Here is a 113,591-nt window from a genome sequence, read left to right on the forward strand (position 1 = left end):
GTCTTGCCGACCTGGGCGGACGCCATGAACACCACCTCATCAACCGACGGGTCATTGAGCGCGTCCATGATCCCGCGCTGGTACGGGGCGCGGTCGGTCGACCACCGGCCGGGCTCGGCCGATGCTTCACTCGATAGCATTCGGTGGGCGTCAGCCCACTGGGAAACGGTCAGATCAGGCGGCGGCCTTACTGTCTTCGTTGCTTTCGAGATCGTCTTCGATATCAGCCTTAATTGCTCGCGCAAATTCATCGCTGGACAGCTCGGTCAGGGCCTCGTAGATGTGGTCTTTCAGGATGACGCGGCTCTTCTTCGCGTCAGCGGTGGCGCACAGCGGGCCGGCCTTCGGGGGGATGGCCAGCATTCGGGCGCGGAAACGGGCGAGCAGGACGACGAACGCCTTGCGCACCAGGTCGGCATCGAGCAGCCGGGCGCGGGTCTCGGCCAGCTTCAGCTCTTGAAGATCGGCCTCGGCGCGGGTCTTCCGCGCGCGCTCGAAGTCCAGGTCGAGCTGCTGGTCGTCGTCATCGTTGATTTCACCCAGGCGGCGCCGGAGCGCCCAGTTGAAGACGGCGCGCGGGTCGTACTTGTTGGGAATCCCGCGCTTTGGCTCGTTGGCGACCGGCAGCGGGTCGCGCTTGTCGGCCTGGTAGGTGGTGACCGAGCGCACGTCGACGCCGAGCATGGCGGCGACCTGGGGCTTGGTCAGGTAAACGGGTCCGGACGGCATCGGGGCCTATACCGTCCGGGTTACGCGCAGGGATGCGGGCGCGTCAGCCGGCTCAGACTCAACGACCCGCTGCAGCTGGACAGGCACCAGGGAATGACGGTGCCGTCACCCAGTCGATTCAGGTCGAGATCCATCCGCCAGGAAAACGCCAGGCGGTCAGGCCCGGCGTATTCGAAGGTGGCGGATCCGACTGGCATCACGGCGACATCGAGGCCGTCATCGACATACCCGGCGATCACGTCATGCACGGTCGCTTTGCCGTCGGCGTTGTCGCCAAGAATGAGAAACCAGGTCTGGTCGGCGATCTCCCCGCGGGGCTCGTAGGTATAGAAGTAAGCCACGAAATTCTCGTCGAGAACTTCCAAATTAATTCCTTCGCCGGAGCGCTCCCGGTCATACCAGGATCCGTTCTCACACTCGGTCAGCTGCGGGCCGGGTCTCGGCTCGGCGGCGCCAGCCGGTGGCGACCCGAAACAGTTGATGCTGAAAGCGATAGCGATGAAAACGAGCAGAGCAGAAGTGGAGCGTAAAAGCGTGTTCATTGGCTGGGCCCTCGGGTGTGGTTGTGGTGGTCTGCCACACCATCCTGCCGCCCAGCTTGGGAAGGAAGTTATTGCGCTACGACGTGCCTAGCGATATTTCGCGCCTCTCCGCACCCGTCAGCCCCCTCGCCAGAAAGGACCCGCTCATCTCTGAGACCCGCGTGGTAGCTCGCTTACAGCCCGCCCCTCGATCTCGCGCACCTGGGCGCGGTCGAAGTTGGCAGACTCAATCAGGCTGTACGCATCGGCCAGGGCGGCCGTGCATTGACCGAAGGTGAGCGGGTCAGGGAGTGGGGCGACGTACAGCGGGCGGGTGAGCTCGCCGTCAATCGCCAGGTACTGGGGAACTGGGTAGGGCTCCCGCACTGTTCGCACGATCTCGCGCGGAGCGCAGGCGGTCAGCAGCAGCGTCAGGCACAGGCACAACAGCACAAGGCGTGTCGGCGAGATCCGCGGCGAGGGCCTCGCGCAGCTCGGCGGTGAACTCAATACGTTCGCGTTCATGGTCAGCTCTCTGTTGTTCGAGCAGTCGCCGCACCTCCTCGATGGCGGCACGGTCCTGCCTCAGTCGTTCCAGGTTGGCAGCCAGCCCGTCGTTCTGGCTTTCGAGCTCGGCGTACTGCTGCCGGAATCTCTCGATGGTTTCAGCTGCGGACGTGGCCTCGACCTTCAGCTTCCAGACGCTGAACGATTGCCAGGCCAGTGCCAGGCCCAGGGCGATGGCGATACCGATGACCACTCGAAGGATCACAGCGCGCCGCCCAGGAAATCGAACACGGTCTTGATGACGGTGGCCAGCGTGCCGGTGACCCGGTCGGGCCAGCGGAATGCAGCAGCCACGAACAGCGTGACGAAGATGCAGGCCCAGACCAGGACCGACATGCGGATCCGCTCACGCCAGCTCATGCCAGCCCCGCCAGGTAGAACGCACGCCCGAGCGTGACGCTGTCGTAGGGCTGGTATCCGTTCTCCATCTCGATCATGGCCTCGACCATGCGGCGTGCGGTGTCCAGGTCTCGGATGTTGATGGACTCGTCAGGGTCCACGCCCACCCGCTCGGCCACGAACTCGGCGTATCGGTCGGACTTGTTCTCGTGGTGGGGGGCGAAGCGGTGGATCATCTCACGGATGGTGTCCAGGCCGTGGCGCTCCTGGTACGTGATGAGCACCTTCACCCCGGCGCGGATGCCCCACTCGGGGGCGTGGAACACGGCGAACCGGTTCTCCAGGATCTGCTCGGGCGTTCGTTCCCAGTCAGCGGCCAGGCCGTGCCAGTCGGCCCCGGCCTCGATGTTCATCGGGTTGTTGTTGCGGATTCCCCGCGGGGCTGTCACTGGGTGGCCTCTTCCACGGCCGCCTCGGCGGCGCGGCGTGCAGCTTCCTCTGCTGCTTTGCGCTCGATTCTCAAGCGGCGCTCCTGCACCCAGATGTTGTAAGCGAAGCCGAGGATGGCTATCAGGGCGCCGGTGATCGCGGCGAACTCGTTGGCGTGAAGCCCGAAGAACACCGCCGAACCGGAGCCGGCGAGTGTCGTTCCCTTGGCGACAGCCGCCTGCGTTGCGCTCGGTTCGAGGAGCACCGTTTTTGTCGACATGCGTGTTGGCCCTTTCATCAGCTGGTTGATAGGTGATGTTGCCGATGAGGGTATTGCGCGGATGCGCGGGCGCGGTATTGCGGGACATGGTCATGCTGCCTTGCCGCACTTGTAGGGCGGCAGCAGCTCGGCGGCCTGAAGCCTGGCCACCAGGTTCTCGAAGTTGATATCAGCCAGTGCGCACCAGGTCCGCAGCGTTGGCTTGCCGTCGACGAGGCCAAACGTGTCCATGGCCAGCCTCCAGTCGGGGGCGCTGTCCTGGGCGACCTGGTCCATGACGAACCCGCGCACAGCTCGAAGGCGATGGCAGGCCGTCTCGATGTCGGCGGAATTGCGGCGCCCTGGCGGCACCGTCAGCGTGGCCCGCACCACATCCTCGGCGCGCCGTACCCGATCCCGCAGTCGCGCATGGTCCACGTCGGTCATCAGGTCGCTGACCGCCTTGGCCACCACGTAACCGGCGAGGATCTCGGCCGGCTCCTCCAGGCGGTCGGCCTGGTAGCGGATCGCCCTGGCAATCACCCGGCGCTCCTTGATTCTTCGGCGGATGGCCTGGGCAGTGCTGTTCACCAATGACTCCCGGTTCGACGAATAGCTTCGAGCTTCTGGAAAAGGTCGTGCAGACCAGGGTGTTCGATGCGAACTGACAAGGATTCCTTGACAGTTGGACGCCACCCCTCAACAGCCCTCAAAGCCTCACGCCGTATGGCTTTGCGCCCTACAGTTCGCTTCAAGCAGGTTGTGGCAAACTGGCCAATCCGCTGAAACCACGTATTCATGCGGGTTTCGAGGATTTCGCGTTTTGAGTTTGAAACGCCCGGAATGAAGCGAGTAATCAGCGTCAAATGCCCTGCCCTCGCGCTTTTCCGGGGTTTTTTGGTTTTCCTGAAATCAGTCATCGTCGCCACCCATGGCGTCGAAGCCTTTCAATGAGTCATCCATCACGTCCTGGGTGATGCCGATGTACTTGCGCGTCTCCTTCTCGCTGGCGTGGTTGAGCAGCTCCATCAGCAGCGTCAGATCGTTGTGCTGCTGGTAGTGCTGGTAACCGAACGTCTTGCGCATCGAGTGGGTGCCCACCTCGGGCACACGGCAGGCTTTGGCGGCGTTCTTCAGGACCTGGTCAGCTCGGCTGCGCGTGATCGGACGGTTGCGGCCCTGGCGACTCAGGAACAGGTAGCGCTCAGGCCGGCGACCGTCGCAGTAGCTGGCCACCAGCTCGCGCACCGAGGGCACCAGGTAGCGGCGGGTGAGCTTGCCGGTCTTCTTGTCGCGGAGCTTCAGGTGCTCGACTGCGGCGCCCCGAAACCAGACATCTCGGACCCGCAGCGCGAGCAGGTCGCTCACGCGCAGGCCGGTGTTGATGCCCAAGGCCCACATCAGGCTGTCGCGGGGGTTGCGCTCGTCCAGCCACTCGAACATCTGCCGGATCTTGCGCTTCGAGCGGACGGGCTGGACGACTTCCATGGTTCAGCAATTCCCGCCTTCTTCTTCGGCCAGGCTGGCGGCGAATGCCTCGTTGACCTTCCGGACGAACTCACAAAACTCATGGGCGGTTTCGTTGAAGTGCTCGGCGGCTGCGCGCTTGCTATGGTGCGGCACAGCCGAGCGCGCCATCACATGGCCGGCCGTCGAACGGAAGACCCAGAACCAGTTACCGCTATCGTCCTGGGTGAGCTCAAAGTGAGCCAGCATCGCCTGGTCTTTTTCGGCGCTCATGCGGACGGGGCCGTTACCGCCTTTACGGCCCACATCGCCGCCTCCTCGGCTTTGGTCATTGCCAAAGCCGCCAATCGCGGAACCTCAATATCCTTGCTGTCTCGTGTGACCCTTGCGACTTCGTCAATGAAGTTGGCGGCGAGGATCTTCAGGCGATCAATGTCGTTGTTCTCGGTCACGTTGAAGTTAATGCGGACGCGCTTTTCACCAAGCGTTAAGGGGCGTTCGTTGTCGCTCATGCTGGTTCTCCTAAGTAATTTCCGGGTCTCAGTCACAGCCCGCGCCGACGGACCCGGGATCCTCGGCCGCGGTGAATTCCTTCCAGTGCACCCAGCCCTTCTCGGGGCAGTGAAAGCCCCAATGGCGGTAGACCGGGCCGGTGATGAACAGTGTCCAGCAGGATCCGTCGTGCAGCTCGACGCGGTGGGCGAACTTGCCCGACCAGCGGAACCGGACGGCGCCGGGCTTTAGCACCTCGCGGCGGTGGATCCCGCCGGCGGCGATGGTGTGTTCGGTGTACGAGCCGCGCAGCAGCACCGAGCAGTTCGCCCAGGGGTGATCGTGCAGCGCGCGGTCGTCGTCATCGCGCAGGAACAGGTGCAGGTACACGTTGAAAAATCGGTTGCGCGGGATCACCCACCAGCGCAGCAGGTACGGATTCTCGTGGCCGCCCACGACGAAATCCGGGGCGCGTTTCGAGACCCGCTTGATGAGCCAGCTGTAGAAGCGCCTCATGCCGCCACCCCGGCCGTCTCCGGCGTGCATGGCGGGCGCTTGGCGATCTTGCCCGGGCCGCCGATCACCTGGGAGCCGCGGATGTACCTGGCGCCACCCAGGGGCGCGCGCAGGATCTGGCGCTCCCAGCCGCAATGCGGACAGCGGTGAACCAGGCGAACATGCGGAGAGACGCCCTTCTCGATGGCCTTGCGAACCCACAGATGGCGCCCGCTCATGCCAGCACCCATCCGGTGTGCGCCCGGTACTTGACCAGGTCGGCGCTGCGGCAGCGCTTCAGCGCACTTTCAATCGAGCCACGCGGGAATCCCGTCCGGGCCTTGATCTCGCTGGTCGTGATCGGCTCGTCACCCAGAGTGGCCATCACCTCGACCTCGACGTGTGCCGCCCACATGCTGTTGACGGTCTCCCAGGGCTCCAGCGGAACGGCTGCTTCTGCTGCGCCCCAGGTCATGCCGCGCTCCTTACGGGCGTGTCGTCGTCGTGCCTGGCGACTGCGGGGCGGATCAGTTCGAGATCCGCGCCGTAGATCTCGTCCAGGTTGTAGCGCGTGAGCCCCTGCGGGTACTGGTCGTACCAGTGCTCGCCGCGCTTCTTCTGGAAAACCTTGATCTGGCCGCGGGTGATGATGCGGGACTGGCTGCTGCCGGTGCTGCCGGCGAGCAACTTCCGGGCGCTGGACTCGATGGCAGCCTTGTCCTGGTCGGAGCAGTTCTGCGGGTGGTGGTAACCCTTGCCGGCGCGGCACAGCTGCTTGAACTCGGGCAGCGTCGGCGGAAACTCGCTGCTGCGCTGCTGCAGCGACTGGTAGCCGGCGGCGAGGTTGTAGTTCTTCAGCTCCCGCTCCCAGTACCGGAATGTCGGCCCATCGACCCCGCCGTATTCCTTGAATGCGTGGGGGTACATGGTTTTCATCACCGCCCACAGCTCTCGTAGCTCGATCATGCCCTTGCCTCCCTGGACGCCTCGAAGGCGCTCCAAAACTCATCGCTGGATTTCGTGCCAGTGGACCGCCCAGGGGCGCGCCGCCGCGGAGGCGGGCCGTCGAACTCGTTCTGGATCCACTTCAACCACTGGAACCGCGGGTTGGGTTGGCGGGAATTCTTGTGCGCTTTGAATTTCCCCCAGGCTCCACGGATCTGCTCGTCGCTCAGCTTCGGGTTGGCTTCACGGCCGGCCACAAGCCAACCGGGTTCGTCGGGGTCTGATTCGGCCTTTTCCGCGCTTCCTGCAGATGCTGTAGATCCTGCTCCTTCTCCTGCTCCTGTTTCCCCGAACGTTTGGGGGAACCCTTCGGCGAACCCTTTATAGAACCCTTCCCCTAACCCTTCGGCTAACTCTTTCAAGCGTTGATACAGCTTGTTTTTAAGGTCGCACTCGGGCAGATCATTCCAGCAACCGACCCATGACTTGAGCACGTTCGGGTTGTCCGGTGGGTTGTATCTGGTGAAGTTCGGGACCCCCAAAAACTTGGCGGTTTTGTCGTACTCCCAGAAACGTTTCTGCAAACCCTCCTTAAAGGCTTCCCGGAAGGGTTGCGGGAACCCTTTCTGCTCCCAATCAAGTTCGTCCTCGATACCACCTGGTGACGTTCGCATTGCGCCAACGGGCGTCATCTGCGGGTGGGTCAGAATGAATAGAAACAGGTGCTGGCAGGACAGTGACGCCGAGTAGAACTTCTCGTCGTTCCAGATTCTCGGGTCGATCTTCCGGTACTTCTTTGCCATCAGGCAGCCCTCGACTGCAGCTGCTTGGCAGCGTTGCGGATCGGGCACCATTCGGCCTGGGTCAGGACGCCCTTGTCACGCAGCTGGTCAATGACGTTGACGTGCACCAGGTCGCCAGCCAAGATCATCGACAGGGCTTTTGCGCTCACTCCGAGAAGCTCTCGCGCGGCCTGACAGCCTTCAGGATCTCCGGCTATCTCGTGTTCCTCGAACCAGTTTTCCAGGCGGTTCTTCAACAGCGTGGCGGGCGGCACCGCTCGGTTAACCTTTGGGCGGCGGCCGAGGCCCTTCTCGATCTTCTTCAGGGTCGGCTTACGTGGGCTGGTGGTGCCGGCCAGGAACCCGGCCAGCGTCGGGTGCGCGATATCGAAGTGATCGGCGGCACGGTGCTCGTTCAGGCTGTGCTGCGTCATGAACAGCGTCACACGGTCGCGGATCCGGGCGGCGCGGCCGCGAATGACCGCTGGGTCGCCGTCACCTTTACCGGCGCCACCAGCCGCCGGTTCAGGCTTCTTATTGCTCCCTGGCTTATCTGGCCCGTCCTGGGCCGTGGTGGCGGGAGGTTCGCGCTTGGCGACGGATTCGGTAGGTGCGGCGACGCCCGGCTCCTCGCTTTTCCCAGGGGAACCCGCGGCGGATGACGGGCTCTCACCCGCCGGGGCCTCCGCTGCGTCGCCGGTCCCTTTCTTGTTGGTCACTGCGTCAGTCAGGCCGGTTTCCTGCAGGATCTCGGCGGCCAGGCTGAACATTAGCCCGTCAACTTCGCGGGGCGAGAACACTGTCTGCCCTCGCCGGTACATATCCAAGATATTCAGGTTTGCGACCTGGGCGATGGTCTCTGCCATGCTCTCGTTGTTCATCATCCTCTCCAACGGGCTGGGGCCCGCTCGTTGTTGTGGTTGCTATACTTCGCTGCGGATCTACCGCTGCTCTCTCTTGCCGAAAAGGGGTTCGAGATGCTTCAACTGTTTGAAAAAATCATCAATGAGCACGGCTCGTCGGCGATCCTCAAGGAACGACTTTCGATCCTGAAAGACGCTTACGCGGATGTAGAAAAAAGGAACGCGGAGCTTCAAGGCGAGAATGGCGCGTTGAAAGCGGATCTTGAGAACGCGCGCGCTGATGCAGATCAACTCCGCATGGACCTGGATCGTCTCAAGGGCAATTTTGCGAAATTCGCGTGTGATCATTGTGGTAGCACGGAGTTGAAGAGAACTGGAAACCGAACCGATCCGGGGTTTGGCCGGTTGGGCGTGAAACTGCAGGTCTTTTCTTGCGAATCCTGCGGAAAAGAGAGCACCTTCATGGACCTCCCAAGCAAATGAAGGGGCCGAATGTTCACAACAGAGTCAGGATCGCTGAGGCTGGGGTGTTCTACGACGTGGTGGCCTATAGAAAGCTTTCCGATGATGAAATTCGCCAGGCGATTCACGGTTTCTTGGCCTCTGAAAAAAAGCCTCCGGAGTCCGGCTCAAAGATCACGATAATCACCAGCATCGGGGCCGTTAGTTAGAAGACAGGCGAGCCGCGCCGCCTCTTCGGCGCTAAGGGTTATGGAGCTGGATTTCCCGCCTGCAAATACATGCAGAATTCGGATCCCATTCGGTTCGAGCGTGACGGCGTACCCGAGCTTCTCAACGATATCCTGAGTCACGCCCCCTCCCCCGCCCGGATCTCCGCGATCACTTGGCTGAACCGACCCATCAACACCTCGGCCTCCTCGATGAGGCGGCTGTTCTTCAGATCGGCTTTTTCGTGCAGGTACTTGTCGACCAGGTAGTAGACAGGCTCCAGGTCGCCGAACTCGTCCAGGAACTTCTCCAGGTGATCGACGCCCAGCTTGCGGTCATCGCCAGTCAGCGCCCTAGTGAGGTTTGATGGCGCGATGTCGATGGCCGGCGCCACGTTGCCGTGCCCGGCGCGGTAGATCGCCGTGGCGCAGCAATCCAGCAGGTTGCGATACCTGCGGGCCACGCCTGGTTCAAACGAAAGAGTCAGCTGTTTGGGGCTCACCGATAACTCCTGATAACTCTTGTTGTCGCTACTTGTCGCAGCGTTGTTGTAAAAATTCGCGGTGGGCGGACCACCGGCACCAGGTCGTCTGGTGGTCGGGCCGCCCCCGGGCTGGGACAGGTAACGCCCGGGGCCGACCCTTTGGGTAACTGTTAGGCGGCCCGTTGTGAAGCTCTCGCCGGTTGCTTCCCAAGCGGTTTGAGCTCATAGGCATTTATCACTTCACCGCGAGCGTCCATCACGAAGCGAATGTCGCGGTTGGAAGAGACCATTTGCGCGATCGCGCTTTGGCCCACCCCGAGCGCGATTGCTGCCGCGTTCTGGGTGTTCTCTTCCAGGAATTCTTTCAGTGTGATCTCTTTCACGTAGGCATCTCCTTGCGCGGATATTAGTGCCACTAATTTTCGATGTCAACAGTAACGCTAATAGCGTATACGCAAGGAGTGCTGTCAAATGCGACTCATGACTGACAAGAGGCTATCCTCCGATCAACAGCGAGCAGCATCACGGTTACGCAAGATCTGGGATGAAAAGAAAACTGGCTTGGGGCTCACCCAGGAGCGCGTTGGGGCGCGGTTAGGGTGGGAGACACAGAGTGCGGTTAGCCAGTATCTAAATGGCAAGATCCCACTCAACCTGAATGCGGTTATCAAGTTCGCGCAGGTTCTGGAGGTAGAGCCTGAATCCATTTATCCAGAGTTGCTTCAGGATTTAAGCGTCCCTTATCGGGTGTCTCAGCAAAAGGTCGACCCGACTTTCCACGTCGCGGAGCAGCCGCCGACTTACGGAAGTGATGAAGGGGTTACCGGAATTGTCAGTTTGATTCGAAAGGGGCTCAACGATGGAACACTTGACGCTGAAGATTTGAAGTTCATCAAGGCGTTGGTTGAGCGGATAGTGAAAAAGTAACGTTTACCAGAGGGAGATAGCTATGGCTTTAATCGTATGCGCTGAATGTAGCTCACAGGTCTCTAATAAGGCTAATTCATGCCCCCGCTGCGGGGCGCCAGTTTCGCTCGAATCCAGGGCAACTGACACGAACCTGACTACAACTCAAACAACCAGCAAGAAGCTCAAGCGGCAATACCTATTTGCCGTGCTGTTGATTTTCATCGGCGCAATATGGATGGCAACATCTTTCCAAACCGACGAGCCAGCTATCTGGGCTCCTGTTGTCATCGTGCTCGGCCTGGTCTGGGCAATCATCGTGAAAATTCGCACTTGGTGGCACCACGGCTAACTGCACTGCCTTAATGGGCAGCTGAAAAAATAAGCAATTCTATTGGTTGCGCCCCTGAATATTAGTATTACTGTTGACATGAAGAATTAGTATCACTAATATCTCGTTCCATGGACCTCATGGGACGCAAATTCGTACTCGACCCGCAGCCGGAGTTTTTCGGCTGCATCACCACGTCTACACGTCCCCTGACGAACAACCAGCGCGCGGCCATCTGGCTGCTGCGCCGTCCTGACTCCAACCGCGACCTACCGAATCCGGAGAGCACACCCCGAGAGAGCGAGGTTGACTCCCCCCCTCGTGACCTTGGCCCCCGGGGTGTGTTCTCCCGATTCCTGCCCAGGTGGCGCCGATGAACGCCATCCCGGCCAGCCGCGACGAGTGGGGCCAGGGCGCACACGCCCGGACCTTCCTGAATCACGTACCTGACGCATGGACGCCCGCCAGCAAGATCCGGGCGCCCTTCGTCGTGCTCGAAACGCTGGTGCACACCGGCGACATCGAGATGAAGACCGTTCCGATCTACACCCATGCCGGCATCCCGGCGGGGTCACTTCACTTTTTCCGGAGGGCGAAATGACAATGAATTTCTGGAAGCTGCTCGGATGCTCACTGCTGCTGCTGGCCGGGTGGTTCGTGATTCAGCTGTTCATGCTGGTGAAGGACCTGATGGCATGAGCCCGCACACGAAAGAGTGGTTCATCCTGGTCCCCGAGGCGCGCGCCATGTCGCTGCGCCGTTACCTGGCAGAGATCCTGGGCGGGTGCGTCATGCTGCTGCTCCTGCCGTATGCGGTGCCCGCCGCCTTCCGCTGGATCTTCGCCCTGGTCGACCTGGTCATTGAGCAGGTGGCCTCATGAACCAGGTCCCTCTTCAGTTCGCCACCCCCACCGAGCCCGGACCCGCCGCCAGGGCTGCTATCGCCCTGCAGCGGGATCCGGCCGGTTTCTGCCGCATCACTGAACGCTGGCTACGTGAAAACGAACACGTCTGGCTGGCGTTCTACGACGCCGCCGAGCAGCTGCGCGCCGCCGGCCGCAGTCACTACGGCGCCAAGGGCATCATGGAGGTGCTGCGCTTCAACACCGCGCTCACCGACGCCGAAGTCACATTCAAGCTGAACAACAACTACACCAGCGGCCTGGCGCGGCTCTACAACACCATCACCCAGACCGATTTCTTCGAAACCAGGCAGGCCGCATGACCCGCCCTGCCCCACACGTTTCCCGGACCGTCGGGCGCCGTCCCTGGCCCCTCAATCCCCCCACTACAGGGCGGCGCCCGGCGTCTTTTATCGAAGGTCACGGAACAGGATAGGCCCCATGAAGAAACCCAAACACTACGCCGCCGAGCTGCTCGGCCTGGCCAAGCGCGCCGAGTGGCCCGACAACTGCCCGGACGCCCTGCGCGCGATCCAGGCGGCTGGATCCGGCGACAGCAAACGCGCCGAGGCGCTCTCGACGCTCATCCATGGTGGGTTCTACCCGGAAGCGTTCTTTTCCATGCGCTGCGCCGTGGCCATCGGCAACGGTGACCTGGTGAAAGCCCGGCTTCTGCTCAACGACCTGCAGCTGCGGCTCGGCACTGACAAGCGGGTGGCGGCGTGAGTCGGCACCGCTGGTCGGGCCGCTCGATCATCGGCAAGGGCGCCTCGTTGAAATCCATCCACAAGTGCACCCGCTGCGGGTGGGAGCGGTGGATCCACGCGCCCATGAAGGGCATCGAGTACACCCAGTACAGGCGGGGTGAAGCCACCCTGGGTGGCAGTGGTGTCGACCCACAAGAACCAGAGTGTGCCGGCAACTAGGCCCCGCACTCGCTAACCAAAGCAGGAGACAAAAAGATGCGAGCGATTATCGACGCACTGCGGGAGCACCGTAACGGGCGCCTCGTTGATGAGCTGGACACCAAGTTCGGCAAACTGGTGAAGGCCGTGGCCCGCACTGGGAAGGAAGGTGGCATCACCATCACGTTGAAGCTGAAGCCGCGGCCGCACACAGCCGGGCTGCAGGTTGAAATGCTGGACAACGTGAAGCTGTCCATCCCAGAGCCGGACAAGGCCACCACCCTCTTTTACACCCATGACGACGAACTGGTGCGCGAGGATCCTAACCAGCGCAGTTTCGACGGCATGGAAATCGTAGACACCGACACCGGTGAAATCGTCAGACGCGGAGGGGCTGGATCCGGTGAAACAGTGGTGGATCAACTACGGCCATTCTCTGAAAAATTGGCTGGTCCTAAAAATCGGCATTCGTGACCAGGGTGTGGTGGTCCGGTGAACAACTGCACCGTCACGTCTGGAGTTCCGACAACGATAACCCTTGAGGATGTGCAGGAAGCGATAGCCGCACTTAAAAAAAGCCTGCCAGATGTCAGGCCCAGCCACTGCGTTCCCCGCGGCATCGTGATACGAACCACCGATCCCCGTCACGGCGGTGAGGTGTTCTTTCTCTCACCTGCCGACTATGAGCTGTGGAGTCAAAACAATCCATGAGCGCGATTCATAGCGACGAAACCTATATCGATACCGACCCGTTTCAAGATGACACGGCAATTCAGTGCCGCACGGTTAGCATCAAAACGGCTCGTAAGGAGCACCAATGCTACGGACTCGGTGACTGCTGCGTTGGCCATCACATCAAGCCAGGCGACCGATATCGCCACGAGAAAGCCCTCTGTGAGGGCTCATGGGGTGAATGGCGAATGTGCTTTGCCTGCCTCGATGAATGGTTGAGTTGGTGACATGCTCATTACCCGCGAAGAACTCCAGGCGCTGACCGGCTACACCCGTCAGAAGGAGATCCGCGACTGGCTGGCCGAGAACGGAATCCCCTTCCGTACTCGGCCTGACGGCTGGCCATCGCTGACCTGGCGCGTCTATGAAGAAGCCCTGCTGGGCGGGCGGACATCGAGGCCCAACTTCTCACATCTCAGAAAAGCGGGGTAGACTCATGCCCGTGGGACGCAACCGGAAACACGACAAGGGTCTGCCAAAGCGGGTCTATCTCCGCTCGGGAACCTATTGGTACGTGGACTACAAGGGCAAGTGGCACAAGCTCGGCCGCAGCGAACCGGACATGCACCAGGCCCTGGGCAAGCTGCTGGGCGAGCAGCTCGGCACCATGAAAGAGTATTTCGACCGCTACGAGCGCGAAGTGCTGGCGAAGAAGGCGCCCAGGACACGCGACGACCAGACCAGCCAGCTGAAGTATCTCCGCCTGGCGTTCGAACACATGGCGCCGTCCGAAATCATGCGGCGTGACGTTGCCGGTTACCTGGACAGCTACCCGGCTCCCGTCCAGGCAAATCGCCACATCGCCCTGCTCTCGCACGTATTCACCAAGCTGATCCGCTGGCAGGTGGTCGAGGAAAACCCCTGCACCGGCGTCGAGAAGAACAAGGAACGCCCCCGTAGCCGCTACATCTCCGACGAGGAGTTTTGGGCCGTCCACCAGCGCGCCACCGAGCCAGTGCAGCTGCTCATGGAACTGGCGCTGTGCACCGGCCAACGTCGGGGCGACCTGATTCGGCTGCAGTGGTCCCAGCTAGACGATGAAGGGATCCACTTCACCCAGAGCAAAACCGGCAAGGTGCTGGTGGTGCTGTGGAGCCCCATGCTCCGCGACGTGATCCGCCGCTGCAGGAAAGGCACCGGCGGCCTGTACGTCATCCGCAAAGCGAACGGCCGGCCATACACATCGGACGGGATCAGCTCCGCCTGGCAGCGGCTCATGAATGCCTGGAAAGGCGAGCGGTTCACCTTCCACGATATCCGCGCGAAGTCCGGCTCAGACCACGAGACCGGCGAGCACCTGGGGCACGCCTCGAAGGCGACCCTGCAACGAATTTACCGGCGGCGGCCGAAGGTCGTGAAGGGTCTCTGAGCGGTTTTTTTTGGAAGTCTTCCAAAATACTTCCAAAATTGAACGCCTTCCGGTGCTCAATATCCGCGTAACTCTTTGATTTAAATGGTGGGCCGTGTTGGGCTCGAACCAACGACCATCGGATTAAAAGTCCGGTGCTCTACCAACTGAGCTAACGGCCCCCGGGGGGAATTCCGCGGCGCTTGTGGAGCGCGGGCGCGCCTTTCGTCGCGGAGCGCGGATTTTATGGGATTTATCCGTGCCTTACAAGGAAACAGGCGGAGAAATATCGCTTTTTTCGCCATCTGCCATGCGCTAGTCTTTTCCGGCACAGCCAGCGCGCCAGGTAATGCGGGGCTGGTACCTGTAAAAAAACAACATGGAGAGCGCCTGATGCGATCTGATCGTTCCTGTTTTGGCTTATTGGTTTCCGGCTTAATGGCCGCCTTCGCTGCGACTTTTTCGCTTCCCGTAATGGCGCAGGAAGTTACCCGGGAGCAGGTGGATATTCCCGGTCCGTCGCTTGTTGGCAACCTGGAAGGCAATGCCACGACGCGCGACATCATTGTTTTTCTTCCGCCCAGCTACAACCAGGAACCGGGGCGGCGTTACCCGGTTGTCTACGCGCTGCATGGTTACTCGTCCAACAACGACGCGTTTGAAAAAGACCTGGCCCGCACCAATGCCATCGAGTCCGCGTTCGGGTCAGGCACACCGGAGATGATCGTGGTCATGCCCGACGCGCAATCGGTGAACAACGGTTCAATGTATGGCGCATCGGTCACCACCGGTGACTGGGAGAGTTACATTGCTGATGATGTCGTGGGCTACGTGGATGCCCATTACCGGACCATTGCGGTTCGCCAGAGCCGCGGGCTGGTGGGGCACTCCATGGGCGGTTACGGCGCGTTGCGCATAGGCATGAAGCGGCCGGATGTCTTTACCAGCCTGTACGCGATGAGCCCGTGCTGCCTGACGCCGGCGCAAATGCCCGCCCCTGAACTGGTGGCGAAACTTGAAGCGCTTGAGAAGCCCGAGGACTCGTTGGACCTGGGGTTCATGGAACGCGCGACACTGGCTACCGGGGCGGCCTGGTCGCCAAACCCAAACAATCCGCCCTTCTACATGGACCTGCCATCAGGTGAGCAGGCCGCGGACGTCATGGCCCGCTGGCAGGCCAACGCGCCGGTCGCCATGGCGGACCAGTACATGTTTGAGCTTCGGGGTTACGAGGGCATCGCAATTGATGTCGGTGACAAGGACTGGCTGATGCCGAGCGCACAGGCCATGCATAAAGTGTTGACGGATAACGCGATTGAACATCAGTACCAGGTTTACGACGGTGACCATGTCAACCGCGTGGCGGAGCAGTTTCGCGATGCCGTTATGCCGTTCTTCGGCAAGCACCTGGATTTCGAGTAACGGCTAGCGATAGCGGGTCGGGTCGGGTACGGCGGCGGCTTCGAAGCCGGCGCGGCGGATCTGGCAGGAGTCGCAGCGGCCGCAGGCGCGGCCGTCGGTGTCGGCCTGGTAGCAAGACACGGTGAGCGCGTAGTCGACGCCCAGGCGCGTGCCTTCGCTGATGATTTCGGCCTTGGTCAGGTCGATCAGCGGGGTGTGGATTTTGAGCCGGCGGCCTTCGACGGCGGCCTTGGTGGCCAGGTTGGCCATGGTCTCGTAGGCCTCGATGTATTCGGGGCGGCAGTCGGGGTAGCCGGAGTAGTCGACGGCGTTGACGCCGATGAAGATGTCGCCGGCGCCCAGGACCTCGGCGTAGCCCAGTGCGAGCGAGAGCATCACGGTGTTGCGGGCCGGCACGTAGGTGACCGGGATGTCGCCGTGTTCTTCGAGCGACTCGCCTTCGGGTACGGCGATGTCGTCGGTCAGGGCGGAGCCGCCGATGGCGCGCAGGTCCATGGGCAGCACTTTCAGCGGCACACCGGCGGCTTTGGCCACGCGGGCGGCGGCGGCGAGCTCGCTGGAGTGGCGCTGGCCGTAGTCGACCGCCAGCGGCCGCGGGTCGAAGTCGGCGTCGCGGGCCATGGCCATGGCGGTGGCGGAATCCAGGCCGCCGGACAGCAGCACCACGGCAATCGGCTTTTTCGGGCTGGCGGCGTTCATTTTCCGGGCTCGTCTCCCCACAGCAGCTTGTGTAACTGTAACTGCATTCGAACCGGCAGGCCGTCGGCGAGTACCCATTCGGCCAGCTGGGTGGGGTCCTGCTGGCCCCAGGCGGGTGACACCAGCACTTCGCACAGGTCGGCCAGCGAGCGGCCGGTAATCTGCTCGCGGGCCCACTCGTAGTCGCCGCGAGAGCAGATGACGAACTTCAGCTGGTCATGCGGGCCCAGCGTGCCCAGGTTGCTCCACAGGTTGCGGTCCGCTTCGCCCGAATCCGGTGTTTTCAGGTCGACCACGCGGCTGACGCGCTCGTCGACGGGGCTGACATCAATGGCGCCGGAAGTTTCCAAAGAGACCGCGTAGCCGGCGTCACACAATTGCTCCAGCAACTGCAGGCAACGTTTCTGCGCCAGCGGCTCGCCGCCAGTGACGCAAACATGCCTGGCGGGGTGCCGGGCGGTCTCGGCCAGGATGTCATCGAAGTGCATCCACTCGCCGCCAAAGAACGCGTATTCGCTGTCGCAGTAGGTGCAACGCAGCGGGCAGCCGGTCAGGCGGATGAAAACGGTGGGGCGGCCCGCGTCGCGGGCCTCACCCTGGAGCGAAAAGAAGATCTCGGTGATCTTCAGCATGCCCTCGCGGGATTCGGGCACGCGTGGTGCCCGAACCTCGGTGGATTGCGTGCTCAGAGATGCCCCTCCAGGCGCATCGAGTTCAGGCGGGAGGTGGCCAGTCGCGCCAGCGTGCTGTTCGGGTAACGGGTGGTCACCTGCTCCAGCGCCGCACGGGCCTGGTCGTACTGCTTCAGCTCGTAGTGCGTGTAGCCGATCTTCAGCAGTGCGTCGCCGCCCTTGGTGCTGTCGGGGTAGTTGCTGCCCAGCGACTCGAAGGCGTTCAGGGCCATGTCGTAGTTACGGGTAACGTAGTACGACTCGCCCAGCCAGTACTGCGCGTTGCCGGCCAGGCTGCTCTGCGGGTAGGCATCCAGGAAGGCCTGGAAGTCGCGCGCGGCATCGGCGTAGCGCAGTTCCTTCAGGGCCTGAAAGGCCTGGTCGTAGGCGGCCTGCTCGGCTTCCGGGTTGGCCACGGTCTCGCGGGACGTGGTATCCGGTGCGCCCAGTGCCATGGTGGTCGACGGCACGCTGGGTGGCGCCGTTACTTCCGGCACGTCGCGCGGCGGCTGTGACGCGGCGGCCTGTGCAGCGGCCTCGCCCTCTTCCGTGCGGCCAAGCGGCGGTACGGCAGCGTTGCCACCGGTTGCGGGCGATGCGGCGGGCACGGTGGCACTGGCCGTCACGCCGGCAGCCGTAGAAGGCGCCGTGCGGGTCGTCGAACCCAGGCCTGGGGCCGCGCCTGAAGGCTGTCCGCCGGTGATGCCGGAAATGCGCTGGTCCAGGTCCAGGTACTGGTCGCGCTGGCGGCGCTTCAGGTCCTCGATCTGGTAGGACTGTTCCTCGATCTGGCCGCGCAGGCTGCGGATTTCATCCTGCAGTTGCTGCATCTGCGACACCAGGTTGAACAGTTGCTCATTGCCCGACTCAACCTGCGCGGTGGCAGGGGTTGAAACGACGATGGCCAGCACCAGGCTGGCCATCGCGGCATTGCTCGAAAATGCTCGAATCATGCTTACCTCGCGGTGTAGACGATCTCCACCCGACGGTTCTTCCACCAGCAGTCTTCGCTGCTGACGCGGCAGATCGGGCGTTCTTCACCGTAGCTGACCACGTCCAACTGGCCGCCACGCGCACCACCTGCAGACAGCAGACCGTTCACAGCGTTCCCACGACGCTCACCCAGGCCGAGGTTGTACTCGCGGGTGCCACGCTCGTCGGCGTGACCTTCCAGGGTCACTTTGGCGCTGGAAGAGCTGGCGATGTAGGCTGCGTGGGCCGCCACGATGGAGCGGTACTCGGCCTTCACTTCAGACTTGTCGAAGTCGAAGTAGACGACCCGCTTGGACAGCAGGCTTTCCGGGTTGTCGAAGTTACGCGCATCGGTGTAATCACGCGGGTCCGGAGCGGCCGACGTGCTCACATCCTGGCTGCTGGTGTCTTCCACCGGGGCAGGCGTGGTATCGGTTTCTGGCTGGGCGTCTTTGCGGCAGGCTGAGACTGCGAACGCGACAGCCAGGGCAAACAGCAAGCGCAAGGCGATCTTCATGGGTATCCTCCTAGGGGATTGGGCAGTATTCACCGTTTTTTGCGGTGTTTTTTGTTGAACGCTAGATTTTACCTGATAACAGGCGACCATGCGGGTTCCCGCACGTCACCTTCACTCAAAATAATCCGTTGTCGGACATTGCCGTCCGCGGACACTGCCGCCAGAACGCCTCGCCCACCCTCGCGGGTGGCATAGAGGATCATGCTTCCATTAGGGGCAAAACTCGGCGATTCATCGAGAACGCCGGGGGTCAGGATCCGCAGCCGCCCATGTTCCAACTCCCAGACTGCTATACGATACTCGTTTCCCCTGCCGTTAGCTATAGCCATCGAACGACCATCTGGCGCCACGCTGGCACGGGCGTTGTAGTCGCCTTCGCGGGTCACGCGCTCGGCCGTTCCGCCGCTGGCCGGGACGCTGTAAATCTGCGGCCGTCCACCCCGGTCAGAGGTGAAATAAATGGTCCGGCCGTCCGGCGACCAGGTGGGCTCGGTGTCGATGGCCCAGTGCTGGGTCAGCTGCTGCATCGCGCCGGTCGCCAGGTCACGCACGTGGATTTCCGGGTTGCCGGTGCGCGACAGCGTCAGCGCCATCTTGCGACCGTCCGGCGAGAACGACGGCGCGCCATTGATGCCCCGGCCACTGGAAATCAGCTCACGGGCACCGGTGGCCACTTCCTGCACGTAGATGGCCGAATTGCCCTGCTCGAACGACACGTAGGCCAGCTTCTGGCCATCCGGCGACCAGGCCGGCGACAGCAGCGGTTCCGGCGAGCCCACCACCGTGATCGGATTGAAGCCGTCGGCATCGGCGACCACCAGTTCGTAGTGCAGCGAGTCGCCCTCACCCGTGGCCGAAACATAGGCAATGCGGGTGGCGAAGGCGCCGGGCACACCGGTCAGCTTCTCGTAGATGGCATCCGCCACGCGGTGCGAGCCGAACCGCAGGTCGCCGGGGCCGACGCTGGTGATCTGGCTCAGCAGCCGCTCCTGCGTGTGCACGTCGAAGAGCTGGTAGACGATGTCAAAACCGCCGTCCGGCGCGTCATTGACTTGGCCGATGACGATGTAGTCGGTTTTAAGCAGCCGCCAGGTGCCGAACTTGATGGACTCGGCGTCCACCGGCCGGTCGACCATGTCCTGCTCGTCCATCGGTGCGAACAGGCCGGAGCGGTAGAGATCGTCGGAAACCACGCTGGCGACGCCGGTGATGGGCGGCTGGCCAGCGGCGCGCCACTGGAACGGCACCACGGCAATGGGCAGCTGTGAAGCGTTGCCTTGGACGATTTCGATTTCGAGTCGCGCCTGGGCGGCATGGGTGGCGCCGATAAAGAGCAGCGCCAGTATCAGTCGTTTCATGATGTCAGTCACCGTCATAAACAAAGTCAAAATCTATCTCACGCTCAAAAACTTCTTCGAACCCTCTGTACGGTAGTGCCGCGCGTTCGGCAGCTGCGATGATTGAGCGACGAGTCGCCTCGTCAGCCGTACACGCCCCGACAAACTGCGCCGAAATTACGTCGCCGCCTGGCAATTGAACAATTCGCAATCTGCATCTCAATCCGGGTGGAGCGGTTGGAGGCCGGTACCAATTACTCGTCACCTGCGCCGTAATCGCACCAATGTACTGTCCGCGAAGTGATGCTTGTGCTTGCGACCGTTGCGCCGCCGCCTCGGCGGCCAATTGTTCCTGCAACGCCGCCTCGGCCTCGGCCTGGCGTTGTCTAGCCGCCTCTTCCTCCCGGCGGGCTTCGAGCTGCTTCAGGCGCTCTTCCTCAAGCTTGCGCTGCTTCTCGGCCTCGGCGCGCTGGCGCTGCAATTCCTCGAGCTCGCGCTGCTGACGTTCGATCTCGGCCTGGCGTTCGCGCTCCTGCTGCTCGCGCAGCTGTTGCAGGCGCAGCTCGGCCTGGCGCTGGCGTTCGGCTTCGGCTGCCTGGCGCCGTTGCTCCTCGACCTTGGCGGCCTCTGCTTCGCGCTCACGCTGTGCGGCCAGTTCGCGCTGGCGCTGCTCCAATCGTTCTTCGCGTTGCCGGGCGGCTTCCTGGGCGCGTTCCTCTGCGGCAGCCGCTTCGCGGGCCTCGGTGCGGGCGGCCTGTAGCGCCTGGGTGTCGACCATGACCGCTTCGATGGTCATGCCGGTGATCTGCGGCGGGCGCATCGGTTTCCAGTCCATGGTGCCCAGCACGATCAGCGCCGCGGCCAGCGCGTGCACGACCACCGCCAGGCCCAGGGCCTTGGCGTTTTGCCAGGTCTCCGACAGGTAGGCGCGCAATGCTGCCATCAGGCCTCCGGCGTGCCCTCGAGCGGATCGCTCATCAGGCCCACCTTCTTCACGCCGGCTTTTTGCAACAGCACCATGGCGTCGTAGATGCGGCCGTATTCAACTGCCGTGTCACCGCCCACCAGCACCTGCAACTCCGGGTTACGGCGGACAATCGCGGACACGGTCTGCACCAGCGATTCCGGGTCAATCAGGCCTGAGGTGGCGTCGCCGTCACCGCCGGCATTCAGGTAAAGGTCGCCGTTTTTCAGCACGGTGACCACCATCGGCTCCTCGTTCTGCTCGGAATCCAGCGGCTCGGCGTCGGCCTCGGGCAGGTTCACTTCCACGCCCAGGTTCAGCATCGGCGCCGTGACCATGAAAATGATCAGCAGCACCAGCATCACGTCGATGTACGGGACCACGTTGATCTCCGACATCGCCTTCCTGCGGGTGCGTACACCGGCCATGGCCTCAGTCCTCCCCGATGGCCAGCGCCTGGCGGTTAAGGATGCTGGAGAACTCTTCCTTGAAGTTGTCCAGGCGCAGCTCGATGCGCTCCACCTGGTTGGAGAACCTGTTGTAGGCGATCACGGCCGGGATAGCGGCGAACAGGCCCATGGCCGTGGCGATCAGCGCCTCGGAGATGCCCGGCGCGACCATGGCGATGGTGGCCTGGTTGACGTTGGCCAGTGCCTGGAAGGACACCATGATGCCCCAGACCGTGCCGAACAGGCCGATGTAGGGGCTGGTGGAACCCACCGTGGCCAGGAACGACAGGTGCTGCTCAAGTCGGTCGGATTCGCGGGTCAGCGCGATGCGCATGGCGCGCTCGGCACCTTCGACCATGCGGTCGGCCGAGGCCCTGCCCTGCTCGCGCAGGCGGTTGAACTCGGCGTAACCGGCCTCGAACAGCTTGCCCATGCCCTGGGAGCCGCCCTTCTCATGCGTCACCTCGTCGTGCAGCGTGGTCAGCTTCAGGCCGGACCAGAAGCGCTCCTCGAAACGGTCGGCATTTTTCTCCGCCTGGTTGAGCATCGCGCGCTTGCGGAAGATGATCATCCACGACGCCACCGAGGCCGCCAGCAGGGTCAGCATGACGAATTTCACCACCCAACTGGCGTGAAGGATCAGCTGCCAAATATGTAAGTCACCACTCGTCATTTGTTGATCTCCGTCCTGATCCACTCAGGCATCTTTTTAGGTTTGAATCGTTTCGCGTCCAGGCTGACCGCGGTCACCTCGGCACGCGCCAGTTCCACGCCATCGGCGGCGCGATGCATCGCCTGGGTGAACGTCAGCCGGGCGGCGCTGGCGTTGACCGAGTGCACGCTGATATCCAGCAGGTCGTCCAACCGGGCGGGCGCGATCCAGTCGACGGCCATGTGGCGAATGGCGAACACCAGGTTTTCGGTCACTTCCAGCGCCGACTGGTGTACGCCACGGGCGCGCAGCCACTCGGTGCGGGCGCGCTCGAAAAACTTCAAGTAGTTGCTGTGGTAAACCACGCCACCACCATCGGTGTCTTCCCAGTAGACCCTCACTTGCCAGACAAACGGCACGGGTTTTGGTTCATTCATGTCCATCAGGACGCAGCCCCGCGACGAACGGGGTTAAACCTCGTCATCGAACAGGTCGGCGGCCGCGCCGTCCGGGCGGGTCAGGCCAAAATGCCGGTAGGCCTTGGCGGTGGCGATGCGGCCGCGCGAGGTGCGGGCGATGTAGCCCTGCTGGATCAGGTAGGGCTCCAGCACGTCTTCCACCGTGCCACGTTCCTCGCTGAGCGCGGCGGCAACGCTGTCCACGCCCACGGGGCCACCCTCAAACTGACCGATGATCAGCTTCAGCAGGCGGCGGTCCAGGGCGTCGAAACCCTTGGCGTCGACATCCAGCATGTCCATGGCGCTGTCGGCGGCGCCGGCGTCGATAAAGCCGTTGCCCTTGACCTCGGCGAAATCGCGTACGCGGCGCAGAAGGCGATTGGCGATACGCGGCGTGCCGCGCGAGCGCCGGGCGATGCCCAGCGCGCCGTCGTCGTCGATGCCGATATCAAGGATGCCGGCCGAACGGGTGACAATGCTGGCGAGATCATCGGGGCCATAGAACTCAAGACGCTCGACAATGCCGAAACGGTCGCGCAGCGGCGAGGTCAGCAGCCCCGCGCGGGTCGTGGCGCCCACCAGCGTGAAACGCGGCAGGTCCAGCTTGATCGAGCGCGCGGCCGGGCCCTCGCCGATCATGATGTCGATCTGGAAATCTTCCAGCGCCGGGTACAGCACCTCTTCCACGGCCGGTGACAGGCGGTGGATTTCGTCCACGAACAGGATGTCACCGGGTTTCAGGTTGGTGAGGATGGCGGCCAGGTCGCCGGCGCGCTCCAGCACCGGGCCGGAGGTCTGTCGCAGGCTGACGCCCATCTCGTGGGCGATGACATGCGCCAGCGTGGTCTTGCCCAGCCCGGGCGGACCAAAGATCAGCACGTGATCCAGGGCCTCTTCACGGCGGCGCGCGGCCTCCAGGTAGACCTGCAGCTTCTGCCGCATGACCGGCTGGCCGATGTACTCGTCCAGGGTTTTGGGGCGCAGGCTGGCGTCGATGGCGCGCTCATCGCCGGTCTCGGCCGGCGTGACCACGCGGTCGGTCACATGATGAATATCACTCACGCGGCCACCTTCTGCAGTGCCTTGCGGATGATTTCCTCGGCATTCATGCCGGACTCGGCCACGTCACGCACCATGCGGCTGACCTCGGCCGGCTTGTAGCCCAGCGAGCGCAGCGCGTCGCTGGCCTCGCGCACGGCATCGGGTGCGGCGGCCGTACCGCCCTCCCCGCCGGCGGCACTGGGCATGGCGTCCAGCTTGTCGCGCAGTTCGATGATGATGCGCTCGGCCGTCTTCTTGCCAATGCCCGGCAGCTTGGTCAGCGCCGCGGTATCGCGGTCGGACACGTAACGCGCCAGCTGGTCACCGGGTGCGCCGGACAGGATGGTCAGCGCCAGCTTGGCGCCGATGCCGCTGATCTTCAGCAGCTGGCGAAACAGGGTGCGCTCGGCCGCGGTGGCGAAGCCGAACAGGGTGTGGTGGTCCTGGGTGATCTGCAGGTGAGTGAGCAGCACCAGCGGCTGGCCGGTGCCCGGCAGGCGGTCGAAAACGGTGTTCGGCACCTCGACCTCGTAGCCGACGCCAGCGACATCGATCACCAGTGACGGCGGGTGCACTTCCAGCAGGGTGCCCGAAAGCCTGGAAATCATTCCTTAGTCTTTCTCACGTGTTGTTATCACGGGTCGCCCCGCGCCTCTCCGTACTCAACGACGCGCGGTCGCGATCTGCGCCAGCGTACCCCGCGTATGGTGGTGACATAATGCCACAGCCAAGGCATCCGCGGCGTCCTCCACCGGGTTTTCCTTCAGCTCCAGCAGCACCCGCACCATGTGCTGCACCTGCGCCTTGTCGGCGGCGCCGCGCCCCACAACGGCCTGCTTGACGGCGCGCGGTGCGTATTCGGCCACGGGCAGGCTTCGCTCGATGGCGGCACAGATGGCCGCGCCACGGGCCTGGCCCAGCTTGATGGCACTGGCGGCGTTGTGGGCGACGAACACGGACTCCACCGCGACCTCGTCCGGGCGGTTTTCGCGCACCAGGTCGCGGACCCCCTCGAAGATGGTCCGCAGCCGTTCGGGAAAATCGCCGTCGCCGGCACGGATGACGCCGTAACACACCGGTACCACCTCGCGCCCGCTCACCTCGATGATGCCGACGCCGGTGCGGCGCGACCCGGGATCAATGCCCAGGATGCGCATGTGCAGGCCGCGCCGGCGCCAGGGTCACTGGTCGTAGACCTCTTCGGGGATGTTGGCGTTGGAGAACACGTCCTGCGTGTCGTCCAGGTCTTCCAGGATATCCAGGAACTTCAGCACCTTGGCACCGGTTTCCACGTCCAGGTCGACCTCGGTGGACGCACGCATGGTGACCTCGGCGTTTTCCGGCTCCAGGCCGGCGTCCTTCATCGCCTTCAGCACGTCGGAGAACACCTCCGGGCTGGTGATCACCTCGATGGAGCCGTCGTCTTCGATGACGACGTCGTCGGCGCCACCTTCCAGCGCCACTTCCATCACCTGGTCCTCGTCGGTGCCCGGGGCGAAGTTCAGCGTGCCGATCTTGCTGAACAGGTACGACACGGAGCCGTCGGTGCCCAGGTTGCCGCCGTGCTTGCTGAACGCGTGCCGGACTTCCGCCACCGTGCGGTTGCGGTTGTCGGTCACGCAGTCGACCATCACCGCCACGCCCGCGGCCGCGTAGCCTTCGTAGCGGGCTTCCTCGTAGGTGACGCCCTCGAGTTCACCGGTGGCCTTCTTGATCGAGCGCTCGATGTTGTCCTTCGGCATGTTGGCCGCGTTGGCCTTGTCGATGGCCAGGCGCAGGCGTGGATTGCTGTCCGGATCGCCGCCGCCCTCGCGGGCCGCCACGGTGATTTCGCGGTTAAGCCGCGTGAAGATCTTGCCGCGCTTGGCGTCGACCGCTTTCTTCTTGTGTTGGATATTGGCCCATTTACTGTGACCGGCCATAGCGTATAAACCTTGATTCTGCTGTAGGAATAACCCGCGATTTTAACATGATGCGGCGCCGCTAAGACGATACCTCTCCGGGCAGGAACTGTCCCTCGCGCAACCATGCAGTCACCTGGGTGGCCACCGCGTCGGAAAACAGCATGCCGGTGTGCGAGACCGACATGACAATGCGCCCGTCCAGGCCCTCGTGACGGGTCTCCGCGCCGGCCACGACGCCATCATTCGGGCGCGGCAGACCGCCGGCGATCACGCCCAGGCCCACTGGCATGGTGCCGGCCACCAGGCCGACATCACGCTGCCGCGGCCAGCCCTGCATGCCGGAATCCAGTGGCATGGCGGCGTGACCGATCAGCCATTCGCCACCCGGCCAGCCACGCACCCGCCGCGCCACCGCGCTGCCCTGCAACGGCGTGCCCAGGAACACCACGCGGCCCGGCGCGCTCCAGCCCGGCTCGGCCAGCATCGACAGGATCAGCAGGCCGCCCAGGCTGTGCCCCACCAGGTGCGCGCCGCCGGGTACACGCTCATCGCAGAAGGCCCGCAGCGCCAGCGCGCTTTCGGTGATTGGCGCACGCGTGGTCGACCAGTCGAACGAATGCACGCGAAACCCGCGCCGTTCCAGCCGCCCGGCCAGCACGCGCATGAACACGGCGCGGAACCACAGGCCGTGAACCAGGACGATATCGTTGATGCCGTCGGCGGGATTGTCGTGCTGCGGAATCGTCATGACTCAATCAATGGGTTGCGGGCGCAGGCGGCGGCGCAAGGGGCCCAGCGACACCAAAGCCAGCGCCGACCAGATGCAGGTGAAGGCGACCGCGTGGCCCGGCGTGAAGGTCTCGTCCCACCAGAACACGGCCATCAGGAAGGTCATGCTGGGCGCCAGGTACTGGATGAAGCCCACCAGCGTCAGCGTCAGGCGCTGGGCGGCGGTATTGAACCAGATCAGCGGCAGCACCGTCAGCAGGCCGCCGGCCATCAGCAGAAGGTCCATGCGCGTGGAGCCGGAAAGGAAATCCATCTCGCCATGACTGGCACGCCAGCCCATCCAGGCCAGCGCCGGGCCCAGCAGCAACAGGCTTTCCCACAGCAGGCCGGTCATCGGGCCGATGCCCAGGCGCTTCTTGACCAGGCCGTAGGACGCAAAGGATATGGCCAGCGCCAGCGATACCCACGGTGGGTTGCCCAGGTACCAGGCCAGGTAGGCGGTGCCGAAGGCGGCGATGGCCACCGCCCACTTGCCGTAGGTGGTCAGGCGCTCGCCCAGGAACAGGTAGCCAAATAGCACGTTCATCAATGGATTGATGAAGTAGCCCAGGCTGGTGTACAGCACCTTGTCGTTGACCACCGCCCAGACGAAGATGAGCCAGTTGGCCGCGATCAGGAAGCTGCTGACGCACAGCCAGCCCAGCTGGCGGCGAGTGATGCGCAATTTGGGCAGCAGCGCGCGACCGTCGCGAACCAGCAGGAACACCAGCAGCACCGGCACCGACCAGATGATGCGGTGGGCGATGATCTCCCACGGGTTCACGGTGTCGATCAGCTTGAAGTAGATCGGCATCAGGCCCCAGGCGATGTAGGCCGCGAAGGCCGTCACCAGCCCGGTGCGATCGACAGTGTTTTCCTGTGTCTGCATGTTCCCCGCCCAAAGGAAAAGGCCGGCAGACGCCGGCCCTTCGAAGCTTAACGGCTATTCCCCCGCGGGGGAATGAACCGTCAGGCTTTCGGCTTCAGCGCCAGCCCCAGTTCGTCGACCAGCGTTGCCGGCACCGCCGACGGCGCGTCGGTCAGCACACACTGCGCGGTGGTGGTCTTGGGGAAGGCGATGACGTCGCGGATGGACGGCTCGCCGGCCATCAGTGCGGCGATGCGGTCCAGGCCGAAGGCGATGCCACCATGCGGCGGGCAGCCGTACTTCAGCGCTTCGAGCAGGAAGCCGAATTTCTCCTGCGCCTCGTCCTCGCCGATACCCAGCAGCTCGAACACGGCCGCCTGCATGTCCTGGCGGTGGATACGGATGGAACCGCCGCCAATCTCGTTGCCGTTCAGCACCAGGTCGTAGCCCCGCGACAGCGAGGCGGCCGGGTCGGCTTTCAGTGCCGCGGGGTCGGCGTCGTTCGGCGCCGTGAACGGGTGGTGCATGGCGAAGTAGCGCTGCTCGTCGCCGTCCCACTCGAACATCGGGAAGTCGGTCACCCACAGCGGCGCCCAGTCGCCTTCGGCCAGGTCCAGGTCACGGCCGGTCTTCACCAGCAGCTGGCCCATGAAGGTGCTGGTCACACCCCAGTCACCGGCGCCGAAGAACAGGATGTCGCCGGTCTGCACGCCCGTGGCCGCGGCGATGCCGGACCAGGCCGCATCGTCCAGGAACTTGGCGATGGGTGACTGCAGGCCTTCGAGGCCGGTGTCCGCGTCGTTCACCTTAATCCAGGCCAGGCCCTTCGCGCCGTAGCGGGAAACGTAATCGGTGTACTCATCGATTTGCTTGCGAGAGAACTGCGCCCCGCCGGGAACTCGTAGTGCGGCCACGCGCTGGCTGTCATCGCTGGCCGGGCCGGAGAAGACGCGGAAATCGACGTGTTTGACGTGCTCGTCCACGCTCACCAGCTGCAGCGGCAGGCGCAGGTCCGGCTTGTCAGAGCCGTAGCGCTCCATGGCGTCGCGCCAGGCCAGGCGCGGGAACTCGGCCGGCAGCTCGACGTTAAGAACGTCGGCAAAGGCCGCGCGCACCAGCGCCTCGGCCGTGTCCTGCACGCCCTGCTCGTCGACGAAGGACATTTCCATATCCAGCTGGGTGAATTCCGGCTGGCGGTCGGCACGCAGGTCCTCGTCACGGAAGCAGCGGGCGATCTGGTAGTAACGGTCCATGCCCGACATCATCAGCAGCTGCTTGAACAACTGCGGCGACTGCGGCAGCGCGTAGAACTCGCCCGGGTGCACGCGTGACGGCACCAGGTAGTCGCGCGCACCTTCCGGCGTCGCCTTGGTCAGGATCGGCGTCTCGAACTCGGTGAAGCCCAGCTCGCGCAGCGTGCCGCGGATGGAGTGGTTCAGCTCCGAGCGAATACGCATGTTGCGCTGCATGCGCTGGCGGCGCAGGTCCAGGTAGCGGTACTTCAGGCGGATTTCCTCGCCGTCTTCGTCGGTCATCAGCAGCGGCAACGGTGCCGAGGCATTCAGCAACTCGACGTTGGTCGCCACGACTTCAATCCGACCGGTGGCCATGTTCTCGTTCCACTGGCTCTCCGGGCGCATGCGCACCTCGCCCTCGATGCGCACGCAGAACTCGTTGCGCAGCTTCTCGGCGTCGGCGAAGGCGTCGCTGTCCGGCTCGATGACCACCTGGACGATACCGGCGCGGTCACGCAGGCCAAGGAAGATCAGGCCACCAAGGTCGCGGCGACGGTCGACCCAGCCGCACAGGAAAACGGCCTGGCCGGCCAGCTCAGCGGTGACTTCACCGCACAAATGGGTACGCATAACGGGCTCCGGGCCTGGGGTCAGGCCGATTTGGCCTCGGTCTTCGAGGCGGTTTTCTTTTCAGTCTTGGGCGTCTTGCCGGCGTCGCTGCTGCCGGACTTTGGCTTGTCGTTGCCGCTGTCAGCCAGGTTGCGCTTGTTGTCGCTCTTGAAGTCGGTCTCGTACCAGCCGCCACCCTTCAGGCGGAAACCGGCGGCCGAGATCAGCCGCTTCAGCTGCGCCTGGCCGCATTCGGGGCAATCACGCAACGGGTCGTCACTCATGCGCTGGAGCTTTTCGAGCTCATGGCCGCAGCCTTCGCAGCGATACTCGTAGATGGGCATGTCAGGCTCTCCAAACAGTCTTGCCGCCCCGCGCCCGCGGGGGCCGGCCATTATAGTCGCTAGCCCCACAGATAGGGCCTTTGTGCATCAATTTCCACCATGAAGGGCCGCCCGCCCGGGCGAATCCTTTTGCTACACTCACCGGTTTCCGGCTCCCGAACCAGAACCACCATGTCCAAGACGCGCACAACCCTGTCATTCGCCATCCTCACCGCCCTGCTGGCGACCGCCTGCGACCGACCGGCCGAACCCGAGCCGAAGCAATCTACCGCGCCAGCCGCGGCAGAGCCGGCCGAAGTCGCCGTAGCCACCACGCCACCGGTGGAACCCGCCAGCAACCCGCGCTTCGACATTTACACGCCAGTGGAACTGAGCCCGGACATCAGCCACCTGAGCGACAATCAGCGCCAGGTGATCAGCCTGCTGATTGACGCCGCGAAGATCACCGACGACCTGTTCTGGCAGCAGGTCTGGGGCGACAAGGACGCCCTGCTCGAGCAGATTGAAGACCCGGCCGCAAAACGTTTCGCGGTGATCAATTACGGCCCATGGGACCGGCTCGATGACGAGCAGACCTTCCTGGAAGGCTATGGGGAGCGCCCGCCCGGCGCGAACATGTACCCGAAGGACATGACCCGCGAAGAGTTCGAGGCCTGGGACCAGCCCGACAAGGACGGCCAGTACTCGCTGGTGCGCCGCGACGACGCCGGCAACCTGGTCCTGGTGCCCTACGCCACCGAGTGGGCGGGGGAAATGGGGCAGATCGCGACCAAACTGCGCGAAGCCGCCGAACTGGCCGAGGACGAAGGATTCGCCAACTACCTGCGCCTGCGCGCCGACGCATTGCTGAGCGACGACTACCAGCCCTCCGACATGGCCTGGATGGACATGAAGGACAACGACATCGAACTGGTCATCGGCCCCATCGAGCATTACCAGGATGCATTGTTCGGCTATCGCGCCGCCTTCGAAACCTTCGTGCTGGTCAAGGACCAGGCCTGGAGCGAGCGGCTGGCGCGTTTCGCGCAGCACATGCCGGTGCTGCAGGAGGGCCTGCCGGTGGCGGAAGAATACAAGGCCGAAATGCCCGGCTCCGATGCCGACCTGAACGCCTACGACGTGGCCTATGTCGCCGGCGACGCCAACTCGGGCTCCAAGACAATCGCCATCAATCTGCCCAACGACGAGGAAGTGCAGCTGGCCAAGGGCACGCGCCGCCTGCAGCTGAAGAACGCCATGCGCGCCAAGTACGACAAGATCCTGGAGCCCATCGCCGACGAGCTGATCGCCCCCGACCAGCGCCAGTACATCACCTTCGACGCTTTCTTTGGCAACACCATGTTCCACGAGGTGGCCCACGGCCTGGGCATCAAGACCACGCTGGACGGCGCCGGCACCGTGCGCGCCGCGCTGAAGGAGCACGCCTCGGCCCTGGAAGAAGGCAAGGCCGATATCCTGGGCCTGTACATGGTCCAGCGCCTGCGCGAGATGGGCGAGATCACCGAGGGCGAGGTCATGGACAACTACGTCACCTTCCTGGCCGGTATCTTCCGCTCGGTGCGCTTCGGCGCCTCCAGCGCCCACGGCCGCGCCAACATGATCCGCTTCAACTACTTCGCCCAGGCTGGCGCCTTCGAGCGCAATGACGACGGCCAGTACCGCGTCAACGTCGAGGCCTTCGAGGCCGCGGTGGAATCGCTGAGCCGAAAAATCCTGACCCTGCAGGGCGACGGCGACTACGACGCGGTGGCCACCTTCGTCGCCGAGATGGGCAACGTCAGCCCGTTGTTGCAGGCCGACCTGGATCGCCTGTCAGCCGCCGATATCCCTGTGGACATCGTCTATGAGCAAGGCAAGGCGCAACTGGGACTGGGCGGCTAGACCCGGGGTGCCATGGATTGCTGAATCGTGAACGGACAACTGCCGGAAAGCGTTCCCCTTGCGGGCCTCGACCTTCGGGCCCGCACCGATGAGCTGAGACCGGAACATGCCGTGGTCCGGAACGCCCGGGGCGAGTGGGTGTTGCTCAGACATGCCGAAGTGCTCGCGGCGGCGTTGGACGACGAGCGGTTTTCCAGCGGGGCGTCGCGATTCCTGCAGATACCGAACGGCCTCAATGGCGAAACGCACTCGCGATACCGGAACATCGTCGACCGATACCTCAGCCGTGAGGCGCTGACGCCATTCATTTCCATTTTCGAACAGGTCGCCGAGCAGCTGGTGGCGACGTTGCCCAGACGGAACACGCTCTGCGCCGTGACCGACATCGGAATGCCGTTCGGGGTCCGGGCCCAGTGTGCCTGGCTGGGTTGGCCCGGAGAACTGGAATGCGATCTGCTGGCCTGGATCCGGGAGAACTTCGCGGTCGCCCGGAGCGCGGACCCCGCGAGAGCGGCCGCGGTGGCTGAGCGGTTCGACGGTATCATACGCTCGGTCATCGCACCGCGACGCGCGCCCGGCGCGCCACACAGCGACGACGTCACCACCAGGCTGTGCCGTGAGCAGGTGAACGGGCGTTCGCTGACCGACGAGGAACTAGTTTCAATCCTCCGCAACTGGACGGGTGGCGATCTCGGGTCCATCGCCTTATCAGTCGGCGTGTTGCTGGAATTCCTGGGGCGCCACCCGGCGCTGATGAGACAACTGCGTTCAGCGACGGGCGCGAGAGTGGATGCGGTGATCGACGAGATACTGCGCCTCGACGACCCGTTCGTGTCCAACCGCCGCGTTACCACCTGCCCCGTACGAATTGGCGGTCATGAAATTCCCGAAGGTGCCACGGTCAGGCTGAACTGGACCTCCGCCAACCGGGACGAACGCGTATTCGACCACAATTGTTTCGATCCCGAGGGTCACGCGGCGGCGAATCTCGTCTTCGGCGCCGGCAGGCACGTCTGTCCGGGACGCTTGTTGGCCACATGGGAACTCAGAATACTGGCCCGGTCGTTGCTGTCGGCGGTCCAGTCGCTCTACCTGGCCGACGATCTGCCGCCGGAACGCGAAACGGCGCCACTCGGCGGTTATCGCCGGGTTCCCGTGGTGATCACCTAGGCGCCGAATGCGGTCCGGTGGCTTTTATTCACCGGTGTACCCATAATCCCGGATACCTGCTTCCGGACGACGCAAAACCGACTGCGTCGCCGATCACCATGAGCGATGAAATGAATACAAGACCGGAAATCACCCTCTCATCCATGGACCTGGAACGCCTTTACGCACTCCTGGAAGGACTGCCGGCCGACGACATCGCCAGCGTCAGCGGTCTGGAGGCGGAACTGGAACGCGCGAAAGTCGTGGAGCCAAGGGACATCCCCTCGACGACCGTGACCATGAACTCGACCGTGCGATTTTTCGTCGAATCCTCGCAAAGCGAATTCGAGCTCACGCTGGTCTATCCCAGGGACATGGACTCGAGCGGGAAAACCATCTCCATCCTGGCGCCGGTGGGCAGTGCGCTCCTCGGCCTTTCCCAGGGCGATGAAATCGAATGGCCCAAACCGGGCGGCGGATTCCTGAAAGTTCGCATCACCGACGTCCTCTACCAGCCCGAGCGAGCCGGCGACTACCACCGATAGCGACCCTCGCCCGCGGCCGGTCGGCTTGACCGCGGTCAAGCCGAACCTGGTCACTGGCGTGTATGATGGTATTTAATGATAATCATTCTCAATAAATACCTCATGCACATGATCACTTTTGTGACAGGAACCAGGAGATAGTCCCGTGACCGCAGCTAATGCCCCAGATCGCCGGAAAAACGCACACCGGCAACGATGCCTGGAAAGCTGCCAGGCGGAGGACCATGCGCATCCGCAACGGTGCACGGGATTGGCGTGCCGGGGTGTCTGTCCCTGTGTCATCGGCGAGCTGCAGGCCCGCGACCCGCTGTTGAGCTCGCCCGGTGCGGTTGGACTGTTTTCCGGGCTCTGGTCGGACATGAACGCGATGGACGCGAGGCCATGAAAACGGCAGGGGTCGGGTTGACGCTGTTCGCCTACGGCTTCCGTCCGTTCTTTCTCCTGGCCGGCTGGTTCGCGGTCGTCGGCCTGGGTGGGTGGCTGCTCATCTTCCAGGGACGGATGACCTGGTCCGGCGGCCTGCCGGTGACCCTGTGGCACGGCCACGAAATGCTGTTCGGCTTCGTCACCGCCGCCATTGCCGGCTTCATGCTGACCGCCGTCCCCAGTTGGACGGGCACCCGCGGTTTCGGTGGTTGGCCGCTTGTGGCGCTGGTCGCGCTCTGGCTCGCCGGGCGCGTCGTATTCGCGATGGCGGGCTCGGTACCGTACGGAATTCTCGCCGTCCTGGAACTGACGTTTCTGCCCGCCCTGGCGGCGATGATCGCGCCGGCGCTACTGCGATCCCGCAACCGAAACACGAAGTTGTTGCTGGTTCTGCTCGCATTGTGGGCCGCCGACGTCGTATTCATGACCGGCTTGCGTCGCGGCGACGCCGCGCTTTCCGGAGCCTCGCTGACCTTCGCGCTGAACCTCGTGCTGTTGCTGATCACGGTCATCGGTGGGCGGATCGTTCCGGCCTTCACGGCCAACGCCCTGCGGCAGCGCAGCCACGAACCAATCCTTCGCGCCGTGCCCTGGCTGGAGCGCCTGGTCATCCTGGCCATGGTCGCGCTGCTGGTGATCGACGTGGTACTGCCGATGACGACCTGGGCCGGCGTTATCGCCGTTCTCGCAGGACTGGCGCAGGCGGCGCGTCTTTCACGTTGGAACGGGCAGCACACCCTCGCGGAACCCATCGTGTGGATATTGCACCTGGCCTATGCCTGGCTTCCAGTCGGATTGCTCCTCAAGGCAGCTTTCCTTCTCGGTGGTTTTTCCTGGGCCGCATTCTGGATGCACGCGCTCGGCGCCGGCGCCACCGCCACGATGATCCTGGCCGTCATGTCGCGGGCCTCGCTGGGACACACAGGACGCGAATTGCGGGTTCCACCCATCATGACGGTTTCATACCTGATGGTGACACTGGCGGCGGCGCTCCGCGTATTCGGTCCGGCGGTCCTGCCCTTCGCGTATGGCCAGCTGATCACCATCGCCGGCCTGTTGTGGATGGCGAGCTTTCTAGTTTTCGCCCTGGTATACACGCCCATCCTGCTAAGACCCAGGGTGGACGGAAAGCCGGGATGAACGCCTGCCATATCGAACCGACACGCTATTTTTCCGGCTGCGTACAAGACGCTTGGGCGGCAGGGGTTTTGCTACACTGATCGCTTTTCCCGGCGACTTTGACGGACTTGAAAATGGCGCGGCGACGGATGGTGGTGAAAGTGGGCAGCCAGGTGCTCTGCGAGAGTACCGGGGGGCTGTCGGCCGCGGTCCTGGCGGGCCTGGCGCGGCAGATCGCGGCGTTGCGCGCCGATGGCTGGGAAGTCGTACTGGTGTCTTCGGGCGCCGTGGCCGCCGGGGTGGGCGTGGTGGATGACGCCGGCTTCGACAACCCGGTCACGCGCCGCCAGGTGCTGGCCGCGGCCGGCCAGGTGCGGTTGATGGCCACCTGGGGGCTGCATTTTGCCGACCACGACCTGGCCATCGCCCAGGTGCTGGCCAGCAAGAGCGATTTCCAGAGCCGCGGGCATTACCTGAACATGCGCGGTTGCCTGGAGGGGCTGCTGAGCGCCGGCCTGTTGCCGGTGGTGAACGAGAACGACGTGGTCTCCGTCACCGAGCTGATGTTTACCGACAACGATGAACTCGCCGGACTGGTGGCGGCCATGGTCGGCGCCAGCCACCTGTGCCTGCTGACCCAGGTGGCCGGGGTGCTGGATGCCGAGGGCACCCTGGTGGAACGCTGGGACGATGAAACCCACGACGCCGATGCGCTATTGCAGCGCGGCACCTCGAAACTGGGGCGCGGCGGCATGCACAGCAAGCTGGCCACGGCGCGCAAGGCCGCCGGACTGGGCATCGAAACGCTGGTGGCCGATGGCCGCGACGAAGGCGTGCTGGCGGGCTTCGCCGACGGCGCCGCGCGCGGCACGGTGTTTCCGGCGGGTGGCCAGGCCTCGTCGGCAAGGCGCTGGCTGGCCAGCATGGACGGCCACACGCTGGGCGCGGCCGTGGTCAACGCCGGCGCCGAGGCGGTGCTGACTGACCCCGCGAAACTCGCCAGCGTGCTGCCGGTGGGCGTGGAAGCCGTCGAGGGCGAGTTCCTGCGTGGCGACGTCATCGAGGTGCGTGCCAGCGATGGTCGCGTGCTGGGCTGCGGGCGTTCACAATACGATCATGCCGAGGCGCGCGCCGCGCTCGGCCAACGCGACATGAAACCACTGATTCATTATGACTACCTCTACCTGCTCGATTAAGGACATCACCCCCGCCACCAGCACCACTGAAGGCGGCATGCCCGCGGCCATTCGAGAAGGCCTGACCGGCGCCCGCGCCGCCGCCCGGCAGCTGGCGCGGATGACGCCAGAGACCTCGGCCAAGGTGCTGAACCGCGTGGCCGAGCGCGCGCTGGAGGCCACCGACGCCATCCTCGCCGCCAACCGCCAGGACCTGGCGCGCATGGACCCGGAGAACCCCAAGTACGACCGCCTGTTGCTGGACCCGGAGCGCCTGGCCGCCATCGCCGCCGACCTGACCCGGGTAGCGCAGCTACCCTGCCCCGTCGGCGAGGTGCTGGAAGAGAAGACCCTGGACAACGGCCTGGCGCTGACCAAGGTGCGCGTGCCAGTGGGCGTGATCGCCGTCATTTATGAATCGCGCCCCAATGTCACCTTCGACGTGTTCGCGCTGAGCCTGCGCAGCGGCAACGCCTGCGTACTGAAAGGCAGCAGCGACGCGCGCGACAGCAACGCCGTCATCGTCGGGCTGATTCACGAGGTGCTGGCCGAGTTCGGCCTGCCGGCAGGCGCCTGCTACCTGGCACCGCCCGAGCGCGAGATGCTGGGGCCTATCCTGGAAGCCAGTGACTACATCGATCTCGCCATCCCGCGCGGTTCCAAGGGCCTGATCGATTTCGTCCGCGACCACGCGCGAGTGCCGGTGATCGAGACCGGCGCCGGCATCGTCCACACCTATGTCGATGCCAGCGCTGACTTCGATCAGGCCAAAAAGATCATTACCAACGCCAAATCACGCCGGGTCTCGGTGTGCAATGCGCTGGACACCCTGGTCCTGCACCGCGACTGGCTGCCGCAGCTGCCGGAACTGTTGTCGGACCTGGGCGAAACCCACACCACCGAGGTCTACGCCGACGACGCCGCGTTTGCCGTACTCGAAGGCCACTACGCCGCCGCACTGCACCACGCCGCGCCCGAGCATTTCGGCCAGGAATTCCTGTCCATGCGGATGTCGGTGAAGGTGGTCGACGGGCTGGATGAAGCGCTGGATCATATTCACGCGCATTCCTCGAAGCATTCCGAGGCCATCGTCGCCACCGACCCGGCCGTCATCGAGCGCTTCCTGAACGAGGTCGATGCCGCTACCGTTTATGCCAACGCCTCCACGGCGTTCACCGACGGCGGGCAGTTCGGCATGGGCGCTGAGATCGGCATCAGCACGCAGAAACTGCACGCGCGCGGACCGATGGCCTTACCGGAGTTGACGTCCTACAAGTGGGTGGTGCGCGGCGACGGACAGACGCGCGACTAGCCGCGGTCGCGGCCACCGCAGGAACCACGCACGACCAGTTCCATCGGCAGCAGCTGCGACTGCCCCGGCTGGCCGTCGATCATCGCCAGCAGGTTGTCGACCAGGGCCTCGGCCGCGGCGCGGGTGTCCTGGCGCATGGTGGTGAGTGACGGCGTAAAGTAGGACGCCGCCGGGATGTCATCGAAACCGGCCACGGAAACATCTTCGGGGATCGACAGGCCAGCCTTGCGCATACGCTTCATCGCGCCGATGGCGATCAGGTCGCTGGCCCCGAGCACGGCGTCGAACTGCGCTCCGCTCTCCAGCAGTCGATCCATGGCCTGAAAGCCGGACGTTTCCTGGTTCTCCGCATCCACGCGTAATTCGTCGCGCACCCAGACGCCTTCGTTTTCCAGCGCCGCGCAGTAACCCTCAAAACGCTGCTTGAACTCCGGGCAGTCATCACTGGCGCCGCCGATAAAGGCAATGCGCCGCCGGCCCAGCGCCAGCAGGTGCCGGGTGATGATTTCACCGCCGTTGCGGTTGCGGCAGCCAATGGCGTGGCCTTCCAGCTCCGGCGTGGTCGCGCCCCAGATGACGAAATGGCCGCCATCGTCGTGCAGCCGGCGCAGCTTGTCGGAAATCTTGCCGTAGTCGCCGTAGCCCAACAGGATGATGCCATCGGCGCGGTTGGCGGCCTCGTACTCGTACAGCCAGTCGTCGCTGAGCTGCTGGAACGACACCAGTACATCGTAGCCGCGGCGGGCGGCAAACCGAGTCGCGTTGCCCAGCAGCGAGAGGAAAAACGGGTTGATCTGCGAGTCGTCGGTGGTCGGGTCCTCGAAAATCAGCAGCGCCAGCGTGTTACTGCGCTGCGAGCGCAGACCGGCGGCGCTGCGGTCGACCCGGTAATTGAGCTCGCGGGCGATACGCTTGACCTTCTGCCGGGTCTCGACGTTGACCAGCGGACTGTTTCTCAGCGCCCTCGACACGGTGGCCTGCGACACGCCGGCCGCCTGCGCGATGTCAAACGATGTGGTTTTTCCTGAGCCCATGGGTCTCTTTTTTCTGACGCCGACGGGGGTAATTCCGTGGCCGGCGGTTATGGCCGATATCATAGCACTGACGCGGGTTTGCGTGACTTTTCACCCTTGAATCCACGCCGCGATAATGACACCGCAGGACAACGTGTCCGCCGTGTGACCCCCTGATCTGAATACGTTTGCAAGTTCTTGTTCCCCCGAATGGGCCGGGCGTATGGTTTCGCCACAGTGCAGATTCCAAGGCACACGGCTCATTCAATTCGATCGGGGATCCACATGAAAACAAGCACCAGACGTTTCCGCCGCAAGGACCTGGCGGCCTCCATCTCTCTGCTCCTGGCGTCGATGCCGCAGGCCTTCGCGCAGGAGGAGGCGGAAGACGCCACCGATGACCAGCCCCTGCTGGAGGAAGTCGTCGTCACCGGCATCTACCGCGCCAGCCTGATCAACCAGATCGACACCAAGCGCGAGAGCACGACGATTGTCGACGCGATCTCGGCCGAGGACATCGGCAAACTGCCCGACTCCAGCATCGCCGAATCGCTGGCCCGCCTGCCGGGTGTGTCCGGTGAGCGCCGCAACGGCCGCGTGTCCGGCATCTCGGTGAGGGGCTTCAAGGAAGACTATGTCGGCACCACGCTGAACGGCCGCGAACTGCTGGGCATGGGTGACAACCGCGGCGTGGAGTACGACCTGTACCCATCCGAGATCGTCAGCGGCATGGTGGTCTACAAAACCCCGGACGCGACGCAGATGGTCCAGGGCATCGGCGGTATCGTCGACATCCGCACCAACCGACCGCTGGACTCCGATGGCTACTTCGCCATCAATGGCACCTACGAGCAGAACGACCTGGAATCCGGCAACCCGGACTTCGATGACAACGGCCACCGCCTGGCGCTGAGCTTCTCCGACACCTTCGCCGACGGCACCTTCGGCGTGTCCTTCGCCGCGGCAACCACGGAATCACCCAGCCAGGAACTGCAGATGCGCGGCTGGGGTTACCCGACGGCCAACCCGGCCAATGCCGGCCCGAACGTCAGCCTGACCGGCAGCGAGACCATCCTGGGCGGCCACGACTCCTTTGTCCGCTCGGCCATGCTGGAGCGCGACACGATCTCCGGCGTGCTGCAGTGGGCGCCGAATGACAACCTGACCATGACCCTGGACGCGGTCTACATCGACTTCCTCGAAGACAAGGTCTTCCGTGGCATCGAGGAAGGCGGCGCGGAATGGGGCACGGGCGGCTACACCGTCACCGGTGTCGACAATGGTTTCGTCACCTCGGGCACCATCGATGCCGGCTTCCTGTCGGTGATCCGTAACGACGCCGAGCGCAAGGACGCCGAGCTGAGCACCGTCGGCCTGAACGTGGAATGGGACCTGAGTGATGACCTGCGGGTGGAGTTCGATGCCGCGGTCAGCGATGTCGAGAAAACCATCACCAACATCGAGAGCTACTCGGGCGTCGGCCGTGCCGGCCTGATGACCCAGGGCGACCCGACCGCGCGCAGCTGGACCATGACGCCAACCGGCGTCATCTACAGCCCGCACCCGACCATTCCGATGGTCGACCTGACCGACTGGGACCTGATCCGCCTGGCGGGCCCGCAGGCCTGGGGTGGCGCCATGGCACCGATCCAGCAGTTTGCCGAACAGACCCTGCCGGACGGCTCCGTGATTGGCCCGCCGAACGCGCAGGACGGCTTCGTCAACGAGCCGTCATTCGACGAGGACCTGACCACGGTGCGGCTGGACGTGGTGCGCGACCTGGACTGGAACGGCTTCACCGAGATCACCGTGGGCGCCAACTACTCCGACCGCTCCAAGACCAAGGACAACCGCGGCTTCTACCTGACCGCGCCCAGCTGGCCCTATGACGAGCCGATTCCGGAGCAGTACCGTGTGGGTATCACGTCGATGGATTTCATCGGCATCCCTGGCGTGGTCGCTTACGACGGCCTGGGCCTGTACAACGACGGCTACTACATCGCCTCTGACGCGCAGCAACTGGAAACTTCGCGCCTGGGTGACAGCTACACGGTCAACGAGACACAGTGGAACCTGTTCGCCAAGCTCGATTTCGAGTGGCAGTTTGGCCCCGGCTCACTATTCGGCAACGTCGGCGTGCAGTACATCGATGTCGACCAGAATTCGCAGGGTTTTGGCACCTTCACCGGGCCGGACCTGTATGTACAGAAGAACCCCATCGAAGATGGCGCGTCCTACCACGACTACCTGCCCAGCCTGAACCTGAACTACGACTTCGGCAACGGCCACATGTTGCGCTTCGCGGCGTCGAAAACGGTCAGCCGGCCGCGCATGGACGACATGCGCTCGAACCAGCAGGTCTCATTCAGCTTCAACCTGTCGAGCATCAACACCACCGACCCGCAGAACAGCGCCTGGTCGGGCAGCGCCGGCAATGCACGCCTGCGGCCGCTGGAAGCCAACCAGCTGGACCTGGCCTGGGACTGGTATTTCGCCGAAGACGGCATCTTCTCCGCCGCGGCGTTCTACAAGGACCTGGTGAACTGGCATCGCGCCGGCACCACCATCGTCGACTTCAGCCAGTTCTACATCCCGGGTTACCACCAGGTGGTCGATACCGACGGCGTGGTCTACACACCGGCGACGTTTGAGGGCCTGCTGAGCTTCCGCGAGGACGGCCTGACCGGCGACGTTCAGGGCCTGGAACTGCAGACCATCTTCCCGTTCCGCATCCTCTGGGACGGCCTGGACGGCTTCGGTGCGATCCTCACCGCCACCTTTATCGACGGCGAGCTGGATGACGGCAGCATGGTCCCGGGTCTGTCCGAGGAAAACTACTCGGCCACGCTGTTTTACGAGCGCGGCGGCTTTGACGTCCGAGTCGCGGTCACCGATCGCAGCGAGTACGCCACCGAGACCCGCGGCACCAGCCTGGCGCTGACGCCGACGGTCGACCAGGGCGCGACCTTGGTCGATGCGCAGGTGCGCTACGACTTCGGCCTGGCCGGGCACCAGGGCTGGCTGGGTGGCCTGTCGCTGGCGCTGCAGGGCCAGAACCTGACCGATGAGGACACCGTGCAGACCAACGATGATTCACGGGAAGTCACCCTTTACCAGACCTTCGGCGCCAACTACCTGCTGACCGCCATCTACAAGTTCTGGTAACTCAAGGCGTCTCCAGGCTGAGCCCTGCTAGCATGTCTGGCAGGGCTCTTTTTTATCGGCAGGACTAACCATGAGCAAACGCATCCAGAAGGTGATCATCCTGGGCGGCGGCACGGCGGGCTGGATGTCCGCGGCGCTGCTGCGACGGGTGCTGCCGGACACCATCGATATCGAGCTGGTTGAATCCGAGCAGATCGGCATCGTCGGTGTCGGCGAGGCGACCATCCCGCCCATCCAGAACGTCAACACCGTGCTGGGGCTGGACGAGCCCGAGTTCCTGCGTGCAACCCGCGCCACGCTGAAACTGGCCATCCGGTTCGACGACTGGCGTGTTCCCGGGGAAGGCTACTTTCATACCTTTGGCGCACCCGGGCGCAGCCAGGCCTTCTGCCATTTCCATCACTTCTGGAACCGCGCCCGCCTGGCCGGCCACGACAGCAATCTGTGGGACTACGACCTGAACTACCTGATGTGCCAGGCCGGGCGCTTCGCAAAATTGAAGGCCGACGACCCGATGTGGGAGGTGAAGTACGCCTACCACTTCGACGCGGGGCTCTACGGCCAATACCTGCGGCGCTACAGCGAGGCGCGCGGCGTGGTGCGTACCGAGGGGCGCGTCGCCGAGGTCGCCATGCACCCGCAGACCGGGCACGTCGAGGCGCTGGTGCTGGATGACGGCCGCCGTGTTGCCGGCAACTTTTTCGTCGACTGCTCCGGACAGCGCGGCGTGTTGATCCAGGGCGCCCTGGGCGTGGGCTTTGACGACTGGAGCCACTGGCTGCCCTGCGACCGCGCCATGGCGGTGCCTTCACAGGCGGCCGAGGCCAGCACGCCGTACACGCGCGCCACGGCGCACGATGGCGGCTGGCAGTGGCGCATTCCACTTCAGCATCGCAACGGCAATGGACTGGTCTACAGCAGCCGCCACCTGGACGACGAGCAAGCGGCGGAGTTGCTGCTGGCTAACCTGGACACGCCGGCCATCAGCGACCCGCGGCCACTTCGCTTCCGCACCGGCCGCGCGCGCAGCCAGTGGCACCGCAACGTGCTGGCCGTGGGGCTGGCCAGCGGTTTCCTGGAGCCGCTGGAATCCACCAGCATTCACCTGATCCAGTCCGCCGTGGTGCGCCTGCTGCACCGTTTCCCGCACGACGGCATCCATGCCGAGGCCGTAAACGAGTACAACCGCCAGTCGCGGCGCGAGTACGAGCAGATCCGCGACTTCATCATCCTGCACTACCACCTGAACGAGCGTGACGGCGATTTCTGGCGCGACCTGCGGCACATGTCGGTGCCGGAACGGCTGACTAGGAAGATCGAACTGTTCCGCGCCAACGGCAGCCTGTTCCAGGACGACATGGATATCTTCCTGGAGCCTTCGTGGTTACAGGTGATGCTGGGCCAGGGCGTGGTCCCGGGCGACTACCACCCGATTGCCGACGGCCTGGACGAGGCGCAGCTGCTGGAAAAACTGACCAGCATGCGCCGACTCAAGGGCGAGCCGGTGGCGAAGATGCCGCCGCATGACGAGTTCCTGAAAATGTACGGGGCGCTGGCCGGGGATTGAACGCACCCCGGCGTGCCGCCCCCGGTTAACGCCGCAGCGGCAGCACCAGCGCCGCGCGTGGTGGCAGCGTGATCGCCTCGCCCAGGGCATAGCGCGTGCCCGTGACCACGTCATTGGCGTGGCTGAAGCCGGACAGCCTCTCGGCAAAGCGCGCCAGCGGCAGCTCGACCGCTTCGTCGTTACCACTGAGCACCACCATCACACTGTCTTCCTCATCGTGGCGGAACCAGGCATAGACTTCGTTCTGCGGCATGAAGTGGGTCATTTTTCCGTTGTGGACGACCGTGGCATCGCGGCGCCAGTTCAGCAGTGTACGCAGATAGTCCTGCGCGGCCTTCTGCGCTTCCGCCAGGCCTTGTCCGCTGACCGCGTCGACGGTATCGCCGGGCCAGCCGCCCGGGAAATCGCTGCGGATCACACCGTGCGAGTCATCGCCCGGGTGCGACATCATGATCTCCGTGCCGTAGTAGACCTGCGGCGTGCCGCGCGTGGTCAGCAGCCAGGTCATGGCCTGGCGGAACAGCGCCGGGTCGTCGCCCAGCTGGGTGGCGATGCGCGACATGTCGTGGTTGTCGGCGAAGGTCACCAGGGCGTGCGGGTCGGGGTAGACGAAATCATTGGCGATGGCGCGGTACAGGCCCATCATGCCGCCGGGCCGCGGGTCTCCGGGAACGCCGCTGGGGCCAGAGGTCAGCGCGTGCGCCATGGCGGCCTGGGTGGGGAAATCCATCAGGCTGGGCAGCCAGGACACGTAGCCGTCATGGTTGACCTGCCCTCGCTGCCAGTAGGCGACGATGGACGGATTGATGGACCACTCCTCGCCGACCACGTTGAAACCCGGGTATTCCAGCATCACGCGCCGGGTCCACTCGGTCATGTAGTGCTTGTCCGGGTACGGATAGGTATCCATGCGGATACCGGCCAGCCCCAGGGTCTCGATCCACCACAGCGCGTTCTGGGTCAGGTAGTCGGCCAGCAGCGGGTTGCGCTGGTTCAGGTCCGGCATGGTGTCGACGAACCAGCCATCGTTGAACGCGTCGCGGTCGGCCTGGGCGGCATTCGGGTCGAGGTCGGCAATCCGCTCATGCGAGGTGATGGCGCGCTGCCGCGGCTGGTTCAGCCAGTCATCCGAGGGCAGCGCCTGCATCCACGGGTGGCCCGAACCAATATGGTTGACGATCATGTCCATGATCACGCCGATGCCGCGCTCGCGGGCAGCCGCCACCAGCGCGCGGTAATCCTCGTTGCTGCCGTAACGCGGGTCGACGTTGTAGAAATCCGTGGTCGAGTAACCGTGGTACGAGTACTCCGGCATGCGGTTTTCCAGCAGCGGGTTCAGCCAGACGGCGGTGAACCCCATGTCGCCAATGTAGTCGAGCCGTTCCGCCAGGCCCTGGATGTCACCGCCATGGCGGCCGCCGGGGTTGGCCCGGTCGACGGCATCACCCCAGCCGGGCAGGTTGTCGTTGCCGGTGTCGCCGTTGGCGAAGCGGTCGGGCGTGACCAGGTAGATCGCGTCTTTCGGGCCGAAACCGGCGGTGTAAGCCGGGTCCGGATTTTTTTCCTGCAACGTATAGGGCTGCAGGATGACCCGGTTGCCGTCCTCGAAGACCAGGTTGAACTCGCCCGCCTGGGCGCCCTCACCGATGTCCAGGTAGACAAACAGGTAATCCGGGTGCTCGGCCGTTTCTGTGCGGAGCACGGTCACGCCCGGCGCGTCCACGCTGACGTCGAATCGCGATATCTGCTGGCCGTGGACCATCAACTGCAATTCGGTTTCGATAAAGCCGGTCCACCAGTTCGGCGGGTCGACCCGCAGCGCCGGGGCGGTGTCAGCGAGCGTGGAAACCGGGGCGATTGCCACACCCATGAAAACGGCGCATACGCACGCCAGGCGATTGATTCTGTTCATGCCTCCGGATTCTAGGGGACACCCGCCGGAGACCGTTACATCTGCAAACGTATTCAACCTTACGGCCCGTGGAATCGGCCGTCACGGTGCATTAGCGTTGGCACATCACGACAATCACAACCATCAAGGCTCACCGTGACTCTGAAAACCTGGACCCTGCCGCTGGCGCTGCTGGCCGCGACCCTGACCGCCGCCCCCGCGGGCGCCGACGAACCCGCCGTTCCGGCCCGCGTGACCTCGCCGGACGGACGCAACACGCTGATCCTGGAGATCGACACGTACGGCGCGCCCCGCTACAGCGTCGCGCGCAGTGACGAGACCGTGATCGCACCGTCCCGGCTGGGCATGCGCTTCGCCGCCCACCCGGAGTTTCACGAAGACATGACGGTGACATCCGTGGACACCGCCAGCGCCGATTCAGAGTGGGAACAGCCCTGGGGTGAGCGCCGGGTGGTCCGCGACCACTACAACGAGATGGCGGTCACGCTGCAGAACGCCGACGGCGCGCGCTATGTCCTGCGCGTGCGCGCCTTCGACGACGGCATCGGCTTCCGCTACGAAATTCCCGAACAGCCCGGTTACGACGAACTGGTCATCGTCGACGAACTGACCGAGTTCGCACTGGACCGCGAAGGCACGGCGTGGTGGATTCCCGGGCGCCGCTACAACCGCTACGAGTACGTCTACAACACCACGGCGGTCAACGACGTGATGATGGCGCACACACCGATGACGGTGCGCACCCCGGGCGGCACCCACGTCAGCCTGCACGAGGCCGCGCTGGTGGATTACGCCGGCTATGTGCTGGACCAGCGCCGCGAAGGCGTTTTCCAGGCCAACCTGACGCCATGGTCCGACGGTACCCGCGTGAAGACCCGCGCGCCGTTCCACACGCCCTGGCGCACCATCCAGCTGGCCGACAACGCCGCCGGCCTGCTGGACTCAACCATGATCCTGAACCTGAACGAGCCCAATGCGCTGGGCGACGTCTCCTGGGTCGAGCCCGGCAAGTACATCGGTATCTGGTGGGCCATGCATATCAACGCGCGCACCTGGGGTAGCGGGCCGAAGCACGGCGCGACCACGGAAGAAACCAAGCGCTACATGGATTTTGCCGCCGAGCACGGCTTCGACGGCGTGCTGGTGGAAGGCTGGAACATCGGCTGGGACGGCGACTGGTACCACAACGGCGACGTGTTCAGCTTCACCGAGCCCTACCCGGACTTCGACATCGAGGCCGTCACGGCCTATGGCGCCGAGCGCGGCGTGCGGCTGATCGGCCATCACGAGACCTCCGGCAACGTCAGCAACTACGCCAACCAGATGCAGGATGCCTACGACCTGTACCAGCGCCTGGGCGTGACCCAGGTGAAAACCGGTTACGTGGCCGACGCCGGCCAGCTGAAACGCGTCGACGACAACGGCCTGGCGCATTACGAATGGCACGACGGCCAGTTTGCCGTGGGCGAGTACCTGCGCTCGGTCACCGAGGCGGCCGAACGCGGGATCAGCATCAACACCCATGAGCCGGTCAAGGACACCGGCCTGCGCCGCACTTACCCCAACTGGATCTCGCGCGAAGGCGCGCGCGGCATGGAGTTCAACGCCTGGGGCACGCCGCCGAACCCGCCTGAGCACACGGCCATCCTGCCATTCACGCGGATGCTGGCCGGGCCGATGGACTTCACCCCGGGCGTGTTCGACCTGATGCCCAATGGCGAAGACGCGGAGAACCGCGTGGAAACCACGCTGGCCAAGCAACTGGCGCTGTACGTGGTGCTCTACAGCCCCATCCAGATGGCCGCCGACCTGCCGGAAAACTATGCCAAGCACCCGCAGGCCTTCCAGTTCATCCTCGACGTGCCCACCGACTGGGAGCAGAGTGTCGGCGTGGCCGGCGAAGTCGGTGACTACGTGGCCATCGCCCGCCAGGCGCGTGGCGGTGACGACTGGTACCTGGGCGCGCTCACCGACGAGCAGGCCCGCACCGTGCCCGTGCCACTGGACTTCCTTGAGCCGGGGCGCACGTATACCGCGCAGATCTACCGCGACGGCGATGACGCCCACTGGGACAGCAACCCCTACCCTGTCGATGTCAGCGAACGGGACGTCACCGCCGGTGACACGCTCGAACTGGTGCTGGCGGCCGGTGGCGGCACTGCCATTCGCTTCAAGGCCGGCGACGGCGAATGAGCTCGGCCACGGCCATGAGTGACCGCAAGCCGGCGCTGTCGTTCTGGCAGATCTGGAACATGTGTTTCGGCTTCCTGGGCATCCAGTTTGGTTTTGCCCTGCAGAACGCCAACGTCAGCCGGATCTTCCAGACCCTGGGCGCCGACATCGATGCGCTGCCCATCCTCTGGGTCGCGGCGCCCATCACCGGCCTGCTGGTGCAGCCCATCGTCGGCTACTACAGCGACCGCACCTGGAACCGCCTGGGCCGGCGGCGGCCCTACTTCCTGGCCGGCGCGATCCTGGCGTCGCTGGCACTGCTGGCCATGCCGCACTCACCGTGGCTGTGGTTCGCCGCGGGCATGCTGTGGATCCTGGACGCCAGCATCAATATCTCCATGGAGCCGTTCCGGGCGTTTGTCGGTGACAACCTGCCGCGGCGCCAGCGGACGAAGGGCTTTGCGCTGCAGAGTTTCTTCATCGGCACCGGCGCCGTGGTGGCGTCCGCCCTGCCCTGGCTGCTGGCCAATGTCGTCGGCATGGACAACACCGCCGCCCCGGGCGTGATTCCGGACACCGTGAAGTGGGCGTTCTACCTGGGCGGCGTGGCCTTCCTGGGCGCGGTCACCTGGACCGTGGTCCGCTCCCGGGAATACGCCCCGGAGCAACTCGAAGCCTGGGAGGCCGCTTCCACCGCGCGTGCCGCGGTGCCGGCCACACCGCCCAGGCCGCCGGCCCGGTTCCGCAACGGCGGCCTGGCCTGGTGTGTGGCGGGTGGTGCATTGCTGGCATGGATCATGCTCGCGGGGCTGGACAAGCAGCTGTTCATCCTGGCCGCCGGCGCCATCGCCTTCGGCCTGTTGCAACTGTACTGCAGCTCGAAGGCGGCCCGCGGGCAGACGTCGGGCGGTCTGTACCAGGTCACCGCCGACCTGTTCGCCATGCCACGGGTAATGCGACAACTGGCCGTGGTGCAGTTTTTCTCCTGGTTCGGCCTGTTCGCCATGTGGATCTACTGCACTTCCGCGGTGACCGGCCACCACTACGGTGCCACCGACCCCGCCAGCGCCGCCTACAACGAGGGCGCCAACTGGGTCGGCGTGCTGTTCGCCGCCTACAACGGTTTCGCCGCGCTGGCGGCCATCGTGATCCCGTGGACAGCCAGGCGCATGGGCTGCCGCCGCGCTCACCTGCTTAACCTGCTGCTGGGCGGCGCCGGACTGGTCGCGTTCATCTTCGTCCGAGACCCGGCCTGGCTTATCGTGCCGATGATCGGCGTCGGTTTCGCCTGGGCGTCGATACTGTCGCTGCCCTATGCCCTGCTGTCCGGGGTCCTGCCGGCCACCAAGATGGGCGTCTACATGGGCCTGTTCAACTTCTTTATCGTCATTCCGCAGATCGTTGCCGCCTCGCTGCTGGGGCTGCTGCTGCGCGTGCTGTTCGAAGGCCAGCCGATCTACGGCCTGGTGCTGGGTGGCGTGCTGATGGCCATCGCCGGCGTGGCGACCCTGCGCGTTGATGCCAGCGCGGAGCCGTCGGAGCAACCGCAATGAACGGGCCTTCGACCCACGCGGCCCGACCCTTCCTGGCCGGACGGCGACTGGCCGGCATCGGCATGCACCTGACCTCATTGCCGGGTGAGCATGGCATCGGCGACATGGGTGATTGCGCCCGGGCGTTCATCGACCAGCTCGTGGCCATGAACATCGGCGTCTGGCAGTACCTGCCGCTGGGGCCCACGGCCTATGGTGACTCGCCCTACCAGCCGCTTTCGGCGTTCGCCGGCAACGCCAACCTGGTGGGGCTGCAGCCTCTGGTCGTGGACGGCCTGTTGCAAGCCGACCAGCTCGAGCCGCTGCGCTCATTGGCCACCGATTACGTCGACTACGGCCGACTGATCCCGATGAAGCGGGCCCTGCTGGGCCAGGCGGCTGAAGCCTTCGACCGCACCGCGACCAGCGCCATGAAAGCCGAGTACGATGACTTCCAGCACGAAGCCGGACCGCGCTGGCTGGACGATTACGCACTGTTCCGTGTGCTCAAGACCGCGCATGGTGAGCGGCCCTGGCCGGAGTGGGCGCCCGGGTTCGCGCGCCGGCGACCGGCCGACCTCGCCAATGCGCGCGACCGCCACCGCCGGGCCATCGAGCAGACCCGCATTACGCAGTTCCTGTTTCACCGCCAGTGGCGCGCCCTGAAAACCTACGCCGCTGATCGCGGCGTCTGCCTGTTCGGCGACATGCCCATCTACATCGCGCTGGACAGCGCCGATGCCTGGGCCCAGGGCGAATTGCTGAAGATCGACGCCGCCGGACGGCCTTCGCACGTGGCCGGCGTACCACCCGACTATTTCAGCGAAGACGGCCAGCTCTGGGGCAACCCGCTGTACGACTGGGGCCACCACCGCGACACCGGCTACGCCTGGTGGGTGGAGCGCCTGCGCCATGCCGCGGAACAGAATGACCTGGTCCGCATCGACCATTTCCGCGGTTTCGAGGCCTTCTGGTCGGTGCCGTTTGGCGCCACCACCGCGCGCGCCGGCGAGTGGCTACCGGGGCCTGGTGACGCGCTGTTCGAGGCAGTTGAACGCGCCCTGGGCAAGCTGCGCATCGTCGCCGAGGACCTGGGCGTGATCACTCCGGAAGTCGATGCTCTGCGCGAGCGCCACGGCATCCCCGGCATGGTGGTACTGCAGTTCGAAGTGGGCGAAGCCGGGTTCGATGCCGGCAAGATCGCCGAGAACGCGGTGTGCTACACCGGCACCCACGACAATGACACCACGCTGGGCTGGTTCCGCGGCACGGGTGACGACACCCGCAGCGCGCAGGACATCGCCCTGCACCGCCAGCGCGCGCTGGCCGTGACCGGTGGCCAGCCGGAGACCATCCACCTGGACATGCTGCAACTGGCGCTGTCCAGCCCGGCCGCCATCGCCCTCGCGCCGATGCAGGACCTGCTGGGACTGGGCTCGGAAGCCCGCCTCAACCGGCCGGGAACAACCCAGGACAACTGGCGCTGGCGCATGCGCCCGGGAGCGGTCACGCCGGCCCTGGTCGAGCAGGTCGGCGCGATGGTCAGCGCCGCATCGCGGGCAAGCTAAGTCGTGGACAACGCCTGGGCCAGGTCGGCACACAGGTCATCGGCGTCTTCGATACCGACACTCAGGCGGATCAACCCTGGCGGCAGGTGCCCTTGCCCGGCATGCACGCCGCGTCGTTCGAGTGTCGATTCCACCGACCCCAGGCTGGTGGCGTGGTGGATCAACCGAACGGACTCGCACAGGCGGTCGGCCGCGGTCGCATCGGCCAGTACGAAACTGACGATGGCGCCGTAACCATCGAGCTGGCGCCGCGCCAGTTCGTGCTGGGGGTGTGACTCGAGCCCCGGGTAGCGCGTGTCGACCACGTCCGGGTGGCCCTCAAGAAACGCGGCGATACGGGCGGCATTGGCCTGCGCGCGTTCGAGCCGGACCGCGAGCGTGCGCATGCCGCGCAAGGACAGCCAGGCCTCCAGCGTGCCGGGGGTGGCGCCATTGCACTGGCGCGCGGCGAAGAGCCGGCCATACAGCTCGTCATCGCCTACGGCGACCACGCCGGCCAGCAGGTCGGAGTGACCACCCAGGTATTTCGTCGCCGAATGCAGGCTGATATCCGCGCCGCGCTCCAGTGGTCTCTGATTGAGCGGCGTCGCAAAGGTATTGTCGACCGCCAGCAGCGCCCCTTGCCGGCGCGGCACTGCCGCGATGGCGTCCAGGTCGGCCAGGATGAGCTGCGGGTTGGATGGCGTTTCCAGCCAAAGGAGATCTGCTTCCCCGGCCGCCGCTACCCAGGCGGGGGTGTCTTCGGTGGGCAACCGCGTCACCCGCCAACGCGCTTTCTGTTCGCCTTCGAGCGCGAGCCGGACGACGCCCTGGTAACAGTCATCCGGCAGCACGACCCGGCCGCCAGCCGGCACCTGTTCAAACACCGCCGCCACGGCCGCCATGCCACTGGAGAACGAGATCGCACGGCCATGCTCCAGGGCGCCGACGGCGTCCTCGAACGCGGCCCAGGTGGCGGTGCCGTCTTCACGGGAGTACACCGGCTCATCACCCAGTATGAAATTGCTGGCCGGCACCAGCGGCGCGTTCAGCGCCTGGCCCCGGTCGCGGGGCCGGCCGGCACTGACCACGAGTGACGACGGCTTCAGCTTGCCCGCGCCGCTCATTGCGCCGGGATCGTCAGCACCGGCGCCACGTCGGGGCCGGAGTGGTCGGTGAGCGTGACCAGGAACATCATCAGCGTGAACACCCGCTTCGAGGACAGGTCGTCATGATCGATCCAGTACCAGTCGCCGCCATAGCGGACACTGGCATAGGCCTCGTCCGGCCGGCTCGAGCCGACATTGACGTGAAACGGCGCCTGGTCAAGCTGCACCCCCTGGAACCCGGGCACCGCACGGGAGGCTTTGTCGGCCGGCACCTCGACGAAGCGGGACATGCCCATCAAGACCTGCAGGATGGAGCGGGTCTGGATGGCCAGCACATCATCGCCGATCCGGTACGGTGAGTACTGCACCACGTACTCATGGCGCGCTTCATCCAGGCCCAGCAGCTCGCGCGCGCGGCGGTGCTCATCGCGCACAAACTCGCTTTCGTTCTCGTCATTGAAGAAGAAAATCAGGTTGCGCCCGGTGTCTTTTTCGGCACGGATCTCGAAGCCGATGCCGCCACTGGCCTGCAGCTCGGTCAGGCGCCGGGTGAACTCCTTGAACGCCGGCTCCACCGTCCGGGCGCCATTAGTGGAGTAGTTCTTGACGCCATTGACGGACTCGACGCCCCAGGTGAAGAGCAGTTCTGCGTTGTAGCCGACGGCCACCAGCGACAGCAGCGCGTCCGGGGCAATGGGTTCCAGCAGGCTGCGCAGGAACACGGTGCCTGTCTTGGGTGTGTAGGTGATGGTCGGGCGGTCGGTATAGCGGCCGGTTGCGCCCAGCGCCTGGGTGTCGCCTCCACCCAGCGCGTTGCCAAAGCCCAACCCACCGTTAACCGTGGTTTCCAGCGAGTAACCGTTGACGATCTGGCCCACATCCACGAACACCGGCATGTCGACATACCGCAGCTTGACCAGGTTGGCCAGCATCTGGTTCTTCCAGCTCTGGGCGACACTGAAGCCGTAATCGACCTGGTCCTGCTGGACCGTTTTCGGCCCCAGGCTGCCACAGCCAGACAGGGTCACGACCGCCGACGTCAGTACAGCTAACCACCAGGGATTGCGCTTCATGGTCTATTCGTCCTTGTAAACAACGCCGCCCTTCATGACGAAGCCGACCCGTTCGAGTTCGGTAATATCGTCCAGCGGATCGCCGTCAACGGCAATGATATCGGCGTGGAAGCCCGGTGCGACCTGCCCCAGCGACCCGGTTTCGCCCAGCAACGCCGCCGCTGTCACCGTGGCCGACTGGATGGCCTCCATCGGCGCCATGCCACCGGCCACCATCAGCGCGAACTCGCGCGCGTTTTCGCCATGCGGTGACACGCCGGAATCGGTGCCGAAGATGATCGGCACGCCGTTGCTATAGGCGCGCTCAAACATACCCTGCATGACCGGCCCGATGGCCTCGGCCTTGGGCCTGACGATCTCCGGCAACCAGCCGGGCTCCTGGGCCTTGCGACCGACGAAATCGCCGGCCAGCAGGGTCGGCACCAGGTAGGTGCCGTTGGCCTTCATCAGGTCCATGATCTCGTCGTCCATGTAGGTGCCGTGCTCGATGGTCCTGACACCGGCCTCGACCGCGCGGCGCATGCCTTCCTCGCCATGGGCGTGGGCGGCCACATGCATGCCGTAGTCCGTTGCCGTTTCAACGATCGCGGCCACTTCCTCGGTGGTGAACTGCGGGTTCTGGCCGCTCTTGGCCAGGCTGAGCACGCCACCCGTCGCCGTGATCTTGATGAAGTCAGCGCCATCCTTGTAACGCTGCCGAACGGCACGCCGGGCCTCGTCGGGACTGTTGATCACACCTTCACGCGGCCCCGGGTTACCGGCCAGGTCGGCGCGATAGCCATTGGTGGGGTCGGCATGGCCGCCGGTGGTGCCAATGCCCTTGCCCGCGGTCCAGATTCGTGGGCCAACGGCGGTGCCGGCGTTAATGGCCTTTCGCAGCGCGATGGTCACGTTGTATGCGTCACCGGGGTTGCGCACCGAGGTGAACCCCGCCATCAGGGTCTTGCGCGCGTAGTCCGCCGCGGTGAGCGCGTAGTCGGCCTCGTTCTGGGTGAAGCGCTTCAGGTAGCCCCCGGGCGACAGTTCGCCGTCCAGGTGCACGTGCATGTCCATCAAACCCGGCAGGCAGGTACCCAGTCGGTAGACCTGGTCATTTTCACCGGCCTCGCCAAAGTCGCCGACGGCCTGGACCCGGCCGTTTTCGACGGAGACCTGGCGATTGTCGTGCACACGGCCATTCGACGGGTCAATCAGTTTTTCGCACTGCAGCAGGGTTGCCGCGTGCGCGGTCGACGCCAGAAACAGGCACGGGATAAGGCGGACGAGCACAGGCATTTTCAGGTTCCTTTTCTGCATGGCCAAGGGTGTTGCGGCCATCATACTGCGGAATCCGGCGCGAACAAGAAAAAGGCCGGGGCTGTGTGGCCCCGGCCTTGATTTGCCTTCTGAGAAAGGCGGCAGGCGCTATTGCTGCTTGAGCGCCGCCAGCTCCTTGCGGACTTCCTTCAGTTCGTTGTTGAGCTGCTCGATGTAGATGTGAGCCTTCTCCAGCTCTTCGAGCACACCGAACTGCAGCTGGACCACGTTCACGCCATTGGCTTCGTTCTCGGCCGCCGACGTCATGGCGGGAAGATGCTTCGCGGACCACATCTTCTCCGCATGCTCTTCAATGGTTTCCAGCCGGTAGTCGGGCTCGAACACGTAGTCCGGCGTGATGTCCGTGCCATTCACAACCAGGTTACCGTTGACTTCAACCGTGTCTCCGGCCGGGAAGCCGATACGCAAGAGGTTTTCCTGCGCAGACGGGTCGAACTTCAGCGCACCGGTCGTGGCGGCGCCGGGCTCCGGATCCACAGTGGAGAAGGTCAACCGACCGGTCACTGCGTTCTGCTTGAACACCCAGGTTGTGGCCGCGCTGGCGAACTCGAGCGAGGCATGATTGCCCACACCGGTCTGCTCGATACGCAGGTCGCCGTTGTAGACGTGCAGTCGCGTATCTGGCGTTGACGTGCCCACACCCACATTACCATCGGGGTTAATGTGCAGCGAGCTGGTCGGTGCGCCAGGGTTGATCCGGAACGGCAGCGTTGATCCATTGGTCACGTCACGAACGAAAAAGTTGGTCTCGTTGCCGGCCATGTCCCAGGTCTGGGGCGTAAAGCCTGAACTGCCATCCTGTTCCAGTCGGACTGTCGGGGTGTCACCGTCAACGACATGTACTTCCACGACAGGTGTGGCCGTACCCAGGCCTACCCGGCCGCCGTCATCGATAAACATGCTGTTGGCCGGAGCACCCGCCTCGACGGAGAAAAGCCGTCGGCCAGCCGAGGCATCCTCAATCGCAAACACGTTCGCGCCACCGTTATCACTGTCGTTCGCGATGAGACGCCAGTCGTTTGCCGGGAATGAAGCCGAGTTCGACGTATCGTCAAAGTGCAACCTGAGGTTGTTCTCCTTCAACCGAAGGGTATCGAAACCGAAATTCTCACCATTGACACAGTCCAGGCCGGTACAGGTCGAACCATCCACGATCAGGTCGTCGAGAATGACCTGGTCTGCAACGGCGACGCTGGCCGCCATCGCGGCGACGAGGGCACTGATAGCTGGAACCAGCCGGCGGGTTGATCGATGCGTGTTCATTTGAGGTCCCCCTTGTCTTCTGCTTCGCTGGCGTTGACGATCTCGCCGTTAACCACCCGGAAGGTGCCACTGACAGCTGCCAGTTCAGGCGCACCCGTGCTCACCAGGCCGCGAAGGTTGGCCGGGACTTCTGACGGCGACCGCTTGACCGCGGCGACCGGACGTACTTCGTAGCGGTAGAGGCCATCAGGCAAAGAGCGGTCGGCCACGTCCAGGAAAACCGGCTCGTTGGACGGGTAACGTTCCTTGGCCCGGGTGCCATCCGGTGCCACCAGGGTCACGTCCAGGTCGACATCAGCGCGTGAACTCTGAAGCATGATTCCGCCCAGGAATTCACTGGCTTCAACCTGGAAGTCGCTATCGGCGGAAGCCGCAACGACAGATCCGCTGGCGAGTGCCAGGCCCATACACAACAACATGCGTTTCATGTATTCCCCCCTGCCTTCCGTATGGAAGGTCTGTTTTTGGTTTTCCGAAATCCACCACCGGAACACCCGGCCATTGGGTTTCGCCCATTAGTGCAACAAGTATACTTTATTCTACGTCGTTCGCTGCCGCGCCATATCATCACCTACGGGCCGCACGAAGGACAAGCCGCTCCGGCGGCAGGCAAACCCGATCATTACAGGCCTGCACCCTCAGTACCACCTGCAACGCACGGCCCACATCAGCGCGTACCGGTAGGCGGACGGCACCACTCCACACATTCAGTGGCACCTCCGAAAAACTCGTTAACAGCTCCTCGCCGGCCGGCCATTCCGGCGCCAGCGGCCCCTGCTGCGACGTTAGCGTTGTTGGGATCAGGTGCGGCTCGTTGACGGTGGCGGCATTAACATGCCACCCGGGCTCCAGGTCCAGGTCCAGCCACCAACGGTTGTCCCCTTCCCCCGGCCGCAACCCAACGCGCCCGTGGCCGGAGGCCATGAATGCACGCTTACCCGGCACTTCGAGCTGACCTCGCAACATGCTGGCAAAGCTTGCGGCCTGCCCCTGGCGGATATTGGCTGTCGCCAACAGTCGCGTCTGCGCATTGGCGAAACGCACGTCTCTGAAATGATATCCAAAGGACTCGGCCAAGAAGGCCAGCGGTGCCGGCTGCTCCGTGTCGGCAGCCAGCGAGTCCGGGTATGGCAGGGAGTCGTCCTCCCTCGCATAACGCACCTCACCATCACGGATGAACTGTTCCAGCAGGACCTCGTCCAGCACCTGGGCCCGGGATTTCCAGCGCGGCTCCAGCGTTGCCAGGTAAAGACGCCAGTACGCCACCGAGAGGACCGCGTAATCGTCAAGAAAACCGGGCTGGCCTGGCATGCGCTCGACTTCACCGTCACTGACACTGGTTTCCCAGAGAACATCACCCAGGGCCCGCGCCTGGTCCGTCGCATCGGTAGCCAGCAGCGCCAGCAACCAAAGGCCATTCCAGGCGGTGACCGGGTGATCAATCACCCGCGGGGGGGCGTCCCGACGGTTGGCCAGGCGACCCGTCCAATCAGGGTCCGCCGAGGTGCCCAGCAGGTAGACCTGACCTGGCCCGGCTTCCACAGCCGAGACACCCGTTGGTAACAGGGCACCCTCGCTGGCCGGCCATCGATAGTAGCCACCTTCAACGCCGTCATGGTCGGCATCCACCGCGGCCGCAAAGCGCCCGTCCTCCATGGCCAGCGCGCCATTGACGAAGTCAACGATGTCATCAGCAAAATCACGGTAGCGCGCCTGCCCCAGCAAGTCCGCGGCGTCGATAAACAGCATCGCCGTCAACGCCTGGTTGTACAGCATCTTCTCGAAATGGGGCCGCGTCATCTCCCGGTCGGTGGTGTAGCGGAACACGCCGCCGAAGACCGGGTCCGCAAGCCCGCCGTACATCAGCGCATCGAGTTGCCTGGTCAGGAGCCCTTCTAGCTCGGGCGAAGGGTCGAGCTTGTAGCGGTCAAGCAGGAACGCCAGCTCGGTCTCATCGGGGAATTTTTCGGCCTGGCCAAAGCCACCGAATACCGTGTCGGCACGGGCACGCATTTGCGACTCCGCCTGGCTCATAAGCTCCGGCCAGTCTGGCGCGGCGGCAGGAGGTTCAGGCAGCGATGCCGGCTCCAGCAGGGTCGCCAGCAGCCCCGCCCGGCTATCCAGCTGTTCCGGCGCCTCGCGCCATTGTGCAGCCAGTCGATCCAGGGCGGTGAGCAATTCATCCCGGCCAAGATAGTTCGCCGCCAGCACCGGCCGCCGGTCCGGCAGCATGATCACCGTGATCGGCCAGCCCGTCTCGCCGTTAAGCGTCTGCACCACGCGCGAATACCAGCGGTCCACGTCCGGCTGCTGCTCGCGATCAACCTTGATGGAGATGAAATCCGCGTCCAGCACCGCGCCGACGTCAGCGTCGCTGAAGCTCTCCTTCTCCATGACGTGGCACCAGTGACAACTGGCGTAGCCAATCGACAGGAAGATGAGGCGGTTGTCATCGATTGCCCGGTCCAGCACCGAGGGCTGCCAGGTTTGCCAGTCGATGGGGTTGTCCGCGTGCTGGCGCAGGTAGGCCGAGGCCGAGTCCGCCAACGCGCTGGCCTCGCCCTCGTCGGCCACGGTGGCCAGGGGCATGACCAGCGCTGATAACCCCGCCAGCAGCAGCCCGCCGCCGCGCCTACGGAGAGATCTGGCTTTCGGCATGGGCAGGCGACATACGCACATCGTGGACCTGGCCGGCCTGCAGGCCCGTGACCACCTGCTTCTGTCCGTTTGGCCAGGTGATTTCGGCACTGACCGATGCGGCCTGGCCGATACCCGCGTGAATCGTACGCTCATGCACGGTCATGTAGCCTTCGCTGCCGTGGATCTCGCGCCACACGGTGGCGTCGTCGTTCAGCCTGAAGACCACCCGAGCGCCAATCGCATCGCGATTCACGCCCTGGGCCGGGTCGCCCTGCAGCCTCAACTTGACCCATTGGCCTGACAGGCGCTCGGCATTGTTGCGGTACACCTTTGCCTGGCCATGGTAGTTGTTGAGGACGATATCCAGGTCGCCGTCACCGTCGATGTCCAGGTAGGCGGCACTGCGCGAGTTGCCCAGCAGGTCCAGGCCGCTCTGGCCGGAGGCATTATTCAGTTTGCCGCCGCTGTTGACGAAGAAAACGTTGCTCTCCTCGGTATCCACCGGCAGGTAGGTCATACCGTCCGATGCCTCGCCCGGGTCGGCATAGGCATTCTTGGAACTGTAGAGGTTGTACTCGTTCATGCCATTGAGCACGTACAGGTCATCGTCGCCATCCAGGTCGGCGTCGAAAAAGCTCGCGCCCCAGGCCCAGCCGGTGGAGTTGTAACCCCGCCCGACCAGTTCGCGGCTGAGTGCATACCGCACCTGGCCGTCCTCATCGACCGAGGAGATAAACAGGTCGTTGGCCTCGACGACACGCAGGTGCGCCAGCTTTTCCAGGTTGAACTTCATCTGCATGTCTTCGTTGGGCAGGACGTATTTCTCGTCCTTGTTCATCGCCACGATATTGGAGATGTAGATATCAGGCACCAGGTCGGCATTCAGGTCGGCCATGCTGATATTCATCGTGTAGGACGGCTTGCCGGTGCCCAGGGTGGCGGTGATATCTTCGAATCGGCCATCACCGGTATTGCGATAGTAGGTATTGGTGCCGAAGTCGTTGCCAGAAACCAGGTCCTGCCAGCCATCACCATCGATATCGGTGTGGGTGACGGACTGGCCCCAGCCGGTATCCCCGACTCCGGCCTCGACTTCCTCGAAGCGCAGGGCGCCGGTGTTCCGGAACAGCTTGTCCGGCAGGCCGTTGCTGTTCCGGCGCGCCAGTGTCGGCAGCTCGCCGCGCAGGTAATCACCGAAATACTGGATGTAGATATCCAGCAGGCCGTCGTTGTCGAAGTCGAAGACCGTGGCTGGACCGCCCACCAGGTCCGCCCCGCCCAGGCCGGCACTGTCGGTGACATCCTCGAAGCTACCATCACCACGATTGCGGTAGACCCGGTGCGGGTCGTTGACATAGGTGACGATGATGTCCTGCCAGCCGTCGTTGTCGAGGTCAGCGATCAGTGGTTGCCGCGGTTCGCCCGGCTGGTTGTCCTGCGGGCGTGTGAATACCAGGCCAGCCGCCGTGGTCACGTCCTCGAAGCCTTCGGTACCGTGATTCAGGTACAGGCGGTTACCCAGGCCGCTCAGCAGCAGCACATCGGCGTCGCCATCGTTATCGACATCACCCGCAGCCACACCGGAGCCACCGAACGCCGGCGGAATGGTAATGATCCCGGTGGTTTCATCGCGCTGCAGGTAGCTGCGCAGCAGGCGGTTTAGCCAGTCTGAAGAGCGGTGCATGAAATCAATCCCGGAGGCCCCGGTCACATCCGTGAACCAGGTCGTACCCGCGGTTGGCTCGGCGATCTCGTCATCCGCGGAGCGCAGTGCGGCCACGCGCTCGGCCGGCAGTTGTTCCCCCGCCACGGTGGCGTCCACCTTGGCCTGGATGTTGGCCATACCGGCCTCCAGCAGTTCCAGGGACAAACGCTCTTCGCCGCGGCGGGCGCCTTCCAGTCCGGCCTCACGGAGCATCAGCACGCCCATCTGCGCAACGTTCTCGGCCAGCAGTTCGGCAGCGAAGGGGTCAACATCCAGGTAGCGCGTCACTTCGTCGCTGTCGATGGCGTGCCCCAGGTACAACCAGTGCACGCCGCTGTCGCGGAAGGCGTCCAGGTCGTAGGCCTCGATGGGCACATTGCCAACAGCGAGGTTGGGGAAATAGACGACATCTTCGTATTCGTTCACTTCAAACGGCGTGAAGTGCTCGACGAACCGTGCCACGTCGGCCTCACGGATCAACGCGTGATCGTTGGCCAGGGCAACATCGAGTACACCGTTATAGAGGTCCGCCGCGTAGCCCACCAGCGCGGTAATGAAACCATCCCGGAACGCCGCTTCTTCTTCCTCGGTCGTGGGCCAGCTCAGGCGCGCGAAATAGACCTGCATATTGCGCATGAATAATGGATTGGAGACCGCGTTGTAGCGCGCGTATGCCTCCACCTTTTCGGTGATGATGCGGTCCAGCGTGACAGGCCGGGTATCCATCGCCGTCACGACTCCGGCCGGCACCGTTTCCGCCGGCACTTCACGGTACAGCGCCAGCCAGGCGCGATTCAGGTTTGCGCCGGTGATCTCGTACTCATTGTGGGCGCGGGCATAGGCGTCGGCCTCCTTGAGCAGGGCCAGCGCCGCCAGGTCCAGCCGATCCTTGAAGGCAGCCACGGCATCCTGGTCGAGCGCGGCCAGTGGCTCCGCATCGGGATCGACCAGGGCGTCCTGCTGCGCCCCCAGGATGGCCCGCAGCGAATAGGCCACGGTGCCGTAGTGGCGGAAATCCGTTGCATCAATGGTCAGCGCGGCACCACTGGGGAAGGTCAATACCGTATCGCCATTGGCCTCTTTACCGTAGCCCATGACCTTGTCGAAACTGGCAGTAATTTCCGCCCGGGTCAGCGATGACTTGCCGTTGCCGGCGTCGCGCCAGATGGCGTCCGCCAGGCGCTTTTGCAGGTCGTTTTTCTGGAACCGCGCGGCATCACTGAGTGGGGTGCCATACATGAAGTCTTCAAGCCGGGACGCCGTGGCGTAGCACTTGGGATCTCGGTTCCCCTCGAGTTCGCCAATGTTGGCAATAATCTGGTCAAGGCTCTGGGCGTAAACCGAGGTCACTGGCAGACCTAACATGGCACAGGCTATAACGCCTGAAAGAATCGTCCTGGTTTGCATAAGTCCTTTCCCCCCTGGGTGTTTGGATGCAGGCCGTTCACAGGGCCGCCCGGACATCTTAGGCAAACACCCTGACAACGTCCAACATGCCGCAAATGGCAAAAAATTCTACGACAACTGCAAGGCGCAGTGGCCCGATTAATCAACTTTATCGGGGAATTTCAGTACTTTTCCTGCTTATATCGTTATGTCGCCCACATCGCGACGACAACATCAATGAGGGGGAAACATTATGAACCGTTCCATTTTAAGCGGCATTGCCACCGGAGCATTGCTATTCATTTCAACGTCAGCCATTTCCGAAACGCTCTCCGAAGAAGAGTTTCGAAAGGCCGCCCTGCCGGGCACCGTGGCTGACCTTCCCGGTGACCCGGAGATCGCAGAATTCCGCGTCTTGCTGCAGGACTGGGCCAGCGAAATGCAGCGGAACTTCGCACCCGGACAGGACCTGGCGGGCAAGTTCACCACCATGAGTGATGACCACGTCATGCTCTTCATGACGGCCTTGCCGGACCGCTCGGGCTTCGAAGCCGACTTGGGCGATATCATCACGCGCTTGCAGGACCAGGGGTTATCGGACAAATCAAAAGCCCCCGCCGGAGGCGCGTCGACGATGAGCATGAGCGAATGGCCGTTCGACCCTGACTACCCGCCTAATTCAGGCCCCTACAACACCACGATCCTGAGCGCGGTCACACCACTGGGCGGCGCGCAGACCGACCGTTGTGACGCTGGCGAATGGGGCGACTACTTCGGCGTCTGGAAGCAGGCCCGAGATGCCTACGACGTGGCCGACACGGCCTGCACGATCGGCGGGTGCGACCCGACCGGCGTCGGCTGCGCCATCGCCTGTGGGGTGGTCGAGGCTATTCGTTTGGGGGTGACGATCGCCAAGATTCCGCTGGAAGCTTGCGACGTACACCAGGCCGCTATCGACGGCGCGGAAATCGAGGCGACGTTCGAAAACGTCAAACATATCCACGGTGACGTTGACGATCTCGACGCCGACGTCGCCAATCTGGACGCCGACCTGGCGGCCCATGACGCGAACATCGACGGCGACCTGGTCGCTCATAACGCGACCCTGGTGGCGCATGATGTGCACATCAACGCCGACCTGGAGGCGCACGACGCGCATATCGATGCCGACCTGGCCGCCCACGACGCCCATATCGACGCCGACCTTGCCGCCCACGACGCGCATATCGACGCCGATCTGGCACAGCATGACAGCGACATTAAGGGATTGCTGGGCACGGTGCAGTCCACGCTGGATGACAAGGTGGAGTTCCGGCGAGTGCACATCCAGGTCCTGGAACTGGTGAACAAGAAGCGTTACCTGGTGCGCACCAGTGAACACGGCACGCCGGTATCAGTCGAGTTTCTGGCCATCGAAGTTTTCGACGATAAATCAGCCTCGTTTAGCGCCATCGGCAGCGCGACCGCAACCGAGATCGAACCCGGCCTGTACGACCTGGATATCAAGACCCAGGGCAAAGTGTTCCGGTTAAAGGTCAAACACGATGACAACGTCGATCATTTCGGTGAAATCATCTTCCACCACGGCTCGGTCGACTCCAATAGCTGACCGGTTACGCAATGAGTAACACCCCGTCCGCTGGGCGGGGTGTTGCTTCCCAGGTCGCGCAATCCACCCTGACACACCACCTGGTTGAATCATTTATCTACATTTTTCAATAATGGTAGATTCATAATCCTCATTTACCCTCTTGACGTGAATTTTTGAGAAGTTATTTCACCAGTTACTCGGTAGAATAGTATTCATCCAACACTCGGTTAATCCGGTTTTTCTTTTCGACCGACCAGAGGACCACATGAATCACCGTTCCGCCGATTTCCTGCTCGAACTGGGACAACTTCCCGAAGACTGTGTCACCACCCTGGCACCTTCGTTCGAACTGCTGCCCCCCAGCCCCTACGCCGACGGCGACTTCCGGCTGCGCTCGTTTTCGCATTTCCTGTTTGACGGCGTGCGGCCGCAGCGACTGCCCACCAAGGCCTTTGTCCAGGACGGTGAGATCAATACGTTCCAGGGCGGTGTTGAGCGCTACTATCCGGAAATCGATGACGCCGTGGTTGACAGCGAGGCGTTTGCCGAAATGTTCCGCCGCTTTCGCGCAATGACGGGGATGGATGCATCGTCACCCATCGAAGTTCACCAGATGCGCATCCTGGCCGGCCGCGCAAAAGCCACCGAAGCCGCACCCGAAGGCGTCCACCAGGACGGCTTCCGCCACCTGGCCGTGTTCGTTATCGAACGACGGAACATCCGTGGTGGCGAAATTCGTGTCCACACCGGGCGCGATGAGGCGCCCTTTGTCAGTCACCCCTTCGATCATGGTGAATTCGTAGTGTTGAATGACAAACGTTTCTGGCACAGCGCCGGCGCCATGGAGGCGGCCAATGACGACGATGCCTACATGGACCTGTTCGTCCTGACCGCCTGAGGTGGGACCGCCATGACCCTGGATCTCGATGCCGTTCGCGGACAGTTCCCCGCCCTGGGTGATGAAGCCCATTCACCGCCGCTGATACTTGACGGCCCAGGTGGCGCGCAGGTGCCCCGCCAGGTCGCGGACGCAATCGCCGATTACCTGCTCCAGGGCACGGCGAACCTGGGTGGCGCCTTCAGTACCAGCATTAACACGGGGCGGTTGGTGGCTACGGCCAGGCGCGCAGCGGCGGACCTGCTGGGGGCTGGTGACGACGAGATCGTTTTCGGCCCTAACGCCACGAGCCTCTTGTTCAGTGCCAGCCGCGCACTGTCCCGTGAATGGCAGGCCGGTGACAATGTTGTGATCACCGCGCTGGATCACGAAGCCAACATTTCCCCCTGGCGGCTTGCCGCCCGGGACCGTGATGTCGAAGTTCGCCAGGCGCGGGTTAACCGCGCCGATGGCACACTGGATATTGACCACCTGTTCAGCCTGCTGGATGCACGCACACGAATGGTCGCCCTGACGGCGGCATCCAACGTGACCGGCAGCATGGTCGACGTCAAGCGGGTCTGCCAGCATGTCCGCGAGCGCTCGGACGCCCTGACCTGTATCGACGCGGTGCATTACGCCCCGCATGGGTCAGTGAATGTCGAACGCCTGGGTTGCGATCTCCTGGTGACCTCGGCGTACAAATATTTTGGCCCGCACATTGGGGTCCTGTTCGGACGGCGTGAAGTACTCGCTGGCCAAACCCCCTACAAGGTCGCACCAGCAAAAGACGTCAACCCCAATCGCTGGGAAACCGGCACGCAGAACTTCGAAGGCATGGCAGGTTTTGTAGCGACCATCGACTACCTTGCCGGACTGGGTCACCAATACGATGCACCGGGTGCTGACCGGCGCGAACTGCTGGAAACAGCCTTCGAGCGCATCGGTTGTCATGAATTGGCACTCACGAAACGTTTCCTGCAATTGGCCGCACAGCGTCCCAGCATCAGGGTTCACGGTATTACGGACCCGGCCCGCGCCCACCAACGCACGCCAACGTTCGCGTTGACGATGGACCGCGCATCACCGCGCGAACTGGCAACGTGGCTGGGAGAGCACGATGTCCGCATCGGTGATGGCAACTTCTACGCGCCCAGCCTGTACAAGCAGCTGAAGGTGGCGGCAGACACCGGTGTACTCCGCGCCGGGTTCATGCACTACCACCGCCTCGACGAGGTTGACCGTTTCTTCCGCGTTCTGGACACTCACCCTTCACTGGCCAATGGATCATCGCCACGATGAGCGAAGAACTCGACGCGATTGATCGCAAATTGCTGAAGTTGCTGCAGCAGGACGCAACCCAGTCGGCGACCGAACTGGCCGACCGCGTTGGCCTGTCACAATCGCCCTGCTGGCGTCGCATCAATCGTCTTCAGCAAGACGGCTACGTTACCGGCAAGGTCGCCCTGCTCGATCGTCACCGGCTGGGTCTCGGCGTCGTGGTGTTCGTCAACATTAAGTTGTCCTCGCACGGCCGCGGCCTGCTGGCCGAATTTGAAGAGGCCATCGTAAATTTCCCGGAAGTCGTCGAATGCTGGACCGTGTCAGGCTCCATGGACTACACCCTGCGAGTGGTCACCCACGACATTGATGCCTACGAGTTATTCCTGCGCGAGAAACTGCTGCAGCTCCCACATATTCTCGAGGCGCAGAGCAGCATCACCATGACCGAGGTCAAGAACACGACCGAACTACCACTCGACTAGCCTACCTGAGAAGAGCGGAACACCCACCACCCGCGGATGCCGGATGATGGGTGCCCACAGGGCGTGCGACTGTCACTCAGTCGCGACGGATCGCCCAGCCACCCAGGATGAGCAGGTTGATGACCAGCAGGCACATTGCCACCGGCGTCATCACCGGGATATTCTCGAGTTGCGGCAGCTCGTCTGCGCTGGCTACCACCTGGGTGCTCGACGTAGACGAGTTGTCGCTTTCGTCCGGATCCTCGTCGGGTGAGGACACCACCGCCGTGTTTCTCAGTACGCCGGTCACCGTGGTGACACCTTCAATCTCCACGATGGCCGAAGACCGGAACTCGATGGTGCCCAGCTCGCAGGTCACCCGCTGGCCGGCCACGGAGCAACTGCCCCGGTTGGTGCTGACCGTGGTGATCATGAAGCTGTCGGGCAGGTCGTCGGTCACGGTGACATCGGTCGCCGCTTCCGGCCCGCGATTGGTCACGACCAGGAAGTAGGTCAGCGCGTCGCCGACAACCACGGCCGACGGCCGGCTGAGCTTGGCCATACGCAGGTCTGCCCCGGTCGGGGGACCGGCGGGTGGCGGACCCACCACCACCGTGGTGGTCGAGTCGTTGTCATCCTCGTCCGGGTCATTGGAGCCAGAAGACACCGCCGCCGTGTTATCCAGCTGGCCGGCTTCTTCGGCCGTGACGACCAGCGTGATGATCGCGCCCATGCCCGCGGGCAAGGTACCCAGGTCGCAGGTCACGACCGGTGCCACGTGCTGGCAACTGCCGCTGGTCGTGCTCATGGACACAAAGCTCGCCGAGGCAGACAGCGTGTCGGTCACCATGACGTTGGGCGCATCCTCCGGACCGGTATTGGCCACCTGGATGCTGTAGGTCACGTTCTCGCCCACGTCCACCTGGGGCCGGTCGGCCGTCTTCTCGATCGACAGGTCGGATGTTGTCTCGGCTGGCTCGACGGTTGTCGTAACCGTGTCGCTGTTGTCGTCGGGGTTCGGGTCATTGCTGGCGGCATTGACCGACGCCGTGTTCGACAACTCACCCGCCACCTGCGGCACCACCATGATGGTGGCCGTAGCGCTGGCGCCGTTGGCGATTGTGCCCAGGGCGCAACTGACCGTACCGGCGCTATGCTGGCAACTGCCCTGGCTGGCGCTGGCCGACTGGAAGGTGACATCACCGGACAGCATGTCAGTCACGCTGACATCCGGTGCGTCATCGGGGCCGGCGTTGCTCACCGTCAGCGTGTACGTCAGCGTGTCGCCGACGGTCACGGGATCGGGCGAGGCCGACTTGCTGACCGACAGGTCAGACGTCGAGTCCGCGGCCTCTACCGTGGTCATCACGGTGGCGCTGTTGTCATCCAGGTTCGGGTCTTCATTGCCGCCCGTCACCGAGGCCGTGTTGGCGACTTGGCCGGCCGCCTGCGGCACCACGGTGACCGTGATGGTCGCGCTGCCGCCACTGGCCAGCGCGCCCAGGGTGCAGGACACGGTGCCATTGCTGTGCTGGCAGCTGCCCTGGCTGGGTGAGACAGACTGGAAGGTCACATCATCTGCGAGCAGGTCCGAAAGGTTCACGTCGGGCGCCTCGTCCGGGCCGCCGTTGGTCACCGTGATCGTGTAGGTCAGCACCTCGCCCACGGTCACCGGGTCCGGGCTCGCCACGGTGCTCACGGCCAGGTCGGATGAACTGCTGGCCGCGTCGACCGTCGTCGTAATGGTGACGCTGTTGTCGTCCGGGTTCGGGTCGTCGGCTCCGGAATTCACCGCAGCGGTGTTTGAGAGCTCTCCGGCCACTTGTGGAATCACCACGATGGTGACCGTCGCACTGGCGCTGTTGGCCACGGTGCCGAGGGCGCAACTGACGGTACCGGCATTGTGCTGGCAACTGCCCTGGCTGGCGGCGACAGACTGGAAGGTCACATTGGCCGACAGCATGTCGGAGACGTTCACGTCGGGCGCGTCATCGGGGCCGCCGTTGCTGACCATGATCGTGTAGGTCAGCATCTCACCCACCGTCACCGGATCGGGGTTGGCCGACTTGCTGATGGCCAGGTCCGAAGTTGCGGTCGCCTCTTCCACCGTGGTCATGATGGTGACGCTGTTGTCACCCGGGTTCGGGTCATCCGCGCCCGAGTCGACCGAGGCCGTGTTGGACAGCTGGCCCGCTACCTGCGGCACCACCATGATGGTGGCCGTGGCGCTGGCACCATTGGTGATCATGCCAAAGGCGCAACTGACCGTGCCGGCGTTGTGCTGGCAACTACCCTGGCTGGCGGCGGCCGACTGGAATGTGACATCGCCCGACAACATGTCGGTCATGTTCACGTCTGGCGCATCGTCCGGACCACCGTTGCTGACGGTGACCGTGTAGGTCAGTGTCGCGCCCACGGTCACAGGATCCGGGTTGGCCGACTTGCTGATCGACAGGTCCGAGTTAGGGGTTGCCGCCTCGACCGTCGTCATGATCGTGACGCTGTTGTCGTCCGGGTTCGGGTCATCCGCGCCCGAGTCCACCGAGGCCGTGTTGGACAGTTGGCCCGCCACCTGCGGCACCACCATGATGGTGGCCGTGGCGCTGGCGCCGTTGGCGATGGTGCCAAAGTCACAACTGACGGTGCCGGCGTTGTGCTGGCAACTGCCCTGGCTGGCGCTGGCCGATTGGAACGTCACATCACCCGACAACATATCGGTCATGCTAACGTCTGGTGCGTCATCCGGGCCGCCGTTGCTGACGGTAACCGTGTAGGTCAGCACTTCACCCACGGTCACCGGATCCGGGTTGGCCGACTTGCTGATCGACAGGTCCGAGTTCGGAATCGCCGCATTAACTGTCGTGGTTTCCGACGCCGAGTTGTTGGACGTATCCGGGTCGGCCGCCGATGTCGTCACCGTGGCTCCATTAGTGATCATCCCGGCCGACTGCGGTGTCACCACGATGGTAATCCCGGTGCTTGCGGCGCCGGCCAGCGACCCCAGGTCGCAGTCAACGACACCGGCATTGTGCTGGCAGCTGCCCTGGTCGGGTGTGGCGGATACGAAGTCCACGCCCGCGGGCAGCAGGTCGGACACCAGGACCGCACCGGCCTCATCAGGGCCATTGTTGGACACGGTCAGGGTGTAAGTCAGGGATTCACCCTCGGTCACCGGGTCCGGCATGTCGGTCATGGTGATGGCGAGGTCAGCCAGGTCGCAGTCCGCACTGGCGGTCGACTGGCCGATGATGATCTCGGCATCCAGGCCCAGGCCCAGGCCGATGTCCAGGCCGCTGGCGACGACCCGAATCGCGTTGACGGTGATCGATGAACTGGTCACGCCGTCACCGCCAACAACCTGCTCGTTAAGAATCACCATGATGTCGACGATGTCGCCGCCGCCGATATCGACATCGCCGGCAAGCAGGATGGTGTTGGGCGCGGGCGTGGCCTGCACCAGGCCATCGATCCCGACAGCACTGGCCACGGTGCCTGACAGCACTGCGTTCTCCAACAGGGTCGCCCCGGACGGCGCCAGTGCGCCACACGAGCCACCGATGCTGGCCGTCGAACCGATGGTGTCCGCATCTAGCCCCAGCAAAAGGGTCAGGCCAAGAAGAATGTCACTGCCCAGGTTGAGGTCAACACCGTTGACGGTTGAACTGGAGTCTACGTAGGGTGACACGTCACCCTCGGTCGTGACTTCGAGCAGGCCGGTTTCCAGGATGGTCAACAGGTCCGTGCCCAGTATCGAGGCGATACTGGCGCCGACACTGACGCTGGCCAGGCTGTCCGACTCATCAAAGGCCGGCGCAGCCTGCCCCGTCACGGATGGGATCGGCCCGCTGGTGACCACGACATCGGGCAGCAGGGGAACGGAAACGGTGACTTCAACCGACTCACCGAATGCGGAGCCGTCGCTGTCGTTGGCCGACGCGTGCGTGGGCACGAGCAATGCCAACAACAATGTGAGGATAAAAAAGCACTCAATAGTGTGCCGGGCTATTGATTGTGCGGGCCGAGTAACCAGGGCCTGGCAGCCCTGCAGACAATTCCTGAATTCCATTTGACCATCCCTCCGTCGCGTGTCCGGGTTACCGAACCGCATCAGGAGTGGCCTGAGCGGCCCTAACCCAGTGAAGAGCTCCGATGGAGTGGCAGACGCCTTGCAAAAACGCTGTCACCCCCCCAGGGAAGCGTTCTCCATTTCAAAATACGCTTATCCATAAGCGTTGTCTATACATACGGATTTAGGGTGAATTTAGAATCATTTTTGCAGCATAAATAAAGACGAAACACGTAACACCCTGGTCAGGCTCATGTTTTTTTGCGGGCCTTTCCGACCCGCAAAAATCAGCGACGACGGTGTGTGACGGGGTTGAGCGGCGACAGGTGTACCGGCCGTAGTGGCTGGCTCCACCGGGTCAACCCTACTCTCGCATTCGGGCTGAGCAGAATGGCAATCAAGCCGAGGGCCAGCAGCGACACCAGGACGAGAAAAACCTGGACGGCCCGGGGCAACGAAACCCAGGTTGAGACGATTGAAGTTTCACCCGCATTCGCCCCTGGCGAAGTCGGTGCCAGGGCAGGATTTGCAATGACCGACACGGCCTGGGCTTCGAAGGTATGCGTTTTCAGCGTGTTCGAGTCCAGGTCAAACCAGGTCAGCTGTGCCGCCGGAATGACGAACTGCCCGGGCCGCTCGAAGACATACGTCACCTGGTCGACACTCTCGCCGCGCATCACGCCCCGCTCGGCCTGGTCGCGCACCTGGTGTTTCGGATAGATTCCGATGCCGTCTATCGCCTGGGTTGGCAACTGTGGAAACAGCATCCCCGGCACGTCCGCTGCGCTGAACGTGACGGTCCGCTTGAGGGCATCGCCGGCCTTGACCGGGTCCGCCCCCGGCTGGGGATCCCAGGTGTCGCTGATATCCAGCCCCCGGGCACTGATGACCGTGCCCAGGCCTTCGGCACCGGGGGGTATCCTGACCGAAATCGGCAGGGCCTGCGTGGTCAGGGTCGCCGGTTCACCATCCTTGTCCAGCGGGTTGCGTTTGAACGATACCCGTACCGTAAATGCCGGAACACCGCTGGCATCGTTGCGGATGGCCCATGCCGGCAGTTCATGGCGTTGCACCGTGTAGCTGTTGCCATCAATGGCCTCGCTGCTGACCAGGGGGTGAGTCTGCGGCGGCATCAGCAGTACGCCGCTGGGATCCGGCAGGTCAAAGGCCGAAGCGCTGGCAAAATACCCTGGCACGAGCAGTTCGACGACCACGGTGATGCGCTCGCCTACCCAGAACGGCCCTTCGGACTTCAGCTGGGTTCGAACCAGGGCGTCCTGGCCCTGGGCCGGCGACGCGCTCAACACCATGGCGATGAGCGCAAGGGCAGCGATGCACCGGGACATCATGGCGATTCACCCTGCCCTTCCGGCGTCGCCGGTGCGGTATCGGACCGGGCTGCCTGGTAGGCAAACTTCGCGCGCAGGAAATCGGCCGGTGTGGTCTGGACGCGACGCAGCCAGGAGGCACGCAGCGCTTCGTCGGACATCGGGTCCCCGTTCATTTCCTGCGGATCACCCTTCTTGTCGTCCCCCTGTTGCTGGTCGACGACGGTCTGGTCGGGGTCGTAGGCCCCGGCGGACTCCTGGTCGCGATTGGCACCGGCGTCATCGATCACCTTCTTGCGCGCGATGGCCAGGGCCTTGTTGTCCTCGGCCTCCTGCCACCCCGGCCTGAAGCCCAGTGCGCGGTCATAGGCGTCGATTGCCTCTTCATAGGCGCCGTGCATGAGCAGGGCGTTGCCACGGTCGTAGGCACCGGTAGCGCCGGGTACCCGGGCAAAGGTCTGCACCGCTTCCTTGAAATCGCCGTTGCGATACTGCGCCACGCCGATCGACCAGGGGTCGGTATAGGCCTCAGCCGCTTCCCCGTACTGTTTAGCGGCCATCAGCCGGTCGCCATGGCGCTCCGGTTTCATCCAGAAACCGGGCACAGCCCAGCTGCCATAAGCCAGGCCGGCAACGACCACCACGCCCAGCAGCATGAGCAGCCTGCGGCGGTTCAGCACATGGCCTGCACCGCTCATGCAACCGTCCTTGCCGCGGGCACCAGCCAGCCGCGCCGGAAAAATGGCAGCAACGCGAGCGCAATCAGCGGGGTCAGCCAGTAACCTGACTCCGCCCAGCGGGTATCGCCATCGGCACCGGTGACGTTCGCGAACCGGGCCGCGCGGGCCACCGCCTGGACATCGGAATCATCGGCGGTGAGTGACACGATTTCAGCGCGTGCCGGGCGCGCAGCCGCACGCAGCGCGTCCTGTTCGTCACCTGGCAACAGCATGGTCCACAGGCGCAGGTCAGTACCCGAACCGCCCCGCCAGTCGGCCAGCGCCGCGGCCTGCTCCTGGGCCACGCCATCGGTCATCCAGACGATGGATCCGCCACCGGCCGCGGCCAGCGCGGAATCGGCCAGCGCCAGGGCCTCGGCGGCCACGTCACCGCTCACCGGCATGATGTCAGGCGACAGCGAGCCGGCGAAACTGTCGATGATGCCGCCATCGCGGGTGGCCGGCATCACCAGGTGGGCCGAGCCGGCATAGGCGACAAGAGCGGTGCGGGCGTTGCCGCGCTGTTGCAGCAGGTCGTGGATTTTCTGCGTGGCGCGCTCCAGCCGACTGGGCTGGACGTCTTCGGTGATCATCGAAGGCGTGACCCTGACGACAATGGCTAGCGCCGCGGTATCGTCGGCAAAGGGGGATGGCTCATGCTTCCAGGTCGGCCCGGCAATGGCCAGGATGGCCAGTAGCCACGCCAGCCCCAGCCACTCCAGCGGGCCAAAACGACGGGCTTTTTCCTGCCCGCCCAGCAGGTGCTCCAACAGGTGCGGGGCGACGATGCCCCGCCAGGCCTGGCGGCCGTCGGCGTGACGACGTAACCGCCACCACAGCCAGGCGACCGGCAGCAGCAACAGCAGCCATTCAGGACGGATAAAGTGAAATGCAAGCGGCGCGGCCAGCAGCATCGGCGAGGCGGCCACCAGCGTCGCGCCGCCAGGCCCTTCGTCCGGTTGGCCGCGGCCAGCCATCATCTGCCGGACCACGCCCAGGCCCATGTAGAGCATCGACAACCCCAGCGCGGCCGCCAGCGCCCACCAGTAAACATCACGCCTGGGGCGGTGGGACTGGGTCTGCACCTTGCGGGTTTCCAGCGCATCGAGCTGGTCATAGATCGCTTCGAGCTGCTGACGGTCCGCCGCGTGTGAATAGATGCCGCCCGTGCTTGAGGCCACCCGCTGCAGCGTGACTTCATCCAGCGCGTCTTCGCCGGCGGCCTTCGGGTCCCCGACGGCCACGGTATGGATGACGATCCCCTTGTCATGGGCGATCTGCGCGGCTTTTTCCGGCGGCACCTGGCTGGCTGTGTCGTTGCCGTCGGTCAGCGCAATCAGCACTTTCTCGTCCACGCTGCTGCGATCGAACACGTTGATCGCCAGGCCCAGCGCGTCGCCGAACGCAGTCTGCGGCCCGGCCATGCGCACCTGGGCCTCGTCCAGCAGTTCGCGCACCACGTCCAGGTCCTCGGTGAACGGCGCCTGTACAAAAGCGGCGCTGCCGAAGAAGATCAGCCCAACACGGTCACCCTGGCGGCGGGCCAGGAAACCATCCAGCACCTGCTTGACGGCCGCCAGCCGGTCAACGGATTGACCCTGGGCGTCGGTGAAATCCTGGGTCGCCATGGAGCCCGACAGGTCCACCGCCAGGAGCATGTCGCGGACCGGAATATCCCGGCTGACCGGTGGCTCAATGACCTGCGGGCGTGCGATGGCGACCACCACGCAGGCCCAGCACCCCCACAGCACCAGCCAACGCGCCAGCGTGCCGCGGGACACGGTCGCACCGGCCGAAGGCTGCTGGCCCAACAAGCGCGCCAGGCGCCCCAGGAAGGGCACCACAAGCCCCTGGCGCGAGGTCCTGTAAGGCGGCACCAGCCACCAGACCAGCGCCGGCAGGGGCAACAGCAGCAGCCACCACGGCAGCGCCAACGTCAGCATGGCCGGTGGTCCCTGATCCAGGCGCGTGCCTGGGCGAACAGTTCGGCAGGCACCGCGGCCGTTGGGTTCGCGGTGTCGCGACCAGCGGCCGTGGAATACAGCAACGCATCAAACTGCTCACCCAACCCCTGGCTGAATTGGGTTCCGGCCGCCTCGTCCAGGAACCGGAACCATTCCGGGCCGGTCAGCGCCGCGACATCAGGACGGTGATAGGCGGTCAATGCGGTGCGTTTGAGCAGGTCAGACAGCGCCAGCGCCGTGGCCGGCACATGATCTGAACCCGACTGCGCCCGCTCGATCCTGGCCAACTCCGCCAGCGCTTCGCGCCGATAATGGTTCTGCTGCCAACGGATAAACCACTTCAACGCCAGCACCAGGACGCCGATGGTGACCAGTGCAAACACCACCTGCCAGCCGGGCGCCGGCGGCCAGAACGGCGCCGGCGGCGGCACCACCAGGTCGTGCAGCCGGTCCAGGCTGGTGGGTGAAGCGTCGTTCAAAGCCGCCCTCCCAGGCGCCGGCGCACCTGCTCGGCGACATCATCGACGGTGTTGAGCGGGATGACTGGTGTCTCCCGGTGCAGCAGGAATTCACGCCCATCGGCACGGCCATCCTCGAACTCGCGGGTGAAACGCTCACGCAGCCGCTTCTGCGCCGTGTCGACTTCCAGCTGGCCATCGGCATCGCCAAAAACCAGCCGGCCGGCGGCAGGCAGCTCGGACTCCAGAGGATCAAAGACGAAACCGAACAGTACATCATTGTGACGGGCGATGCGGGTGAGCAGCCGCCGGCTTTCTTCATCCTGCCCGGTGCCGTCACTGATGATGCACACCAGCACATCGTGACGCGCCAGGCGGTCACAGCGCCGTAAAACTTCGTTGAACATGCCCGGGTTGGAACGGATACCGGCATTGACGGACAGGGCCTGGTTCATGTTCACCACCGCATCCAGCAGCCGCATGACGGCACCCTGGCTGCGATGGGGACGGACCTCGACGACCTCGCTGTCGTTGAACACCAGCGCGCCCACCTCGTCCTGCTGGTCGAGCACACGCCAGGCAGCCACAGCGGCCGCCTCCGCCGCGGTCACGGATTTCATGCGCTTCTGGCTACCAAAAAACATGTTGATGCGCTGGTCGACCAGCAGCAACGTGGTCCGCTCGCGCTCCTCGGTGTACACCCGCGAATGGGTCTGGCGCGTGCGCGCGGTGACCTTCCAGTCGATCTGGCGGATGTCGTCACCCGGCTGGTAGCGACGGATTTCCTCGAAATTCAGGCCGCGCCCACGCAGCCTGGACGCGTGCCGGCCAGCCAGCATTGAATGGATTGGCTGGCTGGGCAGGAAGCTGAACCCCTGGGCGCGGTGACGCATGGCCACCAGGTCGGCCAGGCTGACATGGACCCCGGCGGCTTTGGCCTCCGGCTTCATGCCACCGCGACTTGCGCCAGCACTTCGTCGAGCACCTGGTCCCTGGTCACGCCGTCCGCTTCGGCCTCGTAGCTGAGGATGATGCGGTGCCTAAGACAGGCATGGGTCACTGCCTGCACGTCGGCCGGCGTGACCGCATCGCGCCCGGCCAGCCAAGCGCAGGCCCGCGACGCCCGGTCCAGGGCCAGGGTGCCACGCGGGCTGGCGCCCACCTTGATCCAGCCGGCCAGCGGCGAATCGGCAAAATCACCCGGGCGGCGAGTGGCCGCAACCAGCGCCACGAGGTAGCGCTCAATGGACTCGGATACCGTGATTGCGAGGACTTCACGACGGGCGTCGAGCACGGCCTGCTCGGGCACCACGCCGGCCTCGCCGGTAGCATGGCCGGCATCCTCGCCGCGTACCAGGCGAAGGATCTTGCGCTCGTCATCGTCGCTGGCGTAGTCGACAAAAACATGCAGCAGGAACCGGTCCATCTGCGCCTCGGGCAACGGGTACGTGCCCTCCTGCTCGATCGGGTTCTGCGTGGCCAGCACCAGGAACAGCTCCGGCAGCGCGTGGGTCTTTCCGGCCACCGTCACCTGGCGCTCTTCCATGGCTTCCAGCAGCGCCGCCTGGGCCTTTGCCGGCGCACGGTTGATTTCATCCGCCAACACCAGGTTGCCGAAGATCGGCCCGGGCTGGAACTGGAACTTGTCACCCTCGGCCTCGGCCACGTAGATCTCGGTGCCGGTAATGTCACTGGGCAACAGGTCTGGCGTGAACTGGATGCGGCGGAACTCGCTCTCCAGGTTTTTAGCCAGCGTCTTGATGGTGCGTGTCTTGGCCAGGCCCGGCAGGCCCTCCAGCAACAGGTGGCCGTTGGCCAGCAGCGCGTACAGCAACTGGTCGATAACGGCCTCCTGGCCGATGACGGCCTGGGACAGGCGCGATTTCAGGTCAAGGACCTGGTCACGGTTGCTCATAATTACTTCACTCCTTAGGCCCAAATACGAAAACGGACGGAAAGCGCGCTTGCTTCCCGCCCGTATCGCATTCTTGCAAAACCGCCCTTCGAAACCGGGTGCGAGGCACTCGCCCCGCGCCCGGCCTGGTCCTTACTGGTTCGGCGTGGACTGCAAACTCTGCAGTACCTTATCGATACTCAGCGACCCACCCGTGGTCGGCGGGAACTCCTCGAACGTCGCCAGGAACTCGGAAACGAGGGCCTGCGCCGGCACGAAGGTCCACATCTGGTCAGCGTAAAAATGCCGTACGTATAGCGCCGAATCCGGGCTGACCTCGTAGGGGTCCATTCGCAGGTTAATGATCAGGGGCCAGCTGGGCGTCTTGCGGAACGCGGTGTTGATCGCGCCCTCCATATACGTCCAGTGCAGCTTCCAGTCGTTGTAGCGCAGTGCGTTCAGGTTACCGGCCGCGTCGAAGTAGAAAATCTCCTTGCGCGCGCCTTCGCCCTCACCGCTCAACAAGGCAGTCTGGTCATAGCCGTCCAGGTGTGCCTTGAAGGTCTTGCCCGCTGCGCGGTGGCCTTTGAGCAGCTTCTCTTTCACGTCTGGTTCGCCAGCCGCTGCGAGCAGCGTCGGCATCCAGTCCTCGTGAGAGAAAATATCGTTGATGACCGTGCCGGGCTCAACCGTACCGGGCCAGCGAACCATCTGCGGGACGCGGAAACCGCCTTCCCAGGTGGTGCCTTTCTCGCCGCGGAACGGCGTTGTGCCACCGTCCGGCCAGGTGAATTTCTCCGCGCCATTGTCGGTACTGAACACGACGATGGTGTTGTCGGCGATGCCCAACTCGTCGAGCTTGGCCAGCAGCTCACCGACATCATCGTCCAGTTGCTTCATGCCGTCGGCGTAGAGGCCGTAACCCGTCGTGCCCTTGTACTCCGGTGGCAGGTGCGTCCAGACGTGCATGCGGGTCGAGTTGTGCCAGACGAAGAATGGCTTGCCGGCCTCGTGAGCACGTTCGATGAAGTCCAGGCTGGCGGCCAGGAATTCGTCGTCGACAGTTTCCATGCGCTTGCTGTTCAGCGGCCCGGTGTCCTCGATGCGGCCATCGGCGTAGCTATGCAGCACGCCGCGCGGGCCGAACTTCTTCTTGAACTCCGGATCTTTCGGGTAGAACTCGCTCTCGGGCTCCTCTTCCGCGTTGAGGTGATAGAGGTTGCCGAAGAACTCGTCGAAACCGTGGTTGGTCGGCAGGTGCTCATCCCGATCACCCAGGTGGTTCTTGCCGAACTGTCCGGACATGTAGCCGTGCGGTTCCAGCAATTCTGCGATGGTTGGGTCTTTCGGCAGGATGCCCTGCTTCGCACCCGGCATACCGATGGTCAACAGCCCGGTACGAAACGGGTGCTGGCCCAGGATGAACGAGGCACGGCCAGCGGTGCAGCTCTGCTGGGCGTAGGAGTCGGTGAACAACGCGCCCTGCTCGGCGATACTGTCGATGTTCGGCGTGCTGCCGCCCATCATGCCGCGGTGGTAAGCGCTGATGTTCATTACACCAACGTCATCACCCCAGATCACCAGGATGTTGGGTTTGTCCTGGGCGGAGACCGCCATGGACGCGATCAGTAAAACGGCGGCAGCCGGAAGCTGCCATAACTTTAGCCTTGTCATCGTGGTTTCCTCCTCCAGAACCGGGTGATGAACCCCTGAGTATAGCGAAACGCCGTTTCAATAAGGTGTAACGGACTTAAAAAATGGCGGAAGTCGGAGCTTCCGCCATTTTGTTACATCACCGCATGATTTACTGCGGGCCGTGCGGCGTGGAAAGCTTTTCCATCACCTTGTCCAACGAGAAGCTGGCGGCTTTCTGGCGCGGCGGGTATTCCTGGAAGGTCTCCAGGAAGTCGGCCACGATGGCCTGGGCCGGCACCAGCATGTAGGCACGAGAGAACATCCAGTCGTAGTACGTGTTGGACGTGATCTGGGCGCGCTCGAATGGGTCGCGGCGCAGGTTGAAGATCAACGGCAGGCGTAACTCGGTGAACGGTTCGGCCCAGATGCGCAGGGTGCCTTCGGCGCGCTGTTCCAGGAACACGGCCTTCCAGTCGTTGTAGCGGATCGCCATGATGTCGCCATCATCGGAGAAGTAGAAAATCTCCTTGCGGGGTGAGGTTTCGGTCTCACCGGTCAGCAACGGCAGGATATTGTAGCCATCCAGGTGAATTTTATAGTTGCGACCGAGCGCGCTGGAGCGATAGCCGTCCAGCAGGTCTTCCTTGATGTCGTCCTTGCCGGCGATGGCGGCCAGGGTCGGGAACCAGTCCATGTGGTGGACGATTTCGTTGGTGTACGAACCGGCTTCGATCTTGCCGGGCCAGCGAACGTAGGCCGGGACGCGCCAGCCGCCTTCCCAGTTGGTGTTCTTCTCACCGCGGAACGGCGTCATGCCTGCATCCGGCCAGGTGTTCATGTGAACGCCGTTGTCGGTCGAGTAGAACACGATGGTGTTGTCGGCGATATCCAGCTCATCCAGCTTGTCCAGGAACCGGCCGATATGGGCGTCGTGCTCGACCATGCCGCAGCTGTACTCGTCGGCGTGCGGGTACTTGTCCTTGCACCAGGCCGTTTTCTCGTCGCTGACATGGGTGCGGGCGTGCATGCGGGTGCCGCTCCACCAGACGAACCAGGGCTGGTCCGCTTCGTGCTGGCGATCGATGAAGTCCAGGGCGCGGGCCACGGTTTCGTCATCCACCGTTTCCATGCGCTTCCTGGTCAGCGGGCCGGTGTCCTCGATCCGGCCGTCGGCGTACGAGTGCAGCACACCGCGCGGGCCGAAGCGCTTACGGAACTCCGGATCCTTGGGGTAGTCCTCGTTTTCCGGCTCTTCTTCCGCGTTCAGGTGGTAGAGGTTGCCATAAAACTCGTCGAAGCCATGGTTTGTGGGCAGGTGCTCATCCTTGTCGCCCAGGTGATTCTTGCCGAACTGGCCTGTGGCGTAACCCAGGTCCTTGAGAATGACCGCGATGGTCGGATCCTCTTCCTGCATGCCTTCTTCCGCCCCCGGCAAACCAACCTTGCTGAGACCGGTGCGGAACACGCTCTGGCCCATGATGAAGGACGAGCGCCCGGCGGTGCAGGACTGTTCGCCGTAATAGTCGGAAAAACCCATCCCTTCGTCGGCGATGCGGTCGATGTTGGGGGTCTCATAGCCCATCATGCCGCGGGAGTTGTTGGAAATGTTCCAGACGCCGACATCGTCGCCCCAGATCACCAGGATGTTGGGTTTGTCCTGGGCCAGGGCCGTCGCCGGCGCAAGAGCAGCCGTGAGCGCCAACGCGGTAATTGCGCGCAGGCCTGTACGCCATCGGCGCGGAATGCTGGGTATAGCCATAGTTTCCTCCTGAAATGCCCCATTGCGTTAGCGGGACCCCCCCGGCGCATGACGGGCTTTAGACAAACTAACACTACACCATGACAGTCAAGTTGGTGTGAATTGAATGAAACGTATATTTCCCGGCTTACCTGGGAATGGAATTGACTTGCGCCTGCCACTCCGTCTCGGCGGCCGTGGTCCATGCTTTACCGGCTTGAGAGCGGGCACGCTGGTAGAGCGATCGGGCGATATCGGGGTCGTCGGTCATGATCGCGTACCGCGCCTGCACGCGCAGTGACTGCAGGCTGTCTTCACCGCTGGCCAGGGCGCCAACCAGCGGTGCGGCCTGATCGGTATCGCCATTGTCCAGGTAGAGGTCAGCGAGTTTCGCTGCCAGGGCATTGGCCTTGCCGGACCAACCGGCTTCGCGGGCACGTAACAGCGTGTCTTCATAGGCCTGGATGGCCACGTCTCGCGCGCCTTGTGCCAGGCGTACGTCGGCGACCAGTTCCATGGCGTCCAGTTCCAGTTGTGAAAGGTCATTTTGTCGCGCGGTGACCAGGGTCGACTCGGCCGCGGCCAGGGCCGCATCGGGGTGGCCTTCATCCAGGTCGATCCAGGCGAGGCGTAGCGCGACCTGTCCGGCGCGCATACCGTCGTCGATATCGAGCAGGATTTCGCGTGCCTGTACGTAGGCCGCGCGGGCTGCCGCGGTATCACCCAGGGTTCGTTGCGCATCACCGATATGCGCCAGCGCCGTGGCCTCGAACAGCCGGTCGCCCGTCTCGGACGATATCTCCCGGGCGCGGGTGGCGACCTCCAGTGCCGATTCCGCATCGCCGCGGGTGTTGTTGAGCACCGCCAGCATGCCGTAGATGCGGCCAACGCCAACGCGGTCGCCAATCGCCTCGCGGATGGCCAATGATTCGCGATGCAGGGTCTCCGCCTCTTCCAGGCGGCCCTGGTTGCGGCGCAGGAAACCCAGGTTGTTCAGCATCATCGCCTCGTTGCGCCGGTCACCGGCTTCCCGGAATGCTGATACGGCCTCGGCCAGGTGCTCATCGGCCTCGGCCAGGCGACCCTGGTCCATGGCCAGGTTGGCGCGGGCAGAGTAGATGTACCCCGGCATGATTTTGCGGCCGTCGCGCGTGTAGGCCACCACCGCGCGATCCAGCAGCGCGGCGGCCTCGTCCCAGTCGTTACGGTCCTGGGCGACGATCGCCAGGCTGACCAGGTCGTTGCCGGCCAGGGTGTGGTCATCCAGTTCCGCGGCCAGGGCCAGCGACTCCTGCAAGGCGGTTTCGGCCTCGGTGAGGCGACCCTGTTGTTCGTAGAGCACGCCTTTGACACGCAGTACGCGGGCCAGGTGTGCCGGTGCATCGGCCGCGCGCTGCTCGGACTCCAGCGCCTTGAGCAGCGGCTCGGCCTCTTCCGACTGCCCCAGCACGCGCAGGCACGACGCCAGCTCATACCTCGGCGCGAACAAGTCGGGGTCGGCCTCGATGATCATCCGGAAGTAGCGTTCGGCCTCGGCGCATCGCCCTTCCATGGCCAGCCCCAGCCCACGGGCATGTGCCTCGTTGTGGAACGCGTCATCGGAGACCAGCGGTGATTCCTGCCCCATTCGACTACGCCCCAGCAATTCCCCATGGATGGCCTGGACCGCACCACGCGCCAGCGCCATGGGCTCGCTGCCGACCATGGTGCCGCGTTGGAACGTGCGACCCGAGGACACGAGCAAATAGTTGAGGCGCCACCCTGTTCCCGAGGGCTCCAGGGCCAGGGCGACGGCATGGGTCATGCCTTGCAGCCGGCCCAGGCTGGCGAGCAGCGGCGCCATCGCGGCTTCGTCCAGGGCGCCGGTCCAGTTTTCGACTTCGGCCAGCTTCAGCACATCCGCCTCGTTGACGGACACGATGCCACCCGACTCGTCCAGCTGCCCGCTGACGTAGCCCATCAGCCCCAGCCGTACCCAGGCCATGTCGGGGTCATCTTCCGGCACGGCCAGGGGCAGCACCGCCAGGCGGATTTCATCGTCCGGCGGCGGGGTTTGCCAGGGCGCCCAAAACGCGATGGCCAATGCGACCGCGGCCAGCAACGCCAGGGGCAGGAGAAAACGGAATCCGGAACGCGTTGATCCAGCCGCCGTTGATGCATGGGCGGTCGTGCTTGTCGTCGATTCTGTAGGCTCGCCGGTGGTCAGCTCGGCCACGTCGGCCACGAAACGATAGCCATGTCCGTGCACGGTGCCGATCATGGCCTGCTCGGTGGCATCGTCGCCGATGGCCTTCCGGGCCTTCATGACCGCGCGGGTCAAGGCCGTTTCGGTGATGACGCGCCCGGGCCAGACCGCGTCCATGAGCTCGTCCTTGCCGACCACTCGATCACGGTGGCTGGCCAGGTAATACAACAGGTCAAAAACGCGGGACTGCAACGCCATCACTCGCCCGTCACGTCGCAATTCACGCGTTCCCGGGTCAATGATGCAATCGGCAAATGCCAGGCGCTGTTCACCCATCTTATTGTTCCTGCTTGATTTTTTTACAGGTCATAAACAGGTCATGGCTTCGTCAGGCCAGCGTCAGGACATTTCCGCCCGAAAACACGAGTCTGCGCAGCAAGCGGCCAACGCGGCGTGCGCGATGAAGGCCGACCATTGTTCCACGAGGAGGAGACTCGACATGAAACGCTCACTGATACTGGTTTACGGCGTCCTATCCTACGTCATTTTCTTTGCCACCTTCCTTTACGCCGTCGGCTTTGTCGGCAACTACCTGGTGCCGGTCAGCATCGACGGCCCGCCGCAGGTGCCGCTGACCCAGGCCCTGCTCATCAACCTGGGCCTGCTGACCCTGTTCGCGGTACAGCACAGCCTGATGGCGCGGCCGTTCTTCAAACGCTGGCTGACGCGCTACGTGCCCCGGGCGGCGGAGCGCAGCACCTTTGTGCTGGCCTCCAGCCTGGCGCTGATCGTGCTGTTCATATTCTGGCAACCGATGGGCGGCGTGGTATGGCACGTGGAAAACCAGGTCGCGCGCTGCACGCTGCACACGATCTCGATACTGGGCTACGGCATCGTGTTCGTCAGCACCTTCCTGATCAACCACTTCGACCTGTTCGGGCTGCGGCAAGTTTGGCTGAACTGGCGCAAGCGCGAGGAAACGCCGCTTGAGTTCGGTACGCCGTGGCTCTACCGCCTGGTGCGCCACCCGTTGTACCTGGGCTTCATGATCGCGTTCTGGGCCGCGCCGACGATGACCATCGCCCACCTGGTGTTCGCCCTGGGCTGCACGGGCTACATACTGGGCGCCATCCAGCTGGAAGAACGCGACCTTGCCGACGCGCACCCCGAGTACAGGGATTATCGCCGTCGTGTTCCCATGCTGATCCCGCGCCTGGGCCGGCGCCACAAAGGTGGGTTGGAACAAACCGCCTGACCACGTATGCGGGGGGACAAGGGGAAGGGCCCGGCGTGTCATGCGCCGGGCCTGTTTTTGTTCCAAACCGGATTCATTCCGGGGAAACGAAGGATCGCCTCTTACCCGGTTACGATCAGGCGGATCTTCACTTAAAGTATCGTCTATGACCCAGCCCACCAGTTACCGCCTGACCGGCACCTGCCCGGACCGCGTCGGCATCGTCGCCCGTATTGCCGGCTTTATTGCCGAGCTGGGCGGATCGATCATCAGCGCCAACCAGTACGAAGATACCGAGACGGAAATGTTCTACATGCGTTACGTGGTCGGTGCCGAGCCGCTGGGCATGGACGCCGATGCATTTCGTGCGGCTTTTGAGCCGGTGGCGCGTGAGCTGGACATGACCTGGAGCCTCCGTTCATCGGACTGCCCACAGCGGGTCGTGCTGATGGCCAGCCGACAGGATCACTGCCTGGCGGACCTGCTGCACCTGCGGCGCAGCGGCGACCTGGTGTTCGACCCGGTGTGCGTGATTTCGAACCACGACGACCTTCGCGACCTGGCCGAATGGCACGGTGTGCCCTACCACCATGTACCGGTGCCGAAAGTCGGCGAAGGCAAACAACAGGCTTTTGAAACCACGTCGGCATTGATCCGCGAGGCCGCGCCGGACACCATCGTGCTGGCCCGCTACATGCAGATCCTGCCGCCATGGCTGTGCGCAGAGTATCCCAACCGCATCATCAACATTCACCACAGCTTCCTGCCATCGTTCGCCGGCGCAAGGCCGTATCACCAGGCGTTTCGGCGCGGTGTGAAACTGACCGGCGCGACCTGCCATTACGTGACCGAGGAACTGGATGCCGGGCCGATTATCGACCAGGACGTCATCCGTATCCGCCACCACGATTCCATCGATGAACTGGTCAGGCGCGGCAAGGACGTGGAAAAACGGGTGCTGGCACGCGGCTTGCGCTACCACCTGGAGGACCGGGTACTGGTCCAGGGCAACAAGACCGTGGTGTTCAGCTAGGACTCGAGTTCGCCCCAGCGCTCGAAGGCTTCTTCCAGCCGGGCCTGGACCCGGGCCAGGCGCTCGGCAACGGGCTTGGTCTGCGCTTCGCCGGCGGCGAAGAAACCCGGTTCCGCCATGCGCGCGGCCAGTTCGGCCTGCTCGGCTTCCAGGGCCTCGATCTCGGCGGGCAGCGCATCCAGCTCGCGCTTTTCATTGTAGCTCAGGCGGCGTTTGGGCGCCGGCTTCGGGGCCGATTCCGGTACTTTTACGTTATCGGCGGGTGTTTTTTCGGTTGGCTCGCCCGAGCCGCCCGCACTGAGTGAGCCACCGGAGCGCACCCAGTCGCTGTAATCGCCCACCCGTTCGTCGACATTGCCTGCGCCGTCGAGCACCAGCAGGCTGGTCACCACGTTGTCCATGAAGTCGCGGTCATGGCTGACCAGCAGCACCGTGCCGTCGAAGTTCAGCAGGATGTCTTCGAGCAGCTCCAGCGTTTCCATGTCCAGGTCGTTGGTGGGCTCGTCGAGCACCAGCAGGTTCGCCGGGCGGGTGAACAGGCGGGCCAGCACGGCGCGGTTCTGCTCGCCGCCCGAAAGCGCCTTGACCGGCTGCCGCGCGCGGTCCGGCGCGAACAGGAAATCACCCAGGTAGGCGATGGCGTGCCGTCGGCGGCCGTTGATCTCGATGAATTCTGCCCCGGCGCAGACGTTGTCCATCAGGGTCTTTTCCGGGTCCAGTTCGCCGCGGAGCTGGTCGGAGTAGGCAACTTCCAGCTTTGTTCCCAGCTTGACCGTGCCGCTGTCCGGCTCGAGTTCGCCCAGCAGCATCTTCACCAGCGTCGACTTGCCGGCGCCGTTGGCGCCGACGATCCCGATGCGGTCGCCGCGCTGGATGACAGTGGAAAAATCGCGGATCACGCAGCGGCCATCGTAGGCCTTGGAAATGTTCTCCACCTCGGCCACGCGCTTGCCTGAGCGCCCCGCGCTCTCCAGGCTGAAGTCCGCCTTGCCGGTGCGCTCACGCCGTTCACTGCGCTCGCGGCGCATGGCCTTGAGCGCGCGAACGCGGCCCTCGTTACGGGTGCGGCGCGCCTTGATGCCCTGCCGGATCCAGGTCTCCTCGGCCGCCAGCTTCTTGTCGAACAGCGCGTTGGCGCGCTCCTCCGCCTCCAGCTCCTGCTCACGATGGCGCAGGAAACCCTGGTAATCGCCCACCCAGGTGGTCAGGTAGCCACGGTCCAGCTCGGCCATCACGTTGGCCACGTTCTGCAGGAAGCGCCGGTCATGGGTAATCAACACCAGCGCGCCTTCATAAGCGCGAAGCTGCTGCTCGAGCCACTCGATGGCCGGAATGTCCAGGTGGTTGGTGGGCTCGTCCATCAGCAGGATGTCCGGCTCGCTGACCAGCGCCTGCGCCAGTGCCACGCGCCGACGCCAGCCACCCGACAGCGTGCTCATCCGCACGTCCCCATCCAGGCCCAGCTGGCTCAGCGTGGTCTCCACCCGGGTCTGCAGGGTCCAGCCGTCAATCGCCTCCAGCTTTTCCTGCACCCGCGCCAGCGCCGCCATATCGGGCTCCGCGTCGCCGGACACCATGTGGTGATAGCGGGCCAGCAGTTCGCCGGCCTCGGCCAGGCCCGCGGCGACAATGTCGTAGACGCTGTCATCGGTGGCGGCCGGCAGCGCCTGCTTCAGCCAGGCGATGCGCGTGCCGGGGCGCACCCAGCGCTCACCACTGTCGACCTGGATCGCACCGGCGACGACATTCAGGAAGGTGGTCTTGCCGGCGCCGTTGCGGCCCAGCAGGCCCACCTTCTCGCCCTTGCGGATCGTGAAGTCGACGCCGTCCAGCAACGCGAGGTTGCCGTAGTGCAGTTCCAGGTTTTCGAGTCTGAGCAGGGGCATGGCGGCAGCGATGATAGCTCACCGGCCGCCCCCTGTATGCCCCCGAAACCCCCAAAACGGGGCCGGATCAGGTGGCCAGCGCGGCCTTCAGGTCGTCCGGGCGCATCGGCAGGTCACGCAGGCGCACCCCCACAGCGGCATGGATCGCGTTGCCGATCGCCGGCGCGACCGGGATCAGCGGCGGCTCGCCCATGCCGACCGGAAACTCGGTGCTCTCGACGAAGCGGATATCCAGCTCGGGAATGTCGGCCATGCGCAGCGGCGTGTAGCTGCCCAGGTTGCGGTCAGCCACCTGGCCGGCGTCGAAACGCGTGCCCTCGTGCAGCGCCAGGCTGACGCCCCACAACATGGCGCCCTCGGCCTGCGCCAGGGCGCCGTCGGGGTGGACCACGGTGCCGCAGTCGATCGTCTGCCACAACTTCTTTACCGTGACCTTGCCGCTGGCGCGGTCGACTTTCACGTGGGCCACGCAGCCGATCCAGGTGGGCATGTCGCGCTCCTGGCCGAAGGTGCAGGCCACGCCCATGCCCTCGTCTTCGGGCAGGTCACGCCCCCAGCCGGACTGCTCGCGCACCACCCGCAGCACGTGGGCCAGGCGGTTTGCGCCGCCGATGCTCTTGGGTTCCTCGCCGGCGTTCTTGCCCGCGGCGTCCAGGTGCGCCAGGCGGAAATCGATCGGGTCGGCCCCGGCCGCGTGCGCCAGTTCGTCCATGAAGCACTCCACGCCCCAGCCGATCCAGCCGGGGCCCACGGCCCGCAGCCAACCGGGCAGGAAGGTCTCCTGCGCGAGCGTGTTGTTCATCAACCTGACACGATGGTTGGGAATGGAATACCAGTGGTTGGCGCCGCTGGCCGAAAACGGGTCGACCTTGCCGGTACCGCCCAGGCCGTCGGGCATGAAACCCGGCGCCATCGCCAGCGTTGGCCAGCCGGCCACGACCGCGCTGTCCACGGCCTCGGCCTTGCCGTCGGCGCCCACCTGGCCACGGAAGGTCTGCACCGAGGCGGACCGTGCGCAATCGAAACGGCTGTCATCCTCGCGGTTGAACACCACCTTCACCGGCTTGCCGATGGCCTTCGATGCCAGTGCGGCCGGCAGCATGGTGTCACCGAACAGGCGCCGGCCGAAGCCGCCACCCAGGTAGTACTGGTGGATGACCAGTTGCGATTCCTCGACCTGCAGGGCTGTCGCCAGCACCGGCAGGATCAGTGACTGCCACTGGTTGCCGGAGTGAAGATGCCATGTGCCGTCGACCTGCTCGGCCACGGCATTACCCGGCTCCAGCGTGAAGTGCAGCGCCGTGTGCGTCCGGTAGGTGGATTCCAGGGCGTCATCGCCCAGCACCCCGGTGTCCCCTTCGCTGACGTAGAGCACGCCGTCGTCACCGGCGGCCAGTTCGGCACCTTTTGCCAGGATGGCATCTTCATCGACCGTGGCGGTGGGCCCGGGCGTCCAGTCCACGACGATGGCGTCGGCCGCCTTGTGCGCGGCCCAGTAGCTGTCCGCCAGCGCCACCACCCAGCCCTGCAGGGTCTCGCTGGGGTCCTCCAGCACCTGGAAGCCCTGGTAACCGGTTATGGTTTTGGCGGCGCTGTCGTCAACACCGTTCACCGTGCTGCCATAACGGGTGGGGGGAACCAGCGGCCGGGCGTAGACCATTCCGGGCCGCTCGGCGTCGATGCCATAGCGGGCCGTGCCTCGGCTTTTCTCCGGCACGTCCAGCGCACTGATGGGCTTGCCGATCAGCCGGCGGTCGCTGGCGGCTTTCACCGGCAGCGCGGCCAGTTCGTCCGCCGAAAAGGTGCGGTCGACCTGGCCACGGCCGACAATCTCACCGAACGTGACCGACCGGTCGCCTACGTGCACCGCGCCATCGCGGACCTCACAGTCGGCCGGGTCTGCACCCAGCAGCGCGGCGCCGGCCTCGGCCAGCACCAGGCGCCCGGCCGCACCCGCCTGGGACATGGCCAGGTAACTGGTACTCACCGACCAGGAGCCACCGGTGACCATGTAGCCCCACTTCGGGTCGGTGTCGACATGGGTCAGGCCCACCTTCGACCAGTCGGCGCCCAGTTCCTCGGCCACGATGCGGGCCAGGGCGGTGCCCACGTGCTGGCCCATTTCGGCCCGGGCGATATTGACGTTCACATGGCCACTGGCATCGATGTTGAACCACACCGTCGGCGAAAACGCCTTGTCCTCGATTGCCGCGATCGCGGAGGTCGCCAGGCTCGCGCCGCCGAAGGCCATGACCAGGCCGGCGCCGGTGCTGCCGGCCAAGAAGCCGCGACGTGTCAGGGTGAACGAACGGTCACCACGTTTTCCCAGGGCGCCCATCTCAGGACGCCTCCCGGGCGATCTCGGCGCCGCGCAACACGGCCCGCTTGATGCGCGGGTAGGCCATGCAGCGGCACAGGTTGCCGTTCATGTGTTCGACCACCTGCGCCTCGCTGGGCGAGGGGTTGGTCGCCAACAACGTGGCGGCCTGCATGATCTGGCCGTTCTGGCAGTAACCGCACTGCGGCACCTGCACTTCCAGCCAGGCCTGTTGCAGCGGGTGGGCGTTGTCGGCGTCCAGTCCTTCAATGGTGGTGACCTCGCGGCCGGCAACCGCGGAGACCGGGGTCACGCACGAACGCGTCGCCTCGCCGTCAATATGTATCGTGCAGGCACCGCACTGGGCGATGCCGCAACCGAACCGGGTGCCCTTGAGCCCCTTGTCATCGCGCAGCACCCACAGCAGCGGGGTGTCCGGACTGGCGTCCGTGGTGGTGGTTTCGCCGTTGAGCCTGAATTCGATCATCGTCACGCACCTCTTCGGGGGAGTTTATTCGTATCGAATACCAGTATAGCGACTGGATTCAGCGCAGCGTGGCCCAGAGCCCTGCCTGGTCAAACGGCCCGGGGTCGACGACGCCCTGCGCTGCCAGCGCCGTGCTTGCGCGACGCAGACCTGCCACCGGGCACCGGTAGCCGGTGGACCAGCGCACTTCCGAAAGCCACGCGCGGGCGCTGTCGGGACGGATCCCGTAAGTCTCGGCAACCTGCTGCGCCGCGCCCGCGCGACGGCGGAAATTGCGTGCATAGCGGGCGACGATGTCCAGCGCCTTCCGGATATCGCCCGTATCCCGCGCCAGGACCTCCCGCCGGGCCGCGACCACGAAGGCCGGCCAGGGCACTTCACGCACACCCAGCCGGCGGAACTCGCCGCTGTCCACCAGCGGCTGGGTCATGTGCTTCTCCCACAGGAACACGTCGGCCTGTCCGGCGGCCAGCGCCCGGCGGGCGCCGTCCAGGTCATCGATGACCACGAATGACATGTCGTCGGTGGGCCAACCGCGGGCCGCGGCGTCGACGATGGCGATCAGGTGCGAGCCCGAGCCATGGCGGCTGATGGCCACCCGCTTACCGCGCATGTCGGCCAGGCGACGGAGCGGGCCATCGGCGGCGACATGAATACCCCAGGTCAGTGGCGACGAGACGAAGACCTTGACGATCCAGCTGGCGTCATGGCGAAGAATGTCGGCCACGGCGCCCTCGGTCAGCACCACCGCCAGGTCGAGTTCATCCTCGCGCAGGCGCCGGGTCATCTCGCCGGTGCCGGCGCCGATCTCGGTCCATTCCACGTCCAGGCCGGCCGCGGCAAACGCACCATCCTCCACGGCCAGCCGCCACGGCAGGTTGAAGTGCTCCGGGACCCCGCCAACCCGAAGCGGGCGGCTCATGGTGCCGTCGCCCCGGTTTGCGCTTCGCGCCACTGCGCCAGCGCGCCCTCCATCGCGAGCACGACCTCGCGGTCATGCTCGGTCAGCGCCTCGACGCTGCCCATTTCGTGCCAGTTCATGACCCGGCGCAAACCGTAGAAGCGGCTTTCCATGCTCATGGCCAGGCTGTTCAGGTACGGCGCTTCGCGCGACGCCAGGATCAGTTCCGCTTCGGCGACGATGTAACGGGCCAGCACCTGGTTCAGCGGGTAGATCAGCGACAGGCCATCGGATTGATCATCGCTGCCAGCCAGGATGGGCGTCAGCACACGCCCCGCACCGCCGTCCTCGTTGGGCGCGGGCACACCGGCCAGGTGGGCGATGGTCGGCACGAAATCGGTCTGGTCGGCCCACTCAATGCGATGACCGGCGCGGATACCCGGGCCGTGGAACACCGCCGGGAACATCCAGCTTTCCTCGGGCAGGGTGGGATGCCAGCCCGTGGTGGTCTGGCCATGGTCGGAAGTGACGATAAACAGGGTGTCGTCCCACTGGCCCATGTCCTGCAGCGCGGCCACCAGGCGGCCGACCTGGCGATCGGCCTCGGCGGCCTTGGCCACGTAGGGCGAGTCCGGGTGCCATATATCGTGCTTCCACGGCGCATCGTCTGCCGCCTCCAGGGTTTCGCTGCCGCCATTGCCGGTGTTCTGCAGGTGCAGCCGCAGGAAGTCGGGCGCGAAGTCGCGCAGCACTTCGATGGCCCGGCCCACGGCCACGGCATCAGTACCCACCTGCTGGATCACCACTTCGTAGCCGTCGGTGATCGACTGGTAGGAGCGGGAATTGGCGATGAAGGCCGCGTCTCCGAATTCATGCTGGAGCATGCGCTGCTTGGCCGACAGGAACAGCGTCCCCGCCATCATCATCGGGTTCGGGTACGACGAGGTATGCACCCGGGCGTACTCGCCGTGGGTGGGGTGGTACGGGATGATGCCGGTGACCTTGTCGACGACAGACCCCGTACGGGCCAGTTGGTTGAACACCGGCAGCGAAAGCCGTTCGGGTGCTTTGAAATGCAGGCCGTCGACAATGACGAGCACGGTCCTGGCCGGCGGTTCCGCGGCGTGCGCCACGCCTGCGAACAGGGTGAAAACGACCGCAACGAGCGCAAGAATCTGGCGATTCATGAGTGTAATGGACCTCCGTTGAATACGAGTGGGAAGCGTCATGTTAAACAATGCCCGACTCGCTGGCATGGAACTTCGGCGGTGTTAGACTGGTGGTTGGGGATGGTCATTATGACCGGTCATGAATATTCCGGCACCACGTGCCGGACAGGGGAAGACAGGATGTCTGCGACTCGTATCGCCGCAAGGCGAAGCGTTGTTCTGAGCACCGTATTGGGTGCACTCTTTTTCACGTCACCAGCCAGCGCACAAACCGCGCCGGTGACGTTCCAGAAGAATTTCTCGCCCGCCGTGATCGGGCCCGGCAGCACGACCCGACTACGCCTGGTCATCGACAACACGCAAGGCGCGACACCGCTCGCCGACCTGGCCTTCAGCGATACCCTGCCGGCCGGCATGACCATTGCCGCGGCGCCCGTTGCGACCTCTTCCTGCGGCGGCACCCTGAGCGCCCCAGCCGGCGGGTCAACGATCACGCTTTCCGATGGCACCCTCGGCGCCAGTGCGACTTGCGTCATCCTGGTCAACGTGACGTCTTCCACGCCTGGGTTTGCGACCAATACGACCACTGACCTGACCAGCGACCACGGCAACCATGGCACCGCCACCGCGGACCTGGACGTCGACCCCGATCTGGCCGGCTTCTCGAAGTCGTTCGCGCCGTCGACGGTCAACTATGGTGACCGCAGCACGCTGACGTTCACTGTCGACAACACGCTGAACAACAGCGCCGTGGTGAACGCCAATTTCGTCGACGTTCTGCCCCCCGGCATGGTCATCGCCTCGCCCAACAATCTCGTCCACAACTGTGACGTGGCCGCACCCGTCCTGACGCCAACCATCACCGCCCCGGCTGGCGGCAACCAGGTCACGCTCAGCTTTAGCGGAACCCTGGCCTTCCCCTTCGTGGTGGCGGGCAGCACCTGCCAGTTGAGCGTGGATGTCGTTGCGCTGACCACTGGCACGCTCGAGAATGTCAGCGGCGATTTCCTGCATGATTTCGTCAGCACCGGCACTGCAAGCGCGACCCTGGTGGCAAATGGACAGGCCCTGACCGTGCGTGAAAGTTTCCTGGCCGACCCGGTGGCCCCCGGGGAGACCATCGAACTGCAGTTCGACCTGTCCAACCAGGACCGTGCCAGCACCGCGACGGATATCACCTTTACCAACGACCTGGATGCCTCGCTCAGCGGGCTGGCCATCAGCGGCGCGTTGCCTGCCGACCCCTGCGGTGCCGGGTCAACATTGACAGGCACCAGCGTGCTGACCCTCAGCAATGCGACGCTGCCGCCGGGTGGCAGCTGCCAGTTCAGCGTCACCCTGCAGGTTCCGGCCGGCGCGACGCCAGGCGCTTACCCAAACGCGACCACCGACCTGAACGCCATCCTCGGTGGCATGGCCTTTAACGGGCCTGGAGCCAGCGACACGCTGTTCGTCAATGCCGTGCCGCAGATGACCAAGACCTTCCTGACCTCGCCGGTCGCCCCGGGAGATGACGCGGTCATGGAATTCGTCATCACCAACCCGAGCCAGGCCAGCGCCGCCACCGACGTTGAGTTTGTCGATTCAATCTCCGACTTCCTGGGGTTCGGCATCCCGTTGACCCTGTCCCTGCCAGCCGACGACTTTTGCGGCGCGGGCTCGCAGGCCAGCGCTGTTTTCCTGGACACTGACAACTTCGGCTTTTCTGTCACCGGTGTGACCCTGCCGGCGGGCGGCGACTGTACCTTCGAGGTAACGGTGACCATTCCGGCCGAGACCACGGGTGGTACCTACACCAACACGACGACGGATGTCACCGGCATCATCGACGGCACGGCACAGACCGGCCCGGCCGCATCCGCCGACCTGGAGGTGCTGTTTACGCCGCAGTTGGTCAAGTCATTCAGCCAGCCAGCAGTCCCCGGTGGCGCAGTCGACCTGGAATTCGTCCTGTCATTGCCACCGGAAGCTCCGGGGCCAGTAACGGACATCACCTTCACCGATGACCTGGGCGCGGCATTGACCGGCCTGGTCGCGACCGGCTTGCCACTGGCCGATGCCTGCGGCACGGGCGCAAGCCTGGCTGGCACCGACACCCTGACACTCACGGGTGCAACGTTGACCCCGGGTGGCAGCTGCACCATGACCGTGGCGTTGCAGGTCCCGGCAGGCGCCACGCCGGGCAGCTATACCAACACCACCTCGACGGTCTCGGCAACCAGCCAGGGCGTATCGGTCAACGGGCCAGCAGCCACCGCTGACCTGGAGGTTGTCACGCTGCGCCTGAGCAAGGAATTTACTGACGACCCGGTCATCCCCGGCGCAACCGCTACGCTGCGTTTCACCCTGGAGAATGCTGGCCAGGTCACGCTCACCAACATCTTCTTTTCTGACGACCTCAACGCGACGCTGGCCGGCCTGGCGGCAGCCGGCCTGCCCATGAACGACATTTGCGGCACCGGCTCGTCAATATCGGGTACGACCACGCTGATCTTTACAAGTGGCACGCTGGCCGCCGGTGACTCATGCACCTTCGATGTGCAACTCCAGGTCCCCGCCAACGCGGCCGATGGCGTGTATCCGAACCGAACATCCCAGGTCCAAAGCTCCGAAGGCCCGGCCATTTACGTTTCACCGGGCGCCGCAGATGACCTGACCGTCGCCGGTTCCGTGATCCTGCTGACCAAGTCTTTTACCGACGATCCGGTCGGCCCGGGTGATGCAGTCACGCTGGAGTTCACGCTGCAGAACCTAAATGCCGGCGCAGACATCACCGACATGACATTCACGGACGACCTGGATGCCGCGCTCACCGGCCTGGTGGCCACGTCACTGCCTGCCGCCGACTTCTGTGGCGCCGGCTCGACGATATCCGGTACCAACCTGCTTACCATCAGCGGCGCGTCGCTGGCCACGGGCCAGTCCTGCACCTTCAGCGCTACGCTCCAGGTGCCCGCCCAGGCGATGCCTGGCACCCCGGTAACCAACACCACCAGCGCCGTCACCGGCATGGTGTCGGGCCTGCCCGTCACGGGTTCACCGGCATCGGACGACCTGCTGATCCTGTCACAGCGGCTGTCCAAGGCCTTTTCCGCAACGGTAGCGGCCGGTGGCACAGTCGACCTCGAGTTCACCATCGACAACGACGACGGTGCGAATTCCGCCACCGCGCTGGCCTTTACCGACGACCTGGATGCCGTGTTGACTGGCCTGGTGGCAACCGGCCTGCCCATGAATGATGTCTGTGGCGCGGGATCGGTCATCAGCGGCACGGGGTTCCTGACGCTTTCCGGCGCCATGCTACCCCCGGGTGGCAGTTGCAGCTTTAGCGTGTCGCTGGCCATTCCGGCCATGGCGGCAGCCGGCACCTACGACAACACAACCTCGGCACTGACCTCGGGCGGCCTGACGGCCGGTGAGCCCGCGACCGCACAGCTGGTCATCGAACCGCCGCCGGCGTTCACCAAGTCTTTCAGCCCGGACACCGTGGGTGAAGGCATCGCCAGCACGATGACCCTGCTCATCGACAACGCCGCCTCCGCCCTGGACGGTACCGCCCTGGCGCTGACCGACAACCTGCCGTCCGGCATGACGATTGCCGGCACCCCCAACGCCAGCAACACCTGTGGCGGCACGCTCACGGCAACGGCCGGCGCAACATCGTTGAGCCTGTCGGGGGGTGCCATTGCAGCTGGCGAAGGCTGTATCGTGACGGTTGATGTCACTGCCTCGCCTGCGGGCGCATTCACCAATACCACCGGCACCCTGACGTCGTCGCTGGGTGACAGCGGCACGGCCTCCGCCACGCTCAATGTCTTACCGGCACCCATGTTCAGCAAGGCGTTCGCGCCGGTCGAGATCCAGGCCCAGGGGCTGTCAACGCTGACGCTGACCATTGATAACTCGGCCAGCACCATTACCGCGACTGGCCTGGACTTCACCGATACATTCCCGGCCGGCCTGGAGGTCGCCTCGCCCGCCAATGCCAGCACAACCTGCACCGGCGGCACACTGACGGCGGTCGCCGGCGCCAGCAGCGTCAGCTACACCGGCGCTTCGGTCTCCGCGGGCGCGACCTGCGCGATCAGTGTCGATACCACGGCCGCGGCCACCGGTGACTACGACAATGTCAGCGGCAACCTGGTGTCTTCCCTGGGTGACAGTGGCACGGCCGCGGCCACGCTGTCCGTGGTACCGGAGCCAGCGTTTACCAAGTCGTTCTCGCCAGCCGCTATCACAGCGGGTGAGCTGTCTACCCTAGTCCTGCTGATCGACAACAGCGCCGGGCCGCTACCGGCACAGGCCATCGACTTCACCGATAACCTGCCTGCAGGCGTCACCATCGCCTCACCCGCCAATGCGTCAACAAGTTGCACCGGCGGCACACTGGTGGCTGCCGACGGCGGCAGCACCATCAGCTACAGCGGTGGTGAGGTGGGCGCGCTGAGCCAGTGCCAGGTGCAGGTGGACACCACCAGCGTGACGATGGGCGACCACGTCAATATCACCGGCGCCATGACATCGTCCCTGGGGGACAGCGGCACGGCCACGGCCACGCTGACCGTCAGCCTGCTGGCCCCGGCGTTCAGCAAGGCGTTCAACCCGGCGGTCATCCCCGCCGGCGGTGACAGCACGCTGATGCTGACCATCGACAACAGCGCCGGCGCGGGTGCGGTCAACGGGCTGGCCTTTACCGATACCTTCCCCGCCGGACTGTCCATCGCCGCCACGCCGGCGGCCGGCACGGATTGCGGTGCCGGTACCGTCACCGCTGTCGCCGGCTCGAATTCCGTTTCACTGAGCGGTGGCACGGTGGCCGCCAACAGCAGCTGCACGGTCACGGTGAACGTGACCGCACCGGCGGCTGGCAGCTTTACCAACACCAGTGGCGAACTGCTGTCCGATGCCGGCACCAGCGGCACGGCCACGGCCACGCTGGACGTGGTCGCCGCCAGCGGCCTGACCCGGCAGTTTGCCGGCCCGGTCCTGCCGGGTGGCCAGGTGGCGCTGCGATACACGCTGAGCAACCCCGGCGCGGTACCAGTCACCGACATTACCTTCAGCGACGACCTCGACGGCATGCTGCCGGGGCTGGCGGCTGTCGCCGGGCCTGCGGCCGATGCCTGTGGCCCCGGCTCACAGGTGACCACCGGGGGTAACGTCGTGCTGACGGCGGGCAGCCTGCCCGGCAACGGCAGCTGCACATTCACGCTGACCGTGACCGTCCCGGCCGATGCGCCGCTGGGCAGCCACCCTGGCTCAACCAGCCCGGTCAGCTACATGGCCGGTGGCTCAGGCTTCACCGCGCCGGCCGCCACGTCCAGCCTGGAGGTCGTCTACCTGGACTTCACCAAGTCGTTCCCGGGCGGTGATGTCGCACCCGGTGACCCGGTGCTGCTGACCTTCTCGATCACCAATCCCGATGGCAGCAATGCCGCCACCGGCCTGGCGTTCACCGATGACATCGACAGCTTCGTACCCGGGGCGGTGGCCACCGGGCTGCCCATGAGCGATGTCTGCGGCGCCGGCTCGACGCTGAGCGGAACCGACATCATCAGCCTGGCGGACGGTGTGCTTGCGCCCAACAGCAGTTGCCAATTCTCGGTCACGCTTGCGCTGCCGACACCCCTGGCCGGAGGTCGCTATGTGAACCTGACCAGTCCGCTGGGCGCCGACGTAGGTGGCGCACCGGTGTCGGCGCCGGCAGGCTCTACGGCGACGGCGGCACTGGTGGTCATGCCAGCCGCACCCGCCGCGCCGGCCATACCGGTGCCCTCTCTGCCATGGCGGGGAACGGCGATCCTGGCCCTGCTGGTCGCGATTCTCGGCTTCGGCGCCATGCGTCGCTCACGTTTGGCATACTGACCCTGGTCACGACCCGGACGGAGTACGCCATGAGCCCAATGCGCCATTCACGCCGCCGCCTGCTGCAACTGGCGGGCGCGACCGCCACCCTGCCCTGGCTGGCTGGCACGGCTGGCCTTGCCAGCGCCGCCGACGTGCTGCCGCGCAAGGCCATCGGCATGCCCTTCCCCGGCGGGCTGACCCTGCCGGACAGCCCGCCCCCGGCGCCGTCGGCCGACAGTGTCGGCTTTGCCGTGGTCGGGTTGGGCTATTACGGCGCGGCGATCCTGATGCCGGCCCTGGCGCGCGCGCAGCGTTGCCACGTGGCCGCGGTCGTGTCCGGCAACCCGGACAAGGCCAACCGCATTGCCGGCGCCTACGGGCTGTCACAGGATGCCGTGTACGGCTACGACGACTTTGAGCGTATCGCCGACGATGACCGCGTCGAGGCCGTCTACATTGTCCTGCCCAGCGGCCTGCATGCCGACTGGACCGAGAAGGCCTTCGCCGCCGGCAAGCACGTGCTCTGTGAGAAGCCGATGGCCCTGAACAGCGCCGAGTGCCAGCGCATGATCGACGCCTCGGTCGCGGCTGAACGCAAACTGATGATCGGCTACCGCTGCCATTTCGAACCCTACAACCTGCGCGCGATGGAACTGATGCGCGAGGACGCCGTCGGCGGCATCCGCCACGTCGAGACCTTCCAGCAATACCGCATGGGCCCGACCAGCCCGGCCGACAACTGGCGCGTGGTGCGCTCGCTGGCCGGCGGCGGGCCGCTGGAGGACTACGGCATTTACGGCCTGCAGTCGGCGCTCTACCTGACCGGGGAGATGCCTTCGAGCATCAGCGCGGAGACGATCCAGCCGAAGGGCGACCCAAGGTTCGCCGAGATTTTTGCCTCGGTCAGGACGCGGATGACCTTCCCGTCCGGCGCTACGGCCGAACTGTTCACGTCGTACGACACCGCGCCCGGCCGCAATCGGGTTGCCGTCGAAGGCGATGCCGGCCTGCTGGAAATGGAGCCCGCGACCGGTTACTCCGGCCACCGGATGTCCCTGACCAGGAACGGCGACCAGGAAACGCTGACCCCGGGCGACCCCGGTGTACAGTTCTACCGCCAGTGCGACCACTTCGCCGACGCCATCCGGGACAATACCGAGATCATCGTTCCGGGTGAGATGGGCCTGCGCGATGTTCGCCTGATGGAAGCCATTTACGCCTCGGCGGCCAGCGGCGAGACCGTAGCGCCCGCCGCCTGACGTCACGCGCCTGAACCGAAACCCCGAAGGAGTACCCGCCTGAGATGGCCAGCAGCCTGTTCGCCCTGCTCGACGATATCGCCACCGTGCTCGACGACGTGTCCGTCATGACCAAGGTCGCGGCCAAAAAGACCGCCGGCCTGCTGGGCGACGACCTGGCCGTCAACGCCGAGCAGGTCACCGGTGTGCAGGCCAGCCGCGAATTACCGGTGGTCTGGGCCGTGGCCAAGGGCTCGGCGGTCAACAAGGCCATCCTGGTGCCGGCCGCACTGGTCATTAGCGCCATTGCCCCGTGGGTGATCACGCCCTTGCTGATGCTGGGCGGGACTTTCCTGTGTTTCGAAGGCATCGAGAAGGTCGCGCACAAGTTCCTGCATCCGCAGTCGGAAGCAGAAAAGGAGCAGGAAATCCACGACGCACTGCTTGACCCGGACGTCGACCTTAAACAGGTGGAAAAGCAGAAGATCAAGGGCGCCATCCGCACCGACTTCATCCTTTCGGCGGAAATCATCGTCATTTCGCTGGGCACCGTGGCCACGGCCGCGCTGGCCACGCGTATTGGTGTGCTCTGCGCCATCGCTGTCATCATGACGGTGGGCGTTTATGGCCTGGTCGCGGCCATCGTCAAACTGGACGACGTGGGACTGGCGATGACGAAACGACCGCGCGCCATCGTCCAGACCATCGGTCACGGCATCCTCACGGCCGCCCCCTGGCTGATGAAATTCCTGTCCGTGGCCGGCACCATCGCCATGTTCCTGGTCGGCGGCGGCATCGTCAGCCACGGTGTTCCCGCGCTACATCACCTGCAGGTCGCGATCGAAACCGCCGCCGGCGGTGGTGTCACCGGCACCCTGGCCGGGATGCTGTTCACCGGCGTGGTCGGCATCGTGCTTGGCATTGCCGTGGTGGCGATCGTCGAGGGCATCCGGCGTATGACCGGCAAGGCGAAGCACCACACATGAGTGACCCGGGCAACCCGGCTATTTCGGTCGTTGTCATCGCCTACGAGATGAACCGGGAACTGCCGCGCACCCTGCGGACGCTTTCACCCGGGTACCAGCGTGGCATCGAAGCCGGCGAGTACGAGGTCATCGTTGTCGACAACGGTTCACACCAGCCGGTGACGGCGGCCGATTGCCCGTTCGACACAACCAATATGCGTTTCCTTGACCAGGATGCCGGCGGCGTATCACCGGTGGCTGCCATTCACCAGGGGCTGGATACGGCCCGGGGCGATCTTGTCGGGGTCATGATCGACGGCGCCCGCATGGCATCTCCAGGGCTGCTGCGCCATGCCCGTGATGCCGCGAAGATACGGCCGAATCCGGTCATCGGCACACTCGCGTTTCACCTGGGCGACGATGTCCAGATGCAGTCCTGCCAGCGCGGCTACAACCAGCGAGCCGAAGACCGGTTGCTGGCCACCGTCCCCTGGGTCGACGATGGCTACCGGCTTTTTGACATTTCGGTCTTCGCCGGCTCATCGTCCAGGGGGTGGTTCCACCTGCCGTCTGAATCCAATGCCCTGTTCATGCCCAAACGGCTCTGGGCGGAACTCGGGGGTTACGATCGCGGATTCCGCAGCGTGGGCGGAGGCCTGGCCAACCTGGATACGTGGAAACGGGCCGTCGAACTCCCTCACACCGATGTGATCATGCTGCTGGGCGAAGGGACGTTTCACCAGTTTCACGGCGGTGTGGCGACAAACTCGCCACCGGGCACCATGAGCCAGGTGTTCCACGAGGAATACCGTTCGATTCGTGGCGAGCAATTCATCACCCCGGCGAACCCGGACGTCAGTTATGTGGGCACGGTACCCACCAACGCCCGACGCTTGCTGGTCGACTCTGCCCTTTCGCTCCTGCCAAACCGGGGCCAGGGGCGCGACCACGAGGCTGGTGCGCTGACTGCCCGCGAGCGCCCCTTCACGTCACCGATGCCGCCGCGCCTGGCGGAAGGCCTGCTCGGGGGCGTCATGAAAAGCCGTTATCGCGACGTGCTGATGCACAAGAGTCCGCTCGACCTGGGCATCTATCTGCAACTGTTTTCACGGATACGGCCGCGCAGCCTGGTCGAGATCGGCGGCAAGCACGGTGGCTCGGCGCTGCTGTTCGCCGACCTGCTGGGCGCCATGCACGATGACGACTACCGGGTCATCAGTATCGATAACCACCCGCGACAGGAGTTCAGTGACCGGCGCATTGACTTCCTTCGAGGTGACGCGTTGGACCTGGCCACATCCCTTTCCGCCGATGTACTACAGGCCCTGCCCCGGCCGCTGGTCGTGATCGAAGACAGTGCGCACACCTACGAAACCAGCCTGGCCGTAATGGAATTCTTTCACCCACACCTGCGACCCGGTGACTACATCATCGTAGAGGACGGTGTCGTTTCGCAGCTACCCGCGTCGCGGTTCCGGGCCTACGACCATGGGCCTAACCGGGCCGTGCGCGAGTTCCTGGCACTGCAGGGCGACCACTACGAAATCGACACTGAGCTGTGCGATTTCTACGGCTACAACATGACCTTCAACCCGAACGGCTATCTGCGGCGCAGCTGATCCCTGACCTCGCCGGGCCGGAAGCGCACTCCTTCCTCGCGTCGCCTGCGCAACAGTTCCAACAGGCCCGTGACACATGGGTTACCGGGATGCACAGCGTCCGAACGCCCCAGGATCAACTCCGGATGGTCATCCAGGGCACACCCTTTCATCGACCTGACCAGCGGGTTGTAGCGCTGCCAGAGTAGCCGGCTTGCAGGGTTGAGTCCGGCAATCAACAGCAGGCCCGTCGGCCAGGTATCCAGGGGCAGCAGGCACAGGTCGGGGCGATTCGCCTTGAGACATACGTAAAGCCGCCAGACATCCCCCGTCCAGGCACGGGTCTGTCGCACCCGCTCGGCCTGGGCCGGGGTATTGGGATAAATGTCATCAATGACCACCAGTGTGTTTGTGCTGGCGCGCCGTTCGATGTTCATGAAGTCCCGCAGCGCGTACTCGAACAGGTGCATGCCGTCGATAAACGCCAGGTCGATGGTCTCGATGCCCTCAACACGGGAACCCGACTGCTCGAAAAACACGTCGCTGGCCTGTTTTACCAGGCGCTGTCCCTCTGCCAGGGGCTGACTCAGCGCGGGTGCCGGATCGACCCCCACCGCCGGGCATTCCGCCAGCCGCATGCTGCCACCGGTCCTGACGCCAATTTCAAGATAGCCCGCAGGTGACAGGACCTCGTGGATGGTTTTCATGGCCTGCAGATAGGGGATTTCACCACGGGTCTGCTCATTCAGGGGGTTGGTTTCGGCAGGGGCCGCCGAAGCGGAGCGAAGCGCGAGCGTGTGCTGGTTGGGGCGTGGTGCCATGGAGTCGCTGCCCTCTTCAGCGAAGGCATGTGAGAACACACCGACAAGGTCGTTCCATGGCCCCCGCTCATCCTGCCAGCAGTCGACCAGCTGCATGCCGGTGTAACGCGCCAGCGCCGCCATCGCGTCCGGGTAGAAGCGGTAGCAATCCACGGGGAAGCGGTGAACCGGCCCGGCCGAGGGCACAATCAGGAAAACCAGCCCCTCCGGCCGCACCACCCGGGCCACCTCCTCGAACAGTTTCCAGAAAAACTCGACATGCTCGAAGGCCTGCCCGCTGATGACGATATCCACGGAGCCGGAATCGAAGGGCAGGACGTACGGGTCGTCGAGCACGATATCCACGCCATCACCGGCCACCAGGTCAACGGCAAGGAAGTCATAAATCGGGTCCGAAAAAATGTCGGCATAACTGCCGTTGACATTGCTGCCACCGATATCGACCACGGTCAGCCGTTCACGGCCGGCAAGGTCGACCTGTCCGGCGAACCGCTCGTAGCACTTTTGCATATTGTCCAGTGATGAGGCGTGCATGTATCAGGCAGTCCGTACTCGTGTTGTTCCGGGTTTGCCGATAGTAACGTACATCTTCTGCCAGCCAGCACGCCGTCCAGTTCATGTACAGTGGCTTCAGTGCTTCGATCCCACCAGGACAGGAAAACTTGAACGAACTGCCCTTCAGCTACCGCGTTGAGCGACGCAAACGCGTGACCCGCCGATTACACCTGGCGCTGGATGACGACGGTGAATTGCTCGCGGTCGTCCCGCGCCATGTCGGTGATGCGGCCGTGCACCGGTTGCTGGTGAAGAACGTCGCCACGGTTGAGCGATACCTGCGGCGTGCCCAGGCGCGTCGACCGCCGCCCCTGGAATGGCACGATGGCAGCATGCACCTGTTCACCGGCCGGACCCTGCCGCTCCAACTACGCGCGCAACGTGGGCGCGCACGGGAAACGGAATTCACCGACCAACACATCGCTGTTTACAGCCACCAACTCGATGAGGACAGCGTGCGGCGAACCTTGCGTGCCGGCTACCTGGCGCAGGCACGACGGCTGTTCGCGCAGCGTGTCGACACGATCAGGGCCGGCGCCGATTGGACCCGCGGTCTAAAAATCGAACTGAAACTGCAACGCATGAAACGCACCTGGGGCACCTGCAGTTCGAAGGGCGTGATCCGCCTGAACACCCACCTGGTCAAGGCGCCACCGCAGTGCCTGGACTACGTGATCGCCCACGAGCTCTGCCATCTTCAGGTCATGAACCATGGGCCGGAGTTTTACCGGCTCCAGGACGCACTGTACCCGGGCTGGCAAGATGTCCGCACGCACCTGCGCGAGCATGGCCGGCGCTACACCCGCGACTGAGTGAAGGTTTCGTCCACCGTGAAACTGATGAAATTGATATTGATCGTTGTGGCCGGCGCGCTGGCCATCGCCGCCGGCGCCCGGCTGGCGATTCCCATGGTGCCGGTGCCGACCACCGGGCAGACCCTGGCGGTGGTTATCGTCGGCCTTTTGGCCGGGCCGCGACTGGGTGCCGCATCCGCGGTGCTTTACCTGGTGATGGTGCTGGCCGGGTTGCCGGTGCTGGCCAGTGGCGAGCGGCTGGCCGGTGCGGCATTTCTGCAGTCGGCCACCGCGGGCTACGTCGTCGGTTTTATACCTGCCGCCGCAGTAGTCGGGGTGATCGGCTGGCGCCGCGGCTTCGTACTCGCCTGCCTGGCCGCCGTGGCCGGCCATGCCGTGGTGCTGGCCTGTGGCGTACCATTGCTGGCCCTGAAGATTGGCTGGGGCGCCGCCGTCACCCATGGCCTGTTGCCGTTCCTGTTGGGTGCGCTTGCCAAGAGCGTGGTCGGCGCGGGGATCGTGACCGGCATCCGCGCCATGCGGCGTGACGCCCAGGTGGATGAACGCCGGCCAGGCTGAACCCGGCCGGCTGATTCACTCACCTCTCCTTCGGGCGTCAGCCAAAGACAAACGCGCCGTCTTCCACCTCCACACGAATGGTGTCGCCACTGGCGAAGTCACCCGAAAGGATTTTCTGTGCCAGCGGATTCTCCAGCTTCTGCTGGATGGCCCGCTTCAGTGGCCGGGCACCGTAGACGGGGTCGAAACCGGTGTTGCCCAGCAGGTCCATGGCCTGCTCGGACAAATCCAGTGACAGGCCATTGGCGGCCAGGCGGTTCTGCAGGTGCTGCAGCTGGATGCCGGCGATCAGTCGAATCTGCTCGCGGTCCAACGGGTGGAACACCACCAACTCGTCGACGCGGTTGATGAACTCGGGGCGGAAATGCTGGCCCACGACTTCCATCACGGCGTCCTTCATGGCGTCGTAGCCCTCACCGGCCAGTTCCTGCACCCGCGCGGAGCCCAGGTTCGAAGGCATCACCACCACGGTGTTGCGGAAATCCACGGTGCGGCCCTGGCCATCGGTCAGGCGGCCGTCGTCGAGGACCTGCAGCAGGATGTTAAACACGTCCGGGTGGGCCTTTTCGACCTCGTCCAACAGGATCACCGAATACGGCCTGCGGCGTACCGCCTCGGTCAGGTAGCCGCCCTCTTCGTAGCCGACGTAGCCCGGGGGCGCGCCGACCAGCCGGGCCACGGAATGCTTTTCCATGAACTCGGACATGTCGATGCGCACCATGGCGTCCTCGGTGTCGAACATGAACTCGGCCAACGCCTTGCACAACTCGGTCTTGCCCACACCGGTGGGTCCCAGGAACAGGAACGAGCCGATCGGCCGGTTCGGGTCCGAGAGCCCGGCGCGCGAGCGGCGGATGGCGTCGGAGACGGCCTCGACGGCCTCGTCCTGACCGATCACGCGCTTGTGCAGCGCCTCTTCCATGCGCAGCAGTTTGTCACGCTCGCCCTCGAGCATGCGGCTGACCGGGATGCCGGTCCAGCGTGACACCACCTCAGCGATTTCGTCCTCGGTGACCTCGTAGCGCAAAAGCTGGAACTCCTGCTTTTCCTCGCCTTCCTCGGCCTTGGCAAGGGCCTTTTCAAGCTCTGGGATTCGGCCGTACTGCAGCTCGGACATGCGCGCCAGGTCACCGGCGCGGCGCGCGGTTTCCAGCTCGGCACGGGTGCGTTCCAGGTCTTCCTTGATGTGCGTGGCGCCCTGCACGGCCGCCTTCTCCGACTTCCAGATTTCCTCCAGGTCGGAGAACTCGCGCTCCATGGTGTCGATTTCGGCCTGCACTTCTTCCAGGCGTTTCTTCGAGGCGTCGTCGGTTTCCTTCTTCAGCGCCTCGGCCTGGATTTTCTGCTGGATCAGCCGGCGTTCCAGGCGGTCCAGGGCCTCGGGCTTGGAGTCGATCTCCATGCGGATGCGCGAAGCGGCCTCATCCATCAGGTCGATGGCCTTGTCGGGCAATTGCCGGTCAGCAATATAGCGGTGCGACAGCGTCGCGGCCGCGACCAGCGCCGGGTCGGTGATGTCGACACCGTGGTGCACCTCGTAGCGCTCCTGCAGGCCGCGCAGGATGGCGATGGTGTCTTCCACGCTGGGCTCTTCCACCAGCACCTTCTGGAAGCGGCGCTCCAGCGCGGCATCCTTTTCCACGTACTGGCGGTACTCGTCCAGCGTGGTGGCGCCAATGCAGTGCAGTTCACCACGGGCCAGCGCCGGTTTCAGCATGTTGCCGGCGTCCATGGAGCCCTCGGCCTTGCCGGCGCCGACCATGGTGTGGATCTCGTCGATGAACAGGATGATGTTGCCTTCCTGCTTGGCAAGATCGCTGAGCACGGCCTTCAGGCGCTCCTCGAACTCGCCGCGGAACTTGGCGCCTGCGATCAGCGCGCCCATGTCGAGCGACAGCACACGCTTGCCGCGCAGGCCCTCGGGCACCTCGTCGTTGATGATGCGCTGGGCCAGGCCCTCGACGATGGCGGTCTTGCCCACGCCGGGCTCGCCGATGAGCACCGGGTTGTTCTTGGTGCGGCGCTGCAGCACCTGGATGCAGCGGCGGATTTCCTCGTCGCGGCCGATCACCGGGTCGAGCTTGGACTGCTCGGCCCTCTCGGTCAGGTCGATGGTGTACTTGTCCAGCGCCTGGCGCGCGTCCTCGGCGTTGGGGTCGGTGACCTGCTCGCCGCCGCGCATGTCGTCAACCGCCTTGTTGACGGCCTCGATGCTGGCACCGTTGCTTTTCAGCAACTCGGCCAGAGGGCCCTTCAGGTTCAGCGCCGCGATCACGAACAGTTCGCTGGCGATGTACGCATCACCGCGATCCTGTGCCAGCTTGTCCATGATGTTCAGCAGCTTGACGGTGTCATTCGACAGGTTGACCTCGCCGGCCGCACCCGCGACCTTGGGAAAACCGTCCAGGCGCTCACCCAGCCGGGAGCGCAGCGCGTCCACCTTCACACCGGCACGCGTCAGCAGGTGGCGGACCGAACCGCCTTCCTGGTCCATCAGCGCCACCAGCACGTGCGCCGGCTCGATCATCTGGTGGTCGAGGCCAATCGCCAGCGACTGCGCGTCTGACAGCGCGAGCTGGAACTTGCTCGTAAATTTGTCCATTCGCATGGTTAAAAACCCTCTGAATACGGGTCCGGCGGAAGCGCCGGAGGATGTCCGTTAGATGAGGGCTTTCGGGTGCGGAATCAAGCGTTTGGATGCAATGTGAAGTGGAACTTTGCGTACTCGCCCGGGCGACCCTCGCCGCGGATCCAGCCGCCATGCCGCTCGACCACGCGGGCGACGATGGTCAGGCCCAGGCCGGAGCCCTCGAAGCGCTCGCTTTCGTCGAGCCGCTGGAAGGCCGCGAACAGCCGGTCCGCCTTGTCGTTGTCGAAACCGATGCCGTTATCAGCGAAGGTGTACACGGTCACGCCGTCTTCGCTGGTCGCGCTGACATGGATGCGGGCGACCGGCTCGTCACGGGTGTACTTGAGTGCATTGCCCAGCAGGTTGGTCACCAGCATGCGCACCAGCAGGTCATCGGCCTCGACGCCCGGCAGGTCTTCGTCCACCACCAGTTCGACCGGCCGGTCGGGCACCACGGCCGTGAGCGCGTCAAACACGTCTTCAACCAGCGCCCGCATGTCGAGCAGCTCACGCTCGAAGGTTTCATGGCTCAGGGCCGATAGCCCGGACAGGCGATCGAGGATCGTGGTCATCTGGGTCACGCAGGGATAGACCCGGTCGATCACGGCCAGCTCCGCTTCGTGGCCACCGGCGCGGTCCAGCCGCGTCGACAGCAACTGGATATTCATTGACATGGCGTTGAGCGGGTTGCGCATGTCATGCGCGACCGAGTCGGTGATGGTCTGCAGGTCCGCGGTGCGATCGGCCAGCGCGCGGGTACGTTGCTGCACCACGGCTTCGAGGTTGCGGTTGAGTTCGGCGACTTCCCGCTCCGCCGCTTCCGCGTTGCGGGCCCGGCGCCGGGCGCGCGCGCTTTCGTGGGTCAGGAAGCCCATCAACACGGCGATAATCAGGCCCATTAGCAGGATCATGTCAGTCGCACGCGATTCCAGGACGCGCACGGCCTCGGTGGTCGGCCGGTGTTCAACCCGCCAGATCGAGCCCCAGGGCATGCGAATCAGGCCATCCTTGATCCAGCCCGGCGGCAATCCGGTCGCGGCATCTTCGCCGCGGAACAGCGCGTGCTCGTCCCAGAACACACTGATCGCGTAACTGGGCGCCTCGTCGACCAGCATCTGCCCCACCAGGTCTTCAATATCGACCATGACGGCCATGCGCCGGATTCGCTCGCCGTCACGCTCGACCTCGTAAATTTCGAGGTACTGGCCACCCTCCGGATAGGTGATTGGCCCCAGCACGGTCGACTGGTCCTGCTCGCGCATCCGCGCCGCCAGCGCTGCGTGCGCCGCCCACTCGGCCGTTTCCGGCTGGTAGCTGTAACCGGGCCGGTCCGGCGAGTGCATGAAGCGGACGCCATCGGGCTGGGACTCGTACAGCACCAGGCGGACGCCGTCGTAACCATCCAGTTCCATGTGTTCGCCGGCGGGCCACTGTTCGGCCGGCAACTGGCTGATGGCGCCCCAGAACTCACCCAGGTTTCTCAGTGCGTCGTAAAAAGTGGCCATGCTTCGAGCCAGGTGACTGCGCGTCGACCACGACTCCAGCGTGACGATGCGCTCGACCTGCCCGATCTCGTTCTGCTGCAACGCGCGCCACATCTGGATGGTGCCAATACCCACCAACACGGTGACAACGATGGGAACTACGACGCGTGTGAGCAAGGGCCATGCGCTCCAGCCAGAAGGATCTTCACATTACAGCTAAACCGACCGGCATTCACGTTTGTCGGTCTGGCGCGCACGCGATTGCGATACCATGAGCGCTTTCCGCGCCCGTATTGGAGTCCAGATTACGCATGGCCAGCATCCTGATCGTCGACGACGAAACCGCGTTTGCCCAGGGCATCGCCGACTACCTGCAACTCGAAGGGCACGACACCACGGTCGCCCATGACCTGGCCAACGCCCGTGAAGCACTGTCGGGCGATACGCCTGATCTTGTCCTGCTGGACCTGATGCTGCCGGACGGCAGCGGGCTTGAACTGTTCGATCGTTTCGAAAAAAGCACGCCGAAGCGCATCATCATCATGACCGGGCATACCGGCGTGAAACAGCTGATCGGCGGCCTGGCCGGCGACGCCGTCACCTACATGAAGAAGCCCATCGACCCGCCCGAACTGGAAGGGTTGCTGAACAGTCTCGACGCCGGCGGTGTCGCGACAACGGGGGGCAAGGCCGCGCAAAAGGGCCGCTACGGCCTGCTCATCGGCGAATCGAAGCCCATGCAGGTGGTTTACACCGCCATCTCGAAGGTCGCACCCACCGACAGCACCGTGTTCATCCACGGCGAAAGCGGCACCGGCAAGGAACTGGTCGCGCGCATGGTCCATCGCGAAAGCGGCCGCGAGGGTCGGTTCATCCCGGTCAATTGCGGCGGCCTGAACAAGGACCTGGTGTCGAGCCAGCTGTTCGGCCACGAGAAAGGCAGTTTCACCGGCGCCGATGGCGCCCACGCGGGGTTCTTCGAGCAGGCGGACAACGGCACGCTGTTCCTGGACGAGATCACCGAGATGCCGATGGAAATGCAGGCCCACCTGTTGCGCGTGCTGGAAACCGGCAAGGTGCTGCGGCTGGGCGCACAGAAGGAGAAACGCGTCAATGCCCGCCTGGTGGCGGCGACCAACCGCGACCCGCGCAAGGCCGTCGAGGACGGCCTGCTGCGCGAGGACCTGTACTTCCGCCTGAGCGTGTTCCCGATCGAGTTGCCGCCGCTGCGCCAGCGCCATGGGGATATCGAGCTGCTGGCCAACCGCTTCCTGGACGAACTGAATCGCGAGCATGACCAGAAGCGTTGCCTGTCCGCGGACGCGCTCAGGAACCTGGAACGCCACGGCTGGCCCGGTAACGTGCGCGAACTGAAGCACGTCCTTCATCGCGCCTGGATCCTGGCCGATGGCGATGTGGTCGAAGTCCCCGAAGCCCTGGACCGCGGCCTCGAGACCCGCGTCGAGGGCATTCGCGCCGGGCGTTCCATCGCCGACGTCGAGAAGGACCTGATCATTGCCACGCTGGAGCAGGTGGATGGCAACAAGAAGGAAGCCGCCGCGATGCTGGGCGTCAGCCTGAAAACGCTCTACAACCGCCTGAAAACCTATGAAATGGATGACGAGGACGACTAGGCGACAGGCCGCAGCCCGGGAAGTGGTTCATATCCTGTATCATTAAGCACCATGGACAGCGAGAAAACCGCTACCCGTATCCTGGTCGTTGAGGACAACGACACCGCCCGCGACGCCATCCGGGAGTTCCTGGACCTCTCCGGCTACCAGGTCGCCTGCGCCGGTTCGGCCGACGAGGCGCTTTCAGAAGCAGAGAAGCTCCACCCCGATATCCTGGTCAGTGACTGGCAGCTCAAAGGCCAGCGCGACGGCGTCGACGTGGCCCGCGAGCTACAGGATCGCTTTGGCGTGCTGGTGGTTTTCATTACCGGCAACGCACTCGAACCCCTGCGCCGCTCCGCGGCCGATATCAATGTCGCCCGCTACCTGCGCAAACCGGTATCGCTACCGCGCCTGGCCCGCCTGATCGGCGAACTGCCCGCAGCCTGAAAGAATATCGCGCTTAAAAGAAAACGGCCCCGCCAGCTGGCGGGGCCGTTTCCGGGATTCCGGCCGGTCCGCAGAACGAACCGCGCCGGACTCCGGCTCCAGCGTTAAGAGCGCACTTCGATGTTGTCGATCACGTCGACCACACCGGCCACCTGGTTGGCGGCGGCCATCGCGGCGTCACGCTCCTCGTCGGTGTCGACATGGCCACCCAGGCTGATCACGCCATGGTCGGCTTCCACGTCGATGGTCAGGGCCTCGACCTCGGGGTTATCAACGAGCGCGGCCTTCACCTTGCTGACCAGCAGCTTGTCGTCCAGGTATTCACCGGCCGAACGATCCGCGGGCTGAATCTCAAGGTTGTTGACGACTTCGGTCACGCCATCGATGTTCATGGCGATGGTTTCGGCGCGCTCACGCTCCGCTTCCGAGTCCACGAAGCCGTTCAGCTGTACTGAATCACGGTCCACCTCGACGTCGATATTGATGGCATCGGTCACTTCGTCGGCAGCCAGGGCGGCCTTGGTACGTGCGGCGATGCTCAGGTCGTCAACCACCTGGCCGGCGGTGCGATCGGCACGCTCTTCGGCCATGTCACGAGCTTCAGACTCGTTGGCAGCCAGCGGCAGTGAAAGGGTCGTCGCCAGTACAGCACTCATCACGATGTAAATGGGCTTGCGGTTCATACATTCCTCCATTGGTTGCGCCAGTTTGTTGCTCTGACGCCCCGGTAGAAGCAATGATCGTGCCACGTAACCTGCGCACCATGGAGCACACTCCGAATAACCACTTTATTACAGCAACTTACAGGATGATCACCACGGACTGGATCGACGCCGGCAGCGCCCGCAGGTTCTGGAGAACACCCCACCGGTGAAAAAAATTCCGTCGAATTTGTAACGATTGCCCGCCCGCGCGCCTCAGCCCACGTTGCGAACACGCTGGTGTCTCCTATACTGGAATTGGGTCCCCCGGAAATTCACACCATGAACTTCGAACAACATACTGAACTGCAACAACTACGGACGACACTGGTTGATTCGCTGCACCTGGAGCGGCGCCAGCGCGTCATGACGGAGAGCGAACAGCTCGAGGAAATCAGGTTCCAGATCCAGCGCACGGTCAACGCCATCGACCGCCGGATACTGTCGGACCAGCCAGCGCGAACGCAGTAACCCCGCCCGGATCCAATGCCCCCGGCGTCAGTCGCCGGCGGTGAACATTGTCTTCATGACACGCCGGTAGACCCGCGACAGGTCGTCCAGGTCGGCCACCGGCGTGTACTCGTCCACCTTGTGGATGGACGCGTTCAGCAGCCCCAGCTCCACCACTTCTGTTCCCAGTGGCGCGATAAAGCGCCCGTCCGAGGTGCCGCCACCCGTATTCAGCGCCGGGGCCAGGCCCAGCTCTGTTGGCACGGCATCCGCCACGGCCCGGCGCAGCGCACCGGCAGGTGAGCGGAACGGCTCGCCGGACACGCGCCAGTCCAGCGTGTAATTTTCAACGCCAGCATCGGCCAGCATGTCTTGCACGGCCTGGTGCAGCGTGTCGGCATTCCAGTGCGTGTTGTAGCGGAAGCTGATGGTCAGCGTGGCCGCGCCCGGGGTGACGTTGGACGCGCCGGTGCCGGCGTTGATATTGCTGACCTGGCAATGCGTGGGCGGGAACTGGCCATCCGCATCGTCCACGCCATCGTCCCAGCGGCGCTCGACCAGCGCGGCCAGGAACGGCGCCAGCCGGTGCACGGGGTTGTCGATGCTTTCCGGGAACGCGGTATGGCCCTGCACGCCCTTCACCGTCAGCACGCCGACGATCGACCCGCGACGGCCAATCCGTACCGTGTCGCCCAGTTGCCGCTGGCTGCTGGGTTCGCCGACCAGGCAGTGATCCGGTACCTGGCCGCGCGCGGCAAGGATCCCCGCGACCTCGCGAATGCCCCGCTGCGCATCGCCCTCCTCGTCGCTGGTCAGCAACAGGCCGACCTGGCCCGGATGGTCGGGGTGCTCACGCACGAAGTCCTCCAGCGCCACGACCATCGCGGCGACGGCGCCCTTCATGTCGCAGGCGCCACGGCCGTAGAGCACGCCGTCGCGCACCTCGGGTGCGAACGGCGGCGAGGTCCAGTCCGATTCGGGGCCGGGCGGCACGACATCGGTATGCCCCAGGAACCATAGCGACGGCGATTCAGCCCCGTGCGTGATCAGCACGTTGGTGACATCGCCACAGACAAACCACTCGGCGGCAAAGCCCAGCGCCGCCATCCTCTCCGCCAGCAACGACTGGCAGCCGGCATCATCCGGCGTCACCGATGGCCGCGCCATCAGCGCACAGGCCAGGTCCAGGGTGTCGTTCACAGTACGGCCTCGAGTTCGGCTGTTTTGAAGCCGACGGCCAGCACCTGGCCATCGCGCTCGAACAGCGGCCGTTTGACCAGCGTCGGGTGCGCCAGCAACAGGTCTTCCAGCGCCGTTCCGGTCGCCGCCTTCTGGGTGTCATCCAGGCCGCGCCAGGTGGTGCTGCGGCGGTTCACCAGCTGCGCCGCGAACCCGGAATCGAGCCAGCGACGGACCTGTTCACGGTCCAGGCCATCGACCCGCAGGTCGTGAAACCGGTGCGGCAGGTCGCCCGCCTCCAGCCACTTGAGGGCCTTGCGGCAGGTGTCGCACTGGCAAATGCCATAGACGGTCAACATCCGTGCCGCTCGCTTATCGGTGGTCCGCCTGGCGCAGCAGTTCGTTGGGCGAGGTCTTCGCCCGCGTCTGCTCGTCGACCTGCTTGACGATAATCGCCGCGTACAGCGAATGCGTACCATCGCGTGCCGGCAGCGTGCCGGGCACGACCACGGAGCCCGCCGGCACTCGGCCGCGGGTGATCTGGCCGGTCTCGCGATTGAAGATGCGCGTGCTCTGGCCGATGAATACGCCCATGGAAATCACGCTACCGCGCTCGACCACCACGCCCTCGACGACCTCGGAACGCGCGCCGATGAAACAGTCGTCCTCGATGATGGTGGGGTTGGCCTGCAACGGCTCCAGCACCCCGCCGATGCCGACGCCACCGGAAAGATGCACGTTGCGGCCGATCTGCGCGCAGGACCCCACCGTGGCCCAGGTATCGACCATGGTGCCGGCGCCGACGAAGGCGCCCAGGTTGACATAGCTGGGCATCAGCACGGCATCGCGGCCGACGTGCGCGCCGCGGCGCACGGTGGCGTGCGGCACCACGCGGGCACCCGAGTCGGCGATGGACGTGTCATCACCCGACCAGCGCACCGGCACCTTGTCAAAGTAGCGGTTCAGCCCGCCCTCCATCACCACGTTGCCGGCGATACGGAAATACAGCAGCACGGCCTTTTTCAGCCACTGGTTGACGCGCCAGCCGCCCTCGACCGAGGCGTCCGGTTCGGCCACGCGCGCGCTGCCGTCTTCCAGCGCCGTCAGCACTGCTTCAACGGCCTCCGCCAGGCTTTCCGGCACGGCGTCGGGGCGGATGCTGGCGCGGTCCTCGAAGGCCGCTTCAATCAGGGGTCGGATGGTGTCCAGGCTCATTCGTCGGTCCTTGTTCAAGAGTCCAGCCGGCGATGGATTTCGTCGGCCAGGCGTTTCTGCAGGGTCTCGTCCAGCGGTTTGTCGGCGCGGTCGGTAACCAGGAAAGTATCTTCGACGCGGTCGCCGAAGGTGGCGATCATGGCGTCGTGGATGCGCACCTCGCTGGCGGCCAGCGCGGCGGACAGCTGTGACAGCAGGCCCGGGCGGTCGCTGCACTCGATCTCCATCTCCGTGACTGCGCCGTCGCGGGCGGTGCGGAAGTGAAGGGTCGGCGCGGCGACAAAGGGTCGCAGCCGGCGCGGCAGCGGCCGCATCACCGGCGCCAGCTTGTTACGCGCGTCGAGCTCGGCGCGCAGGCGGCGCGCCAGCACACTGGAGTCGATATCGTTCAGCGGGTTGCCGTGACGGTCCATGACCTGGAACAGGTCGAAACTGCGGCCGCTTGCCGAGGTCACCACGCGCGCGGTCAGCACGTCCAGGCCCAGTTCGTCCATGACCGCGGTGATCGTGGCGAACAGGCCGGTGTAGTCCTCGGCGCAGACCAGCAGTTCGGTGACCTCGCGCTCGGCACGCAGCCGCACCGCCACCTGGGTGCCGTCCTCGCCATGTTGCAGCGCCGCGGCCGTGGCCCAGGCCAGCTGGGCGTCGGAGAAGCGCAGGAATACGCTGGCCGGCAGGCCGGCCCAGAACGCCCTGACCCGCGCGGCATCCAGTCCCTCACCCACGAGTTGTTCCAGCACCTCGTCACGGGAATGCTCGATCTGGCCGGCGCGGTCGGTGGGCGTGTCGTCGTCCTCGTCCAGCGACGACCAGGCCGCCTGGAACAGCTCCCACAACAGGCCGCTCTTCCAGCCGTTCCACAGCCGCGGGCTGGTGGCCGACACATCGGCCACGGTCAGCAGGTACAGGTGCTCCAGCTTGCGCCGGGAATCGACAATGGCGGTGAACTCGGCAATGGTCTCCGGGTCGCCGATATCCTTTTTCTGCGCCGTCTGCGACATCAGCAGGTGGTTCTCGACCATCCAGGCCACCAGCTGGGCGTCGGCCTCGGACATCGGCATCTTGCGCGCGAAGGCCAATGCGTCGACCTTGCCCAGCTCCGAATGGTCGCCGCCGCGGCCCTTGGCGATATCGTGAAACAGCGCCGCCACGTACAGGATCGCCGGCTCTTCCATGGTCGCGAACACCTTGGGGGCGTTCGGGTAGATGCCGTTGTACTTCGGGTAGGCCAGGCGCCGCAGGTTACGCACCGTGAACAGGATGTGCTGGTCGACGGTATAGACATGGAACAGGTCGAACTGCATGCGGCCGACAATCTGCGCGAACGCCGGGATGAACGCGGCCAGCACGCCGTAGCGGTTCATCCGCTGCAGCTGCGTGTACACACCGCTGGGGCGCGACAGCATGTTGTAGAACGACGCCAGCACCTGCGGATCGTTGCGGAAATCATCGTCGATCAGGTACAGGTGATCGACAATCTGGCGCACGGCAGAAGCCCGCACGCCCAGCGCCTTCTCGCTGCGCGCCAGCACGTCGAACAGCTCCATCAGTGCCTGCGGCCGGCGCTTGAACAGCCCCGGGTCGCGCAGGTCCAGGAAGCCGTGCAGCAGCACGAAGTCCTCACCCAGGTCCTCACTGGGCGGCGCCGATTCGCTCAGCAGCTCTTCGCTGAACAGTTGCAGCAGACGCTCGTTCAGCCGCTCCAGGCCGGTGACGACCCGGTAGTAACCCTGCATGAAGCGCTCCACCGCCAGGTTGGAGCCACCGTCATCGCGGAAACCGAAAAACTCCGCCACCTGGCGCTGCACGTCGAACAGCAGACGGTCCTCGGCGCGCTTGGTGATCAGGTGCAGCGCGTAGCGCACCCACCACAGGTAGTACTGGCCCTCGACCAGCTCGCGGAACTCGCTGTCGGTCAGGAATCCGTGCTCGACCAGGCCATGCAGGCCGGTGGCGTCAAAATGCCGGCGCGTCACCCATTCGATCATCTGGATATCGCGCAGGCCGCCCGGGCCGTCTTTGACGTTCGGCTCCAGGTTATAGGCGGTGTCGCCGTACTGCGCGTGCCGCGCGGCCTGCTCTTCCATCTTGGCGTTGAAGAAATCGCGCGCGCTCCACATCACCTCCGGCGCCACGGCCCGGTGCAAGGCGTCGAACAGGGCG

At 64.5% G+C, this 113,591-nt stretch carries 106 protein-coding genes and 1 tRNA gene (2 of these 107 cut by a window edge); 38 read left to right on the forward strand and 69 right to left on the reverse strand.

All coding sequences use genetic code 11. From position 1 onward, the window contains the following. From F3N42_RS03690 to F3N42_RS03765, 17 genes are all read right to left on the reverse strand, one after another. Positions 1–140 carry the 5' end (the start) of a phage terminase large subunit family protein gene (locus F3N42_RS03690; protein WP_191621217.1) on the reverse strand. It extends 1,642 nt beyond the left edge of the window, so 140 of the gene's 1,782 nt are visible here — the first part of the coding sequence; the start codon lies at positions 138–140; its stop codon lies off the left edge, out of view. Positions 141–174: 34 nt separating this feature from the next. Continuing rightward, on the reverse strand, positions 175–729 hold the full coding sequence (locus tag F3N42_RS03695) for a terminase small subunit (protein ID WP_150863027.1): 555 nt from the start codon (positions 727–729) through the stop codon (positions 175–177). A 20-nt stretch (positions 730–749) separates the two neighbouring features. Continuing rightward, positions 750–1,271, reverse strand: coding sequence for a hypothetical protein (locus F3N42_RS03700; protein WP_150863028.1), 522 nt, complete (start codon positions 1,269–1,271; stop codon positions 750–752). Positions 1,272–1,596: 325 nt separating this feature from the next. Then, positions 1,597–2,022 (reverse strand): hypothetical protein, encoded by a 426-nt coding sequence (locus F3N42_RS03705; protein WP_150863029.1) that lies wholly within the window; start codon positions 2,020–2,022, stop codon positions 1,597–1,599. After that, on the reverse strand, positions 2,019–2,177 hold the full coding sequence (locus tag F3N42_RS15570; RefSeq protein WP_191621218.1) for a hypothetical protein: 159 nt from the start codon (positions 2,175–2,177) through the stop codon (positions 2,019–2,021). Before F3N42_RS15570 ends, F3N42_RS03705 begins: the two co-directional genes overlap by 4 nt. After that, on the reverse strand, positions 2,174–2,605 hold the full coding sequence (locus tag F3N42_RS03710; RefSeq protein WP_150863030.1) for a structural protein: 432 nt from the start codon (positions 2,603–2,605) through the stop codon (positions 2,174–2,176). The genes F3N42_RS15570 and F3N42_RS03710 overlap by 4 nt, the downstream gene beginning before the upstream one ends. Then, a complete protein-coding gene (locus F3N42_RS03715; RefSeq protein ID WP_150863031.1) occupies positions 2,602–2,865 on the reverse strand; it encodes a holin in 264 nt (87 codons plus the stop codon). Before F3N42_RS03715 ends, F3N42_RS03710 begins: the two co-directional genes overlap by 4 nt. Positions 2,866–2,955: 90 nt before the next feature. Beyond that, entirely contained in the window at positions 2,956–3,435 is a 480-nt protein-coding gene (locus F3N42_RS03720; RefSeq protein WP_150863032.1) for a hypothetical protein, read from the reverse strand. Between the two features lie 321 nt (positions 3,436–3,756). After that, positions 3,757–4,332: a site-specific integrase gene (locus F3N42_RS03725; protein ID WP_150863033.1), complete on the reverse strand. Its 576-nt coding sequence runs from the start codon at positions 4,330–4,332 to the stop codon at positions 3,757–3,759. Between the two features lie 3 nt (positions 4,333–4,335). Next, positions 4,336–4,584, reverse strand: a complete 249-nt coding sequence (locus F3N42_RS03730; protein WP_150863034.1) for a YegP family protein — start codon at positions 4,582–4,584, stop codon at positions 4,336–4,338. Further along, positions 4,581–4,823, reverse strand: coding sequence for an Acb2/Tad1 domain-containing protein (locus F3N42_RS03735; RefSeq protein ID WP_150863035.1), 243 nt, complete (start codon positions 4,821–4,823; stop codon positions 4,581–4,583). Before F3N42_RS03735 ends, F3N42_RS03730 begins: the two co-directional genes overlap by 4 nt. A gap of 28 nt (positions 4,824–4,851) precedes the next feature. Further along, positions 4,852–5,319 carry a hypothetical protein gene (locus F3N42_RS03740; RefSeq protein WP_150863036.1) on the reverse strand — a complete coding sequence of 156 codons (468 nt, stop codon included), beginning with the start codon at positions 5,317–5,319 and terminating at the stop codon, positions 4,852–4,854. Continuing rightward, a complete protein-coding gene (locus F3N42_RS03745; RefSeq protein WP_150863037.1) occupies positions 5,316–5,537 on the reverse strand; it encodes a hypothetical protein in 222 nt (73 codons plus the stop codon). The genes F3N42_RS03740 and F3N42_RS03745 overlap by 4 nt, the downstream gene beginning before the upstream one ends. Further along, a complete protein-coding gene (locus F3N42_RS03750; RefSeq protein ID WP_150863038.1) occupies positions 5,534–5,773 on the reverse strand; it encodes a hypothetical protein in 240 nt (79 codons plus the stop codon). The genes F3N42_RS03745 and F3N42_RS03750 overlap by 4 nt, the downstream gene beginning before the upstream one ends. After that, the gene (locus F3N42_RS03755) at positions 5,770–6,264 is read right to left on the reverse strand and encodes a hypothetical protein (protein ID WP_150863039.1); all 495 of its coding nucleotides are present in this window, start codon (positions 6,262–6,264) and stop codon (positions 5,770–5,772) included. Before F3N42_RS03755 ends, F3N42_RS03750 begins: the two co-directional genes overlap by 4 nt. Continuing rightward, complete coding sequence (locus F3N42_RS03760; RefSeq protein WP_150863040.1) at positions 6,261–7,046, reverse strand: hypothetical protein; 786 nt, start codon at positions 7,044–7,046, stop codon at positions 6,261–6,263. Before F3N42_RS03760 ends, F3N42_RS03755 begins: the two co-directional genes overlap by 4 nt. After that, positions 7,046–7,906 carry a hypothetical protein gene (locus tag F3N42_RS03765; RefSeq protein ID WP_150863041.1) on the reverse strand — a complete coding sequence of 287 codons (861 nt, stop codon included), beginning with the start codon at positions 7,904–7,906 and terminating at the stop codon, positions 7,046–7,048. Before F3N42_RS03765 ends, F3N42_RS03760 begins: the two co-directional genes overlap by 1 nt. Before the next feature lie 96 nt (positions 7,907–8,002). On the opposite strand from F3N42_RS03765, the gene F3N42_RS03770 reads away from it, so the two are divergent. Next, positions 8,003–8,371 (forward strand): hypothetical protein, encoded by a 369-nt coding sequence (locus F3N42_RS03770; RefSeq protein WP_150863042.1) that lies wholly within the window; start codon positions 8,003–8,005, stop codon positions 8,369–8,371. Positions 8,372–8,696: 325 nt separating this feature from the next. Here the strand turns inward: F3N42_RS03770 and F3N42_RS03775 are convergent, their stop codons facing one another. Beyond that, the gene (locus tag F3N42_RS03775) at positions 8,697–9,020 is read right to left on the reverse strand and encodes a hypothetical protein (RefSeq protein ID WP_150863043.1); all 324 of its coding nucleotides are present in this window, start codon (positions 9,018–9,020) and stop codon (positions 8,697–8,699) included. A gap of 191 nt (positions 9,021–9,211) precedes the next feature. Then, the gene (locus tag F3N42_RS03780) at positions 9,212–9,424 is read right to left on the reverse strand and encodes a Cro/CI family transcriptional regulator (RefSeq protein ID WP_191621219.1); all 213 of its coding nucleotides are present in this window, start codon (positions 9,422–9,424) and stop codon (positions 9,212–9,214) included. Between the two features lie 88 nt (positions 9,425–9,512). Here F3N42_RS03780 and F3N42_RS03785 point away from each other — a divergent pair, with 88 nt between their 5' ends. From F3N42_RS03785 to F3N42_RS03830, 10 genes are all read left to right on the forward strand, one after another. Then, positions 9,513–9,968: a helix-turn-helix domain-containing protein gene (locus F3N42_RS03785; protein ID WP_224784666.1), complete on the forward strand. Its 456-nt coding sequence runs from the start codon at positions 9,513–9,515 to the stop codon at positions 9,966–9,968. Between the two features lie 22 nt (positions 9,969–9,990). Beyond that, positions 9,991–10,299 carry a hypothetical protein gene (locus tag F3N42_RS15715; RefSeq protein ID WP_224784668.1) on the forward strand — a complete coding sequence of 103 codons (309 nt, stop codon included), beginning with the start codon at positions 9,991–9,993 and terminating at the stop codon, positions 10,297–10,299. 352 nt (positions 10,300–10,651) lie between these two features. Then, positions 10,652–10,879, forward strand: coding sequence for a hypothetical protein (locus F3N42_RS03795; RefSeq protein WP_150863045.1), 228 nt, complete (start codon positions 10,652–10,654; stop codon positions 10,877–10,879). Positions 10,880–10,973: 94 nt separating this feature from the next. After that, on the forward strand, positions 10,974–11,159 hold the full coding sequence (locus tag F3N42_RS03800; RefSeq protein WP_150863046.1) for a hypothetical protein: 186 nt from the start codon (positions 10,974–10,976) through the stop codon (positions 11,157–11,159). Further along, positions 11,156–11,503: a hypothetical protein gene (locus F3N42_RS03805; protein WP_150863047.1), complete on the forward strand. Its 348-nt coding sequence runs from the start codon at positions 11,156–11,158 to the stop codon at positions 11,501–11,503. Before F3N42_RS03800 ends, F3N42_RS03805 begins: the two co-directional genes overlap by 4 nt. Positions 11,504–11,621: 118 nt before the next feature. After that, positions 11,622–11,906: a hypothetical protein gene (locus F3N42_RS03810; protein ID WP_150863048.1), complete on the forward strand. Its 285-nt coding sequence runs from the start codon at positions 11,622–11,624 to the stop codon at positions 11,904–11,906. Beyond that, complete coding sequence (locus F3N42_RS03815) at positions 11,903–12,106, forward strand: hypothetical protein (RefSeq protein ID WP_150863049.1); 204 nt, start codon at positions 11,903–11,905, stop codon at positions 12,104–12,106. The genes F3N42_RS03810 and F3N42_RS03815 overlap by 4 nt, the downstream gene beginning before the upstream one ends. Before the next feature lie 36 nt (positions 12,107–12,142). Continuing rightward, the gene (locus F3N42_RS03820; protein ID WP_150863050.1) at positions 12,143–12,559 is read left to right on the forward strand and encodes a hypothetical protein; all 417 of its coding nucleotides are present in this window, start codon (positions 12,143–12,145) and stop codon (positions 12,557–12,559) included. A 486-nt stretch (positions 12,560–13,045) separates the two neighbouring features. Then, complete coding sequence (locus F3N42_RS03825) at positions 13,046–13,249, forward strand: DUF4224 domain-containing protein (RefSeq protein WP_150863051.1); 204 nt, start codon at positions 13,046–13,048, stop codon at positions 13,247–13,249. Between the two features lie 4 nt (positions 13,250–13,253). Then, entirely contained in the window at positions 13,254–14,186 is a 933-nt protein-coding gene (locus tag F3N42_RS03830) for a tyrosine-type recombinase/integrase (protein WP_191621220.1), read from the forward strand. 85 nt (positions 14,187–14,271) lie between these two features. On the opposite strand, the gene F3N42_RS03835 is transcribed toward F3N42_RS03830, so the two are convergent. Next, positions 14,272–14,347 (reverse strand) — tRNA-Lys (locus F3N42_RS03835). Positions 14,348–14,639: 292 nt separating this feature from the next. Here F3N42_RS03835 and F3N42_RS03840 point away from each other — a divergent pair. Then, positions 14,640–15,587 carry an alpha/beta hydrolase gene (locus F3N42_RS03840; protein ID WP_224784670.1) on the forward strand — a complete coding sequence of 316 codons (948 nt, stop codon included), beginning with the start codon at positions 14,640–14,642 and terminating at the stop codon, positions 15,585–15,587. Between the two features lie 3 nt (positions 15,588–15,590). On the opposite strand, the gene queC is transcribed toward F3N42_RS03840, so the two are convergent. The 17 genes from queC to F3N42_RS03925 form a co-directional block, all read right to left on the reverse strand. Then, a complete protein-coding gene (gene queC, locus F3N42_RS03845; RefSeq protein ID WP_150863053.1) occupies positions 15,591–16,286 on the reverse strand; it encodes a 7-cyano-7-deazaguanine synthase QueC in 696 nt (231 codons plus the stop codon). Then, positions 16,283–16,918 (reverse strand): 7-carboxy-7-deazaguanine synthase QueE, encoded by a 636-nt coding sequence (gene queE / locus F3N42_RS03850; protein ID WP_150863162.1) that lies wholly within the window; start codon positions 16,916–16,918, stop codon positions 16,283–16,285. Before queE ends, queC begins: the two co-directional genes overlap by 4 nt. A gap of 53 nt (positions 16,919–16,971) precedes the next feature. After that, the gene (ybgF, locus tag F3N42_RS03855) at positions 16,972–17,910 is read right to left on the reverse strand and encodes a tol-pal system protein YbgF (protein WP_150863054.1); all 939 of its coding nucleotides are present in this window, start codon (positions 17,908–17,910) and stop codon (positions 16,972–16,974) included. A gap of 2 nt (positions 17,911–17,912) precedes the next feature. Continuing rightward, on the reverse strand, positions 17,913–18,446 hold the full coding sequence (pal, locus tag F3N42_RS03860) for a peptidoglycan-associated lipoprotein Pal (RefSeq protein ID WP_150863055.1): 534 nt from the start codon (positions 18,444–18,446) through the stop codon (positions 17,913–17,915). 68 nt (positions 18,447–18,514) lie between these two features. Continuing rightward, positions 18,515–19,804: a Tol-Pal system beta propeller repeat protein TolB gene (tolB, locus tag F3N42_RS03865; protein WP_224784671.1), complete on the reverse strand. Its 1,290-nt coding sequence runs from the start codon at positions 19,802–19,804 to the stop codon at positions 18,515–18,517. 4 nt (positions 19,805–19,808) lie between these two features. Continuing rightward, on the reverse strand, positions 19,809–20,726 hold the full coding sequence (gene tolA, locus F3N42_RS03870) for a cell envelope integrity protein TolA (protein WP_150863057.1): 918 nt from the start codon (positions 20,724–20,726) through the stop codon (positions 19,809–19,811). Then, positions 20,726–21,175: a protein TolR gene (gene tolR, locus F3N42_RS03875; RefSeq protein WP_150863058.1), complete on the reverse strand. Its 450-nt coding sequence runs from the start codon at positions 21,173–21,175 to the stop codon at positions 20,726–20,728. The genes tolA and tolR overlap by 1 nt, the downstream gene beginning before the upstream one ends. Before the next feature lie 4 nt (positions 21,176–21,179). Further along, positions 21,180–21,869, reverse strand: a complete 690-nt coding sequence (tolQ, locus tag F3N42_RS03880; protein WP_150863059.1) for a protein TolQ — start codon at positions 21,867–21,869, stop codon at positions 21,180–21,182. After that, on the reverse strand, positions 21,866–22,285 hold the full coding sequence (gene ybgC / locus F3N42_RS03885) for a tol-pal system-associated acyl-CoA thioesterase (protein ID WP_224784675.1): 420 nt from the start codon (positions 22,283–22,285) through the stop codon (positions 21,866–21,868). Before ybgC ends, tolQ begins: the two co-directional genes overlap by 4 nt. A 33-nt stretch (positions 22,286–22,318) precedes the next feature. Further along, complete coding sequence (gene ruvB / locus F3N42_RS03890; RefSeq protein ID WP_150863163.1) at positions 22,319–23,350, reverse strand: Holliday junction branch migration DNA helicase RuvB; 1,032 nt, start codon at positions 23,348–23,350, stop codon at positions 22,319–22,321. Positions 23,351–23,364: 14 nt separating this feature from the next. After that, the gene (gene ruvA, locus F3N42_RS03895; RefSeq protein ID WP_150863061.1) at positions 23,365–23,955 is read right to left on the reverse strand and encodes a Holliday junction branch migration protein RuvA; all 591 of its coding nucleotides are present in this window, start codon (positions 23,953–23,955) and stop codon (positions 23,365–23,367) included. Between the two features lie 54 nt (positions 23,956–24,009). Further along, positions 24,010–24,504, reverse strand: a complete 495-nt coding sequence (gene ruvC, locus F3N42_RS03900; protein ID WP_150863062.1) for a crossover junction endodeoxyribonuclease RuvC — start codon at positions 24,502–24,504, stop codon at positions 24,010–24,012. 24 nt (positions 24,505–24,528) lie between these two features. After that, the gene (locus tag F3N42_RS03905) at positions 24,529–25,269 is read right to left on the reverse strand and encodes a YebC/PmpR family DNA-binding transcriptional regulator (RefSeq protein ID WP_150863063.1); all 741 of its coding nucleotides are present in this window, start codon (positions 25,267–25,269) and stop codon (positions 24,529–24,531) included. A gap of 61 nt (positions 25,270–25,330) precedes the next feature. Next, the gene (locus tag F3N42_RS03910; protein ID WP_150863064.1) at positions 25,331–25,999 is read right to left on the reverse strand and encodes an esterase/lipase family protein; all 669 of its coding nucleotides are present in this window, start codon (positions 25,997–25,999) and stop codon (positions 25,331–25,333) included. Between the two features lie 3 nt (positions 26,000–26,002). Then, positions 26,003–26,908, reverse strand: coding sequence for an EamA family transporter RarD (rarD, locus tag F3N42_RS03915; protein WP_150863065.1), 906 nt, complete (start codon positions 26,906–26,908; stop codon positions 26,003–26,005). Positions 26,909–26,988: 80 nt separating this feature from the next. Next, positions 26,989–28,752, reverse strand: coding sequence for an aspartate--tRNA ligase (aspS, locus tag F3N42_RS03920; RefSeq protein WP_150863066.1), 1,764 nt, complete (start codon positions 28,750–28,752; stop codon positions 26,989–26,991). Positions 28,753–28,772: 20 nt separating this feature from the next. Further along, positions 28,773–29,075: an FmdB family zinc ribbon protein gene (locus F3N42_RS03925; RefSeq protein ID WP_150863067.1), complete on the reverse strand. Its 303-nt coding sequence runs from the start codon at positions 29,073–29,075 to the stop codon at positions 28,773–28,775. Between the two features lie 171 nt (positions 29,076–29,246). Between F3N42_RS03925 and F3N42_RS03930 the strand changes: the two genes are divergently transcribed. The 6 genes from F3N42_RS03930 (at position 29,247) to F3N42_RS03955 (ending at position 36,682) form a co-directional block, all read left to right on the forward strand. Beyond that, positions 29,247–30,956, forward strand: a complete 1,710-nt coding sequence (locus tag F3N42_RS03930; protein WP_150863068.1) for a dipeptidyl-peptidase 3 family protein — start codon at positions 29,247–29,249, stop codon at positions 30,954–30,956. Between the two features lie 27 nt (positions 30,957–30,983). Further along, positions 30,984–32,126: a cytochrome P450 gene (locus tag F3N42_RS03935; RefSeq protein WP_150863069.1), complete on the forward strand. Its 1,143-nt coding sequence runs from the start codon at positions 30,984–30,986 to the stop codon at positions 32,124–32,126. A 110-nt stretch (positions 32,127–32,236) separates the two neighbouring features. Beyond that, the gene (gene rnk, locus F3N42_RS03940; protein ID WP_150863070.1) at positions 32,237–32,650 is read left to right on the forward strand and encodes a nucleoside diphosphate kinase regulator; all 414 of its coding nucleotides are present in this window, start codon (positions 32,237–32,239) and stop codon (positions 32,648–32,650) included. A 402-nt stretch (positions 32,651–33,052) separates the two neighbouring features. Continuing rightward, positions 33,053–34,216, forward strand: coding sequence for an NnrS family protein (locus F3N42_RS03945; protein WP_191621221.1), 1,164 nt, complete (start codon positions 33,053–33,055; stop codon positions 34,214–34,216). 113 nt (positions 34,217–34,329) lie between these two features. Continuing rightward, a complete protein-coding gene (gene proB / locus F3N42_RS03950; protein WP_150863072.1) occupies positions 34,330–35,391 on the forward strand; it encodes a glutamate 5-kinase in 1,062 nt (353 codons plus the stop codon). Then, entirely contained in the window at positions 35,366–36,682 is a 1,317-nt protein-coding gene (locus F3N42_RS03955) for a glutamate-5-semialdehyde dehydrogenase (RefSeq protein ID WP_150863073.1), read from the forward strand. Before proB ends, F3N42_RS03955 begins: the two co-directional genes overlap by 26 nt. Here the strand turns inward: F3N42_RS03955 and F3N42_RS03960 are convergent. After that, on the reverse strand, positions 36,679–37,716 hold the full coding sequence (locus tag F3N42_RS03960) for a LacI family DNA-binding transcriptional regulator (RefSeq protein ID WP_150863074.1): 1,038 nt from the start codon (positions 37,714–37,716) through the stop codon (positions 36,679–36,681). The two genes, F3N42_RS03955 and F3N42_RS03960, sit on opposite strands and share 4 nt — an antisense overlap. 264 nt (positions 37,717–37,980) lie before the next feature. Here F3N42_RS03960 and F3N42_RS03965 point away from each other — a divergent pair, with 264 nt between their 5' ends. Beyond that, complete coding sequence (locus F3N42_RS03965) at positions 37,981–40,860, forward strand: TonB-dependent receptor (protein WP_191621222.1); 2,880 nt, start codon at positions 37,981–37,983, stop codon at positions 40,858–40,860. Between the two features lie 70 nt (positions 40,861–40,930). Next, positions 40,931–42,427 carry a tryptophan halogenase family protein gene (locus F3N42_RS03970; protein ID WP_150863075.1) on the forward strand — a complete coding sequence of 499 codons (1,497 nt, stop codon included), beginning with the start codon at positions 40,931–40,933 and terminating at the stop codon, positions 42,425–42,427. Between the two features lie 25 nt (positions 42,428–42,452). Here the strand turns inward: F3N42_RS03970 and F3N42_RS03975 are convergent, their stop codons facing one another. Beyond that, complete coding sequence (locus tag F3N42_RS03975) at positions 42,453–44,339, reverse strand: glycoside hydrolase family 13 protein (RefSeq protein ID WP_150863076.1); 1,887 nt, start codon at positions 44,337–44,339, stop codon at positions 42,453–42,455. 135 nt (positions 44,340–44,474) lie between these two features. Between F3N42_RS03975 and F3N42_RS03980 the strand changes: the two genes are divergently transcribed. The 3 genes from F3N42_RS03980 to malQ are packed head-to-tail and all read left to right on the forward strand — an operon-like array spanning position 44,475 to position 49,611. Continuing rightward, the gene (locus F3N42_RS03980) at positions 44,475–46,532 is read left to right on the forward strand and encodes a glycoside hydrolase family 97 protein (RefSeq protein ID WP_224784677.1); all 2,058 of its coding nucleotides are present in this window, start codon (positions 44,475–44,477) and stop codon (positions 46,530–46,532) included. Continuing rightward, on the forward strand, positions 46,529–48,064 hold the full coding sequence (locus tag F3N42_RS03985; RefSeq protein WP_224784679.1) for an MFS transporter: 1,536 nt from the start codon (positions 46,529–46,531) through the stop codon (positions 48,062–48,064). Before F3N42_RS03980 ends, F3N42_RS03985 begins: the two co-directional genes overlap by 4 nt. Further along, positions 48,061–49,611 carry a 4-alpha-glucanotransferase gene (malQ, locus tag F3N42_RS03990; RefSeq protein ID WP_150863078.1) on the forward strand — a complete coding sequence of 517 codons (1,551 nt, stop codon included), beginning with the start codon at positions 48,061–48,063 and terminating at the stop codon, positions 49,609–49,611. The genes F3N42_RS03985 and malQ overlap by 4 nt, the downstream gene beginning before the upstream one ends. Here malQ and F3N42_RS03995 read toward each other — a convergent pair. From F3N42_RS03995 to F3N42_RS04025, 7 genes are all read right to left on the reverse strand, one after another. Further along, complete coding sequence (locus tag F3N42_RS03995) at positions 49,608–50,717, reverse strand: trans-sulfuration enzyme family protein (RefSeq protein ID WP_150863079.1); 1,110 nt, start codon at positions 50,715–50,717, stop codon at positions 49,608–49,610. The genes malQ and F3N42_RS03995 overlap by 4 nt on opposite strands. Beyond that, positions 50,714–51,772 (reverse strand): hypothetical protein, encoded by a 1,059-nt coding sequence (locus tag F3N42_RS04000; protein WP_150863080.1) that lies wholly within the window; start codon positions 51,770–51,772, stop codon positions 50,714–50,716. Before F3N42_RS04000 ends, F3N42_RS03995 begins: the two co-directional genes overlap by 4 nt. 3 nt (positions 51,773–51,775) lie before the next feature. After that, on the reverse strand, positions 51,776–53,047 hold the full coding sequence (locus tag F3N42_RS04005; protein WP_150863081.1) for a metal-dependent hydrolase family protein: 1,272 nt from the start codon (positions 53,045–53,047) through the stop codon (positions 51,776–51,778). A 129-nt stretch (positions 53,048–53,176) separates the two neighbouring features. Next, positions 53,177–54,352 (reverse strand): hypothetical protein, encoded by a 1,176-nt coding sequence (locus F3N42_RS04010; protein WP_150863082.1) that lies wholly within the window; start codon positions 54,350–54,352, stop codon positions 53,177–53,179. After that, complete coding sequence (locus F3N42_RS04015) at positions 54,349–54,780, reverse strand: hypothetical protein (protein ID WP_150863083.1); 432 nt, start codon at positions 54,778–54,780, stop codon at positions 54,349–54,351. The genes F3N42_RS04010 and F3N42_RS04015 overlap by 4 nt, the downstream gene beginning before the upstream one ends. Positions 54,781–54,919: 139 nt before the next feature. Continuing rightward, complete coding sequence (locus F3N42_RS04020) at positions 54,920–57,010, reverse strand: thioredoxin domain-containing protein (RefSeq protein WP_191621223.1); 2,091 nt, start codon at positions 57,008–57,010, stop codon at positions 54,920–54,922. Continuing rightward, positions 56,985–60,062 (reverse strand): CRTAC1 family protein, encoded by a 3,078-nt coding sequence (locus tag F3N42_RS04025; RefSeq protein WP_150863085.1) that lies wholly within the window; start codon positions 60,060–60,062, stop codon positions 56,985–56,987. The genes F3N42_RS04020 and F3N42_RS04025 overlap by 26 nt, the downstream gene beginning before the upstream one ends. A gap of 274 nt (positions 60,063–60,336) precedes the next feature. Between F3N42_RS04025 and F3N42_RS04030 the strand changes: the two genes are divergently transcribed. The 4 genes from F3N42_RS04030 (at position 60,337) to F3N42_RS04045 (ending at position 64,317) form a co-directional block, all read left to right on the forward strand. Continuing rightward, complete coding sequence (locus tag F3N42_RS04030) at positions 60,337–61,692, forward strand: hypothetical protein (RefSeq protein WP_150863086.1); 1,356 nt, start codon at positions 60,337–60,339, stop codon at positions 61,690–61,692. A 247-nt stretch (positions 61,693–61,939) separates the two neighbouring features. Next, entirely contained in the window at positions 61,940–62,572 is a 633-nt protein-coding gene (locus tag F3N42_RS04035; RefSeq protein WP_150863087.1) for a 2OG-Fe dioxygenase family protein, read from the forward strand. A 12-nt stretch (positions 62,573–62,584) separates the two neighbouring features. Beyond that, positions 62,585–63,853 (forward strand): cysteine desulfurase-like protein, encoded by a 1,269-nt coding sequence (locus F3N42_RS04040; protein ID WP_224784681.1) that lies wholly within the window; start codon positions 62,585–62,587, stop codon positions 63,851–63,853. After that, a complete protein-coding gene (locus tag F3N42_RS04045) occupies positions 63,850–64,317 on the forward strand; it encodes an Lrp/AsnC family transcriptional regulator (protein WP_150863088.1) in 468 nt (155 codons plus the stop codon). Before F3N42_RS04040 ends, F3N42_RS04045 begins: the two co-directional genes overlap by 4 nt. A gap of 76 nt (positions 64,318–64,393) precedes the next feature. Here the strand turns inward: F3N42_RS04045 and F3N42_RS04050 are convergent, their stop codons facing one another. From F3N42_RS04050 to F3N42_RS04095, 10 genes are all read right to left on the reverse strand, one after another. Continuing rightward, positions 64,394–68,245 (reverse strand): DUF11 domain-containing protein, encoded by a 3,852-nt coding sequence (locus F3N42_RS04050; RefSeq protein ID WP_191621224.1) that lies wholly within the window; start codon positions 68,243–68,245, stop codon positions 64,394–64,396. Positions 68,246–68,649: 404 nt separating this feature from the next. Next, positions 68,650–69,711 (reverse strand): BatD family protein, encoded by a 1,062-nt coding sequence (locus tag F3N42_RS04055; protein WP_150863090.1) that lies wholly within the window; start codon positions 69,709–69,711, stop codon positions 68,650–68,652. Beyond that, positions 69,708–70,388 carry a tetratricopeptide repeat protein gene (locus F3N42_RS04060; protein WP_150863091.1) on the reverse strand — a complete coding sequence of 227 codons (681 nt, stop codon included), beginning with the start codon at positions 70,386–70,388 and terminating at the stop codon, positions 69,708–69,710. Before F3N42_RS04060 ends, F3N42_RS04055 begins: the two co-directional genes overlap by 4 nt. Then, positions 70,385–72,352, reverse strand: a complete 1,968-nt coding sequence (locus F3N42_RS04065; RefSeq protein ID WP_150863092.1) for a VWA domain-containing protein — start codon at positions 72,350–72,352, stop codon at positions 70,385–70,387. The genes F3N42_RS04060 and F3N42_RS04065 overlap by 4 nt, the downstream gene beginning before the upstream one ends. Beyond that, positions 72,346–72,852 (reverse strand): DUF4381 domain-containing protein, encoded by a 507-nt coding sequence (locus tag F3N42_RS04070; protein ID WP_150863093.1) that lies wholly within the window; start codon positions 72,850–72,852, stop codon positions 72,346–72,348. Before F3N42_RS04070 ends, F3N42_RS04065 begins: the two co-directional genes overlap by 7 nt. Beyond that, positions 72,849–73,781, reverse strand: a complete 933-nt coding sequence (locus tag F3N42_RS04075) for a DUF58 domain-containing protein (protein ID WP_150863094.1) — start codon at positions 73,779–73,781, stop codon at positions 72,849–72,851. The genes F3N42_RS04070 and F3N42_RS04075 overlap by 4 nt, the downstream gene beginning before the upstream one ends. Beyond that, positions 73,778–74,746, reverse strand: coding sequence for an AAA family ATPase (locus F3N42_RS04080; RefSeq protein WP_150863095.1), 969 nt, complete (start codon positions 74,744–74,746; stop codon positions 73,778–73,780). Before F3N42_RS04080 ends, F3N42_RS04075 begins: the two co-directional genes overlap by 4 nt. A gap of 132 nt (positions 74,747–74,878) precedes the next feature. Further along, the gene (locus tag F3N42_RS04085) at positions 74,879–76,399 is read right to left on the reverse strand and encodes an arylsulfatase (protein WP_150863096.1); all 1,521 of its coding nucleotides are present in this window, start codon (positions 76,397–76,399) and stop codon (positions 74,879–74,881) included. A gap of 130 nt (positions 76,400–76,529) precedes the next feature. Continuing rightward, the gene (locus F3N42_RS04090) at positions 76,530–78,119 is read right to left on the reverse strand and encodes an arylsulfatase (RefSeq protein ID WP_150863097.1); all 1,590 of its coding nucleotides are present in this window, start codon (positions 78,117–78,119) and stop codon (positions 76,530–76,532) included. Between the two features lie 127 nt (positions 78,120–78,246). Next, complete coding sequence (locus F3N42_RS04095) at positions 78,247–80,619, reverse strand: tetratricopeptide repeat protein (protein WP_150863098.1); 2,373 nt, start codon at positions 80,617–80,619, stop codon at positions 78,247–78,249. Positions 80,620–80,782: 163 nt separating this feature from the next. On the opposite strand from F3N42_RS04095, the gene mddA reads away from it, so the two are divergent. Both mddA and purU read left to right on the forward strand, forming a co-directional pair. Continuing rightward, on the forward strand, positions 80,783–81,538 hold the full coding sequence (gene mddA / locus F3N42_RS04100) for a methanethiol S-methyltransferase (RefSeq protein WP_150863099.1): 756 nt from the start codon (positions 80,783–80,785) through the stop codon (positions 81,536–81,538). Positions 81,539–81,683: 145 nt separating this feature from the next. Further along, positions 81,684–82,550, forward strand: coding sequence for a formyltetrahydrofolate deformylase (gene purU, locus F3N42_RS04105; RefSeq protein WP_150863100.1), 867 nt, complete (start codon positions 81,684–81,686; stop codon positions 82,548–82,550). Here the strand turns inward: purU and F3N42_RS04110 are convergent. The 5 genes from F3N42_RS04110 to F3N42_RS04130 form a co-directional block, all read right to left on the reverse strand. Beyond that, complete coding sequence (locus tag F3N42_RS04110; RefSeq protein WP_150863101.1) at positions 82,547–84,436, reverse strand: ATP-binding cassette domain-containing protein; 1,890 nt, start codon at positions 84,434–84,436, stop codon at positions 82,547–82,549. The genes purU and F3N42_RS04110 overlap by 4 nt on opposite strands. Before the next feature lie 67 nt (positions 84,437–84,503). Continuing rightward, a complete protein-coding gene (locus F3N42_RS04115; RefSeq protein WP_150863102.1) occupies positions 84,504–86,774 on the reverse strand; it encodes a xanthine dehydrogenase family protein molybdopterin-binding subunit in 2,271 nt (756 codons plus the stop codon). Position 86,775: 1 nt separating this feature from the next. After that, on the reverse strand, positions 86,776–87,240 hold the full coding sequence (locus tag F3N42_RS04120; RefSeq protein ID WP_150863103.1) for a (2Fe-2S)-binding protein: 465 nt from the start codon (positions 87,238–87,240) through the stop codon (positions 86,776–86,778). Positions 87,241–87,298: 58 nt separating this feature from the next. After that, positions 87,299–88,162: a PhnD/SsuA/transferrin family substrate-binding protein gene (locus F3N42_RS04125; protein ID WP_150863104.1), complete on the reverse strand. Its 864-nt coding sequence runs from the start codon at positions 88,160–88,162 to the stop codon at positions 87,299–87,301. Beyond that, positions 88,159–89,328 carry a sulfatase-like hydrolase/transferase gene (locus tag F3N42_RS04130; protein ID WP_224784683.1) on the reverse strand — a complete coding sequence of 390 codons (1,170 nt, stop codon included), beginning with the start codon at positions 89,326–89,328 and terminating at the stop codon, positions 88,159–88,161. The genes F3N42_RS04125 and F3N42_RS04130 overlap by 4 nt, the downstream gene beginning before the upstream one ends. Positions 89,329–89,541: 213 nt before the next feature. Between F3N42_RS04130 and F3N42_RS04135 the strand changes: the two genes are divergently transcribed. From F3N42_RS04135 to F3N42_RS15720, 4 genes are read left to right on the forward strand one after another with little or no spacing between them, the layout of a single operon-like run. Then, entirely contained in the window at positions 89,542–95,175 is a 5,634-nt protein-coding gene (locus F3N42_RS04135) for a beta strand repeat-containing protein (protein WP_191621225.1), read from the forward strand. Positions 95,176–95,204: 29 nt separating this feature from the next. Beyond that, positions 95,205–96,416: a Gfo/Idh/MocA family protein gene (locus F3N42_RS04140; protein WP_150863107.1), complete on the forward strand. Its 1,212-nt coding sequence runs from the start codon at positions 95,205–95,207 to the stop codon at positions 96,414–96,416. A 44-nt stretch (positions 96,417–96,460) separates the two neighbouring features. Then, a complete protein-coding gene (locus tag F3N42_RS04145; RefSeq protein ID WP_150863108.1) occupies positions 96,461–97,381 on the forward strand; it encodes a DUF808 domain-containing protein in 921 nt (306 codons plus the stop codon). Next, a complete protein-coding gene (locus tag F3N42_RS15720; RefSeq protein ID WP_150863109.1) occupies positions 97,378–98,979 on the forward strand; it encodes a CmcI family methyltransferase in 1,602 nt (533 codons plus the stop codon). The genes F3N42_RS04145 and F3N42_RS15720 overlap by 4 nt, the downstream gene beginning before the upstream one ends. Here F3N42_RS15720 and F3N42_RS04155 read toward each other — a convergent pair. Beyond that, complete coding sequence (locus F3N42_RS04155; RefSeq protein ID WP_150863110.1) at positions 98,961–100,313, reverse strand: methyltransferase domain-containing protein; 1,353 nt, start codon at positions 100,311–100,313, stop codon at positions 98,961–98,963. The genes F3N42_RS15720 and F3N42_RS04155 overlap by 19 nt on opposite strands. A 128-nt stretch (positions 100,314–100,441) precedes the next feature. Here F3N42_RS04155 and F3N42_RS04160 point away from each other — a divergent pair, with 128 nt between their 5' ends. Beyond that, positions 100,442–101,146 carry a M48 family metallopeptidase gene (locus tag F3N42_RS04160; protein ID WP_191621226.1) on the forward strand — a complete coding sequence of 235 codons (705 nt, stop codon included), beginning with the start codon at positions 100,442–100,444 and terminating at the stop codon, positions 101,144–101,146. Positions 101,147–101,173: 27 nt separating this feature from the next. Beyond that, positions 101,174–101,707 (forward strand): biotin transporter BioY, encoded by a 534-nt coding sequence (locus F3N42_RS04165; RefSeq protein WP_150863112.1) that lies wholly within the window; start codon positions 101,174–101,176, stop codon positions 101,705–101,707. Between the two features lie 37 nt (positions 101,708–101,744). Here the strand turns inward: F3N42_RS04165 and clpB are convergent, their stop codons facing one another. Then, a complete protein-coding gene (gene clpB / locus F3N42_RS04170) occupies positions 101,745–104,309 on the reverse strand; it encodes an ATP-dependent chaperone ClpB (protein WP_150863113.1) in 2,565 nt (854 codons plus the stop codon). 83 nt (positions 104,310–104,392) lie between these two features. Next, on the reverse strand, positions 104,393–105,997 hold the full coding sequence (locus tag F3N42_RS04175) for a sensor histidine kinase (RefSeq protein WP_150863114.1): 1,605 nt from the start codon (positions 105,995–105,997) through the stop codon (positions 104,393–104,395). 134 nt (positions 105,998–106,131) lie between these two features. Between F3N42_RS04175 and F3N42_RS04180 the strand changes: the two genes are divergently transcribed. Further along, positions 106,132–107,454: a sigma-54-dependent transcriptional regulator gene (locus tag F3N42_RS04180; RefSeq protein WP_150863115.1), complete on the forward strand. Its 1,323-nt coding sequence runs from the start codon at positions 106,132–106,134 to the stop codon at positions 107,452–107,454. A 51-nt stretch (positions 107,455–107,505) separates the two neighbouring features. Then, on the forward strand, positions 107,506–107,883 hold the full coding sequence (locus F3N42_RS04185) for a response regulator (protein WP_150863116.1): 378 nt from the start codon (positions 107,506–107,508) through the stop codon (positions 107,881–107,883). 104 nt (positions 107,884–107,987) lie between these two features. On the opposite strand, the gene F3N42_RS04190 is transcribed toward F3N42_RS04185, so the two are convergent. Then, positions 107,988–108,566 carry a BON domain-containing protein gene (locus F3N42_RS04190; protein WP_191621227.1) on the reverse strand — a complete coding sequence of 193 codons (579 nt, stop codon included), beginning with the start codon at positions 108,564–108,566 and terminating at the stop codon, positions 107,988–107,990. 300 nt (positions 108,567–108,866) lie between these two features. Here F3N42_RS04190 and F3N42_RS04195 point away from each other — a divergent pair, with 300 nt between their 5' ends. Continuing rightward, positions 108,867–109,055, forward strand: a complete 189-nt coding sequence (locus F3N42_RS04195; protein WP_150863118.1) for a hypothetical protein — start codon at positions 108,867–108,869, stop codon at positions 109,053–109,055. A gap of 27 nt (positions 109,056–109,082) precedes the next feature. On the opposite strand, the gene dapE is transcribed toward F3N42_RS04195, so the two are convergent. The 4 genes in view from dapE to glnD are tightly spaced (at most 20 nt apart) and all read right to left on the reverse strand, a layout consistent with a single transcriptional unit that may run on beyond the window. Further along, on the reverse strand, positions 109,083–110,234 hold the full coding sequence (gene dapE, locus F3N42_RS04200; protein WP_150863119.1) for a succinyl-diaminopimelate desuccinylase: 1,152 nt from the start codon (positions 110,232–110,234) through the stop codon (positions 109,083–109,085). Further along, positions 110,231–110,572: a Spx/MgsR family RNA polymerase-binding regulatory protein gene (locus tag F3N42_RS04205; RefSeq protein WP_150863120.1), complete on the reverse strand. Its 342-nt coding sequence runs from the start codon at positions 110,570–110,572 to the stop codon at positions 110,231–110,233. The genes dapE and F3N42_RS04205 overlap by 4 nt, the downstream gene beginning before the upstream one ends. A gap of 13 nt (positions 110,573–110,585) precedes the next feature. Continuing rightward, positions 110,586–111,422: a 2,3,4,5-tetrahydropyridine-2,6-dicarboxylate N-succinyltransferase gene (gene dapD / locus F3N42_RS04210; RefSeq protein WP_150863167.1), complete on the reverse strand. Its 837-nt coding sequence runs from the start codon at positions 111,420–111,422 to the stop codon at positions 110,586–110,588. A gap of 20 nt (positions 111,423–111,442) precedes the next feature. Beyond that, positions 111,443–113,591, reverse strand: the 3' portion of a protein-coding gene (gene glnD / locus F3N42_RS04215) for a [protein-PII] uridylyltransferase (protein ID WP_150863121.1). It continues 521 nt past the right edge of the window; only the last 2,149 of its 2,670 coding nucleotides appear in the window; the start codon falls outside the window, past its right edge; the stop codon is at positions 111,443–111,445.

Source organism: Marinihelvus fidelis (assembly GCF_008725655.1).
In the GTDB taxonomy this organism is placed as follows: domain Bacteria; phylum Pseudomonadota; class Gammaproteobacteria; order Xanthomonadales; family SZUA-36; genus Marinihelvus; species Marinihelvus fidelis.

Excerpts from the sequence above, each read along its gene's own strand:
- F3N42_RS03695 (WP_150863027.1), bottom strand. The coding sequence starts at position 729 with ATGCCGTCCGGACCCGTTTACCTGACCAAGCCCCAGGTCGCCGCCATG.
- F3N42_RS03700 (WP_150863028.1), bottom strand. The coding sequence starts at position 1,271 with ATGAACACGCTTTTACGCTCCACTTCTGCTCTGCTCGTTTTCATCGCT.
- F3N42_RS15570 (WP_191621218.1), bottom strand. The coding sequence starts at position 2,177 with ATGAGCTGGCGTGAGCGGATCCGCATGTCGGTCCTGGTCTGGGCCTGC.
- F3N42_RS03715 (WP_150863031.1), bottom strand. The coding sequence starts at position 2,865 with ATGTCGACAAAAACGGTGCTCCTCGAACCGAGCGCAACGCAGGCGGCT.
- F3N42_RS03725 (WP_150863033.1), bottom strand. The coding sequence starts at position 4,332 with ATGGAAGTCGTCCAGCCCGTCCGCTCGAAGCGCAAGATCCGGCAGATG.
- F3N42_RS03730 (WP_150863034.1), bottom strand. The coding sequence starts at position 4,584 with ATGAGCGCCGAAAAAGACCAGGCGATGCTGGCTCACTTTGAGCTCACC.
- F3N42_RS03735 (WP_150863035.1), bottom strand. The coding sequence starts at position 4,823 with ATGAGCGACAACGAACGCCCCTTAACGCTTGGTGAAAAGCGCGTCCGC.
- F3N42_RS03740 (WP_150863036.1), bottom strand. The coding sequence starts at position 5,319 with ATGAGGCGCTTCTACAGCTGGCTCATCAAGCGGGTCTCGAAACGCGCC.
- F3N42_RS03745 (WP_150863037.1), bottom strand. The coding sequence starts at position 5,537 with ATGAGCGGGCGCCATCTGTGGGTTCGCAAGGCCATCGAGAAGGGCGTC.
- F3N42_RS03750 (WP_150863038.1), bottom strand. The coding sequence starts at position 5,773 with ATGACCTGGGGCGCAGCAGAAGCAGCCGTTCCGCTGGAGCCCTGGGAG.
- F3N42_RS03755 (WP_150863039.1), bottom strand. The coding sequence starts at position 6,264 with ATGATCGAGCTACGAGAGCTGTGGGCGGTGATGAAAACCATGTACCCC.
- F3N42_RS03760 (WP_150863040.1), bottom strand. The coding sequence starts at position 7,046 with ATGGCAAAGAAGTACCGGAAGATCGACCCGAGAATCTGGAACGACGAG.
- F3N42_RS03765 (WP_150863041.1), bottom strand. The coding sequence starts at position 7,906 with ATGAACAACGAGAGCATGGCAGAGACCATCGCCCAGGTCGCAAACCTG.
- F3N42_RS03770 (WP_150863042.1), top strand. The coding sequence starts at position 8,003 with ATGCTTCAACTGTTTGAAAAAATCATCAATGAGCACGGCTCGTCGGCG.
- F3N42_RS03785 (WP_224784666.1), top strand. The coding sequence starts at position 9,513 with ATGCGACTCATGACTGACAAGAGGCTATCCTCCGATCAACAGCGAGCA.
- F3N42_RS15715 (WP_224784668.1), top strand. The coding sequence starts at position 9,991 with ATGGCTTTAATCGTATGCGCTGAATGTAGCTCACAGGTCTCTAATAAG.
- F3N42_RS03795 (WP_150863045.1), top strand. The coding sequence starts at position 10,652 with ATGAACGCCATCCCGGCCAGCCGCGACGAGTGGGGCCAGGGCGCACAC.
- F3N42_RS03800 (WP_150863046.1), top strand. The coding sequence starts at position 10,974 with ATGAGCCCGCACACGAAAGAGTGGTTCATCCTGGTCCCCGAGGCGCGC.
- F3N42_RS03805 (WP_150863047.1), top strand. The coding sequence starts at position 11,156 with ATGAACCAGGTCCCTCTTCAGTTCGCCACCCCCACCGAGCCCGGACCC.
- F3N42_RS03810 (WP_150863048.1), top strand. The coding sequence starts at position 11,622 with ATGAAGAAACCCAAACACTACGCCGCCGAGCTGCTCGGCCTGGCCAAG.
- F3N42_RS03820 (WP_150863050.1), top strand. The coding sequence starts at position 12,143 with ATGCGAGCGATTATCGACGCACTGCGGGAGCACCGTAACGGGCGCCTC.
- F3N42_RS03825 (WP_150863051.1), top strand. The coding sequence starts at position 13,046 with ATGCTCATTACCCGCGAAGAACTCCAGGCGCTGACCGGCTACACCCGT.
- F3N42_RS03830 (WP_191621220.1), top strand. The coding sequence starts at position 13,254 with ATGCCCGTGGGACGCAACCGGAAACACGACAAGGGTCTGCCAAAGCGG.
- F3N42_RS03840 (WP_224784670.1), top strand. The coding sequence starts at position 14,640 with ATGGCGCAGGAAGTTACCCGGGAGCAGGTGGATATTCCCGGTCCGTCG.
- queC (WP_150863053.1), bottom strand. The coding sequence starts at position 16,286 with ATGAACGCCGCCAGCCCGAAAAAGCCGATTGCCGTGGTGCTGCTGTCC.
- queE (WP_150863162.1), bottom strand. The coding sequence starts at position 16,918 with ATGCTGAAGATCACCGAGATCTTCTTTTCGCTCCAGGGTGAGGCCCGC.
- ybgF (WP_150863054.1), bottom strand. The coding sequence starts at position 17,910 with ATGATTCGAGCATTTTCGAGCAATGCCGCGATGGCCAGCCTGGTGCTG.
- pal (WP_150863055.1), bottom strand. The coding sequence starts at position 18,446 with ATGAAGATCGCCTTGCGCTTGCTGTTTGCCCTGGCTGTCGCGTTCGCA.
- tolB (WP_224784671.1), bottom strand. The coding sequence starts at position 19,804 with ATGAAACGACTGATACTGGCGCTGCTCTTTATCGGCGCCACCCATGCC.
- tolA (WP_150863057.1), bottom strand. The coding sequence starts at position 20,726 with ATGGCAGCATTGCGCGCCTACCTGTCGGAGACCTGGCAAAACGCCAAG.
- tolR (WP_150863058.1), bottom strand. The coding sequence starts at position 21,175 with ATGGCCGGTGTACGCACCCGCAGGAAGGCGATGTCGGAGATCAACGTG.
- tolQ (WP_150863059.1), bottom strand. The coding sequence starts at position 21,869 with ATGACGAGTGGTGACTTACATATTTGGCAGCTGATCCTTCACGCCAGT.
- ybgC (WP_224784675.1), bottom strand. The coding sequence starts at position 22,285 with ATGAATGAACCAAAACCCGTGCCGTTTGTCTGGCAAGTGAGGGTCTAC.
- ruvA (WP_150863061.1), bottom strand. The coding sequence starts at position 23,955 with ATGATTTCCAGGCTTTCGGGCACCCTGCTGGAAGTGCACCCGCCGTCA.
- ruvC (WP_150863062.1), bottom strand. The coding sequence starts at position 24,504 with ATGCGCATCCTGGGCATTGATCCCGGGTCGCGCCGCACCGGCGTCGGC.
- F3N42_RS03905 (WP_150863063.1), bottom strand. The coding sequence starts at position 25,269 with ATGGCCGGTCACAGTAAATGGGCCAATATCCAACACAAGAAGAAAGCG.
- F3N42_RS03910 (WP_150863064.1), bottom strand. The coding sequence starts at position 25,999 with ATGACGATTCCGCAGCACGACAATCCCGCCGACGGCATCAACGATATC.
- rarD (WP_150863065.1), bottom strand. The coding sequence starts at position 26,908 with ATGCAGACACAGGAAAACACTGTCGATCGCACCGGGCTGGTGACGGCC.
- aspS (WP_150863066.1), bottom strand. The coding sequence starts at position 28,752 with ATGCGTACCCATTTGTGCGGTGAAGTCACCGCTGAGCTGGCCGGCCAG.
- F3N42_RS03925 (WP_150863067.1), bottom strand. The coding sequence starts at position 29,075 with ATGCCCATCTACGAGTATCGCTGCGAAGGCTGCGGCCATGAGCTCGAA.
- F3N42_RS03930 (WP_150863068.1), top strand. The coding sequence starts at position 29,247 with ATGTCCAAGACGCGCACAACCCTGTCATTCGCCATCCTCACCGCCCTG.
- rnk (WP_150863070.1), top strand. The coding sequence starts at position 32,237 with ATGAATACAAGACCGGAAATCACCCTCTCATCCATGGACCTGGAACGC.
- proB (WP_150863072.1), top strand. The coding sequence starts at position 34,330 with ATGGCGCGGCGACGGATGGTGGTGAAAGTGGGCAGCCAGGTGCTCTGC.
- F3N42_RS03955 (WP_150863073.1), top strand. The coding sequence starts at position 35,366 with ATGACTACCTCTACCTGCTCGATTAAGGACATCACCCCCGCCACCAGC.
- F3N42_RS03960 (WP_150863074.1), bottom strand. The coding sequence starts at position 37,716 with ATGGGCTCAGGAAAAACCACATCGTTTGACATCGCGCAGGCGGCCGGC.
- F3N42_RS03965 (WP_191621222.1), top strand. The coding sequence starts at position 37,981 with ATGAAAACAAGCACCAGACGTTTCCGCCGCAAGGACCTGGCGGCCTCC.
- F3N42_RS03970 (WP_150863075.1), top strand. The coding sequence starts at position 40,931 with ATGAGCAAACGCATCCAGAAGGTGATCATCCTGGGCGGCGGCACGGCG.
- F3N42_RS03975 (WP_150863076.1), bottom strand. The coding sequence starts at position 44,339 with ATGAACAGAATCAATCGCCTGGCGTGCGTATGCGCCGTTTTCATGGGT.
- F3N42_RS03985 (WP_224784679.1), top strand. The coding sequence starts at position 46,529 with ATGAGCTCGGCCACGGCCATGAGTGACCGCAAGCCGGCGCTGTCGTTC.
- malQ (WP_150863078.1), top strand. The coding sequence starts at position 48,061 with ATGAACGGGCCTTCGACCCACGCGGCCCGACCCTTCCTGGCCGGACGG.
- F3N42_RS03995 (WP_150863079.1), bottom strand. The coding sequence starts at position 50,717 with ATGAGCGGCGCGGGCAAGCTGAAGCCGTCGTCACTCGTGGTCAGTGCC.
- F3N42_RS04000 (WP_150863080.1), bottom strand. The coding sequence starts at position 51,772 with ATGAAGCGCAATCCCTGGTGGTTAGCTGTACTGACGTCGGCGGTCGTG.
- F3N42_RS04005 (WP_150863081.1), bottom strand. The coding sequence starts at position 53,047 with ATGCCTGTGCTCGTCCGCCTTATCCCGTGCCTGTTTCTGGCGTCGACC.
- F3N42_RS04010 (WP_150863082.1), bottom strand. The coding sequence starts at position 54,352 with ATGAACACGCATCGATCAACCCGCCGGCTGGTTCCAGCTATCAGTGCC.
- F3N42_RS04015 (WP_150863083.1), bottom strand. The coding sequence starts at position 54,780 with ATGAAACGCATGTTGTTGTGTATGGGCCTGGCACTCGCCAGCGGATCT.
- F3N42_RS04020 (WP_191621223.1), bottom strand. The coding sequence starts at position 57,010 with ATGCCGAAAGCCAGATCTCTCCGTAGGCGCGGCGGCGGGCTGCTGCTG.
- F3N42_RS04025 (WP_150863085.1), bottom strand. The coding sequence starts at position 60,062 with ATGTTAGGTCTGCCAGTGACCTCGGTTTACGCCCAGAGCCTTGACCAG.
- F3N42_RS04030 (WP_150863086.1), top strand. The coding sequence starts at position 60,337 with ATGAACCGTTCCATTTTAAGCGGCATTGCCACCGGAGCATTGCTATTC.
- F3N42_RS04035 (WP_150863087.1), top strand. The coding sequence starts at position 61,940 with ATGAATCACCGTTCCGCCGATTTCCTGCTCGAACTGGGACAACTTCCC.
- F3N42_RS04040 (WP_224784681.1), top strand. The coding sequence starts at position 62,585 with ATGACCCTGGATCTCGATGCCGTTCGCGGACAGTTCCCCGCCCTGGGT.
- F3N42_RS04045 (WP_150863088.1), top strand. The coding sequence starts at position 63,850 with ATGAGCGAAGAACTCGACGCGATTGATCGCAAATTGCTGAAGTTGCTG.
- F3N42_RS04055 (WP_150863090.1), bottom strand. The coding sequence starts at position 69,711 with ATGATGTCCCGGTGCATCGCTGCCCTTGCGCTCATCGCCATGGTGTTG.
- F3N42_RS04060 (WP_150863091.1), bottom strand. The coding sequence starts at position 70,388 with ATGAGCGGTGCAGGCCATGTGCTGAACCGCCGCAGGCTGCTCATGCTG.
- F3N42_RS04065 (WP_150863092.1), bottom strand. The coding sequence starts at position 72,352 with ATGCTGACGTTGGCGCTGCCGTGGTGGCTGCTGCTGTTGCCCCTGCCG.
- F3N42_RS04075 (WP_150863094.1), bottom strand. The coding sequence starts at position 73,781 with ATGAAGCCGGAGGCCAAAGCCGCCGGGGTCCATGTCAGCCTGGCCGAC.
- F3N42_RS04080 (WP_150863095.1), bottom strand. The coding sequence starts at position 74,746 with ATGAGCAACCGTGACCAGGTCCTTGACCTGAAATCGCGCCTGTCCCAG.
- F3N42_RS04085 (WP_150863096.1), bottom strand. The coding sequence starts at position 76,399 with ATGACAAGGCTAAAGTTATGGCAGCTTCCGGCTGCCGCCGTTTTACTG.
- F3N42_RS04090 (WP_150863097.1), bottom strand. The coding sequence starts at position 78,119 with ATGGCTATACCCAGCATTCCGCGCCGATGGCGTACAGGCCTGCGCGCA.
- F3N42_RS04095 (WP_150863098.1), bottom strand. The coding sequence starts at position 80,619 with ATGGGTGAACAGCGCCTGGCATTTGCCGATTGCATCATTGACCCGGGA.
- mddA (WP_150863099.1), top strand. The coding sequence starts at position 80,783 with ATGAAACGCTCACTGATACTGGTTTACGGCGTCCTATCCTACGTCATT.
- purU (WP_150863100.1), top strand. The coding sequence starts at position 81,684 with ATGACCCAGCCCACCAGTTACCGCCTGACCGGCACCTGCCCGGACCGC.
- F3N42_RS04110 (WP_150863101.1), bottom strand. The coding sequence starts at position 84,436 with ATGCCCCTGCTCAGACTCGAAAACCTGGAACTGCACTACGGCAACCTC.
- F3N42_RS04115 (WP_150863102.1), bottom strand. The coding sequence starts at position 86,774 with ATGGGCGCCCTGGGAAAACGTGGTGACCGTTCGTTCACCCTGACACGT.
- F3N42_RS04120 (WP_150863103.1), bottom strand. The coding sequence starts at position 87,240 with ATGATCGAATTCAGGCTCAACGGCGAAACCACCACCACGGACGCCAGT.
- F3N42_RS04125 (WP_150863104.1), bottom strand. The coding sequence starts at position 88,162 with ATGAGCCGCCCGCTTCGGGTTGGCGGGGTCCCGGAGCACTTCAACCTG.
- F3N42_RS04130 (WP_224784683.1), bottom strand. The coding sequence starts at position 89,328 with ATGAATCGCCAGATTCTTGCGCTCGTTGCGGTCGTTTTCACCCTGTTC.
- F3N42_RS04140 (WP_150863107.1), top strand. The coding sequence starts at position 95,205 with ATGAGCCCAATGCGCCATTCACGCCGCCGCCTGCTGCAACTGGCGGGC.
- F3N42_RS04145 (WP_150863108.1), top strand. The coding sequence starts at position 96,461 with ATGGCCAGCAGCCTGTTCGCCCTGCTCGACGATATCGCCACCGTGCTC.
- F3N42_RS15720 (WP_150863109.1), top strand. The coding sequence starts at position 97,378 with ATGAGTGACCCGGGCAACCCGGCTATTTCGGTCGTTGTCATCGCCTAC.
- F3N42_RS04155 (WP_150863110.1), bottom strand. The coding sequence starts at position 100,313 with ATGCACGCCTCATCACTGGACAATATGCAAAAGTGCTACGAGCGGTTC.
- F3N42_RS04165 (WP_150863112.1), top strand. The coding sequence starts at position 101,174 with ATGAAATTGATATTGATCGTTGTGGCCGGCGCGCTGGCCATCGCCGCC.
- clpB (WP_150863113.1), bottom strand. The coding sequence starts at position 104,309 with ATGGACAAATTTACGAGCAAGTTCCAGCTCGCGCTGTCAGACGCGCAG.
- F3N42_RS04180 (WP_150863115.1), top strand. The coding sequence starts at position 106,132 with ATGGCCAGCATCCTGATCGTCGACGACGAAACCGCGTTTGCCCAGGGC.
- F3N42_RS04185 (WP_150863116.1), top strand. The coding sequence starts at position 107,506 with ATGGACAGCGAGAAAACCGCTACCCGTATCCTGGTCGTTGAGGACAAC.
- F3N42_RS04190 (WP_191621227.1), bottom strand. The coding sequence starts at position 108,566 with ATGAACCGCAAGCCCATTTACATCGTGATGAGTGCTGTACTGGCGACG.
- F3N42_RS04195 (WP_150863118.1), top strand. The coding sequence starts at position 108,867 with ATGAACTTCGAACAACATACTGAACTGCAACAACTACGGACGACACTG.
- F3N42_RS04205 (WP_150863120.1), bottom strand. The coding sequence starts at position 110,572 with ATGTTGACCGTCTATGGCATTTGCCAGTGCGACACCTGCCGCAAGGCC.